We start from the raw sequence: 112,723 nt of genomic DNA, 5'->3' as shown, positions 1-112,723 counted from the left end.
GGTCGCCTCCCCGGCACGCAGCCTGGACAACGGGCTGTCGTCCTTGGTGCCCAGCGCCAGGACGGCAGCGGCATCCTGGTCCGGGGTGCCCTCGGCCGGTTGGGCCAGGACGGGCCCGGCGAACAGCCGTCCCGGGATGGGGGCCGCGGGATCGGACTTCGGGGTGTTGTGCGCGGGCACCCCGGCCAGCGAGGCGTAACGCCCACTCCAGGTGGACAGTTCGGCGAGGTACTCGCGATCGGTGGCGTGCCGCCAGACCGCGTCGGCAACGATCTGTTGAAGTTCGGGTAGCCGCTCGACCTGGCGCAGCATCACCCCGGCCCGGGCGGCGCGGACCCCCATCACGGCGATGTCGGCGTCGGGAACGCGCCAGGAGCTGAACATCCGGCGATCGGTGCGCCGCCGCGGAATCGCGGCCGCCAGCGGCACGTCCGAACCGGCGACCGAGCAGCGGCGCGCCGTGATGGTGGCCAGGTGCCGCGACCGCTGCGGATCGGGGAAGCGCTGCACCCGGGCGTGCCAGCCGTGGGCGGCCAGCGCGATCACGGCGTGATGCAGCGTGGCCCCGCAGCTGAGCAGCAGGTCGCGCGAATCCGGATCCGCCTGGCGAAGAGCACGTTCCGGGTCGGCGTGCAGTTCGATGTGGTCGGCGCCGACGCGCCACCGCCAGGGCTGCGAGTTGTGGATCGACGGAGCGCGGGTCGCCAACGACAGCACCGTCTCGAGGGTGTGCCGTTCGGGAAAGGTCGCGTCCATGTCCCCAGCCTGCGCCGGCGGGCGCCCACGCAACTAGTGCCGAAAGTCCTCAGCGGATGGCTAGACGACGGTGAAGTCCACGGAGTGCCAGCCGGTGGCGCCGTCGGGGACGACGCTGGCCCAATCGGAGGTCTGCACATAGCCGGTGTTGTCGGTGGCTCGGACCGTGATGGTGTGCCGGCCAGGGGATTCGGCTCGCCAGTCGAAACTCCACAACCGCCAGGTGTCGTCGGAATAGGCGGCGCCGAGGGTGGCCGGCTGCCACGAGCCCTCGTCGATGCGGACCTCGACCGCGCGGACACCACGAGGTTGCGCCCACGCCACCCCGCCGAACCGGACCGGTCCGACCGGGACATCCTGCCCGCTGCGGGGGACGTCGATACGGGACTGGGTTTTGATGGGGCCGCGTTCCGACCAGCCCAGCGGGGTCCAATAACCCTGCGCCTGATCGAATCTCGTCAACTCCAGATCGACCACCCACTTGGTGGCCGAGACGTAGCCGTAGAGGCCGGGCACCACGAGCCGGGCCGGGTAACCGTGCTCGATCGGCAATGGCTGCCCGTTCATCGTGATGGCCAGCAGCGAGTCCCGGTCGTCGGTCATCGCCTCGACCGGGGTACCCGCGGTGAACCCGTCGCTGGACTCGGACAACACCATGTCGGCGTCCGGGGAGACCCCGGCCGCGGCGAGCAGATCCCGGACGCGGTAGCCGCCCCACACCGCGTTGCCGACGAGGTCACCGCCGACCGGATTGGAGACACAGGCCAGCGTCACCATCTGCTCGACGAGTTCGAACTGTTCCAGATCGGCGAAACTGAAGGTCTTTTCGTGCTCGACCATCCCGTGGATGCGCAGTCTCCACGCATCCCGGGACAGCTGCGGCACGCTCAGCGCGGTGTCGATGCGGTAGAAATCCGCGTTGTCGGTGACGAAGGGGGGCACGTCCACCCCGGGAGGCTGGACGCCCGGCGGGGCCGGTGGGGCGGGCTTGGCCACCTGCGGCGGCGCGAAGGCCTGGCGGTCGTCGGCCACCGAGTGCACCCGGCGCGACCACATCGAGCCCACCGTCGCACCGAGCACACCCAAACCGAGCAGGCCGAGCGCGGCCAGTGACAGCCGGCGGCCGGGATCGGCCTCGGCCGCCTCATGCGCCGTCCCGTCGGTCAGCCGCCCGGAGGTCAAGAAACGCAGGGTGAGGACGCCACCGAGGCCTCCGACGGCGGTGGGGATCACGTCGACGGGCGCCGAACCGGAGCGGGACAGCACCGCGACGCAGCCGGCGATGGCGGCCGCGGCGATCAGCACGCTGCCGATGGGCAGACGGCGGCGTTCGAGCAGCCCGGCCACGGCGGCCAGTACGGCGATGACGAGCAGCACCATCACCGTCAGGAAGAGTTTGTCGGCGGTGCCGAAGGTCTGGATCGCCCATTCCTTGACCGGGCCGGGGGTCAGGTCGATGACCGTGGACCCGATCGCATTGCGGGCGTCGGCGGATGCGCCGAGGGGGACCGCCACCAGGGCGCTGAGGCCCAGGGTCACCGCCGCGGCGGCGATACCGCTGAGGATCCGGGTCGGCGCGGGGATGACCGGGGATGTGCGAACCACCAGTCCACGCTAGCCGAGGCAACGTGCCGAAAGGCTTACCGTAAAGTGACGATCGGTCGTAACGTTACATTTTCACCGCTTTATGGAAAGGGAGCTAGATGGAGATTTCGGGCAAGAAGGCCGTGGTTGTCGGCGGGGCATCCGGCTTCGGTCGGGCGACCGTCGAGTCGCTGGCCAAGCGGGGCGCGAGCGTCGCGATCCTCGACCGTCCGCAGTCCAAGGGCAAGGAGGTCGCCGACCAGGTCGGAGGCACCTTCTACGAGGTCGACATCACCGACTTCGACGGCACCGAGCGGGTGCTGGCCAAGGTCGTCGAGGACCTCGGTGGCCTGCACATCGCGGTGACCACCGCGGGCGGCGGCATCGGCGAGCGCACCGTCAAGAAGGACGGCCCGCACAGCCTGGACTCCTTCCGGCAGACGATCGACCTGAACCTGATCGGCACCTTTAACGTCAGCCGGCTGGCGGCGTGGCACATGAGCAAGAACGACCCGGTCGACGAGGAGGCCGAGGAGCGCGGCGTCATCATCAACACCGCCTCGATCGCCGCGTTCGAGGGCCAGATCGGCCAGGTCGCCTACACCGCATCCAAGGCCGCGATCGCCGGCATGTGCCTGACCATGGCCCGGGACCTGGGCAGCCTGGGGATCCGCGCGCTGGCCATTGCGCCGAGCCTGTTCGCGACCGGCCTGACCGAGGGCATCCCGGACGAGTTCGCCAGCGTGCTGACCAAGGACGCCGCCTTCCCGAAGCGTCTCGGCAAGCCGGAGGAGTACGCCAAGCTGGCCCTGGCCATCGTGGAGAACCCGATGCTCAACGGGCAGTGCCTGCGCCTGGACGCCGGGCAGCGTTTCGCCCCGAAGTAGTCGGTGATCTCGGCGCGTTCACGTTCACACAGCGGACGTGAACGCGCCGAAATCGTCAGGCGTAGGTGTCGAAGCCGAGCTTGACCGCCAGCGCCAGCCCGGCCAGCGAGACCGCCAGCCGCAGCGGGGTGGCCGGCGCGTGCCGCACCACGATGGGCCCGAGCCGGGCGCCGATCAGGCACCCGGCACCCATCACCGCGACGGCCGGCCAGTGCACCGATGCGGCAACGGTGAACACCACGGCCGCAACGCCATTGGCGACACCCAGCACCACGTTCTTGGTGGCGTTCGCCTCGGCGAAGGTCACCATCTCGGTGCGGGTGAAGACCGCCAACATCAACAGACCCGCTGCGGCACCGAAGAATCCGCCGTACACGCAGATCAGTCCGATCACCACGGCCTGGGTGATCCGGCGGGCCCGGGACAGCGGGCGGGCCCCGTCTCGACCCTTGGGCGCCACGATGGCCACCGAGGCGGCCGCCAGCAGCACCGGCACCGCATCCTCGAAACCGTCGTCGGGGATGGACAGCAGCAGCACCGCGCCGGCCAGACCGCCGAGCGCCCCCATCGGAATCAGCCGCCGCAGCCGCGGGCCCTGGCCGGTCAGTTCGGGCAGCGAGCCGCGCACCGACCCGACCCCGTTGAACACCAATGCCACCGTGTTCGTCACGTTCGCGGTCACCGGCGGCAGGCCGACCATCAGCAGGGCGGGATAGGTCGACACCGAGGCCAGACCGGCGATGCTGCCGGTCAGTCCGCCGCCGATGCCGGCGACGAACAGCAGTGCGATCTCCCACCAGGTCACCGGGACATCCTCATCCATCGATAATGAGTTGCACGCGACGGATGGACAGGACTAGCCTCGTCGTCGTGCATCACTTTGTCGTAGTAGCCAGTACCCGCAGCGGGGTCTGATCCAGACCGACCCCCCGCTGTGGGTCGGAAGCTACTACCCGTCGGTCGCTCCCTTTGAGCAGAGAAGACCGGCACACATGAACTCTCAGATCACCACCATCACAAGCCCCCGCTTCGCGGACTTCTTCGACGCGCCGTTGCCTCGCGGGCTGCGCGACCTGGCCGCGGAGATGTCCTGGGACGACGTCGCGGCGACCTTCGGATCCGCCATCGGGCCGGTGAGCCTGAAGCACTGGGAACAGGACGGGCCCACCCCGCACATCATCGGCGGCCGGCGCGGGACCACCTACCGGGCCACCATCGCCATCGGTGAGCGCGTCGCGATGTCCTCGGTCACGGCCGCCGGCCCGCTGGCCGCGCTCACCGCGATGCTGTACGAACACGGAATCGCCGTGGAAATGCTCAACTTTCACCAACTGCGGGCCGGCGGCCAGACGGCGACCTTCATCCGTGGCACCGACGGGGTGCGCACCGAGTGGGCCATCGGCTGGTCGGAGTGCCCGAACCAGTCGGCGCTGCGCGCCGTCATCGCCTGCGCGAACCGGGTGCACGGCTAGGTCTTACCCACGACAAGACGTGAATGGCCGCGAAACCATACGGTTTCGCGGCCATTCACGTTCCCCCGCAAGCGGGTGGGGGTACCTCCCTCTGGGGGCGTGCCCCCATGTCGCGCAGAAAGGGACCTAGCGGATCGGGCGCAGGGTGACCGGCATCCCGTCCATCGGGACCGGCATACCGGCGTAGTCCAGCTTCGCCTGGTATCCCGGGAAGGGCGGCTCCAGGCGGTACTTGCGCAGCAGCCGGTGCATGACGGTCTTGATCTCCAGCTGGCCGAAGACCATGCCGATGCACTTGTGCGCGCCGCCGCCGAACGGGGCGAAGGCATACCGGTGCTTCTTGTGCTCGTTGCGCGGCTCGGCGAAGCGGTCCGGGTCGAACTTCATCGGGTCGGTCCACAGTTCGGGCAGGTAGTGGTTCATCGACGGCCAGGTGACGACGTTGGTGTTGGCCGGGATGAAGTGGCCGAGCAGGTCGGTGTCACGCACGGTCTGGCGCACGTTGAACGGCAGCGGGGTGACCAGGCGCAGGGCCTCGTTGATCACCAGGTCGTAGGTTTCCAGCTTGTCCAGCGCCTCGATGTCGAGCGGGCCGTCACCGATACGGTCCGACTCCTCCCGGCAGCGCTCCTGCCATTCCGGGTTGGCGGCCAGGTGGTAGGCCATCGTGGTCAGCGTCGAGGTGGACGTGTCGTGGGCGGCCATCATCAGGAAGATCATGTGGTTGACGATGTCCTGGTCGCTGAACTTGTTGCCGTCCTCGTCGGCGGTCTGACAGAGCACCGTCAGCATGTCCGTGCCGTCGGTGCCGCGCTTCTCCTTGACCCGCTCTTCGAAGTAATTGTCGAGGACCTTGCGGGCCTCCAGTCCGCGCCACCACTTGAACGGCGGCACCCCGGTGCGGACGATGGCGCCGCCGGCCCGGGTGGTCATGGTGAACGCGTCATTGACCTTGGTGACGAGCTCCTTGTCGCTGCCCGGCTCGTGGCCCATGAACACCACCGAGGCGATGTCGAGGGTCAACTCCTTGACGGCCGGGTAGAACAGGAAGCGCGGGTCGTTCTCCACCCAGTCGTTGGCGATGACGGCCGAGGCCACCTTGTCGATGTGCTCGACGTAGCCGGTGAGCCGGCTGCGGGTGAAGGCCTCCTGCATGATCCGGCGGTGGAACATGTGTTCCTCGAAGTCGAGCATCATCAGGCCGCGGTTGAAGAACGGCCCGATGACCGGGTCCCAGCCCTTCTGCGAGAAATCCTTGTTGCGGTTGGAGAACACCGCCTGGGTGGCATCCGGGCCGAGCGCCACCACCGCGGGCAGGGCGGGGGAGTACGCGTAATGCAGCGGGCCGAACTTGCGGTACACCTCCAGCTGGTAGTCCGGACCGCTGCGGAACGTCTCGATCATGTGACCGAGGATCGGTAGACCGGAATCGCCCATGACGGGTTTGAGCCCGCTGCCGGCCGGCGGTTCGGCCAGCTTGAACTGCTTGAACGTGTGCTGGCGCAGCCGCTGCTCGACAGCGCCCATCCCCGGCATGTTGTTCAGCGTGGGCGTGAGCTTGCGCTTGGCCTGATCGAGCAGATAGGCCGGCGTGCTGATGGCGGGCTTGCTGTTGGTCGACGTGGTGGTGCTCGGCACTGGTGGGCTCCTCAACAGTGTGGTGCGACAGACCTGTGGTCGATGTCACGGCTGCCCATATCCTGTACGGCAAACTTGACGCATGTCAAGTATGGCTCGCGGCGGACCGTGGGACGTGCGAGAACGGTTGCGCCGGAAACGGACCGACGATCAGCGCAGCGGCCGCAGGATGATCGGCATGCCGTCCATCGGGACCGGCATCCCGCCGTTGTCCCAGCGCGGCGTGTAACCGGGCTTGACCAGTTCCAGCCGGTACTTGCGCAGCATCCGGTGCACGATGGTCTTGACCTCGAGCTGGCCGAAGACCATGCCGATGCACTTGTGCGCGCCGCCGCCGAACGGGGCGAAGGCATACCGGTGCCTCTTGTGCTCGCTGCGCGGCTCGGCGAAGCGGTCCGGATCGAACTTCTCCGGGTCGGTCCACAGCTCGGGCAGCCGGTGGTTCATCCCGGGCCAGGTCACCACGTTGGTGCCGGCCGGCACGTAGTAGCCGAGCAGGTCGGTGTCGCGGACGGTCTGGCGCATGTTGAACGGCAGCGGGGTGACCAGGCGCAGCGATTCGTTCATCACCAGATCGAGGGTCTCCAACTTCTCCAGTGCCTCGATGTCGAGCGGGCCGTCGCCGAGCCGGTCGCACTCGTCGCGGCAGCGGTCCTGCCACTGCGGGTTCGCCGCGAGGTTGTAGGCGATGGTCGTGGTGGTCGAGGTGGAGGTGTCGTGGGCGGCCATCATCAGAAAGATCATGTGGTTGACGATGTCCTCATCGGAGAACGAGTTGCCGTCCTCGTCGGCTGCGTGACACAGCACCGTCAGCATGTCGGTCCCGCCGGAGTTGCGGCGCTCCTTGATGCGCTCCTCGAAGTACTGCTCGAGCACCTTGCGGGCGCGCAGGCCCTGCCACCATTTGAACGGCGGCAGGGCAAAACGCAGGATCGCCCCGCCCGAGCGGGTGGTGGTGGCGAACGCGTCGTTGACCTTGGTGACCAGCTCGCGGTCGTCTCCGGCGTGCTCGTGGCCCATGAACACCACCGAGGCGATGTCGAGGGTCAGCTCTTTCATCGCCGGGTGGAACAGGAAGCGGGCGTCATCGGTCGGCCAGTCCGCGACCACCGCGGTGGCCACCTGGTCGATGTGCTCGACGTAGTCGGTCAGCCGGGTCCGGGTGAAGGCCTCCTGCATGATCCGGCGGTGGAACATGTGTTCCTCGAAGTCGAGCATCATCAGGCCGCGGTTGAAGAACGGCCCGATGACCGGATGCCAGCCCTTCTGCGAGTAGTCCTTGTTGCGGTTGGAGAAGATGGCCTGGGTGGCATCGGGTCCCAGGGCCACGATCGACGGCAGGATCGGCGAGTCCGCGAAGGTGATCGGGCCGCGGGTGTTGTACAGATGTAGCGGAAAGTCAGCGCCCTCGCGGAACATCTCGATGATGTGCCCGACCAGCGGTAACCCCGAATCGCCCGTGATCGCCTTGAGCCCGCTGCCCGGGGGCGGTTCGGCGAGGATGTGCTCCTTCCACTGGTGGGCGAGCAGGCGTTTCTCGAGCGCCCCCATGCCGGGGATGGTGTTCACCGTCGGGGTGAACCGGCGCTTGGCCTGGTCCAGCAGATAGGTCGGGGTGCTGATGGTCGCCATGTAGTGCTCCTCACAAAATAGGAAGCCTGTGGTGGAACTCACTCTGCAAAGCCATCCTGTATGCCACACTTGACGCATGTCAAGTTTTGTTCTGGCGTGGCACGGTGCCAAGGTTTAGTGCCATGAGCGCCGTCCCAGAATCGGAGTCCGAGACTCGGCGTAGTCGCGGGGACCGCCAGCGCGATGCCATCGTCAAGGCGGTGCGCGAACTGCTGGGCGCAAAACCCTTCGCCGACCTGTCGGTCAGCATGATCAGCGAGCGGGCCGGCGTGGCCCGGTCGGGTTTCTACTTCTACTTCGATTCGAAGTACGACGTGCTGGCCTTCATCGTCAAGGACGCGCTGGCCGAACTGGACACCCTGACCCACAACTTCGCGCCGCGGGACCCGGGTGAGTCGCCGGCCGCCTTCGCCAAGCGGATGGTCGGCAGCGCCGCGGCGGTGTTCACCACCAACGACCCGGTGATGGCGGCCTGCACCGCCGCGCGCAACACCGATGCCCAGATCAACGACATCATGAACGACTTCGAGGACCTGGTCATCGCCAAGATCGTCGCCGTCGTCGAAGAAGAGGTGCGCAACGGCACCCGCCCCATCAGTGACGACATCCCCGCACTCGTGCGGATGCTCACTGCGACCAGCGCATGGACGCTGTCCAACGACGCCGGCTTCGTCGGACGCAACACCGATCCGCAACGCGCCGTCGACGTGCTGGAGCGGTTGTGGCTGCACGCACTGTGGGGAACCGCCGCGTCCTGGGAGGGCTGACTCGGTAGGGTCGCCTCCATGGGGCAACCGGACAGCTTTGCGGGAAAACGGATTCTGCTCACCGGCGCGGCCAGCGGGATCGGCCGGGCCACCGCACTGAATCTGGCCCGCCGGGGCGCCGAGCTCTACCTCACCGACCGGGATGCCGAGGGACTGGCCACCACCGTCGCCGACGCGGCCGCACTCGGCGCGCAGGTGCCCGCGCACCGGGCGCTCGACATCGCCGACTACGACGCGGTCTCCGCGTTCGCCGCCGACATCCACTCCGCGCACGGAGCGATGGACATCGTGATGAACATCGCCGGGATCTCGGCGTGGGGCACCGTGTCCACGCTGACCCATCAGCACTGGAAATCGATGGTCGATGTGAACCTGATGGGGCCCATCCATGTCATCGAGACCTTCGTGCCCCCGATGGTGGCCGCCGGTCGCGGAGGCCACCTGGTCAATGTGTCCTCGGCGGCCGGCATCGTCGCGCTGCCCTGGCATGCTGCCTACAGCGCCAGCAAGTACGGCTTGCGCGGCATGAGTGAGGTGCTGCGCTTCGACCTGGCCCGGCACCGGATCGGGGTGTCGGTCGTGGTGCCGGGCGCGGTGAAAACCGGTCTGGTGCAGACGGTTCAGATCGCCGGCGTGGACCGCGAGGATCCCCGGGTGGCCAAATGGGTGGACCGGTTCGCCGGGCACGCGGTCTCGCCGGAGACGGCCGCGGAGAAGATCCTGGCCGGGGTGCGCCGCAACCGTTTCCTGATCTACACCTCACCGGACATCCGCGCGCTGTACGCCTTCAAACGGGTCGCCTGGTGGCCCTACAGTGTGGCCATGCGCCGGGTCAACGTACTGTTCACCCGCGCGCTGCGCCCCAAACCCCGCTAGGGGTCAGCGTTTACCCCAGTCCCACGCCGGCGCGGACAGCATGGTCTGCCCGGCGACGCGGGTCTCGCCCCACTCCTTGATCAATTCGATCGTGGATTCCGGCGCCAGCTGCTCGACCAGGGCCGCAGAATGGGTGACCACCACGACCTGGGTGCTCGCCGCCGCGGAACGGATCATCTGAGCCAGCGGAGCCACCAGATCCGGGTGCAGCGAGGTCTCGGGCTCGTTGAGCACCATCAACGAGGGCGGCCGCGGACTCAGCAGGGCCGCGCCCCACAACAGGAATCGCAGTGTGCCGTCCGATAACTCGGCGGCACGCAACGGTCGCAGCATTCCGGTCTGGTGCAGCTGGAGTTCGAAGAGGCCGTCGTGCACCGCGACCGACAGTCGCGCCCCGTCGAAGGCTTCGGCCACGGCCCGGGGCAGATCGCCGAGCCCGACCTCGATGATGGTCTGCACCGCCGCGGCGAGGTCGGCACCATCGTCGGACAGCACCGGGGTACGGGTGCCGACCTGCGGCCGTCGTGCGGGGGCGTCGGCGTCTACGCGGAAACCGTCATAGAAGCGCCACCCCCGCAACCGTTCTCGCACCGCAGCCAGTTCCGGGTGGGCACCCGGATGGGCGAACTCGGCCAGCACGCTGCGATAGCTGGGCAGCGACTGGGACAGCCGGTCGAATCCCCGCCCGGTCTCCGAGCTGACCTCGGCGTAGTCACGGGTGCGTTGCACCAGTGTGCTGGCCGGCCGCAGTACCGGGCCGGCGAAAATCGCCTCCCGTTTGATCTCGGGGTCGCGGGCGAAGTACGAGCCCGGCCCGGCGAACTGCGGCAGCCCGAGATCGATCAGGTAGCCGAAATCGTCGGAGGCGAAGCCCAGTTCGAGAGACACCGGGCGGGTGCGGGTACTGCCCTCGGTGCGGCCGGTGCGACGGGCCCCGGCGGTCTGTTCGGGGCCGGCCCACAGCACCGATTCCAGTCCGCCCTCCCGGGCCAGGGAGCCGATGACCGCTCCGCTGCCGCAGTCGGCGAGCAGTCGCAGTGCGCGGTACACCGACGACTTGCCGGTGCCGTTGGCACCGGTGACGACCGTGAGATCGCCGAGCGGCAGCACGATTTCGCGTAGCGAGCGGTAGCCGCGGATGGCGATGGTGCTCAGCACGGGGTGCTCTCCTTCGGGGCGTCGTCGGGCATCTGCAGTTCCAGGCGCACCCCGAGCAACCGGACCGGACGGTCGAGGTCGAACTCGCCCAGCAACGCCAGCGCCTGGGCGGTGATGGTGTCCAGGTCGGTTCCCGGGTGGGCCAGTTTGCGGATCTTGGTGCGCGTGTAGAACGTGCTGGTGCGCACGGTCACCGACACCCGCGTCACGGTGCGGCCCTCGCCGGCTACCTCGTCGAGGGTCTTGGCGGTGAGATCGGTGATGGCGCCTGACATCTCGGCGATGTCGGTGAGATCGTGCGGGAACGTCACCACATGACTGCGCGACCGCGGTACCCAGGGCTGCGAGCTGACCTCGGTGTCGCCGCCGCCCTTGGCGAGCAGCAGGATACCCAACCCGGTGCTGGGGCCGAATGCCGCGGTGAGCGTGGTGGCATCGGTGCCGGCCAGGTCGGCGACGGTATGAATGCCCATGGCCCCGAGCTTCTTGGCAGTTTTGGGCCCGACACCCCACAGGGCGTCCACCGGACGGTCGCCCATCAGCGTCATCCAGTTGTCGGCGGTCAGCACGAAAATCCCGGCGGGCTTCGCGAACCCTGTCGCGACCTTGGCGCGCTGTTTGTTGTCGCTGATCCCGACGGAGCAGGACAACCCGGTCTCGGCGCCGACGACGGTGCGGATCCGTTCGGCGAGTTCGACGGGATCGGGTACGTCCGCGCCGAGATGCGCCTCGTCCCAACCCCACACCTCCAGGGGGTGGCCGAGATCGCGCAGCAACCCCATCACCCGTTCGGAGGCCTCGTCGTAGGCGCGTGAATCGGAGGGCAGGAAGGTGGCCTGCGGGCATTTGCGGGCCGCGACGCGCAACGGCATCCCGGCGTGCACGCCGAATTCGCGTGCCTCATACGACGCGCAGGTCACCACCTTGCGCGGCTCGGTCGGATCCCCGCTGCCGCCCACGATGACCGGCAGACCGACCAGTTCGGGGTGGCGCTGCAGTTCGACCGAGGCCAGAAACTGGTCCAGGTCGACGTGCAGGATCCAGTGGCTCACGTGCCGCACAGTTTGCGGGCCACCGTCTCCCAGGCCTCGCCGAGCTGCTCGAGGGTCCGGCCGCGTTCGGTCATCTCGTGCGCCACCCGGTCGGCGTCGAGCAAGGCGGTCAGGGCGTCCGCCTGGGCATCGAGATCGCCTGTGGTACCGGCTGATTCGAGCAGCATGCGGACATGGGTGCGGTGCAGGGTGGCCGGTGCGTTGAACCGGGTGTGCGGGTCGCGCGCGGCATCGGAGAGCAATGCGCGATGAGTGTGTACGAACCGCAGTCGGCTCCGGCCGTAGGCGAGCAGGCGCTCCAGCGGTGGCGCACCGGGTCCCAGTGGCGGGGGACCGAACATGAACGCCTGCTGCTCGGCGACCTCGTCCTCGTCGAGCAGCACGATCATCAGCCCGGAGCGGCTGCCGAACCGGCGGAACAGCGTGCCCTTGCCGACGCCTGCCGCGGCCGCCACGTCATCCATGGACACCGCATCGGCACCACGTTCGGCGATCAGCCTGCGAGCCGCGTCGAGCAGGAGGGCACGGTTGCGTGCGGCATCGCCGCGTTCGGTCGGTGCGGCTGTGCTCAGCGGCAGCGAGTTCAGCCGGTCAGGGGCGCCCACACCTGCACTTTAACTCAGCCGGAATTATTCGGACTGTAGTCCGGTTAACCTGTGCGAGGATCACCAAGACCACGGAAGGGAACATCACCATGGCCCAGAATCAGGACAGTGCCGAATCCAATGCGGCCGAGACGAACGTACTGGTGCTCGTGGGCAGCCTGCGCGCCGCCTCGATCAACCGCCAGCTGGCCGACCTCGCCGTCGAATCCGCCCCGGAGGGCGTGACGCTGCAGGTCTTCGACCGCCTCGGCGAGCTCCCGCACTACAACGAGGACATCGACACCGACGACGCCCCCGAACCCGTCCGGGCCCTGCGCGCAGCGGCCGCGGTGGCCGGCGCCGCGCTGGTCGTCACCCCGGAGTACAACGGGTCCATTCCCGGTGTGCTCAAGAACGCGATCGACTGGCTGTCCCGACCGTGGGGCAACGGCGCGCTCAAGGACAAGCCGGTGGCCGTCATCGGTACCGCACTCGGCGGGTACGGCGGTGTCTGGGCGCACGACGAGACCCGCAAGTCCTTCGGTATCGCCGGGCCGCGGGTGATCGAGGATCTCAAGCTGTCCATCCCGTCCAAGACGCTCGACGGGAAGCACCCGCGGGAGTCCGCCGAGGTCGCCGCGAACGTGCGCGAGGTCGTCGAGAAGCTGGCCGCCGAGGTCAGCTGACAGACTGCTGTGCAGTTCGGCCATCCCGGCGTGCGGCACGCGGTCGCGGCCTAAACTCCCCACCGTGAGCCGAGCGCCGGCCCGGCGGATGGGGTGTTGACGTGCGACGATGTCCACAATCCTGGCGTATACCTCGCCGTCCTTAGGCAACCTGTATCCCATCGCGGCGCTGCTGTCCGAACTGCACCGGCGCGGCCACCGGATCGTGTTGCGCACCCATGCCGCCGGCGTCCCGGTGGGGCGCGGCGCCGGGTTCGACGTGTCGGCGGTGGACCCACGCATCGAAGCGGTCGTCATGACCGACTGGACGGCGCGCACCGGCTGGCAGGGCATCCGAACCGGGTTCGAGGTCTTCGCCGAGAGGGCCGTGCTGGAGGTCGGTGACCTGCAGGCCGGCATCGCCGCGGAGCGCCCCGACGCGCTCGTCATCGATGCGAACTGTTGGGGCGCCTCGGCGGTCGCCGAGGCGCACGGTGCGCCGTGGGCGTCGTTCTGGCCGTATCCGCCCTACCTGTCGTCGACGGCGGTGCCGCCCTTCGGCCTCGGATTGCGGCCCCGTGCCGACGGGTTCGGCCGGCTGCGCGACCGGATCGTCGCAGCCGCGGTCGACGGGCTGATCGACAGATCGATGATCGCCCCGCTCGGTGCCGTGTACCGCGGGCTGGGCATCCGGCCCATCGAGTCGAGCGACGATTTCGTCCGGCGAGCACCGCTGATGCTCGTCGCGACCGCCGAACCGTTCGAATATCCACGCCCGGACTGGGGCGACCGGGTGGCGCTGATCGGTCCGTGCGAGCTGCCCGAACCGGACGGCTATACGGACGGGCCCGACGTCGGCCCGGAGCCTGATGACGATCGGCCGGTGGTGCTGGTGACGACCTCCTCGGAACGCCAGCGCGACGATGTGCTGCCGACGACCGCGCTGGCGGCGCTGGCCCGGGAGCCGTTTCGGGTGCTGGCGACCTACCCGTGCGGGATACCGGATGGCCTGGAGATCCCCGGCAACGCGACGGTACGCGGATTCGTCCCGCACGGCCCGTGGCTGGACCGCGCGGTGTGCGCGGTCACCCACGGCGGGATGGGCATCACCCAGAAAGCGCTGGCCCGCGGAGTGCCGGTGTGCGTGGTGCCGTTCGGGCGCGACCAGTTCGAGGTTGCCCGCCGAATCGACATGTCGCGCAGCGGAACCCGTCTTGTCGGTAGGCGGCTGACGGAGCGCCGGCTGCGGGACAAGGTGATCGAGGCGATCGGCATGACCGACGGTGCACGCCGGGTCGCGGCCGGGTTCGCCGCCGCCGGCGGTGCACCTCGTGGTGCCGATGTGCTGGAGCATCGGCTGCTCGGGCTCGCGGCGGCCGGCGGTTGACATGCCGCCCGGATGCGCTAACTGTGGCACCGTACCTCGTGCGGGCGCCCGGTTCTGCGACTGCTGCGGCACTGCGTTACCTCCTGTGGCTGCGCCCGGCCCGCCAGATTCCCCCGTCGCTGCGCACCACGCGGAGTTCAAACAGGTCACCGTGTTGTTCGCCGATGTGGTCCGATCGATGGATCTGGCCGCCGCACTGGGCACCGAGCGCCTGCGCGAGGTGATGAGCGAGCTGTACCGGCGTTTCCGGACGGTGGTGACGCACTACGGCGGCAGCGTGGAGTTCACCGGCGACGGCGTCATGGCGGTGTTCGGTGCACCGGTCGCGTTGGAGGACCACGCATTTCGTGCCTGCCTGGCGGCACTGGACCTGCAGCGCGAGGTGCACCGGTATGCGGTGGTGGTGCACCGCCGCGACGCGGTGGACCTGCGGCTGCGGGTCGGCCTGAACTCCGGGCAGGTCATCGCCGGTGAGATCGGAACGGTCCCGGGCAGCTACACCGCGATCGGATCCCACGTCGGGATGGCGCAGCGGATGGAGGCGGCGGCCCCGCCCGGTGGGGTGATGCTCAGCGCATCGACAGCGCGGCTGGTCGAGGGTCTCGTCGAGATGGGGCCCGCCGAGACGGTGCGGATCAAGAACTCCGACAGCCCGGTACCGGCCCGGCGGTTGACATCGGCGGCGGTCAGTGCGGGCCGGGGCAGGCGGCAATGCACGCTGGTCGGGCGTGATGCCGAGGTGCGTTCTCTGGCAGCCCAGATGGACGCCGCCCGTGCCGGCGCAGGTGCGGTGATCGGGGTGATCGGACCGCCGGGCATCGGCAAGAGCCGGTTGGTGACCGAGGTGCTGCGGATCGGGCGGGCCAGGGGAGTGGGCGTGGTGTTCACCTGCTGTGAGGCGCACGCCCGCCAGGTGCCGTACCACGCGGCGGCCCGACTGTTCCGAAATCTGCTCGGCCTCGGCACCCTGCAGGGCGCGGCCGCGCGCGACTGCGTCCGCGAGCATCTGCCCGGCACCGACCCGGCCGACCTGCTGCTGCTCGATGACCTGCTCGGCATCCGGGAAGCCGAACACGAGCCGGCCGCAATCGATCCCGATGCCCGGCGGCGTCGGCTGAGCAGCTTGCTGACCGCCACGGCGACGGCACAGCGGAACCCGTCGGTGTACGTGATCGAGGATGCACACTGGATCGACGAGGCGAGTGAGTCGACGCTGGCCGATTTCCTGACCGCGTTACAGGGCGGCCCGTCCATGGCGGTCATCACCTATCGGCCCGAGTATCGCGGCAGACTGGCCGAGATCGCCGCACCGCAGGCGATTTCCCTGGTGCCCCTGGATGAAAAACACTCGGTCCGGCTGATCGGGGAGCTGCTCGGGCCGCACGCCTCGGTGACCCCGGTCGCCGCGCAGATCGCCGAGCATGCCGCCGGAAATCCGTTCTTCGCCGAGGAGATCGTGCGAGACCTCGCCGAACGTGGCGTCCTGCAAGGCGATCCCGGCAGTTACGTGGCCGTCGACGGTGCCTCGGTGACCGGGGTGCCCGTCACGCTGCAATCGACCATCGCCGCCCGCATCGACCGGCTCGAAGACACGGCCAAGACCGCGCTCAACGCGGCCGCGGTCATCGGCTCCCGGTTCACCGACGACCTGCTGCGGAACCTGGTCGAGCCGGTCTGCATCGACGAACTCGTCGAGGCCGAGATGATCGAGCGGGTGCCCGCCCACACCGCCGAGTACTGCTTCCGGCACCCGCTGATCCGCGCGGTCGCCTACCAGTCGCAGCTGCGGTCCGAACGCGGCCGGTTGCACCGCCGGCTCGCGGCGATCATCGAACACGGGCAGGGCACGTCCGAGGCGAACGCTCCGTTGATCGCCACGCACCTGGAGGCCGCCGGTGAACTGAAGGCGGCCTTCGACTGGCACATGCGGGCGGGCGCGTGGCTGGCCGGCCGCGACATCGCCGCGGCGCGGGCCGGCTGGCGACGCGCCGTCGCGGTGGCCCGGCAGTTACCGATCGATGACCCCGACCGGCTGCGGATGCACATCGCGGCCAGCGGTGCGCTGTGCGGGATCGCGTGGCGAGCCGGGCCCGCCGAGGCCGAGACGCTGTTCGAGGAGCTTCGCCGGCTGTGCACCGCACAGGATGACCAACGCGCGCTGGCCACCGGTATGTCGGGCTATGTGATGGCCCTGACGTTCCACAACCGTCCGCGCACCGCGTCGGCGCACGCCTCCGAACTGCAGCGGCTACTGGAACGCATCGGCGACGACGCCCTGACGGTGTCCGTGTCGTTCGGCGTGCTGGCGGCCAAGTGGGAGACCGCCGAAGTGGTCGAGATGGAACGGGTGGCGCAGCGGGTCATCGACCTGGCCGGCGGCGACCCCGGGCGGGGTGGCACGTTCTTCGGCTCACCGCTCGCGTTGTCACTGGCGGTGCGGGGCCTGGCCCGCATGTCGCTGGGACGGCCCCGCTGGAAGGACGATCTGGACGGCGCCATCGAGATGGCCCGCGCCCTGGAGCCACTGATCCTGGTGGTCACCACGCTGCACAAATACGCCCAGATCGGCCTGGGCGCGTTGCGTACCGACGCCGACGCGTTACGCGACACCGCCGGGGCCCTCGCGGCTGCGGAGCGGTCCGGGGATGACTTCACGGTGGTGCACGCCCATCTGGCCCGCGGGCTGGCGCTGGTCGCCGGGGAGAACGACGACCGGGAAACCGGCTATCTGCATCTGGAACGGGCGCGCCAGAGCGCTCTGCAGGGTTGCGGCAACACCGCGATCGTGCAGATCGCCGACGTCCAGTTCGCGCGCCGCCGGCGCGAGCTCGGGGACCTCGACGGTGCCGTCGAGTTGGCCCGTTCGGTAGTGGACGCGTTGTTCGGCACCGGGGCGGTGGTGTGGCGTGGTCCGGCCACCACCGCGCTGGTGGAGGCGTTGCTGAGCCGCGGGGCAGACGGTGACATCCGGGCGGCGCGGGCGGCGATCGAACGGCTGGCGAGCACGCCCGTCGATCCGGGATTCATGTTGCACGAGGTGCCCCTGTTACGGTTGCGGGCCCTGGTGGCCAGGGCCGAGGGGAACCGGGAGGCCGAGCGGCGGTTCGCCGAGCGGTACCTCACGGTGGCGCGGGCCTGCGGTTTCGAGGGGCACGTCGCCGCCGCGGTGGCGCTGGCGGGCGGGCTGACCGGCCCACCGGCACCGCTGCGCTGACTTTGCTGACCGGCGTGTCGGGCCCGGCCGGGCGTGTCCGTGGCGGGCGGGCGCCCCGACGTGGGCCGACCGCACTCGACACGACCACGGTTGTGATGTGCGACACGCCGATGGCGCGTCCGCAGAACTCATTACGACCTGGGAATTTCACGAATGTGGTTCAGAACATCTTGTATCTGTTCGGTTTGTCGGCCACTAGGTGTAGTGTCTGACGGACCGCAAGGCCCCAATGCTTCAGGAGCCCGACGGAGCAGGAATCGAAAGTGTGTCGGTGGTCTCGTCCACACTGGAGTTCCGTCCGGCGGCCCCGGAATTTCCGGGCCCCGCGGTCCGCTGAACATCAGAGGAATGCAGTACCCGGTGAGTTGCCGGTCCGCACACAACCCCATCCATGAGCGACACACACTAGGAGCCGTACCGCCGATGACCGTCACCGTGTACACCAAGCCCGCGTGCGTGCAGTGCAACGCCACCTACAAGGCGCTGGACAAAGAGGGCATCGCCTACGAGAAGGTCGACATCAGTGTCGACACCGAAGCGCGGGACTACGTGATGGCGCTCGGCTACCTGCAGGCCCCCGTGGTGGTGGCCGGCAACGACCATTGGTCCGGCTTCCGCCCGGACCGGATCAAGGCGCTGGCCGGTACGGCGGCCGTCACCGCCTAGGGCGAGGGTCGGGAGACAACGCGGGACAGAGACAGGAAGGAGAAGGATCGTGAGCCACCTCGTGTACTTCTCCAGCGTCTCGGAGAACACCCACCGCTTCGTGCAGAAGCTGGGCCAGCCCGCCGAACAGGTCACCCGCATCCCGCTGCATGGCCGTATCGAGGTCGACCAGCCCTACGTGCTGGTCCTGCCCACCTACGGCGGCGGTAAGGCGAGCCCCGACATCAACAGCGGCGGCTATGTGCCCAAGCAGGTCATCGCCTTTCTGAACAATGAGCACAACCGGTCGTTGATCCGCGGCGTCATCGCCGCGGGCAACAACAACTTCGGTGCGGAATTCGCCTACGCGGGCAATGTGGTCTCGGCCAAATGCCGCGTGCCCTACCTCTACCGCTTCGAACTCATGGGAACTCCGGACGACGTGGACGCCGTCCGTGCTGGCTTGGAAGATTTCTGGAAGGAACAGACGTGTCACCAACCGTCACAGCTGCAGAGCCTGTAACCACGGGCGTTCATGCGCTCCCGGGGGAGACGGACTACCACGCGCTCAACGCGATGCTCAACCTGTACGACGCGGACGGCAAGATCCAGTTCGACAAGGATGTGCTGGCCGCCCGCGAGTACTTCCTGCAGCACGTCAACCAGAACACGGTGTTCTTCCACAGCCAGGACGAGAAGCTCGACTACCTGATCGAGAAGGAGTACTACGAGCGCGAGGTGCTCGACCAGTACTCCCGAAACTTCGTCAAGTCGCTGATCGACCGCGCATATGCCAAGAAGTTCCGGTTCCCGACCTTCCTGGGCGCGTTCAAGTACTACACCTCCTACACGCTGAAGACCTTCGACGGGAAGCGTTACCTGGAGCGGTTCGAGGACCGGGTGGTGATGGTGGCCCTCACACTGGCCGCCGGTGACACCGCGCTGGCCGAGAAGTTGGTCGACGAGATCATCGACGGCCGGTTCCAGCCGGCCACCCCGACCTTCCTGAACTCGGGCAAGAAGCAGCGCGGCGAGCCGGTGTCGTGCTTCCTGCTGCGCATCGAGGACAACATGGAGTCCATCGGGCGCTCCATCAACTCCGCGCTGCAGCTGTCCAAGCGTGGCGGCGGGGTTGCCTTGCTGCTCACCAACATCCGTGAGCACGGCGCACCGATCAAGAACATCGAGAACCAGTCCTCGGGCGTCATCCCGATCATGAAGCTGCTGGAGGACTCCTTCTCCTACGCCAACCAGCTCGGTGCCCGCCAGGGCGCCGGCGCGGTGTACCTGCACGCGCATCACCCCGACATCTACCGGTTCCTGGACACCAAGCGGGAGAACGCCGACGAGAAGATCCGCATCAAGACCCTCAGCCTCGGCGTGGTGATCCCGGACATCACCTTCGAGCTGGCGAAGAAGAACGAGGACATGTACCTGTTCTCGCCGTACGACGTGGAGAGGGTCTACGGGGTGCCGTTCGCGGACATCTCGGTGACCGAGAAGTACCACGAGATGGTCAACGACGCGCGGATCCGCAAGACGAAGATCAAGGCGCGTGAGTTCTTCCAGACGCTGGCCGAGCTGCAGTTCGAATCCGGCTACCCGTACATCATGTACGAGGACACCGTGAACCGGGCGAACCCGATCGACGGGAAGATCACCCACAGCAACCTGTGCTCGGAGATCCTGCAGGTGTCCACGCCTTCGGAGTTCAACGAGGATCTGTCCTACGCCAAGGTCGGCAAGGACATCTCCTGCAACCTGGGGTCGCTGAACATCGCCAAGGCGATGGACTCGCCGGACTTCGCCCAGACCATCGAGGTGTCGATCCGCGCGCTGACCGCGGTGAGCGACCAGACCCACATCTGGTCGGTGCCCTCGATCGAGCAGGGCAACAACAGCTCCCACGCCATCGGCCTGGGGCAGATGAACCTGCACGGATATCTGGCCCGCGAGCGGATTCACTACGGGTCCGAAGAGGGTGTGGACTTCACCAACATCTACTTCTACACGGTGCTCTACCACGCGCTGCGTGCCTCGAATCTCATTGCCATCGAACGCGGTACTGCCTTCGGCGGCTTCGAGAAGTCGAAGTACGCGTCGGGTGAGTTCTTCGACAAGTACATCGATCAGGTGTGGGAGCCTGCCACCGACAAGGTGCGAAAGCTCTTCTCCGACGCCGAGATCCACATCCCGACCCAGGACGACTGGAAGCTGCTGAAGGAGTCCGTGCAGAAGCACGGTATCTACAACCAGAACCTGCAGGCCGTCCCGCCGACCGGTTCGATCAGCTACATCAACCACTCGACGTCCTCGATCCACCCGGTTGCCAGCAAGATCGAGATCCGTAAGGAAGGCAAGATCGGACGCGTCTACTACCCGGCGCCGTACCTGACCAACGACAACCTGGATTACTACCAGGACGCGTACGAGATCGGCTACGAGAAGATCATCGACACCTACGCCGCGGCCACCCAGCATGTGGATCAGGGCCTGTCGTTGACGCTGTTCTTCAAGGACACCGCCGACACCCGCGAGGTCAACAAGGCGCAGATCTACGCCTGGCGCAAGGGCATCAAGACGCTGTACTACATCCGGTTGCGTCAGATGGCGCTGGAGGGCACTGAGGTGGAGGGCTGCGTCAGCTGCATGTTGTGACGCGCTGATACGTTGCAGGCCAGGGAGATTACTCCCTGGCCTGCTTCTTTTGCAGGGGGTCTCCCGGTCTGTGCGCCGGTACCGCCGCGCACTGTGAGAAATAGTGACATGGCCTGGTCCTGCTGGCGTTTAGGCTTACCGGCGGGGCATCTCTGCGGCGGGGTGTGCGAAGACGAGGGGGCGAGGCTGTGATGACTGAGCTTGCGATGGTGTTGGCCGAGGGGGCGAATCCTGGCCGGGCGTTCGGTGAGGTCCTTTTCCGGGTGGTCGTCCTCGGGCTCATCGTCTGGGGGATCGTGCATCTGATCCGTAAGCGCCGGCGGCCCGGTCCGACCGCGCAGCACCAGCAGCCGCAACCGTACTGGGATGGGGCGGCGTGGCGGTACCCGCCGCAGCCCCAGGGGCCGCGGGCGCATCCGCAACCGTATTGGGATGGTGTGGCGTGGCGGTACCCGCCGCAGCAGCCGCCGTACCCGCCGCAGCAGCCGCCGTACCCGCAGCAGGCGTATCAGCAGCCGCCCTACGAACAGCAGCCGCCGTATCCGGGCGCGGGCTACTAGAGCGGCCCTGCGGCCGACCCCGAAGAGGTGACCGTGGCAGGAGCAGCGGGCGACAGGCATGAAAGGTGTACGCGGCTGCCGAGGACGCCAGTCTCGCTATCACCCGTTTCGGGTGCGAACTCGGAGACGTGATTGCCCCGATTGTCGAGCGGTTCGCCCACGCCAACGAGCGCGCGACTGTCTACGGCCGGCGGCTGATCACTGCGTTGCGCGAGATCCGCGCGAACTGGAACAGCCGGATCACCGCACGGTCGGACTCGGCTGGGCCGGCATCGTCGTCGAGATCGCGACCGAGCGCGCAACCGTGTCTGGCGCACCGGAAATCCTGGATGCGCTGGATGATTTCGCCGACCCGGCCGGGCGACGCGGGTGACTACGCGGGCGGTCGGTCGTTGACGGCGGCTGGGCATGCGAGCTTGAGGGCGTGGCCCGTCGACAGTGAATCCTGCAAGCCGCCGACGTAGTTCTTGTCCGGGAACCCGTTCGGCGGACCGCTGGGGCTTCCGTGGCTGACCCGGTCGAGGTTGTCGGCGAGTGTCATCGCCGTCGACCGCAGCTTCCCGTCGTGCGCCTCGCCTTCGACCGACCCCAGTATCTCTCCGGCCAGGGTCCGTTCGCGTTGACGCGAAAGATCTCTATTTCGCTCTCGATCTCTTCGAAAGAGTGAAATATCAAGTGGCTGAGGATCATTGCGTTATCCACCGACAGGGCTGAGAATGCGATGGTCGACCAGGGTGGAGCGCGTTTGGCGAACGAGCGTGGGCGCGGAACGTGCCGCGGCCCGGAACAGATAGATACACATGATTGGATAAGGCTCTGTTCTCAATGTGCGATGGAGTGAAAGGCAGGAGACGTGGCACGCAAGTCGTGGAAGGACCTACCCCCGGCGGCCAAGGCGGCGATCATCGTCCTGACGGCGGTCGACGCCGGACTGCGAGCTTGGGCATTGCGAGATCTGGCCCACCGCAACGCCACCCAGGTCAACGGCCCGCGCTGGCTGTGGCGTATCGCCCTGGGCGCGGTGACATCGTCGGGCGTGCTGCCGGCCGCCTATCTGCTGCGCGGGCGGAAGTCCGGTGTCGACCACCGTTGAGGTCATTCTCATCACCGCCCTGGTCTTCGGCATCGTCGCGGTGATGTTCGCCTCGATCTACCTGTGGGGGAAGTGGGGTAAAGGCTCCCGGCTGGAGCGGCGCATCGACGGCTTCTTCGACCGCCTGAGCGACATGTTCGATCGGTAGCTGTGCCTACTGGCCGTATGTGTAGCGCAGATTCGCGTTGATCAAGACATTGATGCGCTTGCGCATATGCCCGGTCATGCTTGCGTCGGGAGGATCACCATCGGTGGTCAGGGTCCAGCGCAGATCGGTCCCACTGCCGCCCGGCGGCAGGTCGAAGCGGATGCGGGCATCCGGTAGTCGCGGCCACAGCGAGGACCACACCACATAACCAGGCGCCTGCGACTCCAGCACCACCGGTGCGACCTCGTCGTCGAGTAGGTGCAGCCACGTCCGGATGGTGTTGCGGGTCGGCGCGGTGAGATCCTCGAACACCACGTGCGGCGGGGCGGGAAGGTTCCGTCGCCGGGATCCGAGCTCAACCATGTGCCGGACTCACGTCAGTCCTCGCGCGCCTTATCGGCCCGCGCCGCCTTGATGCGGCGTTCCTCGCGCAGCACCTCTTGAAAGCTCTCGCGCTCGGCGACCAGCCAATCAGGCAGCTCTTGAAGCAGCGCACTGATTTGCTCGGTGGTGAGCGCCTCGGTGACCCCGCCACGGGCCAGGCCGGCGATGGAGACACCCAGCTTGGCGGCCACCAGGTTCTTCGGGTGCGGCCCGTTCTTCCGCAGGTCCTGCAGCCACTGCGGCGGGTTGGCCTGCAGCTCGGCTAGCTGATCGCGGGTGATCGGGTTCTCCTGGAACTCCGTCGGCGTCGCGGGCAGGTACACGTCCAGCTTCTTCGCCGCTGTGGCGGGTTTCATGGACTGCGTGTTCGGCCTGCTCATGAGCTCAGCCTATCGGTAGCCTGAGTCGGTGACCCAGTCCTGTCTCACCCTCGGGTACGTCCCCGGCGGGACACCCGCGAAGTGGGCGCGGATCTGGTCGGAGCGCCACCCGGATATCTCCCTGCAGCTGCAGGCCGTAGCAGCGGCCGACGCGGCCGACGCCGTCAAGGGCGGCACCGTCGACCTGGCGTTGCTCCGGCTGCCGGCCGATACATCCGGACTCGCCGTCATCACTCTCTACGAGGAGACGACGGTGGCCGTGGTGCCCGTCGATCACCTGCTGACCGCCGCCGACACGGTCACTACGGCCGACCTTGCCGACGAGCCCCGGCTGCGCCCGCTCGACGACGTCGTCGCCTGGACTGACGCGCCGGGCACCGTGATCGATCACCAGCCCGAGACCACCGAGGCCGCAATGGAACTCGTCGCCGCGGGGCTCGGTGTGCTCATCGTCCCGCAGTCGATTGCTCGGTTGTACCACCGCAAGGACCTCACCTACCGTCCGATCGCCGACGCACCCGGTTGTGCGGTGGCGCTGGCCTTCCCGGAGGGACCGCAGTCCGAGTTGGTCGAGGAGTTCGTCGGGGTCGTGCGGGGGCGTAAACCGGGTTCCTCGCGCGGGCAGGCCGAACCGGCCCCGAAACGTACCGCCCGGGAGAAGACGCTGGCCAAACAGGCCGCCCGGGCCGCGGCGGGCAAGGTGGCCGGCAAGCCGAAACCGGCCAAACGCGGCCGGCGCTGAGCGCTGCGGTGCGGCCGGCGCCGGCTCACTCCCGGGGCGGGTTGGTGGGATTGCCGGTGTCCGGGCCGGCGGGGGACTCGGGATCCTCAATGTCTGTGTCGGGGGCCGAACCCGATATCGCGCGGCGTCGGGCGAGCTGCCACAGCGCGAACACCCCGAGGACGACAAAGGCCCATATCGACGGCGGGTGGTTGACCACGACGATGACTCCGGCAGCCAGGGTGAGCGCACTGAACGCGGTCACGACGGCCAGTGTCGCGACAAAGCCCCATCGTCCGGTCGACCAACCCTCCCGGAACCACTGTGGGCGGTGGAACGGGTGCGGCAGGCGGCCGTCGTGGGTCCGACGACCTGACACCGGACCGACCCACCTTTCGCGGAAGACGGCCGACGGCCGCCCGCTTGACGTTCATGTCAATTGTCCGCGGGTCTGAGGTCGTTCGCCAGGCGGGCGGCCGCTATTCGCCCGAACGGCTGACACCGGCACCGCTGCGCGAAACCGACAGCGCTCCGCAGGCCTTGACGTTCAGGAACGGGGCCGAGCGCCTCTGCCGTAGGTGATGTCGGCGCGTTCGGTGTCCCACTGATTGCGGAACACCACGTCGGCGAGCGGACGGCGGCGCACCGGGCCGTGCCGGCCGCGTGGCCAGCCGACCACCACGTGCCCGGCCAGAAACCACTCGTCGGGGATGCCGACCGAGGTGCGCAGCGCCCGCTCCCCGTCGTAGGAGGCCCAGCTGGTGATGCAGGCGCCGAGTCCCTGCGCGCGGGCGGCCAGGTAGAAGTTCTGCAGGGCCGGATAGATCGAGCCGCCCTGCAGGAACTCCGAGGCAAATTCGTTCTTGTAGGCGGTGAACAGCACGGACGTGTAATCGCCTGCGCGGTCGTGCAACTCGTAGGTGGCCCGGTTGTTGCGGGCGGTGCGGCTCTGGTCGTCGGGGTCGGGTCGGCTCATGCCGTAGATCGATTCGATTGTGCGCAGGGCGATCTGGGCTGCCTCGGCAACCGCCGCTCGCTGTTCGGGCGCATCGAGGACGATGAACCGCCACAACTGCGCATTGGCTCCGTTGGGCGCCCAGGTCGCTGCCTGCAGGCAGCGGTCGAGCGTCTCGGCGTCGACGGGCTCATCGGTGAAGCGGCGGATTGAGCGTGCGGTGGACAGCACTTCCCAGACATCGTCGGTTGGATCCGGCATGCCATTGGTCTACTCGACGCGCGGGTCGATGTCGAGTACCTGAACCCGTTCCCCATGCAGATCATCTGCTGTACAGTCGTATGGCAAACGTGAGGAAAAGGAGTCCATGCTGTGAGCGATAGGTTTTCGATGGAAGGCAAGGTCGCCGTCATCACCGGTGGCGGCACCGGAATCGGCCGGGCGTCGGCGCTGGTGCTGGCCGAACACGGTGCGGATGTGGTGTTGGCCGGCCGCCGCCCGGATCCGTTGAAGTCCACCGCCGCCGAGATCGAGGCGCTGGGGCGCAGGGCCCTCGTGGTACCGACCGATGTGACGAAAGCCGAGGAGTGCAACGCGCTGGTCGACACCACGCTGGCCGAGTTCGGGCGTCTCGATGTGCTGATGAACAATGCCGGTGGGGGCCAGACCAAGTCGCTGATGAAGTGGACCGACGACGAGTGGCACGAGGTGCTGGACCTGAACCTGTCCAGTGCGTGGTACCTGTCGCGGGCGGCGGCCAAGCCGATGATCGCCCAGGGCAAGGGCTCCATCGTCAACATCTCCTCGGGGGCGAGCCTGCTGGCCATGCCGCAGGCGCCGGTCTACGCGGCGGCCAAGGCCGGCCTGAACAACCTGACCGGGTCGATGGCGGCGGCCTGGACCCGGAAGGGTGTGCGGGTCAACTGCATCGCCTGCGGTGCCATCCGCACGCCCGGCCTGGAGGCCGATGCGGAGCGCCAGGGATTCGACATCAATATGATCGGCCAGACCAACGGCTCGGGCCGGATCGCCGAACCCGACGAGATCGGTTACGGCGTACTGTTCTTCGCCTCCGATGCGTCCAGCTACTGCTCCGGGCAGACGCTGTACATGCACGGCGGCCCCGGGCCGGCGGGGGTCTGACATGGCGGTCAGTCACGTCGGGTTGCGGGTCCGCGATCTCGCGGGCGTCCAGAAGTTCTACGAGGCACTCGGTTTCGCCGAGGTGCAGCGCATGACCGTGCCGGACAAGATGGCCGCCGGACTGCTCGGGCTGGCCGAACCGATCGGCTTCGAGGCGGTCTACCTGCGCAACGACGGTTTCGTCCTGCAATTGCTGACCTTCTCGGGTCATCCCGCTCCCGAAGCGCCTCAGCGGGACATGGTCGGCGCCGGCCTGACCCATCTGTCCCTGGTGGTGGACGATATCCCGGCGGCCCAAGCGGCCGTGGAGGCGGCCGGTGGCACGGTGATCGCCGATCCCGGTGGCGGTTTCGCGTGCATGGTGCGCGATCCCGAGGGGCAGTTGCTCGAACTCATCCACTCGAAGTTCCGGCCGGTCCCGGCCGGCTGATCACCGAAGCTCGTCGACCATCGCGGCGTAGCGGTCCAGGAACGCCCACGTACTCGACGAGTCGTGGGCGTTCTTACGTCCGCCGCCGAGCACGACCCGGTTGAACCCGAGATCGCGGTAGCCGGCCAGTGTGGCGACCGTGGGAGCGCCCCAGGCCATGATCGTCAGATCCAGCGTCGAGGGATCGCGGCCGACTTCTTCGGCCACCCGGCGGAAGTCATCCAGCGCCGCGCCGAGGTCGCGGAATGCGGCGTCGCCGGGTAGCCAGCCGTCGGCCCAGGGCAGGCACTGCCGGATGGCCTTGGGGCCGGTGGCCGCGGCCAGCAGCGGCGGATGCGGACGTTGATGAGGCTTGGGGTAGGACCACACCGGTTCGAAATCGTAGAACTGGCCGTGATGCTGGGATTCCTCGTCATTCCACAGCGCGGTGAGCGCGGCGACCATATCGGCCAGCGCGCGATAGCGATCGCCCCACGCCACCGTGCTCGCGACCTCCAGTTCGGCGCGCGCACCGACTCCGACCCCGAGCGTCACCCGCCCTTGGCTCAGATGGTCGAGGGTGGCGACTTCCTTTGCAAAGGTGAAGATCTCACGCTCCAGTGGCAGGGCCACCGCGGTGCCGAGTCGCAGTTGCTCGGTCGCCTGTGCGGCCGACAGCAGCGACAGAAAGGGATCGAGGATCTGCTTCTGCGCGGCCAGCAGCGCCGGATGGAACTGTCCTGCCGCAGCCACCGGAATCTGCGGATGCTCACCGACCCAAAGCGATTCGAACTCACGGGCCTCCAGTTCGGGGCCGAGCACCGCCGGCGCGATGTCCTGCGGCGTGTTCAGCGAGACGAATCCCAAATCCATTGACTTTCCTTCGGGTCGACTGAGGGCGCTGTACGATCGTACTGCACAGCTCGCCGCACTGGCGATGAACAATCGAGGAGCGCACCCCAGATGGTGGAAACCCGCGAGCTCTACTACGATCCCTACGACGTCGACATCGATGTCGACCCGTACCCGGTGTATCAGCGGCTGCGCGACGAATCGCCGCTCCATTACAACGAAAAGATGGACTTCTGGGCGTTGTCGCGGATGTCCGATGTCGAGGATGCCCTGCGCGACACCGACAATCTCAGCTCGGCCAAAGGGGACATCCTGGAGGTCGTCAAGGCCGAGCCGGAGATGCCGCTCGGCGTCTTCATCAACGAGGACGCACCGCAGCACACCGTGCACCGGCTGCTGGTGTCGCGTGCCTTCACGCCGCGCAAGATGAAGGCCATCGAGGATCAGGTCCGCGACTTCTGTGCCACGTGCCTGGACCCGCTGGTCGGAGGGGACCGCTTCGACTTCATGAGCGACCTCGGCGTCGAGATGCCGATGCGGGTGATCGGCATGCTGGTCGGTATGCCCGACGAACTGCAGCGCAGCGTGCGCAAGGTCGCCGGACGGCGGCTGCGCAACAATCCGGGTGAACCGCTGCCGGTGAGCAAGAAGAACTACTTCAACGGCAACATGTTTCGCGACTACGTCGAGTGGCGCGCGGACCACCCGTCCGACGATCTGGTCACCGAGCTGTTGAACGTCGAATTCACCGACGCCGACGGTGTGCGACGCAAGCTGAGTTCCGAGGAGCTGCTGGTGTTCCTGGGCGTGGTCGCCAACGCCGGTACCGAGACGGTCAGCCGGCTGTTCGGCTGGCTGGGAAAGCTGTTGGGGGAGCATCCCGATCAGCGCCGCGAACTGGCCGCAGACCCGACGTTGATCCCGGGCGCCATCGAGGAGGTGCTGCGTTACGAGCCGCCGGTGCACGGCATCGCACGCTATGTCGCCCGGGACGTGACCTATCACGGCACCACGGTGCCTTCGGGATCGGCGCTGCTGCTGGTGGCCGGGGCCGCCAACCGTGATGAACGCAAGTTCGACGAACCCGACCGCTTCGACATCCACCGCAACGGCAACCACGTGAGTTTCGGTAGGGGAGCACACTTCTGCCTCGGCGCCTCGCTGGCTCGGGTCGAGGGCCGGGTGGCGCTGGAGGAGATTCTCAAGCGCTGGCCGGACTGGACCATCGACGAGCAGAACGCCCACCGGGCACCCACAGTGGCCGTCCGCGGCTGGGACGCCATGCCGGCGATCCTGGGCTAGTTCTCCCGAGCCAGCGCGCTCAGCAGTGCTCGGGTGCGCCGCACCGAGGCCGAACGCTGTGCCCGGTCGGTCCCGACGGGTACCGGTTGCGCCCACACATCGGTGGCGCCCGCATCGAGCAGCGCCTGAAGCTGCTGCGCCACCGCGGATTCGTTGCCCAGAACTGCCACGTCGGCCGCACCGGTACCGCCACCGGCACGGATGATCTGCTGGTAGTTGCGCATTCCGGCATAGGAGACCGCGTTGGCCGCCACCGCGTCGCGGGCCTCGTCGAGGTCGTCGTGCACCGCGACCGGAAGGCCGGCGACGATCCTCGGCCGTGGCCGGACGAAGTCCGCTGCCGCAGCGGTGAGAGCGGGGGTGATGCGGGACTCCAGCGCCTGGTGCGAGGCCATCCACAACACCACCCCGTCGGCGAACCGCGCGGCGGTGCGCAGCATCCGGGGAGACAGCGCGGACAGCAACAGCGGGACCGGGTGCTCTGGACGGACCGCGCGCCCGGCGGTGTGCGCGGCCCAGTCGGTGCCGTCGACGTCGACGTCCTCACCGCGTAGCAGCGGGCCCACGATCTGCAGGTACTCGGCGGTGTTGCGAACCGGATGGTCATAGGACAGGCCGAGTACGTCCCGCACGATCGGCTCGTGCGAAGGACCGATCCCGAGACACAGACCCGGGCGTCCCATCGCGTTCGCCGCCGCGATCACCCGGTTGGCCTGTAACAGCGGGTGGCACGGATAGGTTTGCAGCACAGCGGTACCCAGCTCGATCGATGAGGTGGCCCGGCCCGCCATGGCCATCGCGACCAGCGGGTCCCCGGCGACCCCGCTGGCGAACCACAGCGAGGAGAACCCGTCGGCCTCGGCCTCCTGGGCCTGGGCGATGATCGCCTCGACCGACGCGGCACCGCCGGACAGTCCGATACGCATGGCGCGTCCCTTCCGATGACCGGCTAGCGCATGACGTGCGGATACTGTTCGTGCGGGTGCACGTCGAACAGTGTCCGATACGACGGTGGCCGGCGACCACCCTCGTCCACGATGCCGTAGGTGGCGGCCAGCTCGGCGCCGATCAGCGTCTTCCCGCTGACGTCCATGAGATCCGGATCGTTGAACAACGCCCAGATGACGTGGCCGGTGAGCTCGGGCGTCTCGGCGGTATCGAGGATGTGGCCGAACTTGTCCGGTTTGGCGGCGATGATCGCCCGCACCCGTTCGGTCAGTAGCGAACCCAGCCAGATCGACACCGCGGCGATCCCGAAGTCACGGAAGTCCACCGCCATGTCGGCGGCCATCTTGTCCACGCCCGCCTTCGGGACACCATAGGCGGGCCCGAATGCGTAGTGCACCGATCCCGACGACGAGGTGAACGCCACCAGGCCCTTGCGCTGCGGCAGCATCAGCGGCGCGCACAGGGCGGTCGCGACGTAGCTGCTGCGCACACCGACATCGAGGGTGTCGAGCACGCTGAACGGCTCTTCCCAGAACTTGGTGCGTCCCATCATCTCGTCGCGGATGATGGCGGCATTGTTCACCAGGATGTCCACCCGGCCCTGTTCGTCGGCGATCCGGTCGAACAGCGCCTTGACCTGTTCGTCGTCGCTGTGGTCGACGCGGACCGCGATGCCCTGCCCACCCGCGGCGGTCACCAGATCGGCGCTCTGGTGGATGGTGCCGGCCAACGGTGGATCCCCGGCCGTCTCGCTGCGCCCCGTCACGTAGACGGTGCAACCGTGGCTGCCGAGTGCGTGCGCTATGCCCACGCCCGCACCACGGCTCGCGCCGGTGACGACCGCGACCGGTTTGTGTGAGCTCATCAGCGGTCGATCTCGGCGGTGGTCTTGAGTTCGGTGATCGGGCGTGCCAGGCCCTGTTCGTCACAGGCACGCTGCAGTTTGACCAGGGTGTCGTCCAGGCCGGGGCCGGTCCGGGCAGCGGGGGTGAAGGTAGCCGGCAGATGCCGCATGCCCTGGATCACCCCGATGGTGTCGTAGTGCACGGTCTGCTCGGCGATGCACCGGTAATCGGGCATCCGGTCGAGGACCGCGGTCAGCATCGACTTGAACACCGTGCGGGCCACGTTCGAGCCGATACAGCGGTGCACGCCGAGTCCGAAGCTGAAGTGCCGGTTGTTCTTCCGGTCCATCATCAGGGCATCCGGATCCTCGAACAGCGCCGGGTCCCGGTTGGCCATGGCCCAGGACAGCCACAGCCGATCGCCCTCGCGCAGCAGGGTGCCGTCCAGATCGATGTTCTCCGATACGGTTCGGGCATCCCCGGGTGCCGGGGTGAAGAAGCGCAGGAACTCCTCGGTCGCCCGGTCCAGCAGCATGTCCCGCTCGGCGCTCAGCTGACTGCGCTTGTCGGGATGCTGTGACAACCACTCCAGCGCATGCGCGGTCAGCGCGGTGGTGGTGTCGAACCCGCCCCCGATCAGCAGGTTCAGCATGCCGATCAGTTCGATGTCCGGCGGTGCAACGCCATCGATGCGCAGTCTGGCCAGGGCATCGATGATGCCCGGCCGCGGAGTCTGTCTGATCTCGGCCAGGTTGGTGAACAGGTCGATGCCCATCGCCATGTAGAGCTCGCGCACCCGGGCCGCATCGGGGGAGTCCGGTGGCGTGTAGACCGAGGCGTGTGCGGGTTCGTTGTACATCGCCCACTTGTCCAGCCGCACACCGAGCATGGCCAGGGTGAGGACTGCCGGGACGACGTTGGCCAGATCGTCGACGAAGTCGATGCGCCCGGTCTCGATGCGGTCATCGATACAGGCGCGGACGATCTCGTCGATGAACGGCGTCCAGCGCTTGACTGCGGCGGGGGAGAGATACGGGTTGAGCGCGGTGCGGTAGAAGCGGTGTTCGGGATCGTCCATCTCCAGCATGCCGCCGCGAAAACCCTCCGCTTCCAACATCGTCGGGATGGAGATGCCCTTGTAGCCGCGTCGTTCGTTGTTCACGTCATGGTCGTTGGAGACATGCGGGCAGCGGGCCAACTCGAACACCTGCTGACCACCCGCGGCCACCCAGTGCCCTTCGTAGGTGTCGGTCCAGGCGAGGGGGCAACGCTGCTGCATCTCGTGGGTGATGTCGAGGAACTTCTCCCGGTAGTCGGGAGTGTGCCGGTCGAAGTGGTAATCGGCGGGTGCGCTCTTCGCCCGATTCGTCATTGCCGGCCATCCTCGGTGACGATGTGCACGGCCTGTTCCGGACAGGAGTGCACCGCCTCGCGGACCTGTGCCTGCAACCCCTCCCCGACGCGGTCGACGGATGCCTGCGCGTGGCCGTCGGTGTCGTCGAGTGCGAAAACCTCCGGCGCGATCATCGCGCACAGCGTGTGGCCCTGGCAGCGCGTGGTGTCGACTTCTACTCTCACCGTGAACTCCTCCGACGAAATCTGTTGAGGGGGTGTGGATTGGGGACGGTCAGGTGACGGCACCGCCGTTGACGCCGACGATCTGGCCCGTCACGTAACCGGCATCCTCGGCGGCCAGGAACGAACACACCGCCGCGACATCCTGCGGCCGGCCCAGTGCCCCGGCCGGGATCGCCTGGTTCAGGTACTTGTCCGGCGGCAGTTTCCCGGCGGCCTGCTGCTCGCGCAGCATCGGTGTCTCGATCGCGAACGGCGGGACGGTATTGGCGGTGACGCCCTTGGCCGCGTAGTCGAGGGCGACCGTCTTGGTCAGCGCGATGACGCCGCCCTTGGTCGCCGAGTAGTGGGCCTGGCCATGTGCGCCCTTCTGTCCGGCCGACGAGGAGATGGTGATGATGCGTCCCCACTGCGCGGCGACCATGTCGGCCAGGGCCGCCCGGATGCACAGGAACGTCCCGGTGAGATTGACGGCCAGATAGCGGTTCCATTCGTCCAGCGAGATCCTGTCCAGCCGGGTGAAGCCGGAGATGGCCGCGCTGGTGACGAGGATTCCGACCGGTCCCAGTTCGGATCGGACCCTGTCGAACGCCTGGGTGACGGCGTCCTCATCGGAGACGTCGACGCCGACGGCGATCGCCCGGCCGCCGTCGGCTTCGATCTCGGCGCCGGCCTGTTCGGCGGCATCGGCGTCGTAGTCAAGCACGGCAACATGATTGCCATCGGCGGCGAGTCGGGTGGCGATCGATCTGCCCAGACCCGATCCGCCACCGGTCACCACGGCCACCCGGCTCATCTGTCGATCCTCCTGTGCGCTCGACCACATTGCTGTACAGATGTATAGCGGATGGCGATGCTCGGCACAAGTGTTCGCGCGAATGTCGGCGATGCTGTACGAATGTATAGCGTCTGCTTTACACTCGTGCAGACTTCAGGAGGAGAACGACTGTGAGCGACCTCTATTACGATCCGTGGGACGTCGACATCGACATCGATCCGTACCCGACCTACCGCCGGCTGCGCGACGAAGCGCCGGTGTATTACAACGAGCGGCACGGCTTCTGGGGAATCAGCCGCTATGCCGATGTCGACGCGGCGTTGAAGGACACCACCCGGCTCAGTTCGGCGAAGGGTGACATCCTCGAGGTCGTGCTGACCGACCCGGTGATGCCGCCGGGGATCTTCATCAACGAGGATCCGCCGCTGCACACGATCCACCGCGCGATCGTGGCCCGGGCCTTCACTCCGAAGAAGATGCGGGCGATCGAGGACAAGATCCGCGCCTTCTGTGTGGCCTGCCTGGACCCGCTCGTCGGCGGGCAGCGCTTCGACTTCGTCTCCGATCTCGGCGCCGAACTGCCCATGCGTACGATCGGGATGCTGGCCGGCATCCCGGATTCCGAACAACCCGCGGTCCGTGAGCATGCCAACCAGGTACTGCGCAACGAACCCGGCAAGCCGATGGAGATCCACAAGGACCGCTACTTCACCGGGGAGATGTTCGGCGAGTATGTCGAATGGCGAGAGAAGAACCCGTCCGACGATCTGATCACCGAGTTGCTCAACGTGGAGTTCGAGGACGAGACCGGTACCACCCGCAAGTTGGCCAAGCAGGAACTCATCGTCTTCCTGGCCGTGGTCGCCGGGGCCGGTGTGGAGACCACCGGCCGGCTGTTCGGGTGGATGGGCAAGGTGCTGGCCGAACACCCCAGCCAGCGCACGGAATTGGTCGAGAATCACGCGCTGATCCCCACCGCCATCGAGGAACTGCTGCGCTTCGAGCCGCCGGGGCCACATGTGGCCCGTTACGTCGCGACCGACGATGTGGTGTTCCAGGACCAGACGGTCCCCGCGGGCAGCGCCCTGCTGATGATGCTGGCCTCGGCCAACCGGGACGAACGCCATTTCGACGACCCAGACCGTTTCGACATCCACCGCAAGCCGGGCGGGCACCTGACCTTCGGCCGCGGTGCGCACTTCTGCGTCGGGTCGCCGCTGGCGCGCCTGGAGGGCCGCGTCGCACTGGAAGAGGTGCTCAAACGCTGGCCGACCTGGGAGATCGACATGGCCGGGGCCCGCCGGTCGCGAACCTCTACGGTACGTGGGTGGGACACCATGCCGGCCATCGTCGGCTGACCGAGCCTGCTGACCGGAAGGAACACCACATGAGCACATCGGAACGCCAGGTAGCAGTCATCACCGGTGCCGCGCGCGGGCAGGGCCGCAGCCACGCGGTGGCCCTGGCCGAGGCCGGTGCCGATATCATCGCGATCGACCGGTGCGCCGACATCGATTCCATCCCTTACCCGTTGGCCACCGAGGACGATCTGGCCGAAACCGCCCGGCTGGTGCGCGAAGCGGGCGGGCGTGTCGAGACCGCCGTCGCCGACGTGCGCAACCTGAGCGACCTGCGCGCGGCAGTAGCGGCCGGGATCGGTGTCTTCGGCGATGTGGACGTGGTGGTGGCCAACGCCGGTGTGGTCGGCGTCGGGCTCGACGATCCCCTGGACGAGCAGGTGTACTCCGACATCGTGGACACCAACCTGCGTGGAGTGTGGAACACCATCGCCGCCACCGCGCCGTCGATGATCCGGCGCGGCACCGGTGGTTCGATGATCCTGATCTCGTCGATGCAGGGGCTGGTCGGTCGTGGCGGGGACGGCAGCGCGGCGACGTTCGCGTACGCCGCGTCCAAACACGGTGTGGTGGGACTGATGCGCTCGGCAGCATATGCCTACGCCCAGCACAACATCCGGGTGAACTCGGTGCACCCGACCGGGGTGGCCACCCCGATGATCTTCAACGAGCACATGGCCGAGCTGTTCGCGGCGAACCCCGAGGGATCGGCTATGTCGGGCAACCTGCTGCCGGTGCCCTACGTGGAAGCGCTGGACGTCACCAACGTGGTGGTGTTCCTCTCCGGAGAGAAGGCCCGCTACATCACCGGTGTCGCCCTGCCGGTCGACGCCGGCTTCGCCGTGCTGTGAGCTAGCAATCCTCCAGGATGAAATCGGCGGCCCGCCAGGCCATTGCCATCATCGGGCCGTTCAGGTTTCCGGCCACCATGGTCGGCATCACCGAACAGTCGACCACCCGTAGACCCGCCACACCCCGCACTCGCAGCCGGCTGTCCAGTACGGCGTCCTCGCCCGGGCCCATCGCGCAGGTGCCGATGGCGTGGTATCCGCTGAACCCACCGTCCAGTGCAGCGTCGGTGAGTTCGTCGTCGCTGGTCGCGGCCGATCCGGGATAGGTCTCGGCGCTGATCCGAGCGGCGATGGGGTCCTGGTCGAAGATCCGTCGCATCGTGCGCAGCAGATCGGCCGTGGTCCGCCGATCATGCTCGGTACCGAGGTAGTTGGGGTCGATGAGCATGGGTGCGCTCGGATCGGATCCGGTGATCTCGCAGCGTCCCTCGGCGGTCGGGCGTAGCGCCATGCCCAGGCAGGATGCCCCGGGCTGCCGCTCGATCTTGACCGGTGCGCCGGTGTTGTAGGGCGGTATGGTCCACGGCCCCATCATCAGCTGGGCGTCGACGCGGTCGGCGTAGAGCCGGGTCTTGGCGAAGGCGAGGATGTCGAAGGCGGGAGCGGCCAGCGGGCCCTTGCGGGTGGCCAGATACCGCGCCCCGGTCTTGGCCTGGGCCACGTTGCTCGACAGTTGCCTGTTGTAGCCGAGGTCGTCGTTGAGGCGGAAGCGCATCACCGCACACCGATGTTCCCGAAGCCCGCGGCCGACCCGCTCGCGGTCGAGGTATACGTCGACTCCGGCGGCCCGCAGCACCTCGCGGGGGCCGATGCCGGACAGCTGGAGCAACTTCGGGCTGTTGAGGCTGCCCATGGAGATGATCACCTCGCGGGTGGACCGGATCTCGGTGCTGCCACGCCGGTTTCGGGCCAGCACACCGACGGCGCGCCCGGTGTCGAACAGGATCCGCTGCACCGAGGTGTTGGTCAGCACCGTGAGATTCGGGCGTGCCATCGCCGGCTTCAGGAAGGCCCGTGACGCACTGACCCGACGGCCGTCCTTGATCGTCGAGGTGGTGTAGCCGATGCGTTCGTCATCGGATTCGTTGACGTCGGCGACCTCGGTGAGTCCGGCCCTGACCCCGGCGGCCAGCATTTCCCGGCACAGCGGGTCGGGGTCGCGGGGGACCGAGATGTGTAGCGGCCCGCCCACTCCGCGGGTCGGGGAGGGCCCGAACTGGTTGTCCTCGAAGGATTTGAAGATGGGCAGGATGTCGTCCCAGCCCCAGCCGGGATTGCCGAGTCGTTCCAGTTCGTCGTAGTCGGCGCGGTGGCCGCGGTTGTAGACCATGCCGTTGACCGAACTGGAGCCGCCGAGCAGCTTGCCGCGCATCCAGGTCTCGACGTGTGAACGTGGCCCGAACGGGATGGTTTGGTACTGCCAGGTGTACTTTTCGTTCTCGAACACCAGGCCGGCACCCTTGGGAATGCTGAACACCGGGCTGCGGTCACCGCCCCCGGCCTCTATCAGCAGCACCGAGATCGCCGGGTCGGCGGACAGCCGGTTGGCGAGTACACAGCCGGCCGAACCCGCGCCGGCGATGATGTAGTCGTAGCTGGTCATATCGGCATCCTCGTTGTCCTCGGCTGAGATCAGTTGTGGTGCACGGTGACCGGCACGTTCAGCCGCATATCGCGCCCGGTGACCTCGGCGAACGCCATCGGCCATGCCGGTTTTCCGTGCTGGGCGACCCAGCAGGATCCGGTCTGCTCGGGCGGCGCGGTGACCGCGGTGAGCACCGCGTCGGCAATCGTCTCGGGCTCCATCACCGGCACCCCGATGCGTTCTACGAGCTTGCGTCGGTCACCGAGCACGCCGGTCTCGGTGATGCCCGGGCAGATGGTGTGCACCGAAATCCGTTCGAAAGCCAGGTTCGGTGCGATGGAGCGCATGAATCCGACCACCGCGTGCTTGCCGAGGCTGTACACCGGATCGGGGTGCCAGGGCACCAAGCCGGCCAGCGAGGCGGTGGCGAGGATCGCGCGCTCCCCGGTGCCGCCGCATGCCCGCATGGTGCGCACGGCGTTGACCGCACCGTAGACCACCCCGTCGAGGTTGACCCCCACCGACCGGCGGTACTGCGCCAGGTCGAGGGACCCGATGTCACCGGACCAGCCAATGGTGATGCCCGCGTTCAGGAATGCCAGATCGAGCCCGCCGAGTTCCTCGGCGCAACGCGCGAAGGCGGCCTCGACCTGAACCGGGTCGGACACGTCGCAGGCCGCCCCGATACCGCCGCAGGTCTGGGCCACTGACTGCGCGGCCGGACCGTCGATGTCCACGACGCACACCCGCACGCCCGCGGCGGCCAGTCGCAGCGCCGATGCCCGGCCGATGCCGGAGGCTCCGCCGGTGACCAGCGCCACCTTTCCGTCGAGCTCCATCTGTCGCCGGCCTACCAACGATTGACCGGTGCGCCGTCCATGGACAGCGGCCGTTGATACGACACGTCGGTCTTGTCCCAGGTGCCCTTGATGAATCCGGCGACCGCACCGGATTTCAAAAGCGAGGTGTCGCCGTTCATCATCCATTCGATGGTGCAGCGGCGCAGCGCGATTTTCCAGACCCCGTCGCGGCGCTCCAACCGGTCGATGTAGCGACCGCCCATCAGGGAGACGATCTTGCCGCCCTTGGCGCGCATGGCGCCGATCACATAGCTTTCGGCATGCGCGGTGTCACCGTCGATCTCGCAGGTGTGGGTGGTCACGTTGTGCAGGTGATCCTCGAACACCGCGGTATGCGCCGCATTGGCCCATTCCCCGTACTCCGGACCGGTTTTCACGGTCGGCCCGTGCTCGTCGACGCCGTCTTCGAAGTACACGCTGCGCATCAGCTCGGCGTCATGGCGGTCGTGGCCGCGGGACTGGTTCATCACCAGGTCGAGGATCGCGAACCGGTCCTCGACATACTGCAGGCGGGCGCGGAGGTCGTCGAGGTCATTGGCGTCGGACATGGGCGGTCCTTTCCGGGGAGGGCATCGAAGGTGTTGTACATCTGTATAGCACGCGGCCGGGCGTGGCGGTGTGCGGATTCGGCCATACCGTGCCGCGGTGATGCCATACAGTCGTACAACGAGATGTCTGATGCCCAATGATGTTGCGGGGCGAGGGCGTCAAGCCGACGGTGAAGGGCTTCCCGACGCTGCCGCAGACGGTGGGCGGATAACCCGACAGGAATTCTTCGACCATCTGGTGCCGGTGCTGCAGCACAAGGGTCTGATGCCGACGAAGCATCGCCCAGGCACCCTGCGGGAGAAGCTGTTCGGCACGTCGTCAACCGACATCTGTGAGCGTCATCCCGCGCACGGGTACCGCGGCATGTTCGGCTAGCTGTCGGCCTTCTTGGTGCGACGCCTGCCCGCGGACCGGGTCGCGGTGGTGCGCGGTTCGACGGAGTCCAGATAGTCCTCGAAGACCTTGGTGAGTTCCGCGTGCGCCGTCTGCACGCCGATACCCTTCTCCAGGTTGAGGAACTTGGGCAGGCTGGAGATCAGCAACTGCAGGGCCGGCAGCGACAGATCGCCGACCGGGCGGGCGCCCTTACCGAATTTCGCGGTCAAAGCATCCAATTGGACCTTGCGCGCGCTCTCGGTCACCGAGGCGATTTCGGCGCGGATCGACTTGCGGTGGTTGCCGAGCGCCATGAACTCGGTCATCAGTACGCCGGTCGCCTCATCCCAGTTGTATTCCCACAACGCGCGCAGTGGATCGTCGGTGCGCTTTTCCAGGATCTTGTTCAGGAAGGCCAGGTTCCGCTGTGAATAGCGCGAGATCGCGGCGATGAAGATGTCGTCGAGGGCAGGAAAGTAGTACTGCACGAGGCTGGGCGTGACACCGGCTTTGGCGGCCAGTGCACGGTAAGTGACGCTGGCATAGCCCTCTTCGATCATCATCGTCTCGACGCAGTCGAGTAGCGTGTCGCGCGTCTTCGACGTCTCGGCGCCGACGCGTCGGCTGGATGCTGCCATCCCGTCATTCTGGCATCCGATCGCCGACGGCGATCGACAACGCCACGTTAGGTGTGCTGTGGTCCCTGTGCCTTCTTGTACAGCGACTTGAGCAACACGTCCCGGAATCTGGCATTGTCGATCAGCTTCACACCGGCCTGCGCCAGTTTCGGGTAGCCGATCAACTTGTGCATGTAGCGCCCACGCCGATACTCCCGGCCCCAGGCCGCCTCCATCCGTTGCGCGTAATTCGTGAAATCGTCGGGGCCGCCGTTGTTCAGCGCGGCGACCGCGCATTCTCCGGCCGCCAGGCCCGACTCCAGCGCCTTGGAGATACCCGCGCCGGACGCGGGTTTGCCCGCGCCCAGCGAGTCGCCGGTGAACAACACCCCAGGCCGCCACGGCGGCCACGCGGTGAAGCCCATCGGCAGCCGCCACGCCCGAACGCTCTTGTTCTTCTTGAGCTCCTCGATCGGCGGGACCTCCCATTCGGGGGGCAGTCCACGCAGGAACTCGCCGAGGAAGTGGGTGGCATTGATGGACTGCCAGTTCTTGTAGCTGTTCACATATCCGAGGCCGATGTTGAACACCCCGTGGCCCATCGGGAACACCCACCCGTAGCCGGGGAGCTGGTCGCCCTGGAACAACAGTCTCAGATAGATGTCGAGGCTGTCGTTGTCGGGCCGGTTCAGGTGCATCTCCGAGCGGATCGCGATGGCCGAGTAACCGTTGTACTGCGAATCGAGTTTGAGCGCCCGTTTGATGGGGGAGTACGCACCGTCGGCGGCGATCACCGCGTCGCCGAGCACCTTCTCACCGCTCTTGAGCACCACGCCCACGACACGACCGCGGGCGTCGAACTCGGGGCCCGCGACCTCGGCGCCCTGGCGTACCGAGGCCCCGGCGGATTCGGCATGCTTGAGCAGCACGGTGTCCAGATGTGTGCGGCTGACGGTGTGTCCGTGGTCGGGCATGCCGGGGCGGCGCGGGAACGACAGCTCCCAGGCGCTCGGGCTGTACACCGTCACCCGGTTCACCCGGTGGTAGCCGGCCACCTCGTCGGCAAGGCCCATCTTCTGCAGGTAGCTCACTGCGCGCGCCGTCAGCCCGTCGCCGCACGGTTTGTCGCGGGGGAACTCGGCCTTGTCCAGCACCGCGACCCGCGCACCGCTCTGGGCAGCCTGCCACGCTGCGGCTGCCCCCGACGGCCCGCCGCCCGCGATCACGACGTCGTATCGACCGGTCATGGTGTCGCCCCCTGAAGTGTTTTCGGACGTTTCGATGCTACAGAAAGCAACGCGGACACCGCCGATCATGAAATCTGCGCTGACCCACCGCCGGCACCGCACAGTGCGCTGTGCCACGCCGGGCACGTGCGGTCTGACCAGGCCCGGGTCGCCCGGTACAGTGGGTGGGTGCGCAGACCATCTATCCCGCTGCCGGGCCAGCCCGGCGTGAAGGTCGATGCGCGCAGCGAACGTTGGCGTGAGCACCGCAAGAAGGTCCGCGCGGAGATCGTCGAGGCCGCCTTCCGGGCCATCGACCGGTTGGGCCCCAATGTGAGTGTGCGCGAGATCGCCGAGGAGGCGGGCACCGCCAAGCCGAAGATCTACCGGCATTTCACCGACAAGTCCGACATGTTCGCCCAGATCGGCGAGCGCATGCGAGACATGTTGTGGGCGGCTGTCATTCCGTCGATCAACATCGAATCCGACTCTGCACGCCAGGTCATCGGCCGGGCCGTCGAGCACTACGTCGAGCTGGTGGACGAGCACCCCAATGTGGTGCGGTTCCTGCTGCAGGGTCGCTTCGCCGATCAGTCGGCGGCGGCGATGACCACCGTCAACCGCGGCCGCGACATCACCCTGGCGATCGCCGAGATGGTCAGCGGCGAGCTCAAGGAGATGGAACTCAACCCCGCGGTGTTCGAGTTGGCGGCGTTCGCGTTGTTCGGCACCGCGGCCTCGGCCACCGACTGGTGGCTCGGCGGTAACGACGACGCCCCGCGGCGGATGCCTGCCGAGGAGTTCGTCGCGCACATGACGACGATCATGATGGGTGCGGTGAACGGCACCGCCGAGTTGGTGGGCGTGCAGATCGACCCCGACCAGCCCATCCACGACGCGGTCCGGCGGCAGGAGCCCGTGGAGCAGCCCGGCGCCTGACGCGTCCGGAACTCAGGGCGCAGCCTGGGGCGTTGACACGTGTTGTCCGTTGCCGGGACACTGAGAAGTATCCGGTACCGGCGTTCCCAGGAAAGGTTCTGACGCTGTGTCTACTAACGCTGTCTCGACCCGTGCACTGATCATCGGATCCGGATTCTCCGGACTGGGGATGGGCATCGCGCTGAAGAAACAAGGTGTGGACTTCCTGATCTTGGAGAAGGCCGACGAGATCGGCGGCACCTGGCGGGACAACACCTACCCCGGCTGCGCCTGTGACATCCCGTCGCACATGTACTCGTTCTCCTTCGAGCCGAAGGCCGACTGGACCCACATGTGGTCCTTCCAGCCCGAGATCTTCGACTACCTCAAGGGCGTCGCCGACAAGCACGACCTGCGCCGTCACATCCGGTTCGGCGCGCACGTGGACCGGGCACACTGGGACGAGGCGGAATCACGCTGGCATGTGTTCGACGCCGCCGGGCAGGAGTACATTGCGCAGTTCCTCGTCTCCGGTGCCGGCGGGCTGCACATCCCGGCCATTCCCGACATTCCGGGTGCCGACCAATTCGGTGGTGTGGCTTTCCATTCTGCGCAGTGGAATCACGACGTGGACATCCGCGGCAAGCGCGTCGCGGTGATCGGCACCGGCGCCAGCGCCATCCAGATCGTCCCCGCCATCGTCGACGACGTCGCCGAACTGCAGCTCTACCAGCGCACCCCGGCCTGGGTGATGCCCCGGCCCAACAACGCGTTCCCGCAATGGATGCGCAGCGTGTTCACCCGGGTTCCCGGGGTCCGGGCGCTGCTGCGTGCCGGCATCTACTGGATCCACGAGGGTGTCGGCTTCGCCATGACGCAGCAACCCCGCCTGCTCAAGATCGGCGAGCTGATGGGCAAGTGGAACATCAACCGCAGCATCAAAGATCCCGAACTGCGGCGCAAGCTGACCCCTGACTATCGTGCCGGGTGTAAGCGAATCCTCAACTCGGACACCTACTATCGCGGCATCGCGAACCCGCGGACGAGCGTGATCACCGAGCGGATCGAGCGGATGACCCCGAACGGTTTCGTCACCGCCGACGGCGCCGAGCATCCCGTCGATGTGGTGATCTGGGCCACCGGATTCCACGTGACGGATTCCTACACCTACGTCGACATCAAGGGCGCCGACGGAGAGGACCTGGTGGACCGCTGGAACGCCGAGGGGATGGCGGCCCACCGCGGCATCACCGTCGCGGGGATGCCGAACCTGTTCTTCCTGCTCGGCCCCAACACCGCGCTCGGGCACAACTCGGTGGTGTTCATGATCGAATCGCAGATCCGCTACGTCGCGCAGGCCATCGCCGCGGTGGACCGGGCGGGCGCCGCCGCGCTGGCACCGACCCGCCGCGCACAGGACGAATACAACGCCGAGCTGCAGCGAGATCTGGCCGGCACGGTGTTCAGCACCGGTGGGTGTCACAGTTGGTACATGGACGCCCACGGCGTCAACCGCACCCTGTGGAGCGGTATGACCTGGCAGTACTGGCTGGCGACCCGCACGTTCAAGGCGTCGGAATACGACTTCACGCAGCAGCGCGAAGCCTCGGTGCCGGCATGATCTTCTACCCTGAGCGCCGGTGAACGGCGACACGCCAGACACAACATCTCGTATAGCTCGGTGATGTCGGATACCAGTTGTAGTGTTGGTGTCGCCCGCGGGTTATCGCACGGCAACAGCACAAAAAGCCAGGTGAAATGGGGTCCAAGGTGTCCGATGGAATGAAGTTGATCGATCGCGTATCGGCCATCAACTGGAACCGTCTGCAGGATGACAAGGATGCCGAGGTGTGGGAGCGCCTCACCGGTAACTTCTGGCTTCCCGAGAAGGTGCCGGTGTCCAACGACATCCCGTCCTGGGGCACCCTCAACGAGCACGAGAAGCAGCTCACCATGCGCGTGTTCACCGGCCTGACGCTGCTGGACACCATCCAGGGCACCGTCGGCGCGGTCAGCCTGATCCCCGATGCACTGACCCCGCACGAAGAGGCGGTCTACACCAACATCGCGTTCATGGAGTCCGTGCACGCCAAGAGCTACAGCAACATCTTCTCCACGTTGTGCTCCACCGCCGAGATCGATGAGGCGTTCCGCTGGTCGGAGGAGAACCCGAACCTGCAGCGCAAAGCGCAGATCGTGATGGACTTCTACAAGGGCGACGACCCGCTCAAGCGCAAGGTGGCCTCCACCCTGCTGGAGAGCTTCCTGTTCTACTCCGGCTTCTACCTGCCGATGTACTGGTCCAGCCGCGCCAAGCTCACCAACACCGCCGACATGATCCGGCTGATCATCCGCGACGAGGCCGTGCACGGCTACTACATCGGCTACAAGTTCCAGCGCGGCCTGGCCATGGTCGACGAGGCCAAGCGCGACGAGCTCAAGGAATACACCTACGACCTGCTCTACGAGCTGTACGAGAACGAGGTCGAATACACCCAGGACCTCTACGACGGTGTCGGCCTGACCGAGGACGTCAAGAAGTTCCTCCGCTACAACGCCAACAAGGCCTTGATGAACCTCGGCTACGAGGCGCTCTTCCCCAAAGAGGAGACCGACGTAAACCCGGCGATCCTGTCCGCGCTGAGCCCCAACGCCGACGAGAACCACGACTTCTTCTCCGGCTCGGGGTCGAGCTACGTGATCGGCAAGGCCGTGGTCACCGAGGACGAGGACTGGGACTTCTGAATCCCCTTAAGCGGCTTGTTCATCGGGCTCTCTAGTCGGGTCCACAAATCGGCCAGCAAGTTCGCCCGGTGCTCGATGCACACCCCGTGCCCACATTCTGCCTACAGAAATATCCGCGAAGGACCACGGTGACGATTCCATCCCCCGAAGACCAAGCACGACTGATTGAACAGTTTGACGACTTCCAACAGGGGGCACGGGCGCGGCACGAGCGCGTGCTGTTGCTCGGGTACTACGAGCGAGGCGGTATCGGTAGTGCCCTCGCGGATGAGCGTGACGCGTTGGGCCTGTTGATGGCAGGTCCTGCGGCGTACGAGAAAATTGATCGGACCTTCCATGTCTGGCGTCTCGATCAACCGTCCGAAACGGCCAAAATCTTCAAGACTGTCGCCGAAGTCGATGAGTATCTTTCGGAAGTGGAGACGTTTCCCCGCTACAGCCTGACGCTGGATGACAACCCGAGGCTTGAAATCGAGACCGGGGGAGACAACGTCCGCATTACCGACAAACTATTGCGCAAGCACTTTGTCATCCTACGGTCAGACTTGGAGAGCTTCGCAATCCGATCAACTGGCGCAACGCAGTTGTTCGTGCATGCGGAAACTGCGCCGACCATCGGGGACTGGACGCAGGAGTGACCGCCAGCAAAAGGCCGAGTCATCCCGACGATCGACTGCGCGCCTTGTCCAGTGCGGTCGCGACGGTCTCTAGGGCATCGTGACCAGATCGGCGTAGACGTCCCAGATTCATTGCCGCCAAGGCGTTTCCAAGCATTTCTGCATGGCCGTGACGTTGGCTTCTGCCGACGTAGCGAGGCTCGCGGCCGTGTGCCGAAGGGTCATTGGTGCGGTGTGCGGCATACCGGACGCCGTCAAGGCCTTGGCGAGCTACCCCGATACGTACAACTACTCACCTTGAGCAGCAACCTCATGTTGGTATACGCGCGCAAGGGGTAGCAAGCTTTCGCCACTCGGAGATGAAAACGCGCGGCCGGGCAGTCAAGCGCGGCGTGGCCGGAATTGTCCGTGCGTGCCATCGGTGTACAACATGACTGGCCCCACCTGACTGCCTTGCCGTGGTAGTCAGCAATGTTGTGGGCAAAAAGCGAGCCACCGATTGAGACACGCCGTAAGCAAACCTCGGGGTTGAACGTTGGACGAGCACCACGCGACATATCGTAGGGTTATGTCGACACCGGATGGTCCTGTCGAGCGCGGTGCCGCCGAGATCGACGATCAGAACGAGACCGTGGCGGACGAGGAAGATTCTGGCGATCTTCTGCCTTGGCAAGAACCTGAGCAGGTTCGGGAGGACCGCGAGCTCGCTAACAACGCGCTCGAAGCTGCAAGGAAGGCCTTCGAACGCGTCAGCCGTCAAGAATACGGCGCAAATAAGACGCTGGAGCCATTAGGTGCGCAGTTCGATTCCGAGCTAGCACAGGCTATCGCACGGCTTCTGGGCGACGTTCGCAATGTGTTGTTCGAAGATCCTCAGGAGATATGGACGGGCAAAGATACTGCGCTGCGCTACGCAGTTCAACTTATACCGATAGCGCCTGTTCGCGAGCTTGGCAAGACCCTCGAACGAATCCTGACACGGACCTTAGCGAAGGACCCGCCCGAACCTCGGGAGGTTACTGATCTCCTCCCGGAACTAGTAGGGAGTCTGCATCGCTCTTTAGAGCGCCCGCAATCGTCAGTCACTAGATCAACCGTGAGCTCGGGGGTTATCCGTTCGTCTCCCTCGCGGACCATCACGACGTCAGAACGAACTGTGCGAAATCGCTGGGCCGGCCAGCTCAAAGACATCGAAGACGACTTCCGGCGACGGATCCGACTCGCGTCGGTCCTTGAGCGCGCAGAAGGAGCGGCATACGACACGACACGGGCGCGCGATGTAGCAAGACAAGCTGCTGGTCAAACCGGTGCAAGTACCCTCGGCGCACATTTCGCCAAGGCCGCTCGTCGCGAAGCCCGTCTGGCTTCTCAGTGGACGGCATTCACAATTGCCACAGTCGTCGGCGTGGTAGGTATTGGCTCTCTGATCATCCTGCGCGACTACGAACAACCTTGGACCGAAGCTCTGGCCCACCTCGTAATCGTCTTGCCGATAATCGGACTCGCGTCGTATACCGCGCGAATCGCACGACACCACCGATTGCACGGGCGATGGTCGGATACCGCGGCTGTTCAAATGGAATCAATACCAGCCTTCGCGGAACAATTATCGCTCGATGGTCGCGAGCAATTGATCCTTGGCATGGGAGCGAGTGTGTTCGCCTCTCCTGTCCTTGGAAGTGACGACGCCCGATCTGAACACATATCTGCGGTACCGCCCGACCTAATCGAAGCGCTCAAGGCAATTGTTGAGCGATTACCGAAGACGGTCCAGTAAGTCGGTGGTGCGACCGGTCTACGGGCCCGATCGCGAGTCTCACATGGTGCTACCTGCATGGAGACGTCGGGGGTGCCGCAACCCCACACCCGAATTTGTTGGACCTCCCAGGGTGTCTGACTACCGGGCGGTAGTCAGAAGTTTTTGAGCCGACGCGTTTTATCAAGCCGGATCGATAGCGATCGCACGACAAGCTGCGCGGACCCGGTGTCCGCGGGCGACAACCCGGCTCGTCGTTGCGTGGGGTCGAGCTATGTGACCGGCAAGGCCGTGGTCACCGAGGACGAGGACTGGGACTTCTGAGCCAACCCGCTGAGGTAACGAAATAGCGGCGGCGGTTTGCCGGTTTTCGTGGGCGGGCATTCTCACGAAGTTCACGGCTTCCGTTGAGGTCCTCCACTGGTTCGCAGCGGAAGGTGAACGGTGACCGGCTCAAGGAGGACATCATGGCTGCGACAGCGATCAGCGATAGCAATGTCATCGAGCTCACACCGCGGCGCGCTCAGCGCAACCTGAAGGCGCTGCGCGAAGCGCAGCGGCGCCACCCGTCCTACCTGGGGCAAGCGGCCTGCGACGCGGCGGCACCGTGCCGGGTCCTGCCGTTCAGCCGCTGACCACCGCCGGGATGGTGGCGGTGACGGTGGTGCCGTGGCCCGGTGTGCTGATCACCCCGAACTGACCGGACAGCGCCTCGACCCGGTCGCGTAACCCGATCAGTCCGGAGCCGCCGCCCGTGGTCGCGCCGCCGACTCCGTCGTCGATGACCGACAGGGTCAACCCGTCCTCGCCCGCCGCGACGCGGACCGTCACGACGTCAGCCTCGGAGTACTTGGCGGCATTCGTCAGTGCTTCGGCGACAACGTAATACGCGGCAACCTCCACGGACTCCGGGAGTCGCGCACCGACCTGCACGTCCAACTCGACCGGGACGGGGGAGCGTCGCGCCAACGCCCGCAGCGCGGGCCGCAACCCGCCCCGGGACAGCACCGCCGGGTGCATGCCGCGGGACAACTCCTGCAGATCGGTGTGCAGTTCCGCCAGGCCGTCGACCACCCGGGACAGCTCGGTTCGCAGCTGCCCATCCGCGGAGGCCGCGCCGGCTTCGATGGCGCGCAGTTCCAGGCTCAGCGACACGATCCGTTGCTGGGCGCCGTCGTGCAGGTCCCGTTCGAACCCGCGGCGGGCCTCATCGGCCGCGGCGACCAGACGGGCGCGTGACGCGGTCAGTGCAGCGCGGGTCTCGGCGTTGGCGATCGCGGTGGACACCAGATCGGCGAAGTCCCCGATGTGGTCCACGCAGTTGGGGGAAAGATCCTCTGTTGCACGAGATCCCACGATCAGCGCACCCCGCACCACGCCGTCGACGATGAGCGGCGCACCCGCCCCGCGGCGCACCTGGAGGGTTTGCAGCCTGGTAGCGATCGGTCCCGTGGCGTTCTGGTAATCGTCGATGCGTGCCGGCGCGCCGGCCGCCCGGATTCGACCACTGATGTTGTCCCCGGCCAGTGGAAATCGCTCACCCGCCCGTATCGCCGGCAGCCCCGGCAGATCATGCGCGGCCACCACCAGGCAGCCGTCGTCGGATTCGAAGCGCACCAGGGTGACATGGCCGACGGTCAGGCTGTGCGCCAGCTCGCGGACCGCGACCGCGTACACCTCGGCCAGCTCGGCCGATCGGGCCACCAGGGTCGCGACCCGCCGCAGTGCGGCCTGCTGACCGGCCAGCTCATCGGCCTGCCGGCGGCGCTGTTCGGCTTCAGCCGCGCGCAGCCGCGCCTGCCCGACCAGTGCATTGGTCAGCAGCGCCAGGGTCAGGAACACTGCGAGCGCCGGGGCGAGCGAATCACGGCCCTCCAGATGCAGATACGCATAGACGACCGCGCTGGCCAATGAGGTTCCGATGGCCAGTGGGAAGTCCCAACCCGCCGACACCACCAACACGCCCAGTAGCAACAGCGCGCCGAAGGCGTTCTCCGGCGCGACCAGTCGCAGCGCGGCCACCAGACCGATTTCGACGGCGAGGAAGACGATCGCGACGATGATGCCCACCCACAGCGGACGGGCGGTGGGCCGCACCACCTGCGCCAGCAGCCGATTCGGCAGGGATTGCCAGTTCACGTCGATGATCGTAGAAGGTGCGGACCGCCCTGCGCGGAGACCGAACCGAAGATTCCCGTTAACGGGAATGTCATCGACGGCTCGGCCTGCCAAGCTGAAGGCATGAATGCCGCACGCTGCCTGATCGTCGATGACAGTGCCGCATTCCGTGCCGCTGCGCGCAGCATGCTGGAACGTGGTGGGTTCGAGGTCGTCGGCACCGCCGGGGACGCCGAAGAGGCGATGCGTCTGACCGCCCAGTTGCACCCCGATATCGCGTTGGTCGATGTCGACCTGGGCGATGACAGTGGTTTCGATGTTGCCCGCCAGCTGGACGGGGTTGCGGTGATCCTCACCTCGACGCACGACGAGCAGGACTTCGCCGATCTGATCGTGGCGAGTCCGGCGCTGGGGTTCCTGCCCAAGCTGACCCTGTCACCCGACGGGATCCGGGCGCTGCTGGCCCGCTAACGCGATTCCAGGTACATGATCACGGCCCGCACCCGGCGGTGGTCGTCGCCCGTTTCCGGCAAGTCGAGTTTGGTAAGGATGCTGCGGACGTGTTTCTCGACGGTGCCCTCGGTGACCCACAACCGTCGCCCGATCCCGGCATTGGACAGACCTTCCGCCATCAGCGTGAGCACCTCGCGCTCCCGAGTGGTCAACGCCGCCAACGGATCATCGCGCCGCTGCGCCGACACCAGCTCGGCGACGAGGGCCGGGTCGACCACCGAGGCACCGTTGGCGATGCGGCGCAGGGTGTCCACGAAATCGGAGACATCGGTCACCCGGCTCTTGAGCAGGTAGCCGATGCTGCGGCCGCCGGCCAGCAGTTCCATGGCATGGTCGACGTCGACGTGCGCCGAAAGCACCAGAATCGCGGTGTCCGGTGAGCGTTCCCGGATCTTGCGGGCCGCCTCCAGCCCCTCGGCGTGGTGATCCGGCGGCATCCGGATATCGACCAGGACAAGCTGCGGCCGGCGGTCATCGACCAGGCGCAGCAGTTCCGTGGCATCTCCGGCCTGCCCGGCGACGTCGAAGCCCTCCCGCTGCAACAGGCTGGCCAGCCCCTCGCGCAACAGCACATCGTCGTCTGCGATGACCACCCGCAATGTGCTCATGCCATCCTTCCGGCGCCGAGCATTTCGGCGCGGCGACATTGTCGCATCCGCGGCGGGGCGGTGCCGGCAGCCGGCCAGAAGATGGCGGCTAACCGGTACTGCGGTAGCCGGGATTTCGCCACCGTCAATGGCAGTCAGCATCGTCGAAGTCGACGCCCGACACGACCAAGCTGACTGCATGATCAGTGCACACCGCATTTCCCTGCTCGGCAGCGACGACGTCGAACACAGCGAATCGGGATCGATCCACCGCGTCACCGCCGACAACTTCCCGATCCTGCGCCGCCTGTCCATCAAGCGGCTGGTGCTCAATCCCGGCGCGATGCGCACCCCGCACTGGCACGCCAACGCCAACGAACTGACCTACTGTGTCGCCGGGACGGCCCTGGTGTCCGTCCTCGACAACGGCAGCCGCTTCGCGAGCTTCGTCGTGACCGCCGGCCAGATGTTCCACATCGATTCGGGCGCATTGCATCACATCGAGAACATCGGCACCGAACCGTGCGAGTTCATCATCGCCTTCCGTCACGAACGGCCCGAGGACTTCGGGTTCGGCGCCACCATGGGCGCCTTCAGCGACGCGGTGCTGGGCAACACCTACGATCTGCCGTCCTCGGATGTGGCCGGGATCCGTCGCGACACCCGGGACCGGAAACTCGCTGCCGTCACCGGGGATCCCGAGATCCCGCCGAGCGCGTACTTCAAGGATCCGCACATGTTCGACGTCGAGGGCCAGCCGGCGGGTCTGACCTACGGATACGGCAACGCGCGGTTCGCGCGCGACCAGTTCTGGCCCGCGCTGAAGGACATCTCGATGTACTCGCTGCGCGTGGCCGAAGACGGGATGCGGGAACCGCACTGGCATCCGGTGACCGCCGAGATGGGTTACGTGCAGCACGGCGACGCCCGCATGACCATCATGAATCCCGATGGCACAGTGGACACCTGGAACCTGGCGACCGGTGACGTGTACTTCATCCCACGGGCCTACCCGCACCACATCGAGAACACCGGCACCGACCCCTGGCATTTCCTGATCTTCTTCGACCAGCCGTTCCCGGCCGACATCGGTTACAAGGCGTCGGTCAGTGCATACTCCCGGTCGGTGCTGGCGGCGGCGTTCGACACGCATCTCGACGACCTGCCGAACTTCCCGTTGACCACGGCCGACCCACTGATCGTGCCGCGCACCAACCCCATCGACGCGTGAGCGTGCAGATCGGGCGCTCCGTCGACCGGGTCGAGGGTCGCCAGAAGGTCACCGGGGCAGCGCGGTATGCCGCGGACACGCCGGTTCCGGGGCTCGTGCATGCGGTGCTGGTGCAAGCCGACATCGCCCACGGCGCCGTGACGCCAGAATCGATGGCTGCTGCCGCCGAACTCGCCGCGACGGTTCCGGGCGTGCTGCACGTGCTGACACCGCTGAACTGTCCGACACTGCGGGTTCTTCCGATCGACCTGACCTGGGACCTGCCGTTGGAGCGTCGCCCGCCGCTGTCGGATCTCACGGTGCAGCATGTGGGCCAGCACTTGGCGGTGGTGGTGGCCGAGACCCTCGAAGCCGCCACCGCCGCGGCAACCGACATGGACTTCGAGTATGTGCACGCTCCGGCACAACTGAGTGCCGCACAGGTGTTGACCGAACCGGTACCGGACGATGAGAAGAACGGACAGATCCGGCACGGCGCGTATCGCCCCGACCACTTTGTGAAACTCGCCGAGGAGAAACTGCAGGACCATCGCGGACCTGCAGACGAGCCCGTGGGCATCAGGGTCGCCGGCCGATTCACCACACCCGTCAACACGCATTACCCGATCGAACTGGCGGCCTGCATCGCGCAATGGGACGGCGACGTCCTGACCGTGCACGACAGCACCCGGTGGATCACCGGTGAACGCAGGGCACTGGCCGCCTACCTCGGCATGGATGAAAGTCAGGTGCGTATTCTCTCGCCGCTGGTCGGCGGCGCCTTCGGGTCGAAGAGCTTCCTGTGGATGCATGTGGTGCTGTGCGCGGTGGCGGCCAGAGCGGTGGACCGCCCGGTGAAACTGGTGCTGACCCGGGCCCAGATGTTCACGTCGACCGGGCACCGTCCGCGTACCGAACAACAACTCTCCCTGGTCGCCGATACCGACGGAGTGCTGCAGAGCACCGAGCAGCACACAGTGACCGAGACCTCCACCGTCGCGCACTTCTGCGAACCTGTCGGGCTTTCAGCGCGGTTCCTGTACCGATCACCGCGTATGGCGGTGTCACACGTGGTGGCTCGAATCAACGCGCCCACACCGTGTTTCATGCGCGGGCCGGGGGAGGCGCCCGGACTGTTCGCGCTCGAGGTCGGCATGGACGAACTGGCCTACGCCACCGGTCTCGACCCGTTGGCGCTGCGGGCGGCCAACGACCCGGACACCGACCAACCCAGCGGCCGGCCATGGTCGGGCAAGCATCTGCGCGAGTGCTACCGGCAGGGTGCCGAGCGCTTCGGTTGGGCGGGTCGGCCCGCCGTGCCACGTGCCATGCGCCGCAACGATGTTCAGGTGGGTTGGGGGATGGCGACAGCCAGCTACCCGGGCCGACGGATGCCGGCAGGGTGCCAGGTCACCACGACCGCCGACGGGCACGTCCGGTTCGCCGCCGCCACCCATGAGATCGGCACCGGGGTGCGTACCGTGATGACCCAGATCGCCGCCGACGGGACCGGGTTGCCGCTGGACGCGGTGAGCTTCGACTCCGGGGACTCATTGTTCCCCGACGCGCCGTACAGCGGGGCATCGCAGACCACCGCGACGGTGGGCACGGCGGTCGACCTCGCTGCCCGCCGGTGGCGGCAGCGGCTGGGCCGACCCGTCTGCTCCTCGGCCGAATTGTGCGAGATTCTTCAGGAGGCACCGGAATTGGTCGGGCAGTTGTCGTTCACCGTCGCCGACGACGGTCCCGCCGGCGACGGGTCGGTATCGCAGTCGTTCGGTGCGCACTTCTGCGAGGTCGAAGTCGATGAGGAGATCGGGCGCGCCGCGGTCACCCGGTGGACGGCGGTGATGGATTGCGGGCGGGTGCTCAACCCGAAACTGGCGACCAATCAGGTCATGGGCGGCATCATCTTCGGACTCGGTATGGCGCTGCTGGAGCAGGTGCCCCACGACCCGCGCACCGGTCAACCGATCGGTGAGTACTACGTCCCCACCCACGCCGACATCCCGGACTTCGACATCAGCTTCGTCGACATCCCGGACTACGGCCTGGATCCGATCGGTGTACGCGGTATTGGCGAAATCGGTACGTGCGGCGTGCCCGCCGCGATCGCCAACGCGATCTTCCACGCGACCGGAAAGCGACTACACAATCTGCCGATCACGGTCGAATCATTGTTGAGGAGCCGGCCATGACCGATCTGCACCTGCGCATCAACGGAACCGCCACACAGCTGTGCATCGATGTTCGCACCACCCTGCTGGATCTGCTGCGGGAGCGCCTCGGCCTGACCGGCACCAAGAAGGGTTGCGACCATGGGCTGTGCGGGGCCTGCACCGTGACGGTGGACGGCGAGCGGGTGCTGAGTTGCTTGACGCTGGCCGTGTCGATCGACGGATCCGAGGTTGCCACCATCGAGGACGGAGACGAACTGGATTGTGTGCAAGAAGCATTCGTCGCGCACGACGGTCTTCAGTGTGGGTACTGCACGCCGGGGCAGATCACCTCGGCGCGGGCACTGCTGCGCGAGCATGCACGTGGCGACCTGTCCGCCGTCACCTTCGAGGGCTGCCGCCGCCTTGTCGCCGAGGGTCCTGAACAATTGTCCGACAACGAGATCCGGGAGCGGATGGCCGGAAACATCTGCCGTTGCGGAGCCTACGCCAATATTCTTGCGGCCATCAAGGAAGCCTCGCGATGAGAACCTTCACCTTTGACCACGCGATCTCCATCGATGATGCGGTGCGCCGGGGCGCGGCCGGCGCGCGATATTACGCCGGCGGCACGAACCTACTGGATCTGATGAAGCTCGGAGTCGAGGCGCCGACCGCGCTCGTCGACATCGGTGGGCTGGGGCTGAGATCCATCACACCAACTCCGGCCGATGGTGTCCTGATCGGTGCAGGCGCCACCAACAGCGCCGTCGCAAACGACCGGCTGATCCGCCGTCGGTATCCGATGCTGTCGCAAGCCATCCTGTCCGGGGCCACCACCCAGATCCGCAATATGGCCACGGTCGGGGGCAACCTGATGCAGCGCACCCGATGCCCGTACTTCATGGACCCCTCGTCCGGGCAATGCAACAAGCGCGTCCCAGACAGCGGATGCGCGGCCCGCGACGGATTCAACCGCGAGCACGCACTGTTCGGGACCGACGGCGGGTGCGTTGCCGTTCATCCCTCGGACATGGCGGTCGCCCTCGCGGCACTGGACGCCCGGGTCCATCTCCGCGGACTCGCGGGGCACCGCACGGTCGCCGTCGCCGACTTCTTCGTGCTACCCGGTGATCATCCGGACCGCGACAACGTGGTGCGCGAGGGCGAACTGATCACCGGTGTCGAACTGGGTCCGTCACCCTACGCCCGACACAGCTGGTATCTGAAGGTACGCGACCGGCACAGCTATGCGTTCGCGCTGGTATCGGTGGCCGCCGGACTGAACCTGGTTGGCGGTGAGATCGCTTCCGCGGCATTGGTGCTCGGCGGTGTGGCCGCCGCACCGTGGCGGGTGGTGGCGGCGGAGCAGCGGCTGATCGGCGCTCCACCCACCGACGAGGTGTTCCGGTCGGCGGCCGACGAGCTCATCGCCGGTGCAGCTCCGCTGGCGCAGAACGCATTCAAGATCGACCTTGCTCGCAACAGCGTTGTCCGTGCGCTGCGCCGGGCCGCCGATACACTCGATTGATGAGCGTCTCGTCGTTGATGGCGTCGGTTCTGAACTGGCTGCGCGCCGGTTATCCCGACGGAGTGCCGGGCCCGGACCGGGTACCGCTGCTGGCACTGCTGCGCAGCACACCGTTGACCGAGGACGAGATCAAAGAGGTGGTCCACACCATCGCCGAGGTGTCCGCGCCCGCCGACATCGACGCACCCATCACCCGCGATGACATCGAGAACTTTATCGCCGAGAAGACGAATCACGATCCCGGGCCGGAGAACATCGCCCGGGTCGCGGCACGGCTGGCCGCCGCCGGCTGGCCGCTGGCGGATTTCGCCAATGTGTCACCGAAGCCTTGATACGGAACTGGTACTCGTCTTCCGCTTGCGCATCCCTTCGAACGTGTGTACGATCGAACATATGTTCGAATGTGCAGTGGCTCCTTCTTCATCCGGTGAGCCGCAGATCGCGACTCCGGTCGCCGAAGAGGTTTGATGGTCCGCGGGACTGATTGAACCGTGTTGCCTGATCGTGCCCCTGGGCACCTTCTGTGGAAGTCGGTATCCACTATGGACGCCACTGATCTCGAGGCTTTCGTCGACGCACTGATCGATGACCTCAGCCCGACACCGCCGCCGGACGATGTGTCGCAGCGGACGTTGTTTCACCTGGTGGAGTGCCCTAGGCCGGTGATCGACGATACTGCGTTGTCGGCGGCGCTGGCGGCTGCAGTCGCGGCGCGCAATCTGCTGGATTTCGTGATCGCGTCGGCGGTGGCCGCGGCCGAGTGGGCGGGGATCCCGGCGCGGCGTCACCTGCGCACGGGAGTGGATCTGCTCAATCTGTTGGGGATGGCGCCGGGTGCGGCGGCACGGGCGGTACGGGTGGGGCGTGCCGCGCCGACCCTGCCGGCGCTCACCTCAGCGCAGCGGTTGGCTGGGATCGGGATTGAATTCGCCGACGCCGTCGGCAGGGGCGTCACCCACATCCACAACCGAAACCCGATGTCCGACGAGGACCGGGCCGGCGTCGTGACCAAACTGATGATCCAGACCACCCCGGCCGAGGTGACCAAGAAGGCCCGGGCCATCGCGATCGACCGCGCCGCGAGCGTCCCGCCCGAGCAGCGCGCGGTGCCGGTCGCCGAGGATGCCGACCTCAACGAGATGACGTTGGTGCAGACCGACGAGGGTCGGGTCAGTGCCATCCTCGACCTCGATGTGCTGACCGGGGAGGAGTTGTGTGCGGCGTTGGATCCGTTGTGTCGACCGGTGCCACTCCCGGACGGCTCCCCGGACCCCCGCCCCATCGATAAACGCCGCGGCGATGCGATCGGGCGGGTGCTGCGCACCTACCTTGCGCAGTCGACGCGGCCGATGTCCGGTGGGGTGCTGCCACACGTCACGTTGATCCGACCGGCCGCCGCGGGGGTGTGCAGTGAGGAGGTTGTGGACCGCCTCGGGTTCGGTGGCCCGATCAGTGCCGTGACCGCGGACCTGATCGCCTGTGACGGCACCATGACTTCGGTTGTCGTCGACAAGAGTGGAGTGCCGCTCGACGTGGGCCGTGGCGAGCGGCTGTTCACGCCCGCGATCCGCAAGGCTCTGGCCGTGCGCGACGGTGGCTGCGCGCATCCGGGGTGTGGGCGGCCGGTGTCCTGGTGCGACGCCCACCACATCCGCCCCTGGAGCATAGGCGGGGCAACGAGTTTGGATAACGGGGTGCTGCTGTGCCGGTTGCACCACACCTTGATCCATCACGGTGGCTGGCAGGTCTATCTCGGGCCCGACCGCCACCCCTGGTTCATCCCGCCCCACGACCCGGCCAGACCTGAACCGGCACACCTGCGCTCCCACTTGCGACGCACCATGACCGCACTGCCGACCGCCGCTTGACTCAAAGCTTCGGTGCACCTTGATAACTGAACAGTGAATCGGACGTCGATGCAACTGGCGCTCCGACGACGCCCGAGCATCAGGTGCACAACCCGAGCCACGGCGACGATCGCCAGTTTCGACAAAGTGTCTACACGTGTGCCAACAAGCGCTAACTTGACGGTTGTCAAACAATCGAATCCGGGAGGCAGCGTGTCGCACATTTCGGCCTGGATGGGCGCTGGTGTAGTGGCGGCGGGGGTGTCCGCCGCGATGATCGTCGGGGCGGATGTGGCGAGCGCAGACACCGGACCGGACGCTTCGTCCGACTCAGCGTCGAGTTCCTCCGACAGTGATGGGGCTCGTGCCGGTCGGTCGCGAGATGCTTCCCAGGACGACACCTCCGAGAAGACATCCGATACCGACTCCGACGACGATGACACCGGTGGCGAGTCGGGCCTAGATACCGATGACGACGCGGACGCCGAAGGCGCCGATGGCGACGCGGACGCCGAAGGCGCCGAAGGCGCCACGGACGCCGACGACGTCGACGACGCCGAAGACACCGACGACACCGACGATGCCGACGACACAGACGCCGACGGCGACGACGCCAAAGACGCTGCAGTTACCGAAGACACCGCAGATACCGAAGACACCGCAGACGGAAGCGACGCCTACGACGCGGTGGACTCGGGCAGCGGCGCCGTCGAGTCTGCTGGGCCGGACTCCATCGCCCCCGAGGCAGTGGAATCTCTCATTTCCGAAGCCGTACGGGACGAGCTTCCGGCCATCACGGAACCCGCCGTCGTCGAGTCCGACAACGACGAAGGCGATACCACGGCCGGAGTGCAGGTCTCGAACGTGATGCCGGCGGCGACCTCAATGTCGGCGACACTCGCGAGCGCGACAGCCGCCACAGCGGCCACGGCGCCACAGCGGTCGCTGCAGAACATCATCGCCTCGTTCATCTTCGACTTCGTCGGGGTGGCCGTCACCTTCATCGCCGGGCCGCCGGTCGTGCCACGTGGCAGCTCGGTGACAGTGAAGACCTCGACGCTGAGAATCGACGACGAGCACACCGTGCCCGCCCACTGGTACTACCCAGACGGTGACGAACCACCGCAGCGGATCATCTACCTGCAGCACGGGTTCCTCGGTGTCGGCGCCATGTACAGCTACACCGCCGCCAATCTGGCCGAACGCACCAACAGCATCGTGGTGGTGCCGACGCTGACCTCCAACCGGAATGTTCACGACGGCTTCTGGCTGGGCAGCGATCGGGCCCTGCGCGCCACATCTGCGTTGTTCCTCGGCGAACGGGAGGCGTTGACCGCCAGTGCAATTGCCGCCGGCTTTGCCGAGCGATACGGTGCCGGGGTCCCGCTACCGGACCGGTTCGCCTTGGTCGGGCACTCGCTCGGCGGCAATTTGGTGGCGGGCGCCGCGGGCTACTACGCCGACGCCCTCGCAGCCGGTGGCGAAGCCAACCAGCTGGCCGGGGTGGTCTTACTCGACGCGGCACCGCAAGGCAGCGTGCTGTCCGATGCGCTGGTCAAACTGGACGGGGTCGGCACGTACATCCCGGTGCTGGAACTCGGCGCGCCGAAAGAGGTCCGCCGGGTCGATGCGGCTCTGAACGAACATCGGCCGGGCAAGTTCAACGGCATCGTGCTGGAGAAGGGCAAGCACCTGGACTCGATGGACGGTGGTACCTGGCTGATCCAGTTCATCTCGCACCTCTACCAGGGCTTCCCGACCGCCCAGAATCAAGCGGCGGCGCGGATCATCATCGGCGGCTGGGTGAGTGACATCCTCGACGGGAAGATCGACCCGCTCACCGGCCGATGCGGCGGTGACGAGTGCGCCGGAAGCTACGGCGATCCTGGCGAGACCTTGGAACTCCAGTCCCCGGCCGGACCGACACGCGGCACGGTGATCGGAGTCGCCGCACCCGTGCGGTCCGCCGAGTTCCAGCCAGGGCCGGTGGCGGCCACGGTGGCATCACGCTGGCCGGCGGGCCGGGTTCTGATGCTGCGCACCTGATCCCGGCCCGCCGGATCACCGAAGCGGCACCTACCGTGACATCGAGCGAGTGCTAGATCGTGGAGGTGTCGATGACGAACCGGTAGCGGACATCGCTGGAAACCACCCGATCCCAGGCCTCGTTGACGTAGGACGCCTCGATGACCTCGATCTCCGGGGTGACGTTGTGCTCGGCGCAGAAGTCGAGCATCTCCTGGGTTTCCGGGATGCCGCCGATCATCGAACCGGACAGACTGCGCCGGCCACCGGCCAGCGGGAAGAACGGCACCTCCAGCGGATGCTCCGGTGCGCCCAGCTCGACCAGGGTGCCGTCGACCTTGAGCAGGCCGAGGTACTGTCCGAGGTCGAGGTTGGCCGACACGGTGTTCAGGATCAGGTCGAACTTTCCGCCGAGCTTGGCGAAGGTCTCCGGATCGCTGGTCGCGTAGTACTCGTCGGCACCCAGGCGCAATCCGTCTTCCATCTTCTTCAGCGACTGACTCAGCACGGTCACGTTCGCGCCCATCGCGTGGGCCAACTTGACGCCCATGTGGCCGAGACCGCCCAGGCCGATGACCGCGACGTTCTTGCCGGGGCCGGCGTTCCAGTGCTTCAGCGGGGAGAACAGGGTGATACCGGCGCACAGCAGGGGAGCGGCCTTGTCCAGCGGGATGCTGTCGGGGATGCGCAGCACGAACTTCTCGTTGACGACGATCGCCTGGCTGTAGCCGCCCTGGGTGATGGTGCCGTCCCGGTCGGTGGCGCCGTAGGTGCCGATCATCCCGGTGCCGAGGCAGTACTGCTCCAGGCCGGCGGCGCAGTTGTCGCATTCCTGGCAGGAGTTCACCATGCAGCCGACGCCGACGTGGTCGCCGACCTTGTACTTGGTGACCTCGGAACCGACCTCGGTGACAACGCCGGCGATCTCATGGCCGACGACCAGCGGGTAGGCCTGGCCGCCCCACTCACCGCGTGCGGTGTGGATGTCGCTGTGACAGATGCCGGCGAATTTGATGTCGAAGGCCACGTCGTGCGGCCCGACGTCACGACGCTCGATGGTGGTCTTGGTCAGTGGCGCCGTCGCGGAGGTGGCGGCGTAGGCGGAAACGGTGGTCGTCATGAATGATCCTCTTTACTGCGTCTTTTGTATGGTCACGTGCGAATTCATGCATCTTCAGCCGACAGCGGTGAAGCAAAACACGACCGGGCGCGGCTTCGCGCCCTCGCACAGACACAACGGACGGACCCCCAGGTCTAGTCCCGGGATCGGCTGTGAGTTCGCTTAAAGCCCGGGTGCCCGGAATGCGCCGTTGAAGCTGACCCGGTCGTAGCGGGCGGCACCTGCCGGGATGTAGGGGTCGGTCGCGATGAGGGCGTCTGCCTCTTCGGCGGTCATGTCCGAGGCGATCAGTACCGCGCCCTGTCCCGACTCGACTCGACCGGCCAGAATGATGCGCCCGGCCTCGACCTCGGCGGTCACCCATTCCAGGTGGGCCGGGCGAGTCTGGTCGACGATGTCCAGCGGCTGCAGGTAGGTGCTGGTGAATACGTGAAACACGCGCCGAAGGTTACCGTGCCGATCAGTTGATCGGCGCGTTGAGCCAGCGCAGGTCCTCGATGATGCCGCGGGCGGCCACCACGCCCTGGCCGGCCTGCCACACCTCGTTGTTCACCGCGAACACCCGGTCGTCGCGGGCGGCCGACAGCTTGCGCCATGCCGCGCTGTTGAGCACCGTGGTGGCGCGCTCCTTGGCGGCCGGGCCGTCGAATGACAGGTAGACGATGTCACCGTCGGCCGCGGACAGATCCGTCTCCTCGGTGAGGTTGGTGGTACTCACCTCGAGGAAGGGCACGTCCGTGAAGCGTTGTGCCGCAGGACGATCCACGCCCACCGCCCGCAGTACCGTGGCCGGGAAGTTCTCCGCGCCGTACACCCGCATGCTGTCCTCGGTGAACTGCACCACCGACGCCTGGAAGTGGGTGGCGTCGGTGCGCTCGCCGGCCTCACGCGCGGCCCGCTCGAAGCCGTCGAGCACCTCGTCGGCGGCCTCGGGGCGGCCGGTAGCCGCCGAGGCGGCACGCAACGTGTTCTGCCAGTCGGCGCCGCCGCCGGTGAACACCGTCGGGGCGATCTCGGCGAGCGCGGCGTAGGAGTCGGTCAGCTGCGTCACCGACCCGAGGATCAGGTCCGGCGCGGCCTCGGCGACCGCGGCCAGATCCGGGGCGCCCCGATCGCCGAGACCGGCCGCGTCGTGCAGCACGGTGCCCAGATACGACGGCTGCGGAACCGTCGTGCCGACCACCCGGTCCTGCAGTCCCAGCGCGCACAGGGCGTCCAGGTCGGCGAAGGACAGCGCCACGATGCGCTGCGGGTCGCCGCGCACCTCGGCGTTCGCGGGGATCCCCGAGCCGGAGGCGTTGCGCACCGTCCGCGGGGCGTCGGCGGAGGCCGCGGGCGCCGGGCCGGGAGCGCACGACTCGTCGGGCTTGCGCTGATTACCCAGCACGCCCGCCCCGGCGATCCGGGTGGTGCTGGTGATCGGGGTCTGCGCCGACCCGGACGCGCCGGCGCCGGGATCGCTGTCCGGCGCGCCGCAGGCGGTCAACACGGTGAACGAGGCGGTGGCACCCGCGAGGAGCAGGCTCATCCGCGCAGAGGGAAACGGCACGCCGCCGACGGTATCAATTCGCAGCACCGGCAGCGCCGGGCGTGGCCCCGTACGCAGGCCGTTTCCGGCCGGTCAGGCCTGCGCGCCGGGGCAATACGACACTTTGTAGGACACCGGTGCCACAGTCGGTTGCGAGGGGGATAAGATGCCCAACAGAGCATTGCCGGGATGGCCCGTCGACTTTTTATGGAGGATCTGTTGGTAGCCGAAGCGCCCCCAATCGGAGAACTCGAGGCACGGCGGCCTTTCCCGCAGCGGATGGGCCCCAAGGGGAACCTCATCTACAAGCTGATCACCACGACCGATCACAAGCTGATCGGCATGATGTACTGCGTCGCCTGCTTCATCTTCTTCTTCATCGGCGGCCTGATGGCCCTGCTGATGCGTACGGAGCTCGCGATCCCGGGGCTGCAGTTCCTGTCCAATGAGCAGTTCAACCAGCTGTTCACCATGCACGGCACGGTGATGCTGCTGTTCTACGCGACCCCGATCGTGTTCGGCTTCGCCAACCTGGTGCTGCCGCTGCAGATCGGCGCGCCGGACGTCGCGTTCCCGCGCCTGAACGCCTTCTCCTTCTGGCTGTTCCTGTTCGGCGCGCTGATCGCCATGGGTGGCTTCATCACCCCCGGTGGCGCCGCCGACTTCGGCTGGACCGCGTACTCGCCGCTGACCGACGCGATCCACTCCCCGGGCGCCGGTGGCGACCTGTGGATCATGGGCCTGGCCGTCGGTGGTCTGGGCACCATCCTCGGTGGCGTCAACATGATCACCACCGTGGTCTGCATGCGTGCCCCCGGCATGACCATGTTCCGCATGCCGATCTTCACCTGGAACATCCTGGTGACCTCGATCCTGGTGCTGCTGGCCTTCCCGCTGCTGACCGCCGCGCTGTTCGGCCTGGCCGCCGACCGTCACCTCGGTGCGCATATCTATGACCCGGCCAATGGCGGCGTCCTGCTGTGGCAGCACCTCTTCTGGTTCTTCGGTCACCCCGAGGTGTACATCATCGCGCTGCCGTTCTTCGGCATCGTCTCCGAGATCTTCCCGGTGTTCAGCCGCAAGCCGATCTTCGGTTACACCACGCTGATCTACGCGACGCTGGGCATCGCGGCGCTGTCGGTCGCGGTGTGGGCGCACCACATGTACGCCACCGGCGCCGTGCTGCTGCCGTTCTTCTCCTTCATGACGTTCCTGATCGCGGTGCCCACCGGTATCAAGTTCTTCAACTGGATCGGAACGATGTGGAAGGGGCAGTTGACCTTCGAGTCACCGATGCTGTTCTCGGTGGGCTTCCTGATCACCTTCCTGCTCGGTGGTCTCTCGGGTGTGCTGCTGGCCAGCCCGCCGCTGGACTTCCACGTCACCGACAGCTACTTCGTCATCGCGCACTTCCACTACGTGCTCTTCGGCACCATCGTGTTCGCCACCTATGCGGGCATCTACTTCTGGTTCCCGAAGATGACCGGCCGCCTGCTCGACGAGCGTCTCGGCAAGCTGCACTTCTGGCTGACCTTCATCGGCTTCCATACCACCTTCCTGGTCCAGCACTGGGTCGGTGACGAGGGCATGCCGCGTCGCTACGCCGATTACCTGCCCACCGACGGCTTCACCACGCTCAACGTGGTGTCCACCATCGGCGCGTTCATCCTCGGCATCTCGACGCTGCCGTTCGTCTGGAACGTGTTCAAGAGCTGGCGTTACGGCGAGCCCGTCGTGGTCGATGACCCGTGGGGCTACGGCAACTCCCTGGAGTGGGCCACCAGCTGCCCGCCGCCGCGGCACAACTTCACCGAGCTGCCCCGGATCCGTTCGGAGCGTCCGGCGTTCGAGCTGCACTACCCGCACATGGTGGAGCGGATGCGTGCCGAGGCGCACATCGGCCGCGCCCACGGTCCCGCCGACGGTGACGTGACCAGGCTCGACGACGAGAACGTCCGCACCTGATCCGGCTCCTCGGAGCTCAGCTGATACGAGGCATCAAACGGAGGTGAGTGTGCCGACGGCCTCGCAGTCAGTCGACTCCTCGCGAAAGCGTTCATCGCTGCTGATCACCGTCACCGGCGTGGACCAGCCCGGCGTCACGTCCGCACTGTTCGAAGTGCTGTCACGGCACCGCGTGGAGCTGCTCAACGTCGAACAGGTCGTCGTCCGCGGCCGGCTCACCCTCGGTGTGCTGGTCTCGGTCGACACCCGGGTCGCCGACGGCGAGGAGTTCGCCGACGAGGTCCGGGCCGCCATCCACGGGGTCGGCCTGGACGTGTCGATCGAGCGCAGCGACGACAAGCCGGTGATGCACGAGCCCTCCACCCACACCATCGTGGTGCTGGGCCGGCCCATCACGGCCGAGGCATTCGGTGTGGTGGCCCACGAGGTCGCCGCGCTCGGGGTCAACATCGACTTCATCCGCGGGGTGTCGGACTACCCGGTGACGGGTCTGGAGTTGCGGGTCTCGGTGCCACCGGGAGCCGCCTATGCCCAGCTGCAGAACACGATGGCGCGCACCGCGGTGGCGCTCGGGGTCGACATCGCGCTGGAGGATTACAGCCTGTCGCGGCGGACCAAGCGGCTCATCGTGTTCGACGTGGATTCCACCCTGATCCAGGGCGAGGTCATCGAGATGCTGGCTTCGCACGCCGGCGCGGAGGCCGCGGTCGCCGAGGTCACCGAGGCCGCCATGCGCGGCGAACTCGATTTCGCCGAGTCGCTGCACAAGCGGGTCGCCACCCTGGCCGGGCTGCCCGCCGAGGTGCTCGACGAGGTCGCCGAGCAGATCGAGCTGACCCCCGGTGCCCGGACCACCATCCGGACCCTGCGCCGGCTCGGCTATCACTGCGGCATCGTCTCCGGTGGATTCCGTCAGGTGATCGAGCCGCTGGCGCATGAGCTGATGATGGACTTCGTGGCCGCCAACGAACTGGAGGTCGTGGACGGCAAGCTCACCGGCCGGGTGATCGGCCAGGTGGTGGACCGCCCGGGCAAGGCCAAGGCGCTGCGCGATTTCGCCCAGCAGGTGGGCGTGCCGATGGAGCAGACCGTCGCGGTGGGGGACGGCGCCAACGACATCGACATGCTGTCCGCGGCGGGGCTCGGTGTGGCGTTCAACGCCAAGCCGGCGCTGCGCGAGGTCGCCGACGCCTCGCTGAATCATCCGTACCTGGACACCGTGTTGTTCCTGCTCGGCGTGACGCGCGCCGAGATCGAGGCTGCCGATGCGGTGGACGGCACCGCGCGCCGCGTCGACATCCCGGACTAGACGCGTTCGGACTACACCACGACTGCCCGGGTCTCCGGGGCTGCGGTCGTCCCGGTGATGGATTCCCAGGCCCGCACCATCAGCTCCACTGCCGCCTCCAGCTGCGGCTCGGGCAGCGCGTAGGGCACCCGGATGAACCGTTCCAGGGTGCCGTCGACACCGAAGCGCGGCCCCGCGGGCAGGTCCAGTCCGAGCCGCGAGGCCGCCGCCGACAGGGCGGTGCTCATCGGGGCAGGCAGCTGCACCCACAGTGACATCCCGCCCCGGCCCGGACCCGGCCGCCAGTCCGGCAACCGACGGGCCAGCAGGTCCACCAGAAACCCGCGCCGGACCGCCAGCAGTTCACGACGTTCCGGCAACACCTCGTCGCGGATTGTGAGAAGCCTTGCGGCGGTGAGTTGTTCGAGAATGGGTGTGCCGAGGTCCACCGCGCGGCGGATGGCCGAGATGGTGGCCAGTACGGCCGGTTCGGCGCGTATCCAGCCGATGCGCAGCCCGCCCCAGAACGACTTCGACATCGACCCGATGGTGAGCACCAGGTCGTGGCGGGAAGGCACCGCGGCGGCCAGCGGCGCCGGGGGAGCCGCGTCCAACCACATGTCCATGATCGACTCGTCGACGATGGTGCGGGTGCGGGTCTCGGAGATGATGTGCCCCAGCCGGTTTCGTTGCTCGGCGGGCATGGTGAAACCGGTCGGGTTGTGACTGTCGGGGATCAGGTAGGCCAGCGCGGGGGACAGCTGGCGGATCGCGGCGTGCAGATCGTCGAGTTCCCAGCCGTCGTCGTGCAGCGGCACCGGTACGGCGCGGGCCCCGGCGGTCGAGATCGCCGACAGCGCACCGTGATAGGTGGGCTGCTCGACGAGCACCCGGTCGCCGGGCTGGGTGAACGCGGCCAGGATGAGTCCGATCGCGTGCTGCGCCCCGGTGGTGATCATGATTTGTTCGGGATCGGTGGGAAGCCCTCGCTCGGTGTACCTTTCGGCCACCGCGGTGCGCAGCGCACACACCCCGGACAGTTCGTGGCCCACCTCGGCCAGATAGGGGGTGACGTCGCGGGCGGCGGCGGAGAAGGCGTCGAGCACCGCGGCGCTGGGCGCGGACAGGGCGGCGGCGGCCAGGTTCACCGTCGTCGTGTCGGAGGCCGCCGGCAACTCCGGCCGCGGTGGCAGTGCGGCGGTGCTGCGGGCGCCGCGCCGGGCGTTGAGATAGCCGTCCTCGCGCAGCGCGGTGAAGGCCGCGGTGACCGTGGTGCGCGACACTCGCAGGGCGTCGGCCAGCGCGCGTTCGCTGGGTAGCCGCGACCCCACCGGAATGCGGCCGTCGACGATGAGCAGCCGGACGGCGTCGGCCAGGCCGAGGTAGGCGGGACCGGACGAACTGGATGTGCGCCAGTTGCCGAGCTCGCGGGCCAGAAGGTCCACATCGAGCGCTCTGGTACCTACATCGATAGACATTGAGGCCAGTATTCGCAAACTGGCTATTGAATGGCAAGCCACTTGGCGATGATCATCGATTCATGCGTAAGAACTGGATATCCCGAGTGGCGGGTAAGTACCGGCGGGCCGGCAGTTACGAGCGGGCCGGATCCCGGACCGTGGAGAATGCCGATGCCCGGCGTATCCGGACCGAACTGGACGCCATCCGCGCCCGATTCCCCGACCACGCATGACGGCCGCGCTGCGGGGTGCGTTGCTGCTCATCGGACTGTCCGGCTACGGCTTCTCGATGGCCATGATGGTGCAGGCCGGTTTGGGACTGGACCCCTGGGACGTGTTCCACCAGGGTCTGAGCCGGCTCACCGGGATGACCATCGGGACCGCCTCAGCGCTGGTGGGGCTGGTGGTGCTACTGGCCTGGATCCCGCTGCGCAACCGGCCCGGCATCGGCACCGTCGCCAACGTCATCGTCATCGCGGTCACCGTGGACATCGGCGTGGCGGTCCTGCCCGCCCCCGACGATATGGCGCTGCGGATACCGATGATGTTGGGCGCGGTCCTGCTCAACGCGGTCAGCACGGTCCTCTACATCGGTGCGGGTCTCGGGCCCGGGCCGCGTGACGGCCTGATGACCGGCCTGGTGGCCCGCACCGGCCGCTCGGTGCGGCTGATCCGCACCCTCATCGAGGCGACCGTGCTCACCGCCGGCTGGCTGCTCGGCGGCACCGTCGGCGTCGGCACCGTCATCTACGCGTTCGGCATCGGTCCGCTGGTGCAACTGATCCTGCGGTACCTGCCGCGTCGGCTGCTGTTCCACGACTTCGGCGCGGCCGGGCGAGCGGGGCGAGGCCGGGCGCCGGATCGCACCGACACTACGATGAGCGGGTGCCCCCGACTGCCGCAGGAGACGATCACGTAGACGGCCCCGTCGCCGACCCCGACCTGCTGATCGATTTCGCCAAGGTCACCCTGCGCCGCGGGGGCAAGACCCTGGTCGGGCCCATCAACTGGGCCGTCGAACTCGACGAACGCTGGGTGGTGATCGGTCCCAACGGGGCGGGCAAGACGTCATTGCTGCGGATGGCGGCCGCCATCGAGCACCCGTCGTCGGGCACCGCGTTCGTGCTCGGTGAGCGACTCGGGCGCACCGACATGTCGGAGCTGCGGTCCCGGGTCGGGCTGAGCAGTTCGGCTCTGAGTCAACGGATCCCCGACGACGAGGTGGTGCGCGACCTGGTGGTCTCGGCCGGGTATGCGGTGCTGGGCCGCTGGCGCGAGAAGTACGACGATGTCGACTACGAGCAGGCCGTCGACATGCTGGAAAGCCTGGGCGCCGAGCATCTGGCCGAACGCACCTACGGCACCCTGTCCGAGGGGGAGCGCAAGCGGGTGCTGATCGCCCGCTCGTTGATGACCGATCCGGAACTGCTGCTGCTCGACGAGCCGGCCGCCGGACTGGACCTCGGCGGCCGCGAGGAACTGGTTTCCCGGCTGGCCGATCTGGCCGCCGACCCCGATGCGCCGGCCATCGTGCTGGTCACCCACCATGTCGAGGAGATCCCGCCCGGGTTCAGCCACTGCTTGCTGCTCTCGGAGGGCAGCGTGGTCGGTGCCGGGCTGCTGACCGACGTGCTGACCGCGGAGAATCTGTCCACGGCGTTCGGGCAGTCGATCGCCCTGGAGTACCTCGACGGCCGCTACTTCGCCCGTCGCACCCGCAGCCGCGCCGCACACAGGAGGCGAGCCACATGACAGACCCCAATGATCCGCTGGTGCCCCGGCCCGCCTCCACCGTCATGCTGCTGCGGGACCAGGGCACCCCGGAGTCCCTGGAGATCTTCCTGATGCGCAGGCACTCGGCGATGGACTTCGTGGCCGGTGTGATGGTCTTTCCCGGTGGCGGCGTCGACGAGCGCGATCGGGGGACCGGGACAGCCTGGTACGGTCCCGAACCCGCCTGGTGGGCCGAGCGCCTGAACGTCGATGTCGACCTGGCCGAGGCGCTGGTGTGCGCCGCAGCCCGGGAGACCTTCGAGGAGTCCGGGGTGCTGTTCGCGGGCGCCGCGGATGATTCCGACATCCTCGTCGACGATGCCTCGGTGTACCGGGAACAGCGGGCGGCGCTGGCCAACAACTCGCTGTCCTTCGCGGACTTCCTGCGCGACGAGAAGCTGGTGCTGCGCGCCGATCTGCTGCGGCCCTGGGCCAACTGGGTGACCCCGAAGGAAGAGCGCACCCGCCGCTACGACACCTACTTCTTCGTCGGCGCCATCCCGCACGGGCAGCTCGCCGACGGCGAGAACACCGAGAGCGACCGGGCGTTCTGGTCCACCCCGCAGGCCGCGCTCGACGAGTTCGCCGAGGGGCGCTCCTTCCTGCTCCCGTCGACCTGGTCGCAACTCGACTCGCTCAACGGGCGCACCGTGGCCGAGGTGCTCGCCACCGAGCGCAGGATCGTGGCGATGGAGCCGAGCCTGTCGGCGGACAAGGCGACCGGCGACTGGGAAATCGAGTTCTTCGACGGCGAACGCTACAACGCGGCCCGCAACCGGCGCGGTCCGCAGGGGTACACGGCTGACGGTGTGAAGGCATGAGGGAGTTCGTCTCCACCGTGGTGGCCGACGGCGTGGCCACCCTGGTGCTGGGCCGCCCGCCCACCAACGCGTTGACCAGGCAGATGTACCGGGAGATCACGGCCGCGGCCGGTGAGCTCGGCGCCCGCGCCGACGTCGGCGCCGTGATCGTGTTCGGCGGGCACGAGGTCTTCAGCGCCGGGGACGACGTCGCCGAACTGCGCAGGCTCGGCGCGGCCGATGCCGAGGGCGTGACCGCGGCCTGCCGGGCCGCCCTCGACGCGGTGGCCGCCATCCCGAAGCCCACGGTCGCCGCCGTCACCGGCTACGCGCTGGGGTCGGGACTGGGGCTGGCGCTGGCCGCCGACTGGCGGATCGCCGGAGACAACGTCAAGGTCGGCGTCACCGAGGTGCTCGCCGGGCTGCTGCCCGCCGCGGGCACCGACCGGCTGGTCGACGCGGTCGGGGCCGGCCGGGCCAAGGAGCTGGTGTTCAGCGGCCGATTCGTGGGCGCGGAGGAGGCCCTGACACTGGGGCTGGTCGACGAACTGGTCGCCCCGGACGGCGTCTACGACGCCGCGCTGAGCTGGGCCCGCCGGCACGCCGAGGCGCCCGCGCACGTGCTGGCCGGGGCCAAAGAGATGATCGACAGCCCTGGTGACGGGGTGCGGCGCTACGTCGAGGTCTTCGGGACGTTCATCGTTAGTTAGGCTGCCCATATGACGAGCACGGACCACACGCCCGCTGACGCGGAGTTGAAGCCAAACCCGCACGCCACAGCCGAACAGGTCGAAGCTGCGTTGAAGGACACCAAGCTGGCCCAGATCCTGTATCACGACTGGGAAGCGGAGACCTACGACGACAAGTGGTCGATCTCCTATGACCAGCGCTGCATCGACTATGCGCGCGGCCGCTTCGATGCCATCGTCCCGGACGAGGTGCAGCGCGAACTGCCCTACGACCGGGCCCTGGAGCTGGGCTGCGGCACCGGGTTCTTCCTGCTCAACCTGATCCAGGCCGGGGTGGCCCGCCGCGGATCGGTCACCGACCTGTCCCCGGGCATGGTCAAGGTGGCCACCCGCAACGGTCAGGGCCTGGGGCTGGACATCGACGGCCGGGTCGCCGACGCCGAGGGCATCCCGTACGAGGACAACACCTTCGACCTGGTGGTCGGGCATGCTGTGCTGCACCACATTCCCGATGTGGAGAAATCGCTGCGCGAGGTGGTGCGCATCCTCAAGCCGGGCGGCCGATTCGTGTTCGCCGGTGAGCCCACCAGCGCCGGAAACGTGTATGCCCGCAACCTGTCCACTCTGACGTGGCACCTGTCCACCAACATCACCAAGCTGCCCGGGCTGGAGAGCTGGCGCCGCCCGCAATCCGAACTCGACGAGTCCTCGCGTGCGGCGGCCCTGGAGGCCGTGGTGGATCTGCACACCTTCGATCCCGAGGATCTGGAGCGGATGGCCACCAACGCCGGTGCGATCGAGGTGGCCACGGCCAGCGAGGAATTCACCGCGGCCATGCTCGGCTGGCCGATCCGTACCTTCGAGGCCTCGGTGCCTCCGGGCCGGTTGGGTTGGGGCTGGGCCAAGTTCGCGTTCAACAGCTGGACGACGCTGAGCTGGGTGGACGCCAACGTCTGGCGCCGGGTGGTGCCCAAGGGCTGGTTCTACAACGTGATGGTCACCGGGGTCAAGCCGTCCTGACCGTTGGTCGACTTCACCCTCGACGACGTCGCCTACCTGCGCGGTGACGACGGACGTCGGGCGCTGGCCGAGGTCGCCGGACTCGCACTGAGCGACGCCGGCCGGGTCGCCGACATCGCCACGGTGCGAACACGTTTCGGTGACCGCACGGCGGTGCTCGTGGAGACGACTCTGCTGCGGCGGAGGGCGGCGGCGAAGTTCGCCGACCCGTCCTCGTGGCTGTTCACCGACGAGGCGCTGCAGCAGGCCACCACCGAGACGGTCGCCGCGCACCGTGCGAACCGGTTGGCCGGTGCACGGATACACGACGTCACCTGCTCGGTGGGTGCCGAACTGGCCGCGCTGCGCCCGGTCGCCGCGCTGGTGGTGGGCAGCGATATCGATCCGGTGCGACTGGCCATGGCGCGCAACAATGTTCCCGATGTCGAGGTGTTCCGGGCCGATGCGCTGCGCCCGGTCACCCGCGACACCGTGGTGCTGGCGGACCCGGGCCGGCGCGCGGGTGGGCGGCGCCGGTTCGACCCGCGTGCCTACGCTCCGCCGCTGGACGAACTGTTCGACGCCTACCGCGGCCGCGATCTGGTCGTGAAATGTGCTCCCGGAATACCTTTCGACCGGCTGGGCGAGCTGGGTTTCGAGGGGGAGATCGAGCTGTGCTCGGCGGGCGGCAGTGTGCGCGAGGCCTGCCTGTGGTCGGCGGGGCTGACCGAGCCGGGGGTGCACCGGCGGGCCACCGTGCTGGACCGCGCCGAACAGGTCACCGATGCCGATCCCGACGAGTGTGCGGTCCGTCCGGCGGGGCGGTGGATCGTCGACCCGGACGGGGCGGTGGTGCGCGCGGGATTGGTGCGCCAGTACGCCACCCGGTACGGGTTGTGGCAGCTGGACCCCGACATCGCCTACCTGTCCGGGGACGAACTGCCGGACGGGGTGCGCGGTTTCGAGGTGCTCGGCGAGATCGGGTTCGACGAGAAGCGGCTGCGCCGGGAACTGGCCACCCACGACGCCGGGGCGCTGGAGATTCTGGTCCGTGGCGTGGACGTGGACCCCGACGCGCTGCGCCGTCGGCTCAAGCCGCGTGGGTCGCAGGCATTGTCGGTCGTCATCACCCGGATCGGTACCGGAACGGCCGCCCGTGCGGTGGCGTTCATTTGTCGACCGTCGCGATAGTGCCACAGGTACCCTGTCGGGCAGCGGCGCCTGTGCCGACCCTGCTCCTCGGAGGATCTCCACGATGCGCGTAACCACGCTGGCTGCCCCGGTGCTGGCCGTTCTGGCCGGAGCCGCCCTGTCGGCGGCCCCGGCCTTCGCCGCCCCGCCCAAATGCGAGGACGTCGGCGCGACCGTCGGGGTCGGCGCCACCTGCCAGATCCAGCAGATCGACCCGGCCTACATGCTCAACATCAGCTTTCCGTCCGACTACCCGGACCAGAAGGCGGTGTTCGAGTACGTCAAGCAGACCCGGGACGGCTTCCTGAATGTGGCCAAGAGCCCCGACTTCCGGGGCATGCCGTACGAGTTGGACACCACCTCGGCGCAATACAGTTCCGCGGTACCGCCGCGCGGCACCCAGTCGGTGGTGTTCACCACCTACCAGAACGTCGGTGGTGCGCACCCGCAGACGTTCTACAAGTCGTTCAGCTGGGATCAGGCCTACCGCAAGCCGATCACCTTCGAGAACCTCTTCCGGGAGGGCACCGATCCGCTGCGGGTGATCCTGCCCGTGGTGCAGGCCGAGTTGGCGAAGCAGTCCGGGATACCCGATCCGGTGCTGCCCGAGGCCGGCCTGGATCCGGCCAACTATCAGAATTTCGCGATCACCGACGATGCGGTGATCTTCTTCTTCGGTCAGGGTGAACTGCTGCCCGAGTCCGCGGGAGCCGTGCAGGTGTCGGTGCCGCGGGCCACCATCGCGCCCCTGCTGGCCTGACCCGGTCCCGCTGGGGCGCGTGGGTCAGGCCGGTACGAAGCCGTAGACCTGGCCGTCGCTGGTCGCGGTGACCACTCGACCGTCGTGGCCGATGGACACCCCTACCGGCCAGCCGGTCGCCGCGGGCAGCGGATAGCGGTTGACGGTGCCGCCCTCGGCGGGGTCGAACACCAGCAGGGCCTGTCCGTCCGCGCCGTCGCGGACCACGGTGTAGCCGATGGTCCCCCCGGCCTGGCTGGAGGTGGACAGCGGCTCGACATCCGCACGCCTCCACACGATCTCGGCGTCGTCGCCGTTGTCGGTGAGTCCGGTCAGTTGTGCACCGGGGCCGCCGCCGGCCACGATGACGCCCTCCGGTGAGACCGAGGGCGGGGTCTGCGCCCGGTAACCCAGGTCGACCGACCACTTCGCGCTGCCGTCTGCGGTGTCGACCGCCCACAGCCTGCCGTCGCGCCCGTTGACGTAGGCGGTGGTGCCGTCGGCCGACAGCACGGGACTGGCGATCGGGCCGCCGCCGACGGCGTCACTGGTCCACATCCGGTTCACCATCGGGGTCTGGCCGGGCCGGTACTGCAGCCCGATCAGCTCCGGTGCCGGGGCGCCCGGTTCCCACAGCCCGACGACCAGCATCCCGGTCTCGGCGGAGAACGCCGGTGCGGCCGAGACGGGGCAGTCCGCGCCGCCGGCCGCGCAATCGTCGAGGCCGCGTTCGGAATCGGTGGGATCGACACCGGACACCAGATCCAGCGAGGTGCCGACGACCGTCCCGCGGTGGGCGTCGAACACCAACAGCTGACCCAGATGGGTGAGCACGAGCAACTGGCCGGGGGCCAGCAGCCGTGGCGTGGTGGGCATCCCGATCACCGGCTGGCGCCAGCGGATCCACTGTGTCGGTGGGTAGGACATGATGGCGCCGGGCTGGCCGACGTAGAGGTTGTCGAAGCCATCGAAAAGGGCGCTGGAGCGCGGGCCGCCCTGCCACAACCGGGTGCACCACCGCTGGCGGGCGTTGTTGTCGGTCTCCCAGACCATCAGCGAACAACCGTTGGCGGTCTGCGCGTTGACCGCGAGGTAACTGCCGGAGCCCAGCGCCACCTGTGCGCCCAGTTCACCCTTGACCGAGCGCTGCCAGTCCGGGGCGAGCGCCTGCGCGCCGTCCACCGGGCTGTAACTGGTGTTGGCCGCGTCGGCGTATTGCGCCGCCCAACCGTCCGCGGGGTGGGCCTGGACCCACGAATCGGTGTTTGCGCAGGAGCTGACGGTCAGCGCCGCGATTCCCAGCACGGCAGCAAGCCGGCGCACAGTTCCTCCTCGAGCAGGCATCGAGTCCCGAGACTATCCCGTCCGGGTGTCGCGTAAGGTGACCGGCCATGACGACGATGTGGGGCGCGCCGCTGCACAAGAGGTGGCGTGGTTCGCGGTTGAGCGATCCGCGCCAGGCGCAATTCCTGACCCGCGATTCGCTGCGCTGGGTGCTGGCGAACAAGGCGTACACACCGTGGTACCTGGTGCGCTACTGGCGGTTGCTGAAGTTCAAGCTGCGCAACCCGCACATCATCACCCGCGGCATGGTGTTCCTGGGTAAGGGTGTGGAGATCGAGGCCACCCCGGAACTGTCCACCATGGAGATCGGCCGGTGGGTGCACATCGGGGACAAGAACACCATCCGCTGCCACGAGGGTTCGCTGCGTATCGGTGACAAGGTGGTGCTGGGCCGCGACAACGTGATCAACACCTACCTGGACATCGAGCTCGGCGACTCGGTGCTGATGGCCGACTGGTGCTACGTCTGCGATTTCGATCACAAGATGGACAGCCTGGAGTTGCCGATCAAGGACCAGGGCATCATCAAGAGCCCGGTGCGGATCGGCCCCGACACCTGGGTCGCCGCGAAGGTCACCGTGCTGCGCGGTACCTCGGTCGGCCGCGGTTGCGTGCTGGGGGCCCATGCGGTGGTCAAGGGGGAGATCCCGGACTACTCCATCGCGGTGGGCTCTCCGGCCAAGGTGGTCAAGAACCGGAAGGTCGCCTGGGACGCGTCGGCCGCCGAGCGTGCCGAACTGGCCGCGAATCTGGCCGATATCGAACGCAAGAAGGCCGCTCGCTGATTCAGCGCAGCGCACTTTCCAGTAGCTGTTCCCAGGCGGGCCGGGCGAGTTCGGCATTGCGCTGGGCGTCCTCGCCGTAGAAGAACGCGTTGACGCCGGTCATGCTCTGGCCGTCCCGCACACAGCTGCCGAACATCACCGCACCCGGAGTCGGTTCGGCCAACCGCGCCACCAGATAGCGCTGGTTCTCGTCCTGGTACACCCGGGCGACGAGCCCGACGAAGTCGTCCTGGGCGGGCCGCAGGGTGCGCAGGTCACCCACATCGGAGGCGTCGAGGCCGAAGGCGGCCATCGTGAGCTTCCAGGCCTCGGGCTGGGGTACGTCGGCAGCGGCAGCGATGTGGAACGTCACCGCGGGCCGGCCCGCGAAATGTGCGAGATAATTGCGCAGCACCGCGAAATGGCCGGGCCAGCCGGATTCGAAGCCCTCGATCTGGTCGTCCCAGTCGTCGCGATCGGTGAACAGCGAGTGCACCATCCGGATGACGCAGTCGCCGCCGGGGCGGCCGGTGACGGTGATCTCGGTTGCCACCGGCGGCGCGTCATCGCACCAGTCGCGTTCGACGTAACCGAACCGGTACGGCGGTTCCCATTGTGTGACTTCGCCGTTGGAGCTTCCGTTCGGTCCGAAATCGAACTCGATGGTGCCGCCGACGTTCTCCTCGATGGTGGTGCGGGTGAACCACGCCGTGTTGCCGGGACCTGTCGCGATCGCCTGCCACACCTGCTCAGGTGTTCCGGGCACCACGAGTTCCATTTCGACCCAGCGCTTTTCGTCGTCTTCGTGCACGGGCATCTCGGTTCTCCTAGGACTCGTCGGTGGGCGGCGCAGGATAGGACGCGACGAAAAGCCGGTGCGGCCGGCCTCGTGGCGCGGTGTCGTCGTGGTAGCGGGCCGTGAGTGCGGCGACCGCCTCGGTCAGGTCCCGGGTGAAGCAGGCGCGGTCCGCCGGGGACCGGAAGCGGATCGTGGTGTCGATGGACAGCGTCGCCAGCCGTTTGTCGGTTCTGCGCGCGGCCTGCCACAAGTCGCCGACCTCGTTGACCAAGCGCGCTGCCAGGGCGATGAGGTGGCCGGCCGAGAATCGGTCATTGGTCTTGCCCGCGTCGGCGGCGACATCCCCGAGTGCGCTCGGTGCCACCACATAGGACGCCGCGCTGGCGACGAGGAGGCGTTCGGTCAGTCCGCCCCACCGGCGTTCCTCGGCGACCCTCACCAGTTGGTGTCGCTCCAGTGCCCGCAGGTGGTAGTTGACCTTCTGGCGGCTCAGGCCCACCCGGGCGGCCAGGGTCGCGGCGGACGCGGGCTCGCTGAGTTCGCCCAGCAGTCGGGCGCGTACGGGGTCGAGCACGCTGGTCGCGGCTGCCGGGTCGTTGATCACCTCGATCTCGACCATGTGCCCAGTCTGGGCTTGACAAAAATGTTTGTCAAAGGTTTCGGCGCAGCAGGATCAGCCGTAGTCGGGGAGCGGACGTTCCTCGATCAACCGGCGCGGCTGGGGCTGCCGTTCGGCCCGCTTCGCGGCCAGATACACCTGACTGGTGTTGTCGGCCACCGTCGGCCAGGCAAAGTCGGAGGTGAGGCGTTCCCGGGCGGTGACCGCACGCTGCTGCGCGGAGGCAGGGTCGTCCAGGACCCGCCGCACGGCGTCGGCCAGACCCGCCACGCTGCGCGGCGCACAGGACACGCCGGTGACGCCGTCGATCACGGCCTCACCCAGCCCGCCCGCGGTCGAGGTGACCAGCGGGGTGCCGGTGGCGGCCGCCTCCAGGGCGACGATGCCGAACGGTTCGTAATGCGAGGGCAGCACCGCGGCGTCGGCCCGGTGCAGCAGCTCCACCAGACCCGAATGGTCGATGCGGCCAAGGAATTTGGTGGCCTTGAGCACCTTGTATTTGCGGGCCTGCTCGACCAGGAAGTCCAACTGGGTGCCGTCACCGGCGATGGTCAGCGTGGTGCCCGGGTGGGTCTTGCGGACCCTGGGTAGCGCGGCGATCGCGTCGTGCACGCCCTTCTCGTACTCCAGCCGGCCGAAGTAGAGCAGTTCGGCCGGACCGCCGTGCGGGTGCCGCGGCGCGAAAGGCCAGCCGTCGGTGTCGATCCCGTTGGGGATGACGGTGGTCTCGGCCAGCCCGGGGCCGAACAGTGCGTCGATCTCCTCGCGCATGGACGCCGAACACGTGATGAGTGAATCGGATTCGTGTACCAGCCAGGACTCCAGTGCGTGCACCTGGCGGCTCACCTGTCCGGACAGCCATCCGGAGTGCCGGCCGGCCTCGGTGGCGTGAATGGTGGAAACCAGTGGCACATCGAAGTATTCGGCCAGCGCGATGGCCGGGTGCGCGACCAGCCAGTCGTGTGCGTGCACCAGATCGGGCTGCCAATCGCGCAGCGAGAGCCCGGACCGGACCATCGAGTGCCCCATTGCCAGCGTCCACGCCATCATGTCGGTGCCGAAGGTGAACTCGTGCGGGTCCTGCGCGGCGGCGATCACCCGCACGCCCTCGGTCACCTCGTCGGTGGTGGGGTGGGTGCTGGGGTCGGTACCGGTGGGACGTCGCGACAGGACGACGACCTCATGCCCGGCGAGCACCAGTTCGGTCGCCAGGTGATGCACGTGACGGCCGAGGCCGCCGATGATCACCGGCGGGTACTCCCAGGACACCATGAGGATTTTCACGTGTTTGCACCTTCGACGGCGCACGACCGTGCGCAAACTGCGGGGGAGAGGCGGCGTGTCGCGCAGCAGACACGCACGCTCGCGGGAAAGGAGTTCATGGCAGCCGCCGGGCGTCCAGGGCACCGAACAGACCGTCGGCCCGGTTCCAGTCGGCGGCGAGCCGCTCGGCCTGCTCGCGGCGGCCCGAGGCCAGTGCCGCGGAGATCTCGCGGGTGGCGTGGGCGTGCAGATGCGCGCGGTAGCGCGCATACTCGGCGGCCGAGTCCTTGCTGACCATGAACGGCCAGTCGCTGGAGACCGTGAGTAGCGTCTCGCGCAGGATCTGGTCGGCGACCGCATCGCGACCCGCACCGGAACCGCGGTGCGCCAGCGCCTTGTCCACCGCCGACAGCGCCGTGTCGACCACCTCGGCGTTGAGCGCCACCAGATCGGAGACCTTCTCACCGTTCCAGACCTGCCAGTCCTTACCCGATCCCCAAGAGCTGGGCGGCAATTCGACGGCGGTGCCGACGTAGCCCTCGGCGATGGCATCCGAGAGCGTGCCGACCCGGACGCCGGCCTCGGGCAGCGCCCGCAGCAGCCGTTCCAGCCACCGCGGGCCCTCGTACCACCAGTGCCCGAACAGTTCGGTGTCGAAGGCGGCCACCACGTGCGCGGGTCTGCCGATCCGGGCGGACTCCTCGCGCAACCGGCGGCGCACCACCCCGACGAAGTCGGCGACGTGCTTGTCGATGGCCGCGTCGGCGCGCGCGGGCTCGTACGGTGCCTTCGCCTCCGACGGCACGTTGCGCCCGGTCACCCGGGCCGGCTTCAGACCGGTCCGGTGATCGTAGGTATGGAAGTCCCGATACGCCGCGTGCCCGGGGTAGCCGGATTTCGGTGACCACACCCGATAGCTGACCTGTAGATCGCGCCCGAACGCCACCACATCGGTGTCGCCGACCGGGCGGCCCAGCGCGGTGTCCCCGTGCAGGGACGGACCGTCGACCATGAAGTGCCCGACACCCGCTGCGGCGTAACCGATCTCCATGCCGGGCGCGTAGGCGCACTCGGGTGCCCAGATGCCGGCCGGGGTGTGCGCGAAGCGCTGCCGGGCGTCGGCGAGGCCCTCGCGCAGCGCGAACTCGCGCAGCCGCGGATTCAGCAGCGGCTGGAACGGGTGCGACAGCGGCCCGCCGAGCAGTTCGATGGTGCCCGCGTCGACGAGCTGGCGCAGCAGCGGACTGCCACCGTGGCGCCACAGCGTGGTGAAGTTTTCCAGCGCCTCGGTGGCGGCCTCGTATTCCCGAATGCCGAAGCGGCGCATGGCCTCCGGCGAATTGAACGTGCCCTCCGCACCGGCCTGTGTGGTGCCGGCCGCCGTGCTCGCTTCCAAAGCGCGCAGCTGCCAGTTGGCCAGCCAGTGATGCATGCCGGTCAGGCAGTACGGGTCGTCGAGTTGGGCGGTGACCACCGGGGTCATGCCGAGGCTGACCAGATGGCTACGGTCCTCGGCGGCCAGCGTGCGCAGCACCCGCATGAGCGGCAGGTAGGCCGCGGCCCAGGACTGGTACAGCCATTCCTCGCCGACCGGCCACCGGCCGTGGTGGGCCAGCCACGGCAGGTGCGTGTGCAGCACCAGGGTGAACATCCCGGGAGTGGCGTCACCGGTCGGCTTTCCGCTCACGTGCGTACCGCAATCGCCACCAGGTCGAGGCTGGCATCGATATCGGAATCTTTCGCGTCGAGCAGATCGAAGTCCTCGGCGCGTACCGCGGCGACATCGGCCAGCAACTCCGGCGACCACGGGGCGTCGGCGACGGCGCGGGCGATCTGGGCGTCGATGATCGAGCCGCCGTGGCGGGCGTCCATCTGCGCCAGGCCCGGGCCGTGAAACACGCCGTACACCCCTTCGATCTCGAAGCCGCCCTGCTCCAGCAGCTCGGTCAGTTCCGCGGCGTTCAGCTCACGGGTGTGGAACGGGTTGAGCGGGGTGTCCCGGCCGGGGGAGAAGGTGATGCGATTGGGGGTGGACATCAGCAGCAGTCCGCCCGGGCGCAGCACCCGCGCGCACTCGCCGACGAACTGGGCCTGGTCCCACAGGTGCTCGATCACCTGGAAGTTCACCACCACGTCGACCGAGCCATCCGCTAATGGCAGATCGGCCAGATTCCCCAGATGCATCTGCACCCGCGGATACTTCGCCCGGATATGGCCGACGGCCTGCTCGTCGTAGTCCACCCCGACCACACTGCGGGCCACCCCGGCGATCAGATCGGCGCCGTACCCCTCACCGGGCCCGGCCTCGAGCACGTCGCGACCGGCGCACCGGTCGGCGAGACGCTGATAGACCACCTCGTGGCGGCGGAACCAGTAGTTCTCCTCGGCCAGGCCGGGAATGGTGCGTTCGCCGGTCAAGGGCAGGGCGGTGTCGACTCCCTCGTTGGAGCCGGTGCTGTCGACGGAACCGATTGTGCTCATTGGAAGGCAGGCTAACCCGTAAAGGCCGGTTCGCGAACGGATGCCCTAGTGACCGTGGGGTCTGAGCGAGCGGATTGACCAGTTATGGTGTCCTTGCGTGCCGTCAAAGTTACTCATGGGTAACATGGGGGCCGATACCGAAATCGTGATATGCCCAGGCCGGCTGCCGGCCTCATCGAGGAGGACGAACCACAGTCATGACGAACATCGTGGTCCTGATCAAGCAGGTCCCTGACACCTGGTCGGAGCGCAAGCTCACCGACGGCGATTACACGCTGGATCGCGAGGCGGCCGATGCCGTGCTCGACGAGATCAACGAGCGCGCCGTCGAAGAAGCGCTGCTCATCAAGGAGCGCGAGGGTGGCGAGGGCACGGTGACCGTGCTGACCGCCGGCCCCGAGCGCGCCACCGAGGCCATCCGCAAGGCGCTGTCCATGGGCGCCGACAAGGCTGTGCACCTCAAGGACGACGGCCTGCACGGCTCCGACATGGTCCAGACGGGCTGGGCCCTGGCCCGCGCGCTGGGCACCATCGAGGGCACCGAACTGGTCATCGCCGGTAACGAGGCCACCGACGGCACCGGCGGCGCCGTGCCGGCGATCATCGCCGAGTACCTGGGTCTGCCGCAGCTCACCCATGTCCGCAAGCTCAACGTCGAGGGTGACAAGGTCACCGCCGAGCGTGAGACCGACGACGGCGTGTTCGGCCTGGAGGCCACCCTGCCCGCCGTGGTGAGCGTCAACGAGAAGATCAACGAGCCGCGCTTCCCGTCCTTCAAGGGGATCATGGCGGCCAAGAAGAAGGAAGTCACCGTTCTGACGCTGGCCGAGATCGGCGTGGAGCCCGACGAGGTGGGTGTCGCCAACGCCGGCACCAAGGTGCTGTCCTCGACCCCGAAGCCGCCGAAGACGGCCGGCGAGAAGGTCACCGACGAGGGCGACGGCGGCACCAAGGTCGCCGAGTACCTGGTTGCCCAGAAGCTCATCTAGCAGCTGATTCCTCTCTCAGACACACACGAAGGACATAAGACATGGCTGAAGTACTTGTGCTCGTCGAGCACGCAGAAGGTGCCCTGAAGAAGGTCAGCACCGAACTCATCACCGCCGCCCGCGTGCTGGGTGAGCCGTCCGCGGTCGTCATCGGCGCCGAAGGCACCGCCGCCGCCCTGACCGACGGCCTCAAGGCCGCCGGTGCGGCCAAGATCTACGTCGCCGAGTCGGCCGACGTGGACAACTTCCTGGTCACCCCCAAGGTCGACGTGCTCGCCGCGCTGACCGAGACGGCCGCCCCGGCCGCCGTCGTGATCGCCGCCAGCGCCGAGGGCAAAGAGGTTGCCGGCCGGTTGGCCGCGCGGCTGGGCTCCGGCCTGCTGGTCGACGTCGTCGACGTCAAAGAGGGTGGAGTGGGCGTCCATTCCATCTTCGGTGGCGCGTTCACCGTCGAGGCTCAGGCCACCGGCGAACTGCCCGTGATCACCGTGCGTCCGGGTGCGGTGGAAGCCGCTCCCGCCGACGGTGCGGGCGAGGTCATCACGGTCGAGGTTCCGGCCCAGGCCGAGAACGCCACCAAGATCACCTCCCGCGAGCCGGTCGTCGCCGGTGACCGTCCGGAGCTCACCGAGGCCAGCGTCGTCGTCGCCGGCGGCCGTGGCGTCGGCAGCGAGGAGAACTTCAAGGTCGTCGAGGAGCTCGCCGATTCGCTCGGTGCCGCCGTCGGTGCCTCGCGTGCCGCCGTCGACTCCGGCTACTACGGCGGTCAGTTCCAGGTCGGTCAGACCGGTAAGACCGTGTCGCCGCAGCTGTACATCGCGCTGGGCATCTCCGGTGCCATCCAGCACCGCGCCGGCATGCAGACGAGCAAGACCATCATCGCGGTCAACAAGGACGAAGAGGCCCCGATCTTCGAGATCGCCGACCTCGGCATCGTCGGTGACCTGTTCAAGGTCACCCCGCAGCTGACCGAAGCGGTCAAGGCCCGCAAGGGTTAAGCACTCCCGTTAAGGCCCCCGGACACGATGTGTCCGGGGGCCTTTTCGTCTCGACAGGCCACGCATTCTCAAGGGTCCGGCGGGGGTCCGGCGCGCGTCATGCTGATTTCATGACCGAACTCGCGCGGGTCATCAGCGAACGCCGTTCGACGCGGCTGTTCCTGCCCGACAAGCCGGTGCCGGCGGAACTGCTCGACGAAGCGCTGGCCCTGGCGATGCGGGCACCCTCGAATTCCAACGTGCAACCGTGGCGGGTGTACATCGCCTCCGGGGCGCGCCGGGACCGGCTGGTCGCCGCGATGCTGGAGCGGGCCGCGGTCGAACTGCCGGTGACGGCGGGACTGCCGGAGAGTTTCCTGCCGCTGCGCCACGAACTCGGCGCATTGGTGTACGGATCGATGGGCATCGAGCGGCACGATGCGGCGGCCCGGCGGCTGGCCCAGCTGCGCAACTGGGAGTTCTTCCGGGCCCCGGTCGGCGCGGTCGTGTGCATGCACCGCGATCTTGGCCTGGTCGACGCCGTGGGTGTCGGGATGTTCATGCAGACACTGGTGCTGGCGCTGACCGAACGCGGCCTCGGCACCTGCGTGCAGGTGTCGATCGCGGCTTACCCGGACATCCTGCGGGACCAGCTGGGCATACCCGACGAGCTGAACGTACTGTGCGGCCTGGCGATCGGCTACCCGGATCCGGCGTTCGCCGGCAACCGGCTGGCGGTGCCGCGCAACCCGGTGACGGCGAACGTGGTGCACGTCGAGGACTGAGGTCCGGCCACAACTCGTCACCCAGCGTGCACGGACACGTCACGCAGTCGTTGCGGTCCCGCTGTCCGGAGCCGCGACGGTGCTCGGTATGAGCACCGCATCTGTACTCATACCCGCTGACGACACCGACCGACAGGCACCGGGGCCGCGCTACACCCTGTTGCTGTCCACCGATCCGGCGCATATCGAAGCGGCTCAACGCCTGCGCTACGACGTGTTCACCGCCGAGCCCGGTTTCGCCCTCAACCCGGCGACCCCCGGTTTCGACCTGGGGCTCGATGCCGACCACTTCGACCAGTTCTGCGATCACCTGCTGGTCCGCGACGACGCTTCCGGCGAACTCGTGGGCTGCTACCGGATGCTGCCACCCCCGGGCGCGATCGCCGCGGGCGGGCTCTACACCGCCACCGAGTTCGACGTCCGGGCGCTGGATTCGCTGCGTCCCTCGCTGGTCGAGATGGGCCGCGCCGTGGTGCGCGCCGAGCACCGCCACGGCGGCGTGGTGCTGCTGATGTGGGCCGGGATCCTGGCCTACCTGGACCGCAGCGGTTACGAGTACGTCACCGGCTGCGTATCCGTCCCGACCCACCCAGGCGGGGAAGAGCCCGGCAGCCTGGTGCGCGGGGTGCGCGACGTGGTGCGCCGCCGGCACAGCGCGCCCGCCGAACTCACCGTGCGGCCCTACCGCCCGGTGGTCATCGACGGCCGCACCCTCGACGACATCGACCCCCCGGCCCGGCTCACGTTGCCCGCGCTGATGCGGGGCTACCTGCGCCTCGGGGCGCAGGTGTGCGGTGAACCGGCCCACGACCCGGATTTCGGCGTCGCGGACTTCCCGGCGCTGCTGGACAAGACCAGGGCCGACGTCCGCTACCTGAAGCGGTTGCGTTCGGTGGCCCAGGCCGCGGACCTGGCGGCCGGACAGTGACCGTCACGCCGAACCCCTGGCTGCCGAAGGCGACCTGTGACGCCGGCTGCATGCACGCCGGTGCCGCGCCACGGGGCTCCCGGCCCGCGATCTGGACCCGCAGCGCCCTGCGCATCAGCGGCGCCGTGCTGCTCCTGCTCGCGGTGCCGGTACTGGCGGTGCCGCTGCCGGGGCGCTCCCACCTGCAGCGCGGCTACTGCCGGTTGATGCTGCGCTGCGTCGGGGTGCGGATCACCATCTCCGGTGGACCGATCCGCAACCTGCGCGGCGTGCTGGTGGTCAGCGGCCACGTGTCCTGGCTGGACGTCTTCGCCATCGGGGCGGTGCTGCCCGGATCGTTCGTCGCGCGTGCCGACCTGATCGACTGGCCGGCCCTCGGCGTCATCGCGCGCCTCATGAAGGTCATCCCGATCGAACGGGAGAACCTGCGCCGGTTGCCGGCCGTGGTCGGCGCGGTGGCCGCCCGGCTGCGCAACGGCCAGACCGTGGTGGTCTTCCCGGAGGGCACCACCTGGTGCGGCCTTGGCTACGGGCCGTTCCGGCCGGCCATGTTCCAGGCCGCCGTCGACGCCGGCCGCCCGGTGCAGCCGCTGCGGCTGACCTACCACCACCGCGACGGCAGGCCGTCGACCGTGCCGGCCTATGTGGGCGACGACACCCTGCTCGAATCCATCCGGCGGCTGGTGACCGCCCGGCGCACGGTGGTGCACGTGCAGGTGCAGTCCCTCCAGCTGCCCGGCACCGACCGCCGCGACCTGGCCGCCCGCTGCGAGGCGGCGGTACGCGGCTCCGGCGGACGTGACGTGGCCCACGCCGGGCAGGCGCCCGCACTGGTGGCCTGACCTCGACGGACAGCGCCGGACACCCCGGCGGCTATCCTGGATGGGCCATGACCGCCGCATACCTGGATCACGCTGCCACCACCCCGATGCACCCGGCTGCAATCGAGGCGATGGCCGCCGCGCTGGCCATGGTGGGCAACGCGTCGTCGCTGCACACCTCCGGACGGGCGGCGCGCCGCCGGATGGAGGAGGCGCGCGAGATGCTGGCCGGTCTGCTGGGCGCCCGGCCCTCGGAGGTGATCTTCACCGCCGGGGGCACCGAGTCCGACAATCTTGCGGTCAAGGGCATCTTCTGGGCCCGGCGCGACGCCGACCCGCAGCGGCGCCGGATCGTGACCACTCCCGTCGAGCACCACGCGGTGCTCGACGCGGTGGAATGGCTGGTCGAACACGAGGGTGCCGAGGTGAGCTGGCTGCCCGTCGACGCCGACGGCGCGGTATCGGCCGCCGATCTGCGGGACCTGCTGCAGGCCCACGACGATATCGCGCTGATCTCGGTGATGTGGGCCAACAACGAGGTCGGCACCATCCAGCCGATCGCCGAATTGGCTGCAGTGGCAGCGGAATTCGATATCCCCATGCACAGTGACGCGATCCAGGCGGTCGGGCACATTCCGGTGGATTTTGCGGGCAGTGGGCTCTCGGCGATGAGCGTCGCAGCACACAAGTTCGGCGGCCCGGCCGGTGTCGGCGCCCTGGTGCTGCGGCGCAACACCGCGTGTGTGCCGATCCTGCACGGTGGCGGTCAGGAACGTGACGTGCGTTCGGGCACACCGGATGTCGCGGCCGCGGTGGCGATGGCGGCTGCGGCCGAGGTCGCGGTCGGCGGATTGGTCGAGACCAGCGCGCGGGTGCGCGCCCTGCGGGACCGGTTGATCACCGGCGTGCAGACGCTGATCGAGGACGTCGACGTCAACGGCGCCACCGGTGATGCCCGGCTACCGGGCAACGCCCACTTCACTTTCCGGGGCTGCGAGGGTGACGCACTGCTGATGCTGCTGGACGCCAACGGCGTCGAATGCTCGACCGGTTCGGCATGTACGGCCGGGGTGGCCCAGCCGTCGCATGTGCTCATCGCGATGGGCGCCGACCCGGCTGCCGCGCGTGGATCGCTACGGCTTTCGCTGGGGCACACCAGCACCGAAGCGGACGTCGATGCGGCTCTGGACGTGTTGCCGGCCGCGGTGGAGCGGGCCCGGCAGGCGGCGCTGGCGAGTGCGGGAACGAGACGATGAAGGTTCTGGTCGCGATGAGCGGCGGCGTCGACTCCTCGGTGGCCGCCGCCCGGATGGTGGACGCCGGCCACGAGGTCGTCGGGGTGCATCTCGCGCTGTCGGCCGCACCCGGCACGCTGCGTACCGGCTCGCGGGGTTGCTGCTCGAAGGAAGACGCCGGTGACGCCCGCCGGGTCGCCGACATCCTCGACATCCCGTTCTACGTCTGGGATTTCGCGGACCGGTTCAAGGCCGAGGTCATCGACGACTTCGTCGACGCCTATGCCCGCGGTGAAACGCCCAACCCGTGCGTGAAGTGCAACGAGACCATCAAGTTCTCCGCGCTGTCGGCGCGCGCGCTGGCGCTGGGCTTCGACGCCGTCGCCACCGGTCACTACGCCCGGCTCGCCGACGGACGGCTGCGACGCGCGGTCGATATCGACAAGGACCAGTCCTACGTGCTGGGCGTGCTGACCGCCGAGCAGCTGCGGCACGCACTGTTCCCGATCGGGGACACCCCCAAGACGGAGATCCGCGCCGAGGCCGCCCGCCGGGGCTTGGCCGTCGCCGACAAACCCGACAGCCACGACATCTGCTTCATCCCGTCCGGGGACACCCGCGCGTTCCTGGGAGCCAAGATCGGGGTGCGCCGCGGTGCGGTCGTCGACTCGGCCGGAGCCGTGCTCGCCGAACACGACGGCGTGCACGGATTCACCATCGGTCAGCGCAAGGGTCTGGGCATCGGGGGACCGGGCCCCGACGGGCAGCCCCGCTACGTCACCGGCATCGACGCCGAGACCGGCGAGGTGCGGGTGGGCCCGGCCGAGGAACTCGACGTGTCGGCCCTGACCGGGCAGGACCCGGTGTTCACCGCGGGCGCGCCGCCGGCCGGACCGGTCGAGGGTGTTGTGCAGGTGCGCGCGCACGGCGGCCTGGCCGAGGCGGTCGTGGAGCTGCGGGACGGCAGGCTGGTCGCCGACCTGCGCACGCCGCTGCGCGGGGTGGCGCCCGGGCAGACGATGGTGCTGTACCGGCCGGATCCGGCCGGTGACGAGGTTCTCGCCAGCGCCACCGTCACCCGGTGACCGGCTCATCGAATACGGTTGGCGGCGTGAGTGTTTTCGCCGCCGCCACCGGCATCGGATCGTGGCCGGGTACCTCCGCACGACAGGCCGCCGAGATCGTCGTCGGTGAACTGCACACGCTGCCGCACCTGGTCGAGCTGCCCGCCCGGGGCGTGGGTGCGGACCTGATCGGGCGCACCGGCGCGCTGCTGGTCGACATCGGCATCGACACCGTGGCGCGGTCCTACCGCATCGCGCCGGGCCGCAGTTCGGTGCTGCGACGCGCAGTCAGCATGCTCAACGAGGATCTGGACGCCCTGGAGGAAGCCTGGGAGAAGGCCGGGTTGCGGGGCTCGGGGCGGCCGGTGAAGGTGCAGGCCGCTGGACCGTTCACGCTGGCCGCACAACTGGAGCTGGCCAACGGTCACCGTGCCATCACCGACACCGGGGCGCTGCGGGACCTCGCCGGATCGCTGGCCGAGGGGCTGGGCGCGCACCGCGCGGAGGTGGCCCGGCGGCTGGGCACCGAGGTCGTGGTGCAACTGGACGAGCCGTCGCTGCCGGACGCGCTGGCCGGCCGGCTTGCCGGGGTGACCAGCCTGTCACCGGTGGCCGCGCTCGATGAACAGTTGGCCGCGGCCCTGCTCGACGACTGCGTCGACGCGTTGGGCGGTGCGGTCGCATTGCACAGCTGCGCTCCCGAATTGCCGTGGAAGCTGCTGCAGCGCAGCCGGTTACCCGCACTGTCGGTGGATGTGTCGACGCTGCAGGCCGGTGATCTGGACGGGGTGGGTGAGTTCGTGGAGTCCGGGCGGACTGTGCTGCTGGGGGTGATCCCGGGCACCGCCCAGCAACGACGCTGGGAGCCCGAGCACGTCGCCAAAGCGGCCGCGGCGGTCACCGATCGGCTGGGGTTCGGCCGCTCGGTTCTGCGCGAGCGGATCGGCATCACCCCTGCCTGCGGGTTGGCCGGGGCGACCGAGCAATGGGCCCGCACGGCGATCGGTCTGGTGCAGAAGGCGTCCGACGGATTGGCCGTCGATCCGGACGGAATCTGACCGGCAAACATCGCGGGGGCGTAAGCTGTCCCGAGCGGTGAGGGGGCACGTGTTTTTGTGGAAGCGGTTGATGACGACCGGCGCTGGGGCGGCGGTTGCATTGACGCTGCTCATCGGGCCGGCGCCCATCGCCGCCTCCGACCCGGGGTCGCGCGGCTCGCACTCCGGACAGTCCAATTCCCGGGACGATGCCCGTGGGCGCGGCGGTGAAACGCCGCGCGGACGCGCTCCCAGCAATGATTCGCGCGGCGACGGCGGGCGTCGGTCCGAATGGGTCGAGGCGCGCGACGGCTCGCTGCCGCCATGGACCTTGACCGAACCGACACAGGACGCGCTGCGCAGCGCAGATTCCGGTGTCACCGCACGCACCAGCGAGCCGACGAGCGCACGTACCAGCGAGTCGACCACCGCACGGACCAGCGACTCGACCACCGCACGGACCACGTCGGGACAGGCCGACCGACCGTCGGTGCCCAGCGCCGACGGCGCCCGGACCGTGCGCACGGCCAGATCCGCCCGGGGGGCCGACGCGACCACGGGTGGTTCGGGCCGGCGTCCGGTCGCCGAGCTCGTGCCGCCCGGTGCGGGACGGTTCGGTGCCGGGAACGTCGTCGAGGACGAGACCGCCGATCCCGTGACGGTGACCCCGCGTCCGCGTCCGCAGCCGGCCACCAGCGCGCCAGCCGGCGCCCCGGCCGTCGTGGCGCCGGAGCCCTCGGCTCCCGCAGCGGTGCTGCCGCCGTCCCGGCGGATCTCGGCCCCATGGATTGCCGAGCTGGCCCTGCCGGCACCACCGTTGGCGCCGGACCGGCGCCCGGGCCAGCCCATGACCTCGCTGTTCGGCGTTCTCGGATTGCTGCTGATCCCGATGGCCGGTGCGGCGCTCGGCTACCGGCAGGCGCGGGCTGCACGCTCGGTCGGGGTGCTGCCGCAGGTCTAGCGATCGCCGCCGGAACACGCGGACTATCGTCCGCCGGAACACGCGGACTATCGTCCGCCGGAACACGCGGACTATCGTCCGCCGGAACACGCGGACTATCGTCCGCCGGAACACGCGGACTATCGTCCGCCGGAACACGCGGACTATCGTCCGCGAAGGTCCTTGCGCAGGATCTTGCCCGCCGCCGACTTCGGGATCGCATCGATGAAGGCCACCTGCCGGACCTTCTTGTACGGCGCCACCTGCTCGGCGACGAACGCCATCACCGCGGCTTCATCCACCTCGGTGTCGGGCTGGCGCACCACGAACGCCTTGGGCACCTCCTCGCCGGACTCCGGCTCGGTGACCCCGATGACGGCGGCGTCGGCGATCGCGGGGTGGGTCAGCAGCACGGCCTCCAGTTCGGCCGGCGGCACCTGATACCCCTTGTACTTGATCAGCTCCTTGAGCCGGTCGACGATGAACACGCAGCCGGTCGCGTCGACCCGGGCCAGATCGCCGGTGTGCAGGAAGCCGTCCCCGTCGATCGTCTCGCGGGTGGCGGCCTCGTTGTTCAGGTAGCCGACCATGACATTGGGGCCCCGGAACCACAATTCACCGGTTTCGCTCAGTCCGGCCGCGGGCAGCCCGATCTCCTCCCCGGACACCGGGTCGATGAGCTTGGACTCCGAGTTCGGCACCGTCCACCCGCAGGAACTGACCGGCGCCGCCTTTCCCACCAGTGCCCGGCCACCGTCGAACGGGGTGATGTGGCTGACCGGGCTGAGCTCGCTCATCCCGTAGCCCTGCACCAGCGCACAACCCAGGCGTGCAGCGACGGCCAAGCCGAGCTCCTCGTCCAGCGGCGCGGCGCCGGACATGATGGCGCGCAACGAGGACAGATCGAATTGATCGACCATCGGATGCTTGGCCAGCGCCACCGCCACCGGTGGGGCGATGAAGGCATGCGTACACCGGTGCTCGGCGATGTTGGACAGGAAGGCCGTCAGGTCGAATGCGGGCATGATGACCAACCGTGCGCGGGCGTGCAGCGCGGCGTTCAGCAGCACCGTCATCCCGTAGATGTGGAAGAACGGGAGCACCGCCAGCACCACATCACCGGATGTCATGTCCTGCAGTGGCCGGATCTGCGCGACGTTGGACACCAGGTTGCGATGCGTGAGCATCACCCCCTTGGGGTTGCCGGTCGTGCCCGAGCTGTACGGCAGCACGGCCAGGTGGGTGGCGGGGTCGAAGCTCACCTGTGGCGCCGGGTGCGCCGGGCCCAGCAGATCGTCGGCATTCGGGTGGCCGTCGGCGGCCGCGCCTGGTCCGTCGAGCACGATGACCGCCGACTCGTCCAGGCCCGCAGTCGTTGCGCCCTCGACGGCCTGGGCGCGCAGCGCGGAAACGGTGATCAGCAGCCTCGCACGGGAGTCGGTGAGCTGCTTGGCGATGTCCTTGGCGGTGAACAGCGCATTGACGGTGGTGGCCGTCGCCCCGGACCGCAGGATGCCGTGGAACGCGACGGCGAACGCCGCGCTGTTCGGGGCGAGCAGGCCCACCACGTCCCCGGCGCCCAGCCCGCGGGCCGCCAGTGCACCGGCGAAGGCGGCGATCCGCTCGACCAGTTGCCGGTAGGTGGTGGTGTTGCCGGTGGGGGCGTCCACCAGTGCGACCTGATCACCGACCGTGGGGTCGATGTCGGTGAACAGGTAGTCGTAGACGCTGACTGCAGGGATCTCGACCGGGGGATACGGGCTCTGGATACTCATGGCACTCCTTATCGAACCACGCCGTCGGGGTGGGTGGGGGCGAGCCGAGAACGCCCATGCGTTACCAGCGGTACTGGATAACGTACATTGTCGTCATGGACAACCCGCCCGACCTGCCCGGGGTAGCGCACCGCTTCGTCGATCTCGGGGCGGGCGTGACCATCCACGTTGCCGACGCCGGCCCGGCCGACGGACCGCCGGTGATGCTGGTGCACGGCTTCCCGCAGAACTGGTGGGAGTGGCACGAGCTGATCGGGCCGCTGGCCGAGGACGGGTACCGGGTGCTGTGCCCGGACCTGCGCGGCGCGGGCTGGAGCTCGGCGCCCAGAGACCGCTACCTCAAGAACGACATGGCCGACGACCTTGCCGCGGTATGCGACCGGCTGGGGGTCGGGCCGGTCAAGCTGGTGGCCCACGACTGGGGCGGACCGGTCGCCACCATCTTCATGCTGCGCCATCCCGAGAAGGTGGCCGCCTTCATGGGATTGAACACCGCGGTGCCGTGGCTCAAGCACGACCGCACGGCACTGATCAACATCTGGCGGATGTGGTACCAGATCCCGATGTTGCTGCCGGTGATCGGTCCGAAGGTGATCGCCGACCCCAAGGCCCGATTCTTCAAGTTGCTCGGCTCGTGGGTCGGCGGCGATTTCGAGACCCCACCGGAGGACATCGCGTTCTACGTCGCCTGCATGCGCCGACCCGGCTATGCCGAGGCGGGTTCACGTTGGTACCGCACCTTCCAGACCCGGGAAGCCGCCCGCTGGATGCGCGGCGAGTTCGACGATCACCATGTCTCGGTGCCGGTGCGCTGGCTGCACGGCACCGACGACTCGGTACTCACCCCGGAATTGCTACGTGTCCTGCCCGAACACTGCGCGGACTTCGAGCTGGAACTGGTTGCCGGGGTGGGGCACTGGATCGTCGAGCAACGCCCGGAGCTGGTGCTGGACCGGCTGCGCGGATTCCTGACGTCGACCTAGCCCCGGCGGGGTCAGGCGGCCTTGTCCGCGTCGGCACCGCCGGTATCGGCCCCGGGATCAGCACCGCCGTCCGCCGAGCCGTCACCGGTGCCGCCCTGCCGAGCGGTCCCGTCGGCCGGGGCGGTATCGGTGTTCTCGGATGACGGATCGTCTGCGCCGAGGTCGGCATCGACTCCGCGGACCCGCTGCCGCGTGGTGACCGCAGTGGACTCCGGCAGTTCGGGTTCGAGTTCCGCGAGGACCGGCTGCTCACCGGCAATGTCGGTCTCGTCGGCGACCTCAGTCTCCTCGGCCACCACCTCGGCGGTATCGGGGACTTGGGGAACCTCGCTGACCACAACGGGTTCGACGGTATCGGCGACACCGTCGGTGCCCTCGCCGGCCCCGGACTGGGTCTGCACGCCCGCGTCGAGCGACTCGACGACGTCGGCGGTCGCCGCCGGCTGAAGATCTGCCGCGTCGTGGTCCGTCGTCCGCGCCGCCGCAACCAGATCGGCTTCGAGTGCCGGGTCCGGGGTGGTGACCCGATCCCAGTTCGGGTTCAGGGCGTGCCGGATACCGACTCCGATGGCGTCGATCAGGTCGAACGGCAGCGCCAGCAGTCGCTGCGGGGTGGGCAACAGCGAGGCCGGGGTGGGGGTGCCGGGGTTGATGGACCGGTTGTACCCCAGATCGATGAGCACCTTCAGCGCCGGTTCGACCAGATCCAGCAACGGCTTGGGCACCCCGAGCAGACGCAACGGCAGCAGCAGCGGCAGGTACGGTGCGGCGAGCGTGACATAGGTGATGTTGCTGTCGGGGTCCTTGTAGTCCGGGCGGGCCCGGGGACCGTCCAGGCTGGCCGGCAGATAGTTGATGTGCAGCGTGAAGCCCAGCAACGCGTTCAGCGTCGCCAACAGATTGAGCGGGTAGTTGGGAAAATCCGAGACCGTGTCGTATTCCCAGCTGACGTCCAGCGTTTCGTACTGGGTGTCGGTGGGCGTGGAGCCGTCGAGTTTGATACCGAAGAACGGAACGAACAATCCCGGGAAGCGTTGCGCCAAACCACCGTTGGGCCGGTTCATGCCGGCGACCATGATGAAGCTCAATTTGTCGGCGTCCGGGGAGCCGATCGACTTCAGATGCCGCAACTCGCGGACGACGACATTGGCGCTCGACGAGTAGCCCACCACCGTCACCGGTTCGCCGGTCTGTAGCGCGGAGTCGATCGCGGCCTGCAGCGCGGTGAGTCCACCGCGCTGGGATTGCTCGAAGGTGGTCTTGCCGTCCCATCCGGTGGTGAGCGGGAGTTGGGACGGCCACGGAACGGGCTGGTAGTTGTAACCGAAGTACGGTGAGTCCGGGTTGTTCGGGTCGAAATAACCCTTGCCGGGCACCCCGGACGGGAACCCGGTGTTGTTCGGGGTGCCGGGCGGCAGCGGGCTTCCGCCCAGGCCGTGTTCCATGCCCTGGCTGGTGGGATTGCTGTTGCCGCCCATCACCAGCAGCGTCCCGGCCATCAGTCGGACGCCGACGCCGATGCTCGACAGGAACACCAGCACGCCGATGGCGACGAAAATTATCGCGACGTTGGCCGCGCGTGACAGATAGGGCATGAACCGTGGCGCGGTGAACGTGCGCATCCCAAGCCTCCCGAGCGAATGCGACTGCCGGTCATCCCCGGTGACCGGTCTGTGCTGGGAAAGTTTCTACCACGTAAATGTGGTGATCAACGGCAGATTCGGGAAGGTTCGGAGTTTTCTGTGGTAACCGGCGCCGGTGCAGGCCTAACGTGCGTCGAGCTCCTTGATCAGCCGCTTCTGCGCCACCATCCGGTAGGACGCATCGAGCAACTCGCTCACCTCGTCCCAGTCCACCTTCGCCGCGGTCAGATCCAGGCCCAGCCAGCCGAACGGCCCCAGATAGGCCGGGAAATAGAACCGGTTGTCCTGCTCCAGGGCCCGGCGGTCGGATTCGTCGACTTTGACCAACAGCGAGTAGGGGTACGGCTGCATCCCATCGGGACCCTTGAGGTTGCCGCCGAAGATGGCGAACATCTTCGTCGCGCAGAACACCGGCCGGCCCCAGGCCACCTTCTCGAAGGCCCCCGGAAAATCCAGGGCCCGGGCGCGCACCTCGGCCAGGCCGAAATCGTCGTCGGAGAACATCACCGGATGCGGCACAGGTCGCAGTTTAACCGTGTCGGCGCCCTGCACTAGCCTGGCCAGAGTGAGCTCACCGGACGCCGATACCCGTGGTCGCTGGCAGGAACTTGCCGAGGAAGTGCGTGGTCATCAGTTCCGGTACTACGTCAAGGATGCGCCGGTCATCTCGGACGCCGAGTTCGACGGCCTGCTGCGCGAGTTGCAGGCCATCGAGGACCAGTACCCGGAACTGCGCACCCCGGACTCGCCGACCCAGCTGGTCGGTGGTGCCGGCTTCGCCACCGACTTCGGCGCGGCCGACCATCTGGAACGGATGCTGTCCCTGGACAACGTATTCGACACCGATGAGCTGTCCGCCTGGGCGGCGCGGATCAGCGCCGAGACCGGAGCCGATACCGAGTATCTGTGCGAGCTGAAGATCGACGGTGTCGCGCTCGCACTCGTCTACCGCGACGGGGTACTGGTGCGCGGTGCCACCCGCGGCGACGGCCGCAGCGGCGAGGACGTCACCCTCAACGCCCGCACCATCGACGATGTCCCGGAAAGGCTCACCGGCACAGACGAATTCCCGGTTCCATCGATACTCGAGGTCCGGGGCGAGGTGTTCTTCCGGCTCGCCGATTTCGAAGAACTCAACGCCGGTCTGGTGGCCGAGGGCAAGCCGCCGTTCGCCAATCCGCGCAACAGCGCGGCCGGTTCGCTGCGCCAGAAGAACCCGGCCGTCACCGCGCGGCGCCGGCTACGGATGATCTGCCACGGCCTCGGCAAGGTGGAGGGATTCACCCCCGCCTCCCTGCACGACGCGTACCGGGCGCTCGGCGCCTGGGGACTCCCGGTGTCCACCCACACCACGAAGGTGCAGGGCATCGCCGCCGTCGCCGAGCGCATCGCCTACTGGGGCGAGCACCGCCACGACGTCGAGCACGAGATCGACGGTCTGGTCGTCAAAGTCGACGATGTATCGCTGCAACGCCGGCTGGGCGCGACATCGCGGGCTCCCCGCTGGGCGGTCGCCTACAAATACCCGCCCGAAGAGGTCACCACCAAGCTGCTCGACATCCGGGTCAGCGTGGGACGCACCGGCCGGGTCACCCCGTTCGCCTACATGGAGCCGGTGAAGGTCGCCGGGTCCACCGTCGGGCTGGCGACCCTGCACAACGCCACCGAGGTCAAACGCAAGGGTGTCCTGATCGGTGACACCGTGGTGTTGCGCAAAGCCGGAGACGTCATCCCCGAGGTACTGGCCCCGGTGGTCGACCTGCGCGACGGTACCGAGCGCGAATTCGTCATGCCCACAACATGTCCGGAATGCGGCACCCCGCTGGCGCCGGCCAAGGAGGGGGACGCCGACATCCGCTGCCCGAACACCCGCAGCTGCCCGGCGCAGCTGCGGGAGCGGGTGTTCCACGCCGCCGGTCGGGGCGCCTTCGACATCGAGGGGCTGGGCTACGAGGCGGCCACCGCGCTGCTGCAGGCCGGTGTGATCACCGACGAGGGCGATCTGTTCGCCCTGACCGCAGAGGACCTGCTGCGCACCGAACTGTTCACCACCAAGAAGGGTGAGCTGTCGGCCAACGGCAAACGGCTGCTGGCCAACCTGGGCAAGGCGAAAGGCCAGCCGTTGTGGCGGGTGCTCGTCGCGTTGTCCATCCGGCATGTCGGACCGACCGCGGCGCGCGCGCTGGCCGGCGAGTTCGGCAGCCTGGACGCCATCATCGAGGCCTCCGAGGCCAAGCTGGCCGCGGTGGAAGGTGTCGGTCCCACCATCGCCGCGGCGGTGATCGAATGGTTCGAGGTGGACTGGCACCGGGCCATCGTGGACAAGTGGCGCGCCGCCGAGGTCCGGATGGTCGACGAGCGGGACGCCGGGGTCGAACGCACCCTGGAGGGCCTGTCCATCGTGGTGACCGGTTCGCTGACCGGGTTCTCCCGGGACGAAGCCAAGGAAGCCATCCTCGCCCGCGGCGGCAAGGCCGCGGGCTCGGTGTCGAAGAAGACGTCGTACGTGGTCGCCGGGGATGCCCCGGGATCCAAGTACGACAAGGCGATCGAGCTCGGGGTGCCCGTGCTCGACGAGGACGGGTTCCGCAGGCTGCTCGACGAGGGACCGGCCCCGGCACCCGAGCCGGAGTCGGAGTCGGAGGGGTCCTAGCGGTAGCCCGCCCGCATGTCCTCCACGATCCTCGGGTTGTCCAGGGTCGAGGGCTCCAGACTTCGGGGGGCGTTGTCCGGCGCGAACACCGTCGCCGCGTCGAGCACCGGCTGGGTCAGAAACCGCAGCGGGGGAGCGCCCGCGGGCACCGTGGGTGTGGGCGCCGAGGTGCCACGGCGCCCGAGTGCGAACCCCCAGTCGCCGAAGGTCGGTACATGCACGTGGTACGGAGTCACCGCGAAACCGGCCGAACCCAGCGTGGACACCGTCCGCCAGAACGCGTTCGGGGTGGAGAACGGGCTGCCCGCCTGCACCACCACCAGGGCGTCGGGGGCCAGCACCCGGGTCACGAGCGCATAGAACTCGGTCGAATACAGCCGCCCCAGTACCGGATTGTCCGGGTCGGGCAGATCGATGATCACCGCGTCGAACCCGCCCGCGGGCAGCTCGCCGGGCGACCGTAACCACGTCATCGCGTCATCGACGACCACCTCGACCCGCGGGTCATCCAGCGCGCCGCCGTTGGTGTCGCGCAGCGCGCCGCGCGCCAGCTCGATTACCGACGGATCCAGTTCCACCTGAACGATGCGCTGCACCTGCGGCATTCGCAGCAGCTCGCGGGCCGCCAGACCGTCCCCACCGCCGAGGATCAGCACCGACCGGGCATCCTCGGCGAGCGCCGGATACACCAGGCTCTCGGTGTAGCGGTACTCGTCGCGAGTGGAGAACTGCAGTCCGCCATCGAGATACAACCGGGTGTCGGTACCGCGGCGGGTCACCACGATCTCCTGATAGGCGGACTGCTGATAGGCGATGATCGGGTCGGCGTAGAGCCGTTGCCGGGTGGTGCTCTGAATTCCGTCGGCCGCCACGATCAGCGTGGTCAGGGTCAGCGCGGCCACGGTGAGCACCGCCAGCGCCGACGCCAGCTGACGGCGGCTGAGGATGCTGCGCAACAAGAAGATCGCGACGATCGCCGCGGCGGCCAGGTTGATCATCCCGGTCACCGCGGCACCGCGGATCATCCCGAGTTGCGGCAGCACCAGGAAGGGCCACGCCAGCCCGCCGATCAGGGCACCCAGATAGTCCGCGGCGTTCAGGTTGGCCAGCACCCGGCCGGCGTCCGCCGCCCCAGCGGTGCGGCCCCGCTGCAGCAGGGTCATCAGCAGCGGCACCTCGGCGCCGACCAGGGCGCCGATCACCGCGGTGCCCAGCACCAGCACCCACAGCGACCCGCCGATGAACGCGAACGCCACATACATTGCGGCAGCTGATAATCCGCCGATCACACCGAGCAGGGTCTCGACCGCGATGAAGGTGATGGCGGCGTACCCGAGGAACGGCTTGACCAACAAAGCGCCCGCCCCGAGCGCGGCCACATAACCGGCCACGATCAGCGACGTCGCCACGATCCCGCCGCCGTGCAGGCTGGTCGACAGCGTCAGCAGGGCGAGTTCGTAGATCAGCCCGCACGCCGCGCAGGCCGCCACCGCGGCCAGCAGCAGCGCCCGCCAACGCGTCGTCACAGTCATGACAGCGCGGCTGCGTTCACCCCTCCGACGCACAGCAGGATCACCGCGGTGGCGATCGCTCCCGGGTGCAGTTTCTCATCGGCGATCAGATCGCGAAAACGCCCCGGCACCAGCACTTCCAGCACCACCAGCGCCGCGCCTTGCAGTGCCACCCCGACCAGCCCGTACACCAGCGCATCGACCAGTCCCTGCCCGAGTTCGGCGGAGCTCGCGATGATGGCGGTGGCGGTGACCAACGCCAGCGCGGCGTACATGCCGGAGGCGACGGCGACGGCATTGGGCCGGCGCTCGACGAACACCAGGTGGCGCAGGCTGCCCGGAGTGAGCGCATCGGCCATCAGGAATCCGGCGCCGAGCACCACGATCCCGACGATGAAGTACAGGACGGCCGCGACCGCGTTCTGGGCCAGCGCGCCACCGTCGACGGTGCCGAACTCCAGTGCCATCAACATCGGCTGCTCCTTCTCATCAGTTCGGTCATTTCGTACCGCCGGGTCCACCGGGACTGCCACCCGAGCCGCCCGCCGGCGAGCCCGGCGTGAAACCCGGACCCAGAAAGATGAATCCGCCACCGCTGTAGCGGGCATTGATGTCCTCGACCCGGATGCTGCACGGATACGCCCCGTCCGGTCCGACGATGACGATGTCGTCGGGATAGCGCAGGTACTCGCTGCCCCGGTCGCCGGCCCGCGATTCGGGCGCGTCGTAGGCGGCCAGATCGTCGGCGACCGACATGGGGGAACCACTGCACTCGTAGCGTCCGTCCCCGCCGTCTGCCGAGTACTGCCGGTAGTTCTCGCCGATGTGGCTGCGGATGTCCTTGTTCAGCATCGCCATTCCGGCGATCAGCGCCACCGCCCCGAGCACGACCAGCACCCCGGACAGTGCGAACAAGGCGTTGCGGCTCACGGACGCCACCGGCTCTCGGTGTGCACGACGGTGCCGCCGCCGTTGTCACCGGCCGGGTACAGATGCCAGGTCTGCCAATGCCAGCCGGGGCCGTCCGGCACAGCCCACAGCGCGGTCAGGGCGGCCTCGTCGCCGGGGAAGCTGCCGCCCAGCCAGCCGTCCTCGTGCTCACAGCGGTGCCGCAGGTCGGTGGCGACGTTGCGGAAAGCGTCCTCGCCCAGGGTGCGGGTGTCCGAGCGCAGCCGGTACCCGGGCGCCTCGGCAGAGCCGGGCAGCGCCGCGCCGACGGCCTGGTCGGTGCACGAAACCTGTTCGGAGAACGGGTGTTCCGGGTCGGTGACGGTGATGACGTGCGATGCGCCGAGCACCCCGAGGACCAGGTCGGCGCCACCGGGGTGGGGCAGGGTGCAGGTCGCGAGCGGGGTGGGTGCGGGGGCGTTGAGCGTCAGACGCAGACCGGCGCCGCTGACATCGGCGGGGACGACACGCAGTCGGTGCAACGGCAACGCGGTACCTAGGAACCGGCCGGTGGGGCCGGGTAGACGGTCAGCTCCCCGGCGCGCACGGGCCTCCCGTGGGACACCTCCCACGCCATGGTCGGCGCCCACCGTTCGTAACCGAGCCGGGCCTCGCCGTCCGCGCTGCTGTAGTCGACGTAATCCATCTCGCCGCCGGCGGGCAGTCCGGTGGTGCCCTCGGTGGTGTAGGACGCCCGGCCGTTCTCGTCGACGGAGTAGGTGATCCCGTCCACGTCGATGCTGCTGCCCGGCTCAGCCGGCAGGCCGGACCGCTTGATCCACCACACCAGTTCGAGCCGGCCCTCGTCCTCCTCCACGCTGAACCAGACCGGCTCCGGTCCGCCTTCCAGCAGGTGCTCCCACCATACGAACGGACCTTCGCGCAGGGTCACCGAGCCGCGTACCACATAGTCGATGCCGCCGTAGCTGACGATGGCACCCGGCCCCAGCTGGCGCGGCCCGAAAGTCTCGGTCTGGGAAGCGAACCGGAGCGGATCCTGACGGTCGGCAGGTTGGGCGGGCTGCTTGGGCCGGTTGCGTGCGACGAGAAAGACGATGACGCCCGCGGCGAGCAGTACGATGGCCAGGACGATCAGTAGTTCCCCCACACAACACCTTTCATCGGGTTCGGCAGCGGATGCGTGCTTTCCACCGTACCCGGTCGCTCACAGCAACCGCACAGCTGCGCTCAGCGAACGATCGTGGCCACGATCCCGGCCAGATACCCGAGGCGGGCCACCTCCGACGGCCGGAACTCCGGGCCGCCGGCGCGGCCGAGGACCACCGCGGTGTGCGGGTCACCCAGCGGGGCCGCGGCCAGCGCGATGTCCATGTCCCGCCAGACCCGCGGCACCCAGTCGCCGGTGCCGTCGAGCGCCGTGGCGTGGTCCAGGGGTAGCCAGGGGGCCGTCTCGGCCGGGGTTTCCGGGGCGCCGCTGCTGGCGGCGATGCGCTCGATTCCGGCCCCGGCGGACCGGACCACGGTGCACCAGCCCACCCGCAGCACCCGGGGGGCCTCCTCGGCCAGCACCCGCAGCCGGTCGGCGCGACCGTGCGCCGCGGCGATGTGGTCGATCAGCTCGAGTTCGCGGTGCGCCTCCAGCAGGCCGGTGTGCGGGCGCACGCTGTCGACCCGGACACCCTTGATGTGTTCGGCCGCGGTGATCAGCGAATCCGGCATGGCGCCCTGCGGCAGTTCGACGACCAGATCGTCGATGGCGTATCCCGTTCCGCGCTCGACGACGTCGAGGGACAGGATGTCGGCGCCCACCGAGCCGAGCGCGACGGCCAGGGAGCCGAGGCTGCCCGGTCGGTCCTCCAGCTGGACCCGCAGCAGATAAGACGGCACGGCCATCACCCTGTCACAGGCGCAACGGCGGGGCACCCGGGGGATTCGGGCCCACCGGCGACTAGGCTGTTTTGTCGTGTCACAGATTTCCCGGGACGAGGTAGCGCACCTGGCGCGGCTGGCCCGGCTCGCCCTGACAGACGGCGAGCTGGACAGTTTCGCAGGCCAACTCGACGCCATCCTGGCCCACGTCGGCCAGATCCAGTCCGTCGACGTCACCGGCGTCGAACCGACCGACAATCCGTTGAAGAGCGTCAACGTGACCCGGCCGGACACCGTGCTGCCCGGTCTGGCGCAGGACGAGGCACTGGCCGCCGCGCCGCGTGCCGAAGACGGCCGGTTCGCCGTGCCCAGGATCCTTGGGGAGCCCGAATGAGCGACCTGATTCGTGAAGATGCCGCGACCCTCGGCGCCCGGATCGCCGCCAAGGAGGTGTCCTCCACCGAGGTCACCCGGGCACACCTGGACCAGATCGACGCCACCGACGAGCGGTACCACGCATTCCTGCATGTCGCCGCCGACCGTGCGCTCGCCGCGGCCGCGGAGGTGGACGCCAAGGTGGCCGCCGGTGAACAACTGCCGTCCCCGCTAGCCGGGGTGCCGCTGGCGCTCAAGGACGTGTTCACCACCACGGACATGCCGACCACCTGCGGGTCGAAGATCCTGGAGGGCTGGACCCCGCCGTACGACGCGACCGTCACCGCGCGGCTGCGGGCGGCCGGGATCCCGATCCTCGGCAAGACCAACATGGACGAGTTCGCGATGGGCAGCTCGACCGAGAACTCGGCGTTCGGTCCGACCCGCAACCCGTGGGACACCGACCGGGTGCCCGGCGGCTCCGGCGGCGGCAGCGCCGCGGCACTGGCCGCATTCCAGGCGCCGCTGGCGATCGGCACCGACACCGGTGGCTCGATCCGCCAACCGGCGGCGCTGACCTCCACGGTCGGGGTGAAGCCCACCTACGGCACGGTGAGCCGGTTCGGTCTGGTCGCGTGCGCGTCCTCACTGGATCAGGGCGGGCCGTGTGCACGCACGGTGCTCGACACCGCCCTGCTGCACCAGGTGATCGCCGGTCACGACGCGCGGGATTCCACCTCGGTGGACGTCGCGGTGCCCGACGTGGTGGCCGCGGCCCGGGCCGGAGCCCAGGGGGATCTCAAGGGTGTCCGCGTCGGCGTGGTGAAGCAGCTGCGGGGCGAGGGCTACCAGCCCGGCGTGCTCGCCGCGTTCAACACCGCCGTCGAGCAGCTCACCGCGCTCGGTGCCGAGGTGAGCGAGGTCGACTGCCCGCACTTCGATCACGCGATGGCCGCCTACTACCTGATCCTGCCGTCGGAGGTGTCCTCCAACCTGGCGCGCTTCGACGCCATGCGGTTCGGTCTGCGGGTCGGCGATGACGGCACGCACAGTGCCGAAGAGGTGATGGCCCTGACCCGCGCCGCCGGTTTCGGCCCGGAAGTCAAGCGCCGCATCATGATCGGCACCTATGCGTTGTCGGCCGGCTACTACGACGCCTACTACAACCAGGCGCAGAAGGTTCGCACGCTGATCGCGCGTGACCTCGACGAGGCCTACCAGAAGGTCGACGTGCTGGTCTCACCCGCGACGCCGACCACCGCCTTCCGACTGGGGGAGAAGGTCGACGATCCGCTGGCGATGTACCTGTTCGACCTGTGCACGCTGCCGCTGAACCTGGCCGGGCACTGCGGTATGTCGGTGCCGGCCGGGCTGGCCTCGGAAGACAATCTGCCCGTCGGCCTGCAGATCATGGCCCCTGCGCACGCCGACGACCGGCTCTACCGGGTGGGTGCCGCGTACGAGACGGCGCGCGGGGCGCTTCCGTCGGCGATCTGAGACCGGATCAGCGGCCGGGCAGGAACTCCTTGGCCTTGATCCTGGCGCCCTGCATCAGCAGGTGCCAACGGTTGGGGTCGCCGCGGACCATGGCGGCGGCCAGGTCCTTGGCCTGGTCGAAGGTGATGTGCGGTGGAATCGGCGGCACCTCGGGGTCGCAGCGCACGTCGATGAGGATGGGCCCGCCCGCGGACAGTGCCGTGTCCCAGGCCGGGCCGACCTGTTCGGGGTCGTCGACCGAGATCGCCTGCAAGCCCATGGATCGGGCTATGTCGACGTAGGAGACGTCCGGAAGTGACTGCGACTGTTCGAATTTGGGTGCGCCACCCATTGCGCGCAGCTCCCAGGTGACCTGGTTGAGGTCGTTGTTGTGAAAGACACAGATGACCAGGCGGGGGTCGGACCATTCGTCTGAATACCTTCTGATGGTGAGCAGTTCGGCCAGACCGTTCATCTGCATCGCGCCGTCGCCGACGAGTGCGATCGCCGGGCGGTCCGGGTGGGCGAACTTGGCGCCGATGGCGTAGGGCACCGCGGCGCCCATGGTGGCCAGCGTCCCGGACAGGGATCCGCGGATCCCGTCGGTGAAGCGCAGGCACCGCGCATACCAGTTCGTCGAGGAGCCCGAATCTGCCGTCACGATGGCGTTGTGCGGAAGGCGTGGGGACAGCTCCGATGCCACGCGCATCGGGTTGACCGGGTCCGCCGGCGTACATGCCTGCCGTTCGATGGTCTGCCACCAATCGGACACGTTGCGCTCCACCGTGTCCCGCCAGGAGCGATCGGGGGCGGATTTCAGCCGCGGGATCAGCTCGAGAAGCGTGGCGGCCGCATCGGCGACGATGTTGACCTCGGTGGGATAGCGCATGCCGATCGCGGTGCCGTCGATATCGATCTGAACCGCGCGGGCCTGGCCGAATTCCGGAAGGAATTGCGAGTACGGAAAATTCGATCCGACGATCAACAGGGTGTCGCAGTCGCGCATCAGCTCGTAGCTGGGCCGGGTGCCCAGCAGCCCGATGGATCCGGTCACATACGGTAACTCGTCGGACAGAACGTCCTTGCCCAGCAAGGCTTTTGCGACTCCTGCACCGAGAATCTCGGCCACCTCACAGACCTGCGGCGCCGCCGAGCGGGCGCCCTGCCCGATGAGGATCGCCGGCCGGGAACCCGCGTTGAGGATGGCCGCGGCCTGCTCGACGAGCCGCGGATCGGGCGAGGTTGTGGGGCTACCGCCGCCCGGTGGGCTCGAGGGCACCTGTTTGAAGGCGTGCTCGGGCGGGGAGTACGGCTCCTCCTGTAGGTCCGCGGGAACGATGATCGCGGTCGGCGCCCGGCGGGTCAGGGCGGTCCGGATGGCGCGGTCGAGCGCATTGGGCAGCTGACTGGAGGTGTTGACCTCGACGAGGTAGTCGCTGGCGACGTTCTGGAACAGTGCCTGCAGGTCGACTTCCTGCTGGTAGCTGCCCCCCATCGCGCTGCGCGCGGTCTGCCCGACGATGGCCACCACCGGCACGTGATCGAGCTTGGCGTCGTAGAGGCCATTGAGCAGGTGGATCGCCCCGGGGCCCGAGGTCGCCATGCAGATGCCGACCGCACCGCTGAACTTGGCGTAGCCGACGGCGGCGAAGGCGGCCATCTCCTCATGACGGGTCTGGATGAACCGGGGATCGTCCCCGGCGCGTCCGAATGCGGCGACGAGGCCGTTGATGCCGTCACCGGGGTAGGCGAAGACGTGGCGGACGCCCCATTCGCGCAGACGGGCGAGGATATGGTCGGCGACATCGTCTGCCATGGCGGTTTCCGTTCGTCTTCGGCGTCCGTCCTCACATCTGGATCAGGATCGCGATGCCCGCGGCGACGAACAAGGCCACGAACAGGGCGAGCGCGACCAGGCTGACGACAGCGGTCGGGGTGAGTTTGTGGCGCGGTCGGGGCTCGGGCTCGCCGAGTCCGGAGGTCTGCGCCGAATCCGGCGGTGTGCTGCCGGGGGAGACGCCGCCGCCGGGCTCGAGGCCGGGGGTCGAGCGCGGGTCGGGGTCGGGAGGTAGGGCGGTCATGGCTGCTTTCGGTCGTCGCTTGTGCGGTTCGGGTACCCGGCAGCCGGAATCTCACACGTTGTCCGGTGACCGCGCCGGGTGGCACCGAAGCTGGCAAGATTGCGGATATGCGGATCGGAATCCTGACCGGGGGCGGTGACTGTCCGGGACTGAACGCGGTGATCCGGGCCGTGGTGCGCACCAGCGATGTGCGCTACGGATCCACGGTGGTCGGTTTCCAGGACGGCTGGCGGGGACTGCTGGAGGACCGCCGGATCCAGCTGCGCAACGACGACCGCAACGACCGCTTGCTGGCCAAGGGTGGCACCATGCTGGGCACCGCGCGGGTCAATCCGGACAAGCTGCGGGCCGGGCTGGACCAGATCAAGCAGACCCTCGAGGACAACGGCATCGACGTGTTGATCCCGATCGGTGGGGAAGGCACTCTCACCGCGGCGCACTGGCTGTCCGAGGAGAACGTCCCGGTGGTCGGGGTCCCCAAGACCATCGACAACGACATCGACTGCACGGACGTCACTTTCGGTCACGACACCGCCCTGCAGGTGGCGACCGAGGCGATCGACCGGTTGCACAGCACGGCGGAATCCCATCAGCGGGTGATGCTGGTGGAGGTGATGGGCCGCCATGCCGGCTGGATCGCGCTGAACGCCGGCCTGGCCTCCGGCGCACACATGACGTTGATCCCCGAACAGCCCTTCGACGTCGAGGAGGTCTGCCGGCTGATCAAAGCGCGCTTCGTGCGCGGGGATTCGCATTTCATCTGTGTGGTCGCCGAGGGCGCCAAACCGGCCGAGGGGTCGATGCAGTTGCGGGACGGCGGCATCGACGAGTTCGGGCACGTGCGGTTCACCGGGGTGGCCCATCAACTCGGCGTCGAGATCGAGAAGCGCATCAACAAGGAGGTCCGCACCACCGTGCTCGGCCATGTGCAGCGCGGCGGCACGCCGACCGCCTATGACCGGGTGCTGGCCACCCGGTTCGGGGTGAACGCCGCCGACGCCGCGCATGCCGGTGAGTACGGGATGATGGTCTCGCTGCGCGGGCAGGACATCGGCCGGGTGTCGCTGGCCGACGCCACCCGGCAGCTCAAGCTGGTGCCGCAGACCCGCTACGACGACGCGGCGGAGTTCTTCGGCTGACAGCGCTTACGCCCACTAGGGCGTTCTCGGCCTGACCGGCCCCCACTAGGATCGGTGCCATGTCTGTCGATACCGCCGAACTTCTGGACTACGACGAGGTCATCGCCGAGTTCGATCCCGTGATGGGCATGGAAGTGCACGTCGAGTTGTCCACCGCCACCAAGATGTTCTGCCCGTGCGCGAACCGGTTCGGCGCCGAACCCAACACCCAGGTGTGCCCGGTGTGCCTCGGACTGCCCGGGTCGCTGCCGGTGCTCAACCAGGCCGCGGTGGAATCGGCGATCCGCATCGGGCTGGCGCTCAACTGCGATATCGCGCCCTGGGGCCGGTTCGCCCGGAAGAACTACTTCTACCCGGATCAGCCGAAGAACTACCAGATCAGCCAGTACGACGAGCCGATCGCCGTCAACGGCTACCTGGATGTCCCGCTGGAGGACGGCAGCACCTGGCGGATCGAGATCGAGCGCGCGCACATGGAGGAGGACACCGGCAAGCTGACCCATCTGGGCAGCGACACCGGCCGGATCGCGGGGGCGACGACATCGCTGGCCGACTTCAACCGTGCGGGTGTGCCGCTCATCGAGATCGTCACCAAGCCGATCGAGGGGACCGGCGAACGTGCCCCCGAGATCGCCCGCGCGTACGTGACCGCGCTGCGCGATCTGCTGCGGGGACTGGGCGTCTCCGATGTACGGATGGATCAGGGTTCGATGCGCTGCGACTCCAACGTGTCGCTGAAGCCCAAGAGCGCAACCGAATTCGGTACCCGCACCGAGACCAAGAACGTCAACTCGCTCAAGAGCGTCGAGGTCGCGGTGCGTTACGAGATGCGTCGCCAGGCCGCCGTGTTGCGTGCCGGGGGCACCGTCACGCAGGAGACCCGGCACTTCCACGAGGACGGGCACACCACCGCGGGCCGCAGCAAGGAGACCGCGCAGGACTACCGGTACTTCCCGGAGCCCGATCTGGAACCGGTGGCGCCCTCGACCGAGCTGGTCGAGCAGCTGCGCGCCACCATCCCCGAGCTTCCGTGGTTGTCGCGCAAGCGCGTTCAGCAGGAGTGGGGCATCTCCGACGAGGTGATGCGCGACCTGGTCAACAACGGGGCGATCGACCTGGTGGCCGCGACGGTGGCACAGGGCGCCTCCAGTGAGGCCGCCCGCGCCTGGTGGGGCAACTTCCTGGTGCAGAAGGCCAATGAGAAAGAGCTCGACCTGGAAGCGCTGCCCATCACGCCCGCCCAGGTGGCCGCGGTGGTGAAGCTGGTCGACGACGGCAAGCTGTCGAACAAGCTGGCCCGTCAGGTCATCGAAGGTGTGCTGGCCGGCGAGGGCGAACCCGAGCAGGTGATGAACGACCGCGGTCTGGTTGTGGTGCGCGACGATTCGTTGATCCAGGCCGCCATCGATGAAGCTCTCGCGGCTCAACCCGACATCGCCGAGAAGATCCGTGGCGGCAAGGTTGCGGCGGCCGGCGCGATCGTCGGTGCGGTCATGAAGGCGACCAAGGGCCAGGCCGACGCCGCCCGGGTGCGCGAACTGGTGCTCGCCGCCTGCAGCTAGCCGGCACGTTCGGCGCGTTCACCGGTAGCCGGTGAACGCGCCGAACCCGTCAGGTCTTGTCGGCGTTGCTGCGCGGGAATCCGCCGCCGGACGGGAACAGCGGGAAGACCACGTCGTCATGGCTTTCCGCATCCCCGGCGGTCCTGTTCACCGTGGCACCCCAGATGTTGCCGTCCGGGGACACCGCCAGCGCCCACGCGTGGCCGTGCGTGTCCTGGCGGACCACCTCGGGTTCCCCGGTGACCGCGCCGGTGTCCGGGGCGAGTCGCAGCGCCACGGTCTGCTTGGTGTTCACCAGGTTCACCAGCACGGTGCCGTCCAGCGCGGCGCAGCCGGCGACGCCGGGACGGTCCGGCCAGGTCCACACCGTGGAGACCACGGAATCCTTGGTGATGCGCTGGACCCGGTCCGCCGTCGGGCCCCGGTCGGTGACATACAGCGACCCGTCGGACGGGTCGACGCACATGCTGCCGCCGGCGCCCAGCCCGGACAACGCGGTGGTCTGCGGTGCCTGGTCGACGGTGGTCGGCTGCTCGATGCGCAGCACCTTGCCCGCCATCGATCCCGGATCGTTGGCCAGACCCGGGTTGCCGGCGTCCCCGGTGAGCACCAGCAGGGTGGTCGGGCTGGTGAACACCAGCGCACCCGCATTGCCGGTCGCGCCCTTCGGGATCCCGGTGAGGATCGGCTTGGGCGGGTCGCCGTCGGCGATGCGGACCACCCGGTTGTCGGTCGGCGTGCTGATGTAGGCGTACATCAGCCTGTCCTGCTGATAGGTGGGGGATTTGACGATGTCGAGCAGCCCGCCGTCGCCGGCCGGGTCGACCGGGATGACCATCTCGACCACCGGCTCCGCCCGTGTCGCGACCTTCTTGACCGCACCGGTGGTGCGCTCGGCGACCAGGGCCGACTGACTGTCGGCGCCCATGATGAGACCGCTGGTGCTCTCCAGGCAGCCCTGCAGCACGCCGGTCGCCTTGCACTCCTTGGGGAACGGTGTGGCCGGCAGCGGCGGCGGTGGCTCGGGCTTGGTGGCCGGAGGGGGCGCCATCTGCGGCTCGGTGGTGAACGGTTGCGACTGGGTGTCGTCGAAGCGCGCGCATCCCGACCCGACCAGCATTGCCGCGCACAGCAGCACAGCCAGTCGCACCGGCATGCTTCGCGTCGGTCCGCCCACACTCATGCAGGCCAGGTTACGGATCCTCACCCGGTGCGCGCCACGAAGGTCGCCCGGTGACCGGCCGTGTGTCACAACTCGGCAACGGTGTGGATACGCTGCGCAAAGCGCCGCGCCAATCCGTTGTTCTGCGCAGAGTTGCACTTACCCTGGCTTGCGTGACCGCTGAATCTCAGAACCTGACCGACTGGCAACGGCCGGCGTCGGCGCAGTTGGTCGACCCTGAAGAGGATCTGCCCTCGTCGAGCTACGGGGGCGACTTCGAAACCACCGCCATCCCGCGCTACGACACCGGGGCGGCGAAACCCGAGCAGCCCGCGTTCGCGCTGCTCAACGATCCCGAACCGCTGCCCTACGTCTCCCCGGTGCAGCCCAACCCGTACTCGGCGCCGCCCGTGGTGCCGACCGAGATCGGCCCGCACGACGCTGACCAGCAGATCCGCGCCGCGGGTCGGCGCGGTACCACCGACCTCGGATTGCTGCTGCTGCGTGTCGGGCTGGGCGCCCTGCTGATCGTGCACGGCCTGCAGAAGATCTTCGGCTGGTGGGGCGGTGCGGGCCTGAACGGCTTCGAGAGCTCGCTGTCCGAACTCGGCTATCAGCACGCCGGTCTGCTCACCTACGTCGGGGCCGGAGCCCAGATCGCCGCCGGTCTGCTGCTGGTGCTGGGCCTGTTCACCCCGCTCGCGGCGGCCGCCGCGCTGGCATACCTGGTCAACGCGCTGCTGGCGTCCATCGCCGCCGAACCCGGGGTGAGTTTCGCCGACTTCGTCATCCCGACCGGCCACGAGCACCAGGTCAGCCTGGTGCTGGTCGCCGCGGCGCTGACCCTGACCGGTCCGGGCCGCTACGGCCTGGACGCCGGTCGCGGCTGGGCCCGCCGGCCCTTCGTCGGCTCGTTCCTGGCGCTGCTGCTCGGTGTCGGTGTGGGCGTCGGCATGTGGGTGCTGCTCAACGGCACCAACCCGCTGGGCTGAGGCACTTCTCGCGAGATCGACGTTTTTGTGGTCAAACCCTCGGGCAGATCGCAAAAACGTCGGTCTCGCGCTTTATTCGTAGGGGTTCGGAACGCGGCCGCCGCTGGCCGCGGTGAGCAGCGGCAGTGTCGCGAACGTCACTGCGGGCAGCGTGATCTCGCCGCCGTCGGTCAGCTTCGCCCGGGCCCACGAGGACCGGGTGAAGCGCAGACCCTCGATCCGTGTCCAGGGCACCGTCCGGCTGTGCAGCAGGGTGCGTGCGGTCACCTCATCGCGGCCGGCGACCGTGCGGTAACGGGCGATGGTCACCGAGGCAAGCACCGGAAACACGATCAGGATCCAGCTCCAGGACGGCAGCGCGTAGATCAGCGCGAAGATTCCGAGAGTCAGAAAACCGACCGCTATGTGGGCCATCGGGGAGATGCGAATTACGAGCGGAGAGGGCTGACTCACCGGGACATCTTCGCATCGCCGCCCGTGAGCGGTTCCGGGTGCGGGTGCAATTTGACCTTTGAGCAGTGCGGCGGCTACCGTCAGGGTCTATGTACACCCCGGACAAGCTCGTAGTAATTGGTTGGCGCGTTGATGCCGCGCTAGCTCTCTGCCGGGCTTAGCCAACAGCATCGACGCGCCAACCCTCGTACAGCGGACTCCGCTGACGGGGGTTTTTTGCTGTCACCGAACGTCACAACATCACCGGAACCAACCCGAATAACGAGGAAAAAGTGAGCGCACCCACCACGCGGCCGCCGGAACCCACCCAGCGCGCGAACGGCGTCCAGGCCTCCGCCAAGGCCGACCAGAAGGCCAATGTTGTTGCACCGGAACAGATGACGGGCGCGCAGTCGGTGGTGCGGTCGCTCGAGGAGATCGGTGTCGAGGTGATCTTCGGCATCCCCGGCGGTGCCGTGCTGCCGGTCTACGACCCGCTCTATGACTCCGAGAAGCTGCGCCACGTGCTGGTGCGCCACGAGCAGGGCGCCGGCCATGCGGCCAGCGGTTACGCCCACGCCACCGGCAAGGTCGGTGTGATGATGGCGACCTCCGGCCCGGGTGCGACGAACCTGATCACCCCGCTGGCCGATGCCCAGATGGACTCCATCCCGGTCGTGGCCATCACGGGCCAGGTCGGACGGTCCCTGATCGGCACCGACGCCTTCCAGGAAGCCGACATCACCGGCATGACCATGCCGGTCACCAAGCACAACTTCCTGGTGCGCAGCGGCGACGACATCCCGCGGGTGATCGCCGAGGCCTTCCACATCGCGCAGAGCGGACGGCCCGGAGCCGTCCTCGTCGACGTCCCCAAGGACATCCTGCAGGGTCAGTGCACCTTCGCCTGGCCCCCGGTGATGGACCTGCCCGGCTACAAGCCGAACACCAAGCCGCACAGCCGTCAGGTGCGCGAGGCGACCAAGCTGATCGCCGAGGCCCGCAAGCCGGTGCTCTATGTGGGCGGCGGTGTCATCCGGGGCAACGCCAGCGCCGAACTGATGGAACTGGCCGAGCTGACCGGCATCCCGGTCGTCACCACGCTGATGGCGCGCGGTGCGTTCCCGGACAGCCACCCGCAGCACATGGGCATGCCCGGTATGCACGGCTCGGTGTCCGCGGTCGCCGCGTTGCAGAAGAGCGATCTGCTGATCGCGCTGGGCACCCGATTCGACGACCGCGTCACCGGGCAGCTGGAATCCTTCGCCCCGGACGCGAAGGTGATCCACGCCGACATCGACCCCGCCGAGATCGGCAAGAACCGGCACGCCGACGTGCCGATCGTCGGTGACGTGCGCAACGTCCTGGCCGAACTGTTGGAGGCGCTGCGCCGCGCCGGCACCACCCGCGATGCGCTGGAGCTCGACGCCTGGTGGGAGTACCTGAACAGCATCAAGGCGACCTACCCGCTGAGCTACGGCCCGCAGAGCGACGGCAGCCTGAGCCCCGAGTTCGTCATCGAGAAGCTGGGCCAGATCGCCGGACCCGAGGCGGTGTACGTCGCCGGCGTCGGACAGCACCAGATGTGGGCCGCGCAGTTCGTGAAGTACGAGAACCCCAAGACCTGGCTGAACTCCGGCGGTCTGGGCACCATGGGCTACGCGATCCCGGCGGCGATGGGCGCCAAGTTCGCCCGGCCCGAGGCCGAGGTGTGGGCCATCGACGGTGACGGCTGCTTCCAGATGACCAATCAGGAACTGGCCACCTGCGCGCTGGAGGGTGCCCCGATCAAGGTCGCCCTGATCAACAACGGCAACCTGGGCATGGTGCGGCAGTGGCAGACGCTGTTCTACGAGCAGCGCTACAGCCAGACCAACCTGTCCACGCACAGCCACCGGATCCCGGACTTCGTGAAGCTGGCCGAGGCGCTGGGTTGTGTCGGATTGCGTTGTGAGCGTGCCGAAGACGTCGAGGACGTGATCAACCAGGCACGTGCCATCAACGACCGTCCGGTGGTCATCGATTTCGTCGTCGGCGCCGACGCCCAGGTGTGGCCGATGGTCGCCGCCGGCACCAGCAACGACGAGATCCAGGCCGCCCGCGGCATCCGTCCGCTGTTCGATTCCGAGGAGGGACACGCGTGACCATCTCCACCCACACCCTGTCGGTGCTCGTCGAGGACAAACCCGGCGTGCTCGCGCGCGTCGCGGCGCTGTTCTCCCGGCGCGGCTTCAACATCCAGAGCCTCGCCGTCGGCGCCACCGAGCAGAAGCACCTGTCCCGGATGACGATCGTCGTCGAGGTCGAGGACTTCCCCCTGGAGCAGGTCACCAAGCAGCTCAACAAGCTGATCAACGTGATCAAGATCGTCGAGCAGGACGAGAGCCAGTCGGTGTCGCGCGAACTCGCGCTGATCAAGGTGCGTACCGATTCGGCCACCCGCAGCCAGGTGATCGAAGCGGTTAATCTGTTCCGGGCAAAGGTGGTGGACGTGTCCACCGAGTCGCTGACCATCGAGGCCACCGGGACCCCCGAGAAGCTCGAGGCGTTCCTGCGAGTGCTCGAGCCGTACGGTATTCGGGAGATCGTGCAGTCCGGCATCGTCTCGTTGTCGCGCGGGCCGCGCGGTATCGGCACCGCAAAATAGCTCCAAAGTACGAATCACAAAGACAGAAGAGAAGGAAATTCAGTGGCAATCGAACTGTTCTACGACGACGACGCGGATCTGTCGATCATTCAGGGCCGCAAGGTCGCGGTGATCGGCTACGGCAGCCAGGGCCATGCCCACTCGCTGTCGCTGCGCGACTCGGGCGTGCAGGTCAAGGTCGGCCTGAAGGAGGGCTCGAAGTCCCGCGTCAAGGTCGAGGAGCAGGGCCTGGAGGTCGACACCCCGGCCGCCGTGGCCAAGTGGGCCGACGTGATCATGGTGCTCGCCCCCGACACCGCGCAGGCCGAGATCTTCGCCAACGACATCGAGCCCAACCTGGAGGACGGTAACGCGCTGTTCTTCGGCCACGGCCTCAACATCCACTTCGGCCTGATCAAGCCGGCCGAGAACATCACCATCGGCATGGTCGCCCCCAAGGGCCCCGGCCACCTGGTGCGCCGCCAGTTCGTCGACGGCAAGGGTGTGCCCTGCCTGATCGCCATCCACCAGGATCCCAAGGGTGAGGGCCAGGCGCTGGCGTTGTCGTATGCGTCCGCCATCGGCGGCGGCCGGGCCGGCGTCATCAAGACCACCTTCAAGGAAGAGACCGAGACCGACCTGTTCGGTGAGCAGGCCGTGCTGTGCGGTGGCACCGAGGAACTGGTCAAGGCCGGGTTCGAGGTCATGGTCGAGGCCGGCTACGCCCCGGAGATGGCCTACTTCGAGGTGCTGCACGAGCTCAAGCTCATCGTCGACCTGATGTACGAGGGTGGCATCGCCCGGATGAACTACTCGGTGAGTGACACCGCAGAGTTCGGTGGCTACCTGTCGGGCCCGCGGGTTATCGACGCCGACACCAAGAAGCGCATGCAGGACATCCTCAAGGACATCCAGGACGGCACCTTCGTCAAGCGCCTCGTCGCCAACGTCGAGGGCGGCAACAAGGAGCTGGAGGGTCTGCGCAAGGAGAACGCCGAGCACCCGATCGAGGTCACCGGCAAGAAGCTGCGCGACCTGATGAGCTGGGTCGACCGGCCGATCACCGAAACTGCCTAGTTCCACCTCCGATTTGCGCACATTTACCGGCGGTCACCGCCGGTAAATGTGCGCTTTTCACGTCTTGGTGGGGTCGTGGCCCCAGTTCATCAACGAATACCGCCAGGCGCTGTCCTGCACATCGCCTCCGGGCCGTTGTGCAAGGTGGCGCCGGCAGTAGCCGACGACCTTGCGCATGTGTGCGTAGTCAGCCTCGGACAGGTCGGCTTTCTTGGACTTCAAAATGGACACGATGCGCCGGCCGCTCTCGTGGCCCGTCGATTCGCCACCGCCGTCCTTCTGCCCGACGGCCTTGGATTCGTCTGACTTCAGCCATTTTTCGAGTTCGCCCGCCGTCATGTTGACGAC

114 protein-coding genes (2 of these 114 only partly in view) are annotated in these 112,723 nt (G+C 67.9%); 64 read left to right on the top strand and 50 right to left on the bottom strand.

The features are described 5' to 3' along the window. Both V4U86_RS18350 and V4U86_RS18345 read right to left on the bottom strand, forming a co-directional pair. Positions 1-756, bottom strand: the 5' portion of a protein-coding gene (locus tag V4U86_RS18350) for an Acg family FMN-binding oxidoreductase (protein WP_395307372.1). 231 nt of this gene lie to the left of the window's left edge; the window shows 756 of its 987 coding nt (coding positions 1-756); its start codon is at positions 754-756; the stop codon falls past the left edge of the window. Positions 757-816: 60 nt separating this feature from the next. Then, a complete protein-coding gene (locus tag V4U86_RS18345; RefSeq protein ID WP_395307371.1) occupies positions 817-2,361 on the bottom strand; it encodes a molybdopterin-dependent oxidoreductase in 1,545 nt (514 codons plus the stop codon). A 98-nt stretch (positions 2,362-2,459) separates the two neighbouring features. Between V4U86_RS18345 and V4U86_RS18340 the strand changes: the two genes are divergently transcribed. Then, positions 2,460-3,227 carry an SDR family NAD(P)-dependent oxidoreductase gene (locus V4U86_RS18340; RefSeq protein WP_395307370.1) on the top strand — a complete coding sequence of 256 codons (768 nt, stop codon included), beginning with the start codon at positions 2,460-2,462 and terminating at the stop codon, positions 3,225-3,227. A gap of 55 nt (positions 3,228-3,282) precedes the next feature. On the opposite strand, the gene V4U86_RS18335 is transcribed toward V4U86_RS18340, so the two are convergent. Further along, positions 3,283-4,050 carry a sulfite exporter TauE/SafE family protein gene (locus V4U86_RS18335; protein WP_395307369.1) on the bottom strand — a complete coding sequence of 256 codons (768 nt, stop codon included), beginning with the start codon at positions 4,048-4,050 and terminating at the stop codon, positions 3,283-3,285. A 169-nt stretch (positions 4,051-4,219) separates the two neighbouring features. Here V4U86_RS18335 and V4U86_RS18330 point away from each other — a divergent pair, with 169 nt between their 5' ends. After that, complete coding sequence (locus V4U86_RS18330) at positions 4,220-4,699, top strand: homocitrate synthase (protein ID WP_395307368.1); 480 nt, start codon at positions 4,220-4,222, stop codon at positions 4,697-4,699. Positions 4,700-4,825: 126 nt separating this feature from the next. On the opposite strand, the gene V4U86_RS18325 is transcribed toward V4U86_RS18330, so the two are convergent. Beyond that, a complete protein-coding gene (locus V4U86_RS18325; protein WP_395307367.1) occupies positions 4,826-6,337 on the bottom strand; it encodes a cytochrome P450 in 1,512 nt (503 codons plus the stop codon). 150 nt (positions 6,338-6,487) lie between these two features. Continuing rightward, positions 6,488-7,969, bottom strand: a complete 1,482-nt coding sequence (locus V4U86_RS18320; RefSeq protein WP_395307366.1) for a cytochrome P450 — start codon at positions 7,967-7,969, stop codon at positions 6,488-6,490. 122 nt (positions 7,970-8,091) lie between these two features. Between V4U86_RS18320 and V4U86_RS18315 the strand changes: the two genes are divergently transcribed. Both V4U86_RS18315 and V4U86_RS18310 read left to right on the top strand, forming a co-directional pair. After that, on the top strand, positions 8,092-8,736 hold the full coding sequence (locus tag V4U86_RS18315; protein WP_395307365.1) for a TetR/AcrR family transcriptional regulator: 645 nt from the start codon (positions 8,092-8,094) through the stop codon (positions 8,734-8,736). Positions 8,737-8,754: 18 nt separating this feature from the next. After that, a complete protein-coding gene (locus tag V4U86_RS18310; RefSeq protein ID WP_395307364.1) occupies positions 8,755-9,612 on the top strand; it encodes an SDR family oxidoreductase in 858 nt (285 codons plus the stop codon). A gap of 3 nt (positions 9,613-9,615) precedes the next feature. Here V4U86_RS18310 and V4U86_RS18305 read toward each other — a convergent pair whose 3' ends face one another. Genes V4U86_RS18305 through V4U86_RS18295 form a run of 3 tightly spaced genes read right to left on the bottom strand, consistent with a single transcriptional unit; the run spans position 9,616 to position 12,427 of the window. After that, positions 9,616-10,770 (bottom strand): AAA family ATPase, encoded by a 1,155-nt coding sequence (locus V4U86_RS18305; RefSeq protein ID WP_395307363.1) that lies wholly within the window; start codon positions 10,768-10,770, stop codon positions 9,616-9,618. Further along, entirely contained in the window at positions 10,764-11,822 is a 1,059-nt protein-coding gene (locus tag V4U86_RS18300; protein WP_395307362.1) for a DNA polymerase IV, read from the bottom strand. The genes V4U86_RS18305 and V4U86_RS18300 overlap by 7 nt, the downstream gene beginning before the upstream one ends. Then, positions 11,819-12,427 (bottom strand): TetR/AcrR family transcriptional regulator, encoded by a 609-nt coding sequence (locus tag V4U86_RS18295; protein WP_395307361.1) that lies wholly within the window; start codon positions 12,425-12,427, stop codon positions 11,819-11,821. Before V4U86_RS18295 ends, V4U86_RS18300 begins: the two co-directional genes overlap by 4 nt. Positions 12,428-12,516: 89 nt before the next feature. On the opposite strand from V4U86_RS18295, the gene V4U86_RS18290 reads away from it, so the two are divergent. The 7 genes from V4U86_RS18290 to V4U86_RS18260 all read left to right on the top strand — a co-directional run bounded on the left by V4U86_RS18290 (position 12,517) and on the right by V4U86_RS18260 (position 21,535). Beyond that, entirely contained in the window at positions 12,517-13,092 is a 576-nt protein-coding gene (locus V4U86_RS18290; protein WP_395307360.1) for an NADPH-dependent FMN reductase, read from the top strand. 109 nt (positions 13,093-13,201) lie between these two features. Then, positions 13,202-14,458 carry a glycosyltransferase gene (locus V4U86_RS18285; protein ID WP_395307359.1) on the top strand — a complete coding sequence of 419 codons (1,257 nt, stop codon included), beginning with the start codon at positions 13,202-13,204 and terminating at the stop codon, positions 14,456-14,458. Positions 14,459-14,543: 85 nt separating this feature from the next. Beyond that, positions 14,544-17,672: an ATP-binding protein gene (locus V4U86_RS18280; protein WP_395307358.1), complete on the top strand. Its 3,129-nt coding sequence runs from the start codon at positions 14,544-14,546 to the stop codon at positions 17,670-17,672. 423 nt (positions 17,673-18,095) lie between these two features. Further along, a complete protein-coding gene (locus tag V4U86_RS18275) occupies positions 18,096-18,338 on the top strand; it encodes a redoxin NrdH (RefSeq protein ID WP_395307357.1) in 243 nt (80 codons plus the stop codon). Positions 18,339-18,387: 49 nt separating this feature from the next. Next, the gene (nrdI, locus tag V4U86_RS18270; protein WP_395307356.1) at positions 18,388-18,840 is read left to right on the top strand and encodes a class Ib ribonucleoside-diphosphate reductase assembly flavoprotein NrdI; all 453 of its coding nucleotides are present in this window, start codon (positions 18,388-18,390) and stop codon (positions 18,838-18,840) included. Continuing rightward, positions 18,807-20,975, top strand: coding sequence for a class 1b ribonucleoside-diphosphate reductase subunit alpha (nrdE, locus tag V4U86_RS18265; protein WP_395307355.1), 2,169 nt, complete (start codon positions 18,807-18,809; stop codon positions 20,973-20,975). Before nrdI ends, nrdE begins: the two co-directional genes overlap by 34 nt. Positions 20,976-21,166: 191 nt before the next feature. Next, a complete protein-coding gene (locus V4U86_RS18260) occupies positions 21,167-21,535 on the top strand; it encodes a hypothetical protein (RefSeq protein ID WP_395307354.1) in 369 nt (122 codons plus the stop codon). A gap of 373 nt (positions 21,536-21,908) precedes the next feature. Here V4U86_RS18260 and V4U86_RS18255 read toward each other — a convergent pair whose 3' ends face one another. Further along, on the bottom strand, positions 21,909-22,076 hold the full coding sequence (locus V4U86_RS18255) for a hypothetical protein (protein ID WP_395307353.1): 168 nt from the start codon (positions 22,074-22,076) through the stop codon (positions 21,909-21,911). A gap of 312 nt (positions 22,077-22,388) precedes the next feature. On the opposite strand from V4U86_RS18255, the gene V4U86_RS18250 reads away from it, so the two are divergent. After that, the gene (locus tag V4U86_RS18250) at positions 22,389-22,628 is read left to right on the top strand and encodes a hypothetical protein (protein WP_395307352.1); all 240 of its coding nucleotides are present in this window, start codon (positions 22,389-22,391) and stop codon (positions 22,626-22,628) included. Beyond that, positions 22,612-22,776 (top strand): hypothetical protein, encoded by a 165-nt coding sequence (locus V4U86_RS18245; protein ID WP_395307351.1) that lies wholly within the window; start codon positions 22,612-22,614, stop codon positions 22,774-22,776. The genes V4U86_RS18250 and V4U86_RS18245 overlap by 17 nt, the downstream gene beginning before the upstream one ends. Positions 22,777-22,782: 6 nt before the next feature. On the opposite strand, the gene V4U86_RS18240 is transcribed toward V4U86_RS18245, so the two are convergent. Both V4U86_RS18240 and V4U86_RS18235 read right to left on the bottom strand, forming a co-directional pair. Next, entirely contained in the window at positions 22,783-23,139 is a 357-nt protein-coding gene (locus V4U86_RS18240; RefSeq protein ID WP_395307350.1) for a hypothetical protein, read from the bottom strand. A 14-nt stretch (positions 23,140-23,153) separates the two neighbouring features. After that, positions 23,154-23,540 (bottom strand): DUF5997 family protein, encoded by a 387-nt coding sequence (locus V4U86_RS18235; RefSeq protein WP_395307349.1) that lies wholly within the window; start codon positions 23,538-23,540, stop codon positions 23,154-23,156. Positions 23,541-23,568: 28 nt separating this feature from the next. On the opposite strand from V4U86_RS18235, the gene V4U86_RS18230 reads away from it, so the two are divergent. Next, positions 23,569-24,282 carry a LysR family substrate-binding domain-containing protein gene (locus V4U86_RS18230; protein WP_395307348.1) on the top strand — a complete coding sequence of 238 codons (714 nt, stop codon included), beginning with the start codon at positions 23,569-23,571 and terminating at the stop codon, positions 24,280-24,282. 25 nt (positions 24,283-24,307) lie between these two features. Here V4U86_RS18230 and V4U86_RS18225 read toward each other — a convergent pair whose 3' ends face one another. Together V4U86_RS18225 and V4U86_RS18220 are read right to left on the bottom strand one after the other, a co-directional pair. Then, the gene (locus V4U86_RS18225) at positions 24,308-24,526 is read right to left on the bottom strand and encodes a hypothetical protein (protein ID WP_395307347.1); all 219 of its coding nucleotides are present in this window, start codon (positions 24,524-24,526) and stop codon (positions 24,308-24,310) included. A gap of 282 nt (positions 24,527-24,808) precedes the next feature. Further along, a complete protein-coding gene (locus V4U86_RS18220) occupies positions 24,809-25,477 on the bottom strand; it encodes a nitroreductase family protein (protein ID WP_395307346.1) in 669 nt (222 codons plus the stop codon). A 111-nt stretch (positions 25,478-25,588) separates the two neighbouring features. Between V4U86_RS18220 and V4U86_RS18215 the strand changes: the two genes are divergently transcribed. After that, positions 25,589-26,359 (top strand): SDR family NAD(P)-dependent oxidoreductase, encoded by a 771-nt coding sequence (locus tag V4U86_RS18215; protein ID WP_073855883.1) that lies wholly within the window; start codon positions 25,589-25,591, stop codon positions 26,357-26,359. Between the two features lies 1 nt (position 26,360). Then, positions 26,361-26,789 carry a VOC family protein gene (locus tag V4U86_RS18210; RefSeq protein WP_395307345.1) on the top strand — a complete coding sequence of 143 codons (429 nt, stop codon included), beginning with the start codon at positions 26,361-26,363 and terminating at the stop codon, positions 26,787-26,789. On the opposite strand, the gene V4U86_RS18205 is transcribed toward V4U86_RS18210, so the two are convergent. Continuing rightward, positions 26,790-27,641, bottom strand: coding sequence for a TIGR03619 family F420-dependent LLM class oxidoreductase (locus V4U86_RS18205; RefSeq protein WP_395307344.1), 852 nt, complete (start codon positions 27,639-27,641; stop codon positions 26,790-26,792). 90 nt (positions 27,642-27,731) lie between these two features. Here V4U86_RS18205 and V4U86_RS18200 point away from each other — a divergent pair, with 90 nt between their 5' ends. Further along, entirely contained in the window at positions 27,732-28,922 is a 1,191-nt protein-coding gene (locus V4U86_RS18200; RefSeq protein WP_395307343.1) for a cytochrome P450, read from the top strand. On the opposite strand, the gene V4U86_RS18195 is transcribed toward V4U86_RS18200, so the two are convergent. The 5 genes from V4U86_RS18195 to V4U86_RS18175 are packed head-to-tail and all read right to left on the bottom strand — an operon-like array spanning position 28,919 to position 33,086. Next, complete coding sequence (locus V4U86_RS18195) at positions 28,919-29,848, bottom strand: TIGR03564 family F420-dependent LLM class oxidoreductase (protein ID WP_395307342.1); 930 nt, start codon at positions 29,846-29,848, stop codon at positions 28,919-28,921. The genes V4U86_RS18200 and V4U86_RS18195 overlap by 4 nt on opposite strands. Before the next feature lie 23 nt (positions 29,849-29,871). Further along, complete coding sequence (locus V4U86_RS18190) at positions 29,872-30,735, bottom strand: SDR family NAD(P)-dependent oxidoreductase (RefSeq protein ID WP_395307341.1); 864 nt, start codon at positions 30,733-30,735, stop codon at positions 29,872-29,874. Next, positions 30,735-32,087, bottom strand: a complete 1,353-nt coding sequence (locus tag V4U86_RS18185; protein ID WP_395307340.1) for a cytochrome P450 — start codon at positions 32,085-32,087, stop codon at positions 30,735-30,737. The genes V4U86_RS18190 and V4U86_RS18185 overlap by 1 nt, the downstream gene beginning before the upstream one ends. After that, entirely contained in the window at positions 32,084-32,293 is a 210-nt protein-coding gene (locus V4U86_RS18180; RefSeq protein ID WP_395307339.1) for a ferredoxin, read from the bottom strand. Before V4U86_RS18180 ends, V4U86_RS18185 begins: the two co-directional genes overlap by 4 nt. Before the next feature lie 49 nt (positions 32,294-32,342). Continuing rightward, positions 32,343-33,086: an SDR family NAD(P)-dependent oxidoreductase gene (locus tag V4U86_RS18175; protein ID WP_395307338.1), complete on the bottom strand. Its 744-nt coding sequence runs from the start codon at positions 33,084-33,086 to the stop codon at positions 32,343-32,345. A 152-nt stretch (positions 33,087-33,238) separates the two neighbouring features. On the opposite strand from V4U86_RS18175, the gene V4U86_RS18170 reads away from it, so the two are divergent. Continuing rightward, positions 33,239-34,426, top strand: a complete 1,188-nt coding sequence (locus V4U86_RS18170; RefSeq protein ID WP_395307337.1) for a cytochrome P450 — start codon at positions 33,239-33,241, stop codon at positions 34,424-34,426. 29 nt (positions 34,427-34,455) lie between these two features. Then, entirely contained in the window at positions 34,456-35,277 is an 822-nt protein-coding gene (locus tag V4U86_RS18165; RefSeq protein ID WP_395307336.1) for a mycofactocin-coupled SDR family oxidoreductase, read from the top strand. 1 nt (position 35,278) lies between these two features. Here the strand turns inward: V4U86_RS18165 and V4U86_RS18160 are convergent, their stop codons facing one another. From V4U86_RS18160 to V4U86_RS18150, 3 genes are read right to left on the bottom strand one after another with little or no spacing between them, the layout of a single operon-like run. Beyond that, positions 35,279-36,880, bottom strand: coding sequence for a GMC family oxidoreductase (locus V4U86_RS18160; RefSeq protein WP_395307335.1), 1,602 nt, complete (start codon positions 36,878-36,880; stop codon positions 35,279-35,281). A gap of 29 nt (positions 36,881-36,909) precedes the next feature. Next, positions 36,910-37,701 carry an SDR family oxidoreductase gene (locus tag V4U86_RS18155; RefSeq protein ID WP_395307334.1) on the bottom strand — a complete coding sequence of 264 codons (792 nt, stop codon included), beginning with the start codon at positions 37,699-37,701 and terminating at the stop codon, positions 36,910-36,912. Positions 37,702-37,712: 11 nt separating this feature from the next. After that, positions 37,713-38,270 (bottom strand): nuclear transport factor 2 family protein, encoded by a 558-nt coding sequence (locus tag V4U86_RS18150; protein ID WP_395307333.1) that lies wholly within the window; start codon positions 38,268-38,270, stop codon positions 37,713-37,715. 130 nt (positions 38,271-38,400) lie between these two features. Between V4U86_RS18150 and V4U86_RS18145 the strand changes: the two genes are divergently transcribed. Next, positions 38,401-38,646, top strand: a complete 246-nt coding sequence (locus V4U86_RS18145; protein WP_395307332.1) for a hypothetical protein — start codon at positions 38,401-38,403, stop codon at positions 38,644-38,646. On the opposite strand, the gene V4U86_RS18140 is transcribed toward V4U86_RS18145, so the two are convergent. Together V4U86_RS18140 and V4U86_RS18135 are read right to left on the bottom strand one after the other, a co-directional pair. Then, positions 38,643-39,284, bottom strand: coding sequence for a TetR/AcrR family transcriptional regulator (locus tag V4U86_RS18140; RefSeq protein ID WP_395307331.1), 642 nt, complete (start codon positions 39,282-39,284; stop codon positions 38,643-38,645). The two genes, V4U86_RS18145 and V4U86_RS18140, sit on opposite strands and share 4 nt — an antisense overlap. A gap of 47 nt (positions 39,285-39,331) precedes the next feature. Beyond that, positions 39,332-40,510: an NAD(P)/FAD-dependent oxidoreductase gene (locus V4U86_RS18135; RefSeq protein ID WP_395307330.1), complete on the bottom strand. Its 1,179-nt coding sequence runs from the start codon at positions 40,508-40,510 to the stop codon at positions 39,332-39,334. A gap of 168 nt (positions 40,511-40,678) precedes the next feature. Between V4U86_RS18135 and V4U86_RS18130 the strand changes: the two genes are divergently transcribed. From V4U86_RS18130 to V4U86_RS18105, 6 genes are all read left to right on the top strand, one after another. Next, positions 40,679-41,428: a TetR/AcrR family transcriptional regulator gene (locus V4U86_RS18130; RefSeq protein ID WP_395307329.1), complete on the top strand. Its 750-nt coding sequence runs from the start codon at positions 40,679-40,681 to the stop codon at positions 41,426-41,428. Positions 41,429-41,534: 106 nt separating this feature from the next. After that, the gene (locus tag V4U86_RS18125; RefSeq protein WP_395307328.1) at positions 41,535-43,028 is read left to right on the top strand and encodes a flavin-containing monooxygenase; all 1,494 of its coding nucleotides are present in this window, start codon (positions 41,535-41,537) and stop codon (positions 43,026-43,028) included. 161 nt (positions 43,029-43,189) lie between these two features. Then, positions 43,190-44,152 carry a class 1b ribonucleoside-diphosphate reductase subunit beta gene (gene nrdF, locus V4U86_RS18120; protein ID WP_395307327.1) on the top strand — a complete coding sequence of 321 codons (963 nt, stop codon included), beginning with the start codon at positions 43,190-43,192 and terminating at the stop codon, positions 44,150-44,152. Between the two features lie 128 nt (positions 44,153-44,280). After that, a complete protein-coding gene (locus tag V4U86_RS18115) occupies positions 44,281-44,790 on the top strand; it encodes a hypothetical protein (protein ID WP_395307326.1) in 510 nt (169 codons plus the stop codon). 547 nt (positions 44,791-45,337) lie between these two features. After that, positions 45,338-46,546 carry a hypothetical protein gene (locus tag V4U86_RS18110; RefSeq protein WP_395307325.1) on the top strand — a complete coding sequence of 403 codons (1,209 nt, stop codon included), beginning with the start codon at positions 45,338-45,340 and terminating at the stop codon, positions 46,544-46,546. 446 nt (positions 46,547-46,992) lie between these two features. Beyond that, positions 46,993-47,160 carry a hypothetical protein gene (locus V4U86_RS18105; protein WP_395307324.1) on the top strand — a complete coding sequence of 56 codons (168 nt, stop codon included), beginning with the start codon at positions 46,993-46,995 and terminating at the stop codon, positions 47,158-47,160. On the opposite strand, the gene V4U86_RS18100 is transcribed toward V4U86_RS18105, so the two are convergent. Continuing rightward, on the bottom strand, positions 47,150-48,664 hold the full coding sequence (locus tag V4U86_RS18100; RefSeq protein WP_395307323.1) for a GAF domain-containing sensor histidine kinase: 1,515 nt from the start codon (positions 48,662-48,664) through the stop codon (positions 47,150-47,152). The two genes, V4U86_RS18105 and V4U86_RS18100, sit on opposite strands and share 11 nt — an antisense overlap. A 102-nt stretch (positions 48,665-48,766) precedes the next feature. Between V4U86_RS18100 and V4U86_RS18095 the strand changes: the two genes are divergently transcribed. Then, positions 48,767-49,114 (top strand): response regulator, encoded by a 348-nt coding sequence (locus V4U86_RS18095; RefSeq protein ID WP_395307322.1) that lies wholly within the window; start codon positions 48,767-48,769, stop codon positions 49,112-49,114. On the opposite strand, the gene V4U86_RS18090 is transcribed toward V4U86_RS18095, so the two are convergent. Next, a complete protein-coding gene (locus V4U86_RS18090; protein ID WP_395307321.1) occupies positions 49,111-49,764 on the bottom strand; it encodes a response regulator in 654 nt (217 codons plus the stop codon). The genes V4U86_RS18095 and V4U86_RS18090 overlap by 4 nt on opposite strands. A gap of 178 nt (positions 49,765-49,942) precedes the next feature. Here V4U86_RS18090 and V4U86_RS18085 point away from each other — a divergent pair, with 178 nt between their 5' ends. From V4U86_RS18085 to V4U86_RS18055, 7 genes are all read left to right on the top strand, one after another. Beyond that, on the top strand, positions 49,943-50,974 hold the full coding sequence (locus V4U86_RS18085; protein ID WP_395307320.1) for a cupin domain-containing protein: 1,032 nt from the start codon (positions 49,943-49,945) through the stop codon (positions 50,972-50,974). After that, positions 50,971-53,151 (top strand): xanthine dehydrogenase family protein molybdopterin-binding subunit, encoded by a 2,181-nt coding sequence (locus V4U86_RS18080; RefSeq protein WP_395307319.1) that lies wholly within the window; start codon positions 50,971-50,973, stop codon positions 53,149-53,151. Before V4U86_RS18085 ends, V4U86_RS18080 begins: the two co-directional genes overlap by 4 nt. Then, positions 53,148-53,657 carry a (2Fe-2S)-binding protein gene (locus tag V4U86_RS18075; protein WP_395307318.1) on the top strand — a complete coding sequence of 170 codons (510 nt, stop codon included), beginning with the start codon at positions 53,148-53,150 and terminating at the stop codon, positions 53,655-53,657. Before V4U86_RS18080 ends, V4U86_RS18075 begins: the two co-directional genes overlap by 4 nt. Further along, positions 53,654-54,640: an FAD binding domain-containing protein gene (locus V4U86_RS18070; RefSeq protein ID WP_395307317.1), complete on the top strand. Its 987-nt coding sequence runs from the start codon at positions 53,654-53,656 to the stop codon at positions 54,638-54,640. The genes V4U86_RS18075 and V4U86_RS18070 overlap by 4 nt, the downstream gene beginning before the upstream one ends. Beyond that, positions 54,640-54,972, top strand: a complete 333-nt coding sequence (locus V4U86_RS18065) for a DUF3349 domain-containing protein (RefSeq protein ID WP_395307316.1) — start codon at positions 54,640-54,642, stop codon at positions 54,970-54,972. The genes V4U86_RS18070 and V4U86_RS18065 overlap by 1 nt, the downstream gene beginning before the upstream one ends. A 210-nt stretch (positions 54,973-55,182) precedes the next feature. Further along, complete coding sequence (locus V4U86_RS18060) at positions 55,183-56,508, top strand: HNH endonuclease signature motif containing protein (protein ID WP_395307315.1); 1,326 nt, start codon at positions 55,183-55,185, stop codon at positions 56,506-56,508. Between the two features lie 213 nt (positions 56,509-56,721). Next, positions 56,722-58,533, top strand: coding sequence for a hypothetical protein (locus V4U86_RS18055; RefSeq protein WP_395307314.1), 1,812 nt, complete (start codon positions 56,722-56,724; stop codon positions 58,531-58,533). A 52-nt stretch (positions 58,534-58,585) separates the two neighbouring features. Here the strand turns inward: V4U86_RS18055 and V4U86_RS18050 are convergent, their stop codons facing one another. The 3 genes from V4U86_RS18050 to V4U86_RS18040 form a co-directional block, all read right to left on the bottom strand. Then, positions 58,586-59,632, bottom strand: a complete 1,047-nt coding sequence (locus V4U86_RS18050; protein WP_395307313.1) for an NAD(P)-dependent alcohol dehydrogenase — start codon at positions 59,630-59,632, stop codon at positions 58,586-58,588. 162 nt (positions 59,633-59,794) lie between these two features. Next, positions 59,795-60,070, bottom strand: a complete 276-nt coding sequence (locus V4U86_RS18045) for a YciI family protein (protein ID WP_395307312.1) — start codon at positions 60,068-60,070, stop codon at positions 59,795-59,797. Positions 60,071-60,092: 22 nt separating this feature from the next. After that, complete coding sequence (locus V4U86_RS18040) at positions 60,093-61,160, bottom strand: iron-siderophore ABC transporter substrate-binding protein (protein ID WP_395312104.1); 1,068 nt, start codon at positions 61,158-61,160, stop codon at positions 60,093-60,095. A 219-nt stretch (positions 61,161-61,379) separates the two neighbouring features. On the opposite strand from V4U86_RS18040, the gene ctaD reads away from it, so the two are divergent. Both ctaD and serB read left to right on the top strand, forming a co-directional pair. After that, positions 61,380-63,125: an aa3-type cytochrome oxidase subunit I gene (gene ctaD, locus V4U86_RS18035; protein WP_395312103.1), complete on the top strand. Its 1,746-nt coding sequence runs from the start codon at positions 61,380-61,382 to the stop codon at positions 63,123-63,125. Positions 63,126-63,174: 49 nt separating this feature from the next. Beyond that, on the top strand, positions 63,175-64,434 hold the full coding sequence (gene serB / locus V4U86_RS18030) for a phosphoserine phosphatase SerB (protein WP_395312102.1): 1,260 nt from the start codon (positions 63,175-63,177) through the stop codon (positions 64,432-64,434). An 11-nt stretch (positions 64,435-64,445) separates the two neighbouring features. On the opposite strand, the gene V4U86_RS18025 is transcribed toward serB, so the two are convergent. Beyond that, positions 64,446-65,891 (bottom strand): PLP-dependent aminotransferase family protein, encoded by a 1,446-nt coding sequence (locus V4U86_RS18025; RefSeq protein WP_395307311.1) that lies wholly within the window; start codon positions 65,889-65,891, stop codon positions 64,446-64,448. Positions 65,892-65,953: 62 nt separating this feature from the next. Between V4U86_RS18025 and V4U86_RS18020 the strand changes: the two genes are divergently transcribed. The 8 genes from V4U86_RS18020 to V4U86_RS17985 all read left to right on the top strand — a co-directional run bounded on the left by V4U86_RS18020 (position 65,954) and on the right by V4U86_RS17985 (position 72,085). Further along, positions 65,954-66,106 carry a hypothetical protein gene (locus V4U86_RS18020; RefSeq protein WP_395307310.1) on the top strand — a complete coding sequence of 51 codons (153 nt, stop codon included), beginning with the start codon at positions 65,954-65,956 and terminating at the stop codon, positions 66,104-66,106. Next, positions 66,103-66,792, top strand: a complete 690-nt coding sequence (locus tag V4U86_RS18015) for a YczE/YyaS/YitT family protein (protein ID WP_395307309.1) — start codon at positions 66,103-66,105, stop codon at positions 66,790-66,792. The genes V4U86_RS18020 and V4U86_RS18015 overlap by 4 nt, the downstream gene beginning before the upstream one ends. After that, on the top strand, positions 66,759-67,625 hold the full coding sequence (locus V4U86_RS18010; RefSeq protein ID WP_395307308.1) for an ABC transporter ATP-binding protein: 867 nt from the start codon (positions 66,759-66,761) through the stop codon (positions 67,623-67,625). The genes V4U86_RS18015 and V4U86_RS18010 overlap by 34 nt, the downstream gene beginning before the upstream one ends. Then, entirely contained in the window at positions 67,622-68,467 is an 846-nt protein-coding gene (locus tag V4U86_RS18005; protein WP_395307307.1) for an NUDIX hydrolase, read from the top strand. Before V4U86_RS18010 ends, V4U86_RS18005 begins: the two co-directional genes overlap by 4 nt. After that, positions 68,464-69,156 (top strand): enoyl-CoA hydratase, encoded by a 693-nt coding sequence (locus V4U86_RS18000; protein ID WP_395307306.1) that lies wholly within the window; start codon positions 68,464-68,466, stop codon positions 69,154-69,156. The genes V4U86_RS18005 and V4U86_RS18000 overlap by 4 nt, the downstream gene beginning before the upstream one ends. A gap of 9 nt (positions 69,157-69,165) precedes the next feature. Continuing rightward, complete coding sequence (locus tag V4U86_RS17995; RefSeq protein WP_395307305.1) at positions 69,166-70,155, top strand: class I SAM-dependent methyltransferase; 990 nt, start codon at positions 69,166-69,168, stop codon at positions 70,153-70,155. 3 nt (positions 70,156-70,158) lie between these two features. After that, positions 70,159-71,325 (top strand): THUMP-like domain-containing protein, encoded by a 1,167-nt coding sequence (locus V4U86_RS17990; protein WP_395307304.1) that lies wholly within the window; start codon positions 70,159-70,161, stop codon positions 71,323-71,325. A gap of 64 nt (positions 71,326-71,389) precedes the next feature. Beyond that, positions 71,390-72,085, top strand: a complete 696-nt coding sequence (locus tag V4U86_RS17985; RefSeq protein WP_395307303.1) for an esterase — start codon at positions 71,390-71,392, stop codon at positions 72,083-72,085. A gap of 24 nt (positions 72,086-72,109) precedes the next feature. Here V4U86_RS17985 and V4U86_RS17980 read toward each other — a convergent pair whose 3' ends face one another. Next, a complete protein-coding gene (locus tag V4U86_RS17980) occupies positions 72,110-73,408 on the bottom strand; it encodes a PQQ-binding-like beta-propeller repeat protein (RefSeq protein WP_395307302.1) in 1,299 nt (432 codons plus the stop codon). Positions 73,409-73,455: 47 nt separating this feature from the next. On the opposite strand from V4U86_RS17980, the gene V4U86_RS17975 reads away from it, so the two are divergent. Beyond that, the gene (locus V4U86_RS17975) at positions 73,456-74,193 is read left to right on the top strand and encodes an acyltransferase (RefSeq protein ID WP_395307301.1); all 738 of its coding nucleotides are present in this window, start codon (positions 73,456-73,458) and stop codon (positions 74,191-74,193) included. Position 74,194: 1 nt separating this feature from the next. On the opposite strand, the gene V4U86_RS17970 is transcribed toward V4U86_RS17975, so the two are convergent. The 5 genes from V4U86_RS17970 to V4U86_RS17950 all read right to left on the bottom strand — a co-directional run bounded on the left by V4U86_RS17970 (position 74,195) and on the right by V4U86_RS17950 (position 79,334). Next, positions 74,195-74,989 carry an SRPBCC family protein gene (locus V4U86_RS17970; protein ID WP_395307300.1) on the bottom strand — a complete coding sequence of 265 codons (795 nt, stop codon included), beginning with the start codon at positions 74,987-74,989 and terminating at the stop codon, positions 74,195-74,197. Between the two features lie 10 nt (positions 74,990-74,999). After that, positions 75,000-75,590, bottom strand: a complete 591-nt coding sequence (locus V4U86_RS17965) for an ArsR/SmtB family transcription factor (protein WP_395307299.1) — start codon at positions 75,588-75,590, stop codon at positions 75,000-75,002. 54 nt (positions 75,591-75,644) lie between these two features. Further along, positions 75,645-76,874 (bottom strand): glycosyltransferase family 4 protein, encoded by a 1,230-nt coding sequence (locus V4U86_RS17960; RefSeq protein ID WP_395307298.1) that lies wholly within the window; start codon positions 76,872-76,874, stop codon positions 75,645-75,647. A 94-nt stretch (positions 76,875-76,968) separates the two neighbouring features. Beyond that, on the bottom strand, positions 76,969-78,504 hold the full coding sequence (locus V4U86_RS17955) for a 1,4-alpha-glucan branching protein domain-containing protein (RefSeq protein WP_395312101.1): 1,536 nt from the start codon (positions 78,502-78,504) through the stop codon (positions 76,969-76,971). A 32-nt stretch (positions 78,505-78,536) separates the two neighbouring features. Then, positions 78,537-79,334, bottom strand: a complete 798-nt coding sequence (locus V4U86_RS17950) for a class I SAM-dependent methyltransferase (RefSeq protein ID WP_395307297.1) — start codon at positions 79,332-79,334, stop codon at positions 78,537-78,539. A gap of 197 nt (positions 79,335-79,531) precedes the next feature. Between V4U86_RS17950 and V4U86_RS17945 the strand changes: the two genes are divergently transcribed. From V4U86_RS17945 to V4U86_RS17905, 9 genes are all read left to right on the top strand, one after another. Then, positions 79,532-80,323: an electron transfer flavoprotein subunit beta/FixA family protein gene (locus tag V4U86_RS17945; protein WP_395307296.1), complete on the top strand. Its 792-nt coding sequence runs from the start codon at positions 79,532-79,534 to the stop codon at positions 80,321-80,323. Positions 80,324-80,364: 41 nt separating this feature from the next. Next, positions 80,365-81,321 carry an electron transfer flavoprotein subunit alpha/FixB family protein gene (locus V4U86_RS17940; protein WP_395307295.1) on the top strand — a complete coding sequence of 319 codons (957 nt, stop codon included), beginning with the start codon at positions 80,365-80,367 and terminating at the stop codon, positions 81,319-81,321. 110 nt (positions 81,322-81,431) lie between these two features. After that, positions 81,432-82,085, top strand: coding sequence for a nitroreductase (locus V4U86_RS17935; RefSeq protein WP_395307294.1), 654 nt, complete (start codon positions 81,432-81,434; stop codon positions 82,083-82,085). 88 nt (positions 82,086-82,173) lie between these two features. Next, positions 82,174-83,013: a GNAT family N-acetyltransferase gene (locus V4U86_RS17930; protein ID WP_395307293.1), complete on the top strand. Its 840-nt coding sequence runs from the start codon at positions 82,174-82,176 to the stop codon at positions 83,011-83,013. Continuing rightward, a complete protein-coding gene (locus tag V4U86_RS17925) occupies positions 83,010-83,855 on the top strand; it encodes a lysophospholipid acyltransferase family protein (RefSeq protein WP_395307292.1) in 846 nt (281 codons plus the stop codon). Before V4U86_RS17930 ends, V4U86_RS17925 begins: the two co-directional genes overlap by 4 nt. A gap of 47 nt (positions 83,856-83,902) precedes the next feature. Next, positions 83,903-85,090, top strand: coding sequence for a cysteine desulfurase family protein (locus V4U86_RS17920; RefSeq protein WP_395307291.1), 1,188 nt, complete (start codon positions 83,903-83,905; stop codon positions 85,088-85,090). After that, positions 85,087-86,154: a tRNA 2-thiouridine(34) synthase MnmA gene (gene mnmA, locus V4U86_RS17915; RefSeq protein ID WP_395307290.1), complete on the top strand. Its 1,068-nt coding sequence runs from the start codon at positions 85,087-85,089 to the stop codon at positions 86,152-86,154. Before V4U86_RS17920 ends, mnmA begins: the two co-directional genes overlap by 4 nt. 26 nt (positions 86,155-86,180) lie before the next feature. Next, positions 86,181-87,191 carry a methionine synthase gene (locus V4U86_RS17910; RefSeq protein WP_395307289.1) on the top strand — a complete coding sequence of 337 codons (1,011 nt, stop codon included), beginning with the start codon at positions 86,181-86,183 and terminating at the stop codon, positions 87,189-87,191. A 70-nt stretch (positions 87,192-87,261) separates the two neighbouring features. Then, complete coding sequence (locus V4U86_RS17905; protein ID WP_395307288.1) at positions 87,262-88,131, top strand: hypothetical protein; 870 nt, start codon at positions 87,262-87,264, stop codon at positions 88,129-88,131. A gap of 143 nt (positions 88,132-88,274) precedes the next feature. Here V4U86_RS17905 and V4U86_RS17900 read toward each other — a convergent pair whose 3' ends face one another. Continuing rightward, entirely contained in the window at positions 88,275-89,885 is a 1,611-nt protein-coding gene (locus tag V4U86_RS17900) for a 4-coumarate--CoA ligase family protein (RefSeq protein WP_395307287.1), read from the bottom strand. A 95-nt stretch (positions 89,886-89,980) separates the two neighbouring features. On the opposite strand from V4U86_RS17900, the gene V4U86_RS17895 reads away from it, so the two are divergent. Further along, positions 89,981-90,868, top strand: coding sequence for an alpha/beta fold hydrolase (locus V4U86_RS17895; protein WP_395307286.1), 888 nt, complete (start codon positions 89,981-89,983; stop codon positions 90,866-90,868). Positions 90,869-90,879: 11 nt separating this feature from the next. On the opposite strand, the gene V4U86_RS17890 is transcribed toward V4U86_RS17895, so the two are convergent. Together V4U86_RS17890 and V4U86_RS17885 are read right to left on the bottom strand one after the other, a co-directional pair. After that, the gene (locus V4U86_RS17890; protein WP_395307285.1) at positions 90,880-92,490 is read right to left on the bottom strand and encodes a PE-PPE domain-containing protein; all 1,611 of its coding nucleotides are present in this window, start codon (positions 92,488-92,490) and stop codon (positions 90,880-90,882) included. A 144-nt stretch (positions 92,491-92,634) separates the two neighbouring features. Beyond that, the gene (locus V4U86_RS17885; protein ID WP_395307284.1) at positions 92,635-93,030 is read right to left on the bottom strand and encodes an MmcQ/YjbR family DNA-binding protein; all 396 of its coding nucleotides are present in this window, start codon (positions 93,028-93,030) and stop codon (positions 92,635-92,637) included. Between the two features lie 46 nt (positions 93,031-93,076). On the opposite strand from V4U86_RS17885, the gene ligA reads away from it, so the two are divergent. Beyond that, positions 93,077-95,164: an NAD-dependent DNA ligase LigA gene (ligA, locus tag V4U86_RS17880; RefSeq protein WP_395307283.1), complete on the top strand. Its 2,088-nt coding sequence runs from the start codon at positions 93,077-93,079 to the stop codon at positions 95,162-95,164. Here ligA and V4U86_RS17875 read toward each other — a convergent pair. The 6 genes from V4U86_RS17875 to V4U86_RS17850 form a co-directional block, all read right to left on the bottom strand. Beyond that, positions 95,161-96,696 (bottom strand): polyamine aminopropyltransferase, encoded by a 1,536-nt coding sequence (locus V4U86_RS17875; protein WP_395307282.1) that lies wholly within the window; start codon positions 96,694-96,696, stop codon positions 95,161-95,163. The two genes, ligA and V4U86_RS17875, sit on opposite strands and share 4 nt — an antisense overlap. Then, positions 96,693-97,148 carry a DUF350 domain-containing protein gene (locus V4U86_RS17870; RefSeq protein ID WP_395307281.1) on the bottom strand — a complete coding sequence of 152 codons (456 nt, stop codon included), beginning with the start codon at positions 97,146-97,148 and terminating at the stop codon, positions 96,693-96,695. Before V4U86_RS17870 ends, V4U86_RS17875 begins: the two co-directional genes overlap by 4 nt. Positions 97,149-97,173: 25 nt before the next feature. Beyond that, the gene (locus V4U86_RS17865) at positions 97,174-97,605 is read right to left on the bottom strand and encodes a DUF4247 domain-containing protein (protein ID WP_395307280.1); all 432 of its coding nucleotides are present in this window, start codon (positions 97,603-97,605) and stop codon (positions 97,174-97,176) included. Continuing rightward, entirely contained in the window at positions 97,602-98,111 is a 510-nt protein-coding gene (locus V4U86_RS17860) for a DUF2617 family protein (protein ID WP_395307279.1), read from the bottom strand. The genes V4U86_RS17865 and V4U86_RS17860 overlap by 4 nt, the downstream gene beginning before the upstream one ends. Before the next feature lie 8 nt (positions 98,112-98,119). Beyond that, complete coding sequence (locus tag V4U86_RS17855; RefSeq protein ID WP_395307278.1) at positions 98,120-98,731, bottom strand: DUF4178 domain-containing protein; 612 nt, start codon at positions 98,729-98,731, stop codon at positions 98,120-98,122. Between the two features lie 80 nt (positions 98,732-98,811). Continuing rightward, the gene (locus V4U86_RS17850; protein WP_395307277.1) at positions 98,812-99,471 is read right to left on the bottom strand and encodes an amino acid-binding protein; all 660 of its coding nucleotides are present in this window, start codon (positions 99,469-99,471) and stop codon (positions 98,812-98,814) included. 76 nt (positions 99,472-99,547) lie between these two features. Here V4U86_RS17850 and gatC point away from each other — a divergent pair, with 76 nt between their 5' ends. Both gatC and gatA read left to right on the top strand, forming a co-directional pair. After that, on the top strand, positions 99,548-99,847 hold the full coding sequence (gene gatC / locus V4U86_RS17845; RefSeq protein WP_395307276.1) for an Asp-tRNA(Asn)/Glu-tRNA(Gln) amidotransferase subunit GatC: 300 nt from the start codon (positions 99,548-99,550) through the stop codon (positions 99,845-99,847). Continuing rightward, a complete protein-coding gene (gatA, locus tag V4U86_RS17840; protein WP_395307275.1) occupies positions 99,844-101,325 on the top strand; it encodes an Asp-tRNA(Asn)/Glu-tRNA(Gln) amidotransferase subunit GatA in 1,482 nt (493 codons plus the stop codon). The genes gatC and gatA overlap by 4 nt, the downstream gene beginning before the upstream one ends. A gap of 7 nt (positions 101,326-101,332) precedes the next feature. Here the strand turns inward: gatA and V4U86_RS17835 are convergent, their stop codons facing one another. Both V4U86_RS17835 and V4U86_RS17830 read right to left on the bottom strand, forming a co-directional pair. After that, positions 101,333-103,120 carry a thiamine pyrophosphate-requiring protein gene (locus V4U86_RS17835; RefSeq protein ID WP_395307274.1) on the bottom strand — a complete coding sequence of 596 codons (1,788 nt, stop codon included), beginning with the start codon at positions 103,118-103,120 and terminating at the stop codon, positions 101,333-101,335. 31 nt (positions 103,121-103,151) lie between these two features. Continuing rightward, positions 103,152-103,385, bottom strand: a complete 234-nt coding sequence (locus tag V4U86_RS17830; protein ID WP_395307273.1) for a DUF6480 family protein — start codon at positions 103,383-103,385, stop codon at positions 103,152-103,154. Between the two features lie 107 nt (positions 103,386-103,492). Between V4U86_RS17830 and V4U86_RS17825 the strand changes: the two genes are divergently transcribed. Both V4U86_RS17825 and gatB read left to right on the top strand, forming a co-directional pair. Then, complete coding sequence (locus V4U86_RS17825; RefSeq protein WP_395307272.1) at positions 103,493-104,524, top strand: ATP-dependent 6-phosphofructokinase; 1,032 nt, start codon at positions 103,493-103,495, stop codon at positions 104,522-104,524. Between the two features lie 59 nt (positions 104,525-104,583). Further along, positions 104,584-106,086 carry an Asp-tRNA(Asn)/Glu-tRNA(Gln) amidotransferase subunit GatB gene (gene gatB / locus V4U86_RS17820; protein ID WP_395307271.1) on the top strand — a complete coding sequence of 501 codons (1,503 nt, stop codon included), beginning with the start codon at positions 104,584-104,586 and terminating at the stop codon, positions 106,084-106,086. A gap of 49 nt (positions 106,087-106,135) precedes the next feature. On the opposite strand, the gene V4U86_RS17815 is transcribed toward gatB, so the two are convergent. Beyond that, on the bottom strand, positions 106,136-107,242 hold the full coding sequence (locus V4U86_RS17815) for a PQQ-dependent sugar dehydrogenase (RefSeq protein WP_395312100.1): 1,107 nt from the start codon (positions 107,240-107,242) through the stop codon (positions 106,136-106,138). Between the two features lie 179 nt (positions 107,243-107,421). On the opposite strand from V4U86_RS17815, the gene V4U86_RS17810 reads away from it, so the two are divergent. Next, the gene (locus tag V4U86_RS17810; RefSeq protein ID WP_395307270.1) at positions 107,422-108,240 is read left to right on the top strand and encodes a DoxX family membrane protein; all 819 of its coding nucleotides are present in this window, start codon (positions 107,422-107,424) and stop codon (positions 108,238-108,240) included. 72 nt (positions 108,241-108,312) lie between these two features. Here the strand turns inward: V4U86_RS17810 and V4U86_RS17805 are convergent, their stop codons facing one another. After that, the gene (locus V4U86_RS17805; protein WP_395307269.1) at positions 108,313-108,654 is read right to left on the bottom strand and encodes a PH domain-containing protein; all 342 of its coding nucleotides are present in this window, start codon (positions 108,652-108,654) and stop codon (positions 108,313-108,315) included. Between the two features lie 311 nt (positions 108,655-108,965). Here V4U86_RS17805 and V4U86_RS17800 point away from each other — a divergent pair, with 311 nt between their 5' ends. The 3 genes from V4U86_RS17800 to ilvC are packed head-to-tail and all read left to right on the top strand — an operon-like array spanning position 108,966 to position 112,375. After that, on the top strand, positions 108,966-110,816 hold the full coding sequence (locus V4U86_RS17800) for an acetolactate synthase large subunit (protein ID WP_395307268.1): 1,851 nt from the start codon (positions 108,966-108,968) through the stop codon (positions 110,814-110,816). After that, positions 110,813-111,319 (top strand): acetolactate synthase small subunit, encoded by a 507-nt coding sequence (gene ilvN, locus V4U86_RS17795; RefSeq protein WP_395307267.1) that lies wholly within the window; start codon positions 110,813-110,815, stop codon positions 111,317-111,319. Before V4U86_RS17800 ends, ilvN begins: the two co-directional genes overlap by 4 nt. Positions 111,320-111,373: 54 nt before the next feature. Continuing rightward, the gene (gene ilvC, locus V4U86_RS17790) at positions 111,374-112,375 is read left to right on the top strand and encodes a ketol-acid reductoisomerase (RefSeq protein WP_395312099.1); all 1,002 of its coding nucleotides are present in this window, start codon (positions 111,374-111,376) and stop codon (positions 112,373-112,375) included. A 57-nt stretch (positions 112,376-112,432) separates the two neighbouring features. Here ilvC and V4U86_RS17785 read toward each other — a convergent pair whose 3' ends face one another. Then, positions 112,433-112,723, bottom strand: the 3' portion of a protein-coding gene (locus V4U86_RS17785; protein ID WP_395307266.1) for a DUF3140 domain-containing protein. Its footprint extends 42 nt past the window's final position; the window shows 291 of its 333 coding nt (coding positions 43-333); the start codon falls outside the window, past its right edge; the stop codon is at positions 112,433-112,435.

It is taken from the genome of Mycobacterium sp. AMU20-3851 (genome assembly GCF_043974665.1).
GTDB lineage: Bacteria > Actinomycetota > Actinomycetes > Mycobacteriales > Mycobacteriaceae > Mycobacterium.
The sequence above is the reverse complement of the archived record's forward strand: the minus strand, read 5'-3'. Positions and strand labels throughout refer to the sequence as shown.

Excerpts from the sequence above, each read along its gene's own strand:
- V4U86_RS18165 (WP_395307336.1), top strand. The coding sequence starts at position 34,456 with ATGAGCACATCGGAACGCCAGGTAGCAGTCATCACCGGTGCCGCGCGC.
- V4U86_RS17930 (WP_395307293.1), top strand. The coding sequence starts at position 82,174 with ATGAGCACCGCATCTGTACTCATACCCGCTGACGACACCGACCGACAG.
- V4U86_RS17985 (WP_395307303.1), top strand. The coding sequence starts at position 71,390 with ATGCGCGTAACCACGCTGGCTGCCCCGGTGCTGGCCGTTCTGGCCGGA.
- mnmA (WP_395307290.1), top strand. The coding sequence starts at position 85,087 with ATGAAGGTTCTGGTCGCGATGAGCGGCGGCGTCGACTCCTCGGTGGCC.
- V4U86_RS18240 (WP_395307350.1), bottom strand. The coding sequence starts at position 23,139 with ATGGTTGAGCTCGGATCCCGGCGACGGAACCTTCCCGCCCCGCCGCAC.
- V4U86_RS18015 (WP_395307309.1), top strand. The coding sequence starts at position 66,103 with ATGACGGCCGCGCTGCGGGGTGCGTTGCTGCTCATCGGACTGTCCGGC.
- V4U86_RS17920 (WP_395307291.1), top strand. The coding sequence starts at position 83,903 with ATGACCGCCGCATACCTGGATCACGCTGCCACCACCCCGATGCACCCG.
- V4U86_RS18200 (WP_395307343.1), top strand. The coding sequence starts at position 27,732 with ATGGTGGAAACCCGCGAGCTCTACTACGATCCCTACGACGTCGACATC.
- V4U86_RS18000 (WP_395307306.1), top strand. The coding sequence starts at position 68,464 with ATGAGGGAGTTCGTCTCCACCGTGGTGGCCGACGGCGTGGCCACCCTG.
- V4U86_RS18020 (WP_395307310.1), top strand. The coding sequence starts at position 65,954 with ATGCGTAAGAACTGGATATCCCGAGTGGCGGGTAAGTACCGGCGGGCC.
- V4U86_RS17830 (WP_395307273.1), bottom strand. The coding sequence starts at position 103,385 with ATGACCGCCCTACCTCCCGACCCCGACCCGCGCTCGACCCCCGGCCTC.
- V4U86_RS17870 (WP_395307281.1), bottom strand. The coding sequence starts at position 97,148 with ATGTTGATGGCACTGGAGTTCGGCACCGTCGACGGTGGCGCGCTGGCC.
- nrdF (WP_395307327.1), top strand. The coding sequence starts at position 43,190 with ATGAAGTTGATCGATCGCGTATCGGCCATCAACTGGAACCGTCTGCAG.
- V4U86_RS18060 (WP_395307315.1), top strand. The coding sequence starts at position 55,183 with ATGGACGCCACTGATCTCGAGGCTTTCGTCGACGCACTGATCGATGAC.
- V4U86_RS18070 (WP_395307317.1), top strand. The coding sequence starts at position 53,654 with ATGAGAACCTTCACCTTTGACCACGCGATCTCCATCGATGATGCGGTG.
- V4U86_RS18340 (WP_395307370.1), top strand. The coding sequence starts at position 2,460 with ATGGAGATTTCGGGCAAGAAGGCCGTGGTTGTCGGCGGGGCATCCGGC.
- V4U86_RS18085 (WP_395307320.1), top strand. The coding sequence starts at position 49,943 with ATGATCAGTGCACACCGCATTTCCCTGCTCGGCAGCGACGACGTCGAA.
- V4U86_RS18260 (WP_395307354.1), top strand. The coding sequence starts at position 21,167 with ATGACTGAGCTTGCGATGGTGTTGGCCGAGGGGGCGAATCCTGGCCGG.
- V4U86_RS18155 (WP_395307334.1), bottom strand. The coding sequence starts at position 37,701 with ATGGAGCTCGACGGAAAGGTGGCGCTGGTCACCGGCGGAGCCTCCGGC.
- V4U86_RS18040 (WP_395312104.1), bottom strand. The coding sequence starts at position 61,160 with ATGAGCCTGCTCCTCGCGGGTGCCACCGCCTCGTTCACCGTGTTGACC.
- V4U86_RS17975 (WP_395307301.1), top strand. The coding sequence starts at position 73,456 with ATGACGACGATGTGGGGCGCGCCGCTGCACAAGAGGTGGCGTGGTTCG.
- V4U86_RS18320 (WP_395307366.1), bottom strand. The coding sequence starts at position 7,969 with ATGGCGACCATCAGCACCCCGACCTATCTGCTGGACCAGGCCAAGCGC.
- V4U86_RS18235 (WP_395307349.1), bottom strand. The coding sequence starts at position 23,540 with ATGAGCAGGCCGAACACGCAGTCCATGAAACCCGCCACAGCGGCGAAG.
- V4U86_RS18205 (WP_395307344.1), bottom strand. The coding sequence starts at position 27,641 with ATGGATTTGGGATTCGTCTCGCTGAACACGCCGCAGGACATCGCGCCG.
- V4U86_RS18290 (WP_395307360.1), top strand. The coding sequence starts at position 12,517 with ATGGCCCAGAATCAGGACAGTGCCGAATCCAATGCGGCCGAGACGAAC.
- gatA (WP_395307275.1), top strand. The coding sequence starts at position 99,844 with ATGAGCGACCTGATTCGTGAAGATGCCGCGACCCTCGGCGCCCGGATC.
- V4U86_RS17935 (WP_395307294.1), top strand. The coding sequence starts at position 81,432 with ATGACCGAACTCGCGCGGGTCATCAGCGAACGCCGTTCGACGCGGCTG.
- V4U86_RS17900 (WP_395307287.1), bottom strand. The coding sequence starts at position 89,885 with ATGAGTATCCAGAGCCCGTATCCCCCGGTCGAGATCCCTGCAGTCAGC.
- V4U86_RS17945 (WP_395307296.1), top strand. The coding sequence starts at position 79,532 with ATGACGAACATCGTGGTCCTGATCAAGCAGGTCCCTGACACCTGGTCG.
- V4U86_RS18175 (WP_395307338.1), bottom strand. The coding sequence starts at position 33,086 with ATGAGCCGGGTGGCCGTGGTGACCGGTGGCGGATCGGGTCTGGGCAGA.
- V4U86_RS17980 (WP_395307302.1), bottom strand. The coding sequence starts at position 73,408 with ATGCCTGCTCGAGGAGGAACTGTGCGCCGGCTTGCTGCCGTGCTGGGA.
- V4U86_RS18005 (WP_395307307.1), top strand. The coding sequence starts at position 67,622 with ATGACAGACCCCAATGATCCGCTGGTGCCCCGGCCCGCCTCCACCGTC.
- V4U86_RS17895 (WP_395307286.1), top strand. The coding sequence starts at position 89,981 with ATGGACAACCCGCCCGACCTGCCCGGGGTAGCGCACCGCTTCGTCGAT.
- V4U86_RS18220 (WP_395307346.1), bottom strand. The coding sequence starts at position 25,477 with ATGCCGGATCCAACCGACGATGTCTGGGAAGTGCTGTCCACCGCACGC.
- V4U86_RS18195 (WP_395307342.1), bottom strand. The coding sequence starts at position 29,848 with ATGCGTATCGGACTGTCCGGCGGTGCCGCGTCGGTCGAGGCGATCATC.
- V4U86_RS18335 (WP_395307369.1), bottom strand. The coding sequence starts at position 4,050 with ATGGATGAGGATGTCCCGGTGACCTGGTGGGAGATCGCACTGCTGTTC.
- V4U86_RS18310 (WP_395307364.1), top strand. The coding sequence starts at position 8,755 with ATGGGGCAACCGGACAGCTTTGCGGGAAAACGGATTCTGCTCACCGGC.
- V4U86_RS18210 (WP_395307345.1), top strand. The coding sequence starts at position 26,361 with ATGGCGGTCAGTCACGTCGGGTTGCGGGTCCGCGATCTCGCGGGCGTC.
- V4U86_RS18025 (WP_395307311.1), bottom strand. The coding sequence starts at position 65,891 with ATGTCTATCGATGTAGGTACCAGAGCGCTCGATGTGGACCTTCTGGCC.
- V4U86_RS17805 (WP_395307269.1), bottom strand. The coding sequence starts at position 108,654 with ATGGCCCACATAGCGGTCGGTTTTCTGACTCTCGGAATCTTCGCGCTG.
- V4U86_RS18075 (WP_395307318.1), top strand. The coding sequence starts at position 53,148 with ATGACCGATCTGCACCTGCGCATCAACGGAACCGCCACACAGCTGTGC.
- V4U86_RS17890 (WP_395307285.1), bottom strand. The coding sequence starts at position 92,490 with ATGCGCACGTTCACCGCGCCACGGTTCATGCCCTATCTGTCACGCGCG.
- V4U86_RS17950 (WP_395307297.1), bottom strand. The coding sequence starts at position 79,334 with ATGAGCACAATCGGTTCCGTCGACAGCACCGGCTCCAACGAGGGAGTC.
- V4U86_RS18255 (WP_395307353.1), bottom strand. The coding sequence starts at position 22,076 with ATGACACTCGCCGACAACCTCGACCGGGTCAGCCACGGAAGCCCCAGC.
- V4U86_RS17965 (WP_395307299.1), bottom strand. The coding sequence starts at position 75,590 with ATGGTCGAGATCGAGGTGATCAACGACCCGGCAGCCGCGACCAGCGTG.
- V4U86_RS17875 (WP_395307282.1), bottom strand. The coding sequence starts at position 96,696 with ATGACTGTGACGACGCGTTGGCGGGCGCTGCTGCTGGCCGCGGTGGCG.
- V4U86_RS18055 (WP_395307314.1), top strand. The coding sequence starts at position 56,722 with ATGGGCGCTGGTGTAGTGGCGGCGGGGGTGTCCGCCGCGATGATCGTC.
- V4U86_RS18275 (WP_395307357.1), top strand. The coding sequence starts at position 18,096 with ATGACCGTCACCGTGTACACCAAGCCCGCGTGCGTGCAGTGCAACGCC.
- V4U86_RS17835 (WP_395307274.1), bottom strand. The coding sequence starts at position 103,120 with ATGGCAGACGATGTCGCCGACCATATCCTCGCCCGTCTGCGCGAATGG.
- V4U86_RS17955 (WP_395312101.1), bottom strand. The coding sequence starts at position 78,504 with ATGTTCACCCTGGTGCTGCACACGCACCTGCCGTGGCTGGCCCACCAC.
- V4U86_RS17940 (WP_395307295.1), top strand. The coding sequence starts at position 80,365 with ATGGCTGAAGTACTTGTGCTCGTCGAGCACGCAGAAGGTGCCCTGAAG.
- V4U86_RS18095 (WP_395307322.1), top strand. The coding sequence starts at position 48,767 with ATGAATGCCGCACGCTGCCTGATCGTCGATGACAGTGCCGCATTCCGT.
- V4U86_RS18110 (WP_395307325.1), top strand. The coding sequence starts at position 45,338 with ATGTCGACACCGGATGGTCCTGTCGAGCGCGGTGCCGCCGAGATCGAC.
- V4U86_RS17905 (WP_395307288.1), top strand. The coding sequence starts at position 87,262 with ATGACGACCGGCGCTGGGGCGGCGGTTGCATTGACGCTGCTCATCGGG.
- V4U86_RS18090 (WP_395307321.1), bottom strand. The coding sequence starts at position 49,764 with ATGAGCACATTGCGGGTGGTCATCGCAGACGACGATGTGCTGTTGCGC.
- V4U86_RS18330 (WP_395307368.1), top strand. The coding sequence starts at position 4,220 with ATGAACTCTCAGATCACCACCATCACAAGCCCCCGCTTCGCGGACTTC.
- V4U86_RS17995 (WP_395307305.1), top strand. The coding sequence starts at position 69,166 with ATGACGAGCACGGACCACACGCCCGCTGACGCGGAGTTGAAGCCAAAC.
- V4U86_RS18315 (WP_395307365.1), top strand. The coding sequence starts at position 8,092 with ATGAGCGCCGTCCCAGAATCGGAGTCCGAGACTCGGCGTAGTCGCGGG.
- V4U86_RS18160 (WP_395307335.1), bottom strand. The coding sequence starts at position 36,880 with ATGACCAGCTACGACTACATCATCGCCGGCGCGGGTTCGGCCGGCTGT.
- gatB (WP_395307271.1), top strand. The coding sequence starts at position 104,584 with ATGTCTGTCGATACCGCCGAACTTCTGGACTACGACGAGGTCATCGCC.
- V4U86_RS18135 (WP_395307330.1), bottom strand. The coding sequence starts at position 40,510 with ATGACCGGTCGATACGACGTCGTGATCGCGGGCGGCGGGCCGTCGGGG.
- V4U86_RS18185 (WP_395307340.1), bottom strand. The coding sequence starts at position 32,087 with ATGACGAATCGGGCGAAGAGCGCACCCGCCGATTACCACTTCGACCGG.
- V4U86_RS17815 (WP_395312100.1), bottom strand. The coding sequence starts at position 107,242 with ATGCCGGTGCGACTGGCTGTGCTGCTGTGCGCGGCAATGCTGGTCGGG.
- V4U86_RS18140 (WP_395307331.1), bottom strand. The coding sequence starts at position 39,284 with ATGGCAGCATCCAGCCGACGCGTCGGCGCCGAGACGTCGAAGACGCGC.
- V4U86_RS18105 (WP_395307324.1), top strand. The coding sequence starts at position 46,993 with ATGGCTGCGACAGCGATCAGCGATAGCAATGTCATCGAGCTCACACCG.
- V4U86_RS18150 (WP_395307333.1), bottom strand. The coding sequence starts at position 38,270 with ATGTCCGACGCCAATGACCTCGACGACCTCCGCGCCCGCCTGCAGTAT.
- V4U86_RS17970 (WP_395307300.1), bottom strand. The coding sequence starts at position 74,989 with ATGCCCGTGCACGAAGACGACGAAAAGCGCTGGGTCGAAATGGAACTC.
- V4U86_RS18285 (WP_395307359.1), top strand. The coding sequence starts at position 13,202 with ATGTCCACAATCCTGGCGTATACCTCGCCGTCCTTAGGCAACCTGTAT.
- V4U86_RS17825 (WP_395307272.1), top strand. The coding sequence starts at position 103,493 with ATGCGGATCGGAATCCTGACCGGGGGCGGTGACTGTCCGGGACTGAAC.
- V4U86_RS18050 (WP_395307313.1), bottom strand. The coding sequence starts at position 59,632 with ATGACGACCACCGTTTCCGCCTACGCCGCCACCTCCGCGACGGCGCCA.
- V4U86_RS18145 (WP_395307332.1), top strand. The coding sequence starts at position 38,401 with ATGCCCAATGATGTTGCGGGGCGAGGGCGTCAAGCCGACGGTGAAGGG.
- V4U86_RS18190 (WP_395307341.1), bottom strand. The coding sequence starts at position 30,735 with ATGAGCTCACACAAACCGGTCGCGGTCGTCACCGGCGCGAGCCGTGGT.
- V4U86_RS18065 (WP_395307316.1), top strand. The coding sequence starts at position 54,640 with ATGAGCGTCTCGTCGTTGATGGCGTCGGTTCTGAACTGGCTGCGCGCC.